Origin of the sequence: Staphylococcus sp. IVB6214 (assembly GCF_025558585.1) — a bacterium.
Taxonomy (GTDB): Bacteria; Bacillota; Bacilli; order Staphylococcales; family Staphylococcaceae; genus Staphylococcus.
This window is the reverse complement of the sequence record NZ_CP094723.1, coordinates 2,076,175-2,191,278: the sequence shown is the minus strand read 5'-3', so window position 1 is coordinate 2,191,278 and position 115,104 is coordinate 2,076,175. Positions and strand designations below refer to the sequence as shown.

The following is a 115,104-nucleotide window of genomic DNA, read 5'->3' as shown; positions in this document are numbered from 1 at the left end:
TTTTAACGCCATCTTCCTCTATAAAATTTTAGTTATTCACAATATCCCCATTGGAAAAAATAAATAAACACAGGCTGTGAACAATTATCCACAAACTCATCCACACCCTGTGGATGAAAAGAGATACAACGCTGGTTATTCACAGAATAATTGGGGAAAAGCGATAAGTATAAAGCCAGATAATATAAGGGTTCTAAGCACTTATCCACACAATTATACTTTTTAACATATGTGACTGTCAAATAGGTGTGAAAATGTGTGTGGATATTTGGATAAATTGTGGGGAGAAAATAATTATCCACAGTTTCTTATAAACACTTTGTGCATAAGTGGATAACTTACAAACGGTTTCAATTTTGTCTGTGGATAGTATTTTTGTGTAATTACTTAGATATGAATGCATAGTATGATGAAGTAGATAGTTGTGAGATTCAATAGTGGGTGCTATTAATAATAGATAAAACCCGGTATTCAATTTTGTGAGATTTTTATGTTGAGTGTGATTCCTTATATAAAACTTGATTGTTCATCAGTTTTCTCAGTTTGTTGGATACAAAATAATAGAAGTTATAAAAATCATACTTGATTTACAAATTGTATTTTGTTATATTGTAGTAGTTGCTTGAAATGTAAACATTTCATTTAAAAGACAGTTCTATTTTAAATGTAGAAATCGAAAATTAACTTATCTAGAGTGATGATTAGATAATTGGACGAATTGAGACGGAGGTGTTTTGCATGGTAAAACGTACTTATCAACCAAACAAACGTAAACATAGTAAAGTTCATGGTTTCAGAAAACGTATGAGCACTAAAAATGGCCGTAAAGTATTGGCGCGTCGTCGTCGTAAAGGTCGCAAAGTTTTATCAGCATAAGATCACTGACTTATTCAGTGGTCTTTTTTTTGCGAAAGTATCGTGCATCTGATGTGATGAATAGGGTAGGGGAGTCTACCCGACGAGTGAAATAACGGTGTATAGAGTGGATATAGTATAAATGATAGTAGAGAGAGACGTTATAATCAGAAAGACGAGTGATAGTAAATGGAAAAAGCATACCGAATTAAAAAGAATGCTGACTTTCAAACAATTTATCGACATGGCAAATCAGTCGCGAATCGCCAGTTTGTCGTTTATAGTTATGATCGACAACAAGCGGATCATTTTCGACTGGGGATTAGCGTCTCTAAAAAACTAGGGAATGCAGTCACACGAAATCGTATTAAGCGAAGTATTAGAGAGTGCTTTAAAGTGCACAAGGTGGACTTTTTGCCGAAAGATTTGATTGTGATTGCACGCTTTCCTGCAAAAGATATGTCGGTACAAGAGATACAGAAGAGTTTAGAGCATGTCTTGAAGATTGCAAAGGTTTTTAATAAGAGAATACCATAGCGGTTAGACTTCGGTTTGTGTGACGTCAGACAAACCGAAGTCTAAAATGTAGTGACTCTCACAATGTTTGAACAGGATAGTCGCAATTCGGACTGAAACATTTTACAATAAGGCATAATCAACTTGAGATAAAGGAGGCACGTGAACGTGGAACAGTTAGATACAATCACGAGTATATCAACACCGATGGGTGAAGGTGCGATTGGCATTGTGCGTTTATCTGGACACGATGCAGTCGCAATTGCAGATAAATTATATAAAGGTAAACAAAAGCTTGAACAGGTGCCAACACATACAATTAACTACGGACACATCATTGATCCAGAGACGGGTGATGTGGTGGAAGAAGTGATGGTTTCCGTTTTACGTGCACCACGTACGTTTACGAGAGAAGACATTGTTGAGATTAACTGTCACGGTGGTATTTTAACGATTAATCGTGTGCTAGAGTTAACGATGACGCACGGTGCACGTATTGCTGAACCGGGTGAGTATACGAAGCGTGCCTTTTTAAATGGCCGTATCGACTTATCTCAAGCTGAAGCAGTGATGGACTTTATCAGGTCTAAGACGGACCGAGCGTCTAAAGTAGCGATGAATCAAATAGAAGGGCGACTGAGTACGCTAATCCAACAACAACGTCAATCAATCTTAGAAGTATTGGCGCAAGTCGAAGTGAATATCGATTATCCAGAATACGACGATGTTGAAGAAGCGACAACAGACTTTTTATTAGAACGTTCTCATCAAATCAAGCAAGAAATTCAACAATTGCTTGATACAGGTGTTCAAGGAAAGATTATGCGTGAAGGTCTTTCAACTGTCATTGTTGGGAAGCCCAATGTAGGGAAGTCTTCTATGTTGAACAACTTGATTCAGTCTAACAAGGCGATTGTGACAGAAGTGGCTGGAACGACACGAGATGTTTTAGAAGAATACGTGAATGTACGTGGCGTGCCATTGAAGTTGGTCGACACGGCAGGTATCCGTGAAACTGAAGACATCGTGGAACGTATCGGTGTTGAGCGTTCACGCAAGGCATTACAGGAAGCAGATTTGATCTTGTTTGTTTTAAATAACAACGAAGCACTTACGCAAGAAGATCGTCAACTTTATGAAGTGATAAAAAATGAAGACGTTATTGTCATTGTGAATAAGACTGACCTTGAACGTCAACTCGATATCGATGAAGTGAAACAAATGATTGGTGACAAGCCACTCATAGAAACATCCATGCAGACACAGCAGGGAATTGATGCGTTAGAACTGCAAATTCGTGATCTGTTCTTTGATGGATCAATACAAAATCAAGATATGACGTACGTGTCGAATTCACGTCATATTTCATTATTAAAGCAAGCGAAACAAGCAATTCAAGATGCGATAGAAGCAGCAGAGTCAGGCATCCCAATGGATATGGTACAAATTGATCTAACACGTACATGGGAGTTGCTCGGTGAGATTATCGGTGAATCAGCAAGTGAAGAACTAATCGACCAGCTCTTTAGCCAATTCTGTCTCGGAAAATAATGTATGGAGGAATACGAATGATTAAAACATATGATGTCATTGTTGTAGGTGCGGGACATTCAGGCGTTGAAGCAGGTTTGGCTTCTGCACGTCGCGGCGCACGTACATTAATGTTAACAATAAATTTAGACAACATTGCATTCATGCCATGTAACCCTTCAGTGGGTGGACCAGCAAAAGGAATCGTCGTCCGTGAAATTGATGCACTCGGTGGACAAATGGCGAAAACAATTGATAAAACGCACATTCAAATGCGTATGTTGAATACTGGGAAAGGGCCAGCTGTTCGTGCATTGCGTGCACAAGCAGACAAAGTTTTGTATCAACAAGAGATGAAACGTGTGTTAGAAGACGAAGATAACCTTGAAGTGATGCAAGGGATGGTTGATGAACTGATCATTGAAGATGGCGCTGTAAAGGGTGTTCGTACGAGTGTTGGTACAGAATATCGTGCAGAAGCGGTTATTTTAACGACTGGAACGTTCCTACGTGGTGAAATCATTCTCGGTAACTTGAAGTACTCAAGTGGCCCGAACCACCAATTGCCATCAATTACATTGGCAGATCATCTGAGAGAGATTGGTTTTGATGTAGTGCGTTTTAAAACGGGTACACCACCACGTGTGAATGCGAAAACGATTGATTACAGCAAAACGGAAATCCAACCAGGTGATGATGTCGGCCGTGCATTTAGCTATGACACAACGGAATATATCTTGGATCAACTGCCATGTTGGTTAACGTATACGAACGGTGAGACGCATAAGGTCATTGATGATAACTTGCATTTATCAGCAATGTATTCGGGTATGATCAAAGGAACGGGGCCACGTTATTGCCCATCTATTGAAGATAAGTTTGTGCGTTTTAATGATAAACCACGTCACCAACTGTTCTTAGAGCCAGAAGGTCGTAATACGAACGAAGTATATGTTCAAGGATTGTCTACGAGCTTGCCTGAAGCGGTTCAACGTCAAATGCTTGCGACGATTCCTGGACTTGAGAAGGCAGATATGATGCGTGCAGGATATGCGATTGAATATGATGCGATTGTACCAACACAACTATGGCCGACGTTAGAAACGAAAATGATTAAGAACCTTTATACAGCTGGGCAAATCAACGGTACATCAGGTTATGAAGAAGCTGCAGGACAAGGTTTGATGGCGGGTATCAACGCTGCTGGACGTGTGTTAGGTAAGGAAGAAAAAATCTTACGTCGTTCGGACGCATATATCGGCGTACTGATTGACGACCTTGTGACGAAGGGAACGAATGAACCTTATCGTTTATTAACTTCTCGTGCAGAGTACCGTCTGTTGTTGCGTCATGATAATGCAGACTTACGTTTAACAGATATCGGTCATGAACTCGGTTTGATTACGGAAGAACGCTACGCACGATTTAACGAAAAACGTGAACAGATCAAAGACGAATTGGCACGTTTAGCGGGGATACGTATTAAGCCTTCAGAACGTGTGCAAGCGATTATTGAACGTGAAGGTGGTTCTCGCCTGAAAGACGGTATCTTGGCGAATGAATTGTTGCGTCGTCCAGAGATGACGTATGAAACGGTCTTAGAAATTTTAGAAGAAGATCATGTTTTATCAGCAGATGTTGAAGAACAAATTGAAATTCAAACGAAATATGAAGGTTATATTAATAAATCCTTACAACAAGTCGATAAAGTAAAACGCATGGAACAGAAAAAAATTCCAGAGGATCTAGATTATTCTAAGATTGATAGTTTAGCATCTGAAGCACGTGAAAAGTTAGCGGAAGTGAAGCCGTTGAATATTGCGCAAGCATCACGTATTTCTGGGGTAAACCCAGCCGACATCTCTATCTTGTTAGTATATTTAGAACAAGGGAAAATACAAAGGGTGAAATAAATGAGTGTAGAATGGTTAGCGAAACAATTAGATGAACATGGTATTACGTTGTCAGACAAACAGAAACAACAATTTGAAACATATTATGATATGCTTGTAACGTGGAATGACAAGATCAATCTGACAAGTATTACAGAGAAACATGAAGTTTATTTGAAACACTTTTATGACTCTATTACACTGAGCTTTTATTGTGACTTGAGTGAGCCATTACACGTCTGTGATGTTGGTGCAGGTGCTGGTTTTCCAAGTATTCCATTGAAAATTGTCTTCCCACATTTACATGTAACCATTGTAGATTCATTGAACAAACGTATTCAGTTTTTAAATCAATTGGCCGATGCGTTAGAATTAGAAGGTGTACGCTTCGTGCATGATCGTGCAGAAACATTTGGTAAAAATGAAGACTACCGGGCGTCTTTTGATATCGTTACAGCACGTGCCGTAGCAAGATTGTCTGTATTGAGTGAACTCTGCTTACCACTTGTTAAAAAGCATGGACTCTTTATGGCATTGAAGTCTTCAAAAGGTCAAGAAGAACTGGATGAAGCACGCTTTGCGATTGGAGTCTTAGGTGGTCGTGTAGAAGACGTATTTGGTTTCACGTTGCCAGAAGAGGCGGGGGAACGTCAGATCATCAAAATTCAGAAGCGCAGTCAGACGCCGAAGAAGTATCCGCGCAAACCAGGTACACCCAATAAAGCGCCACTCGTTGAATAGCAATAGCTGAAAGTGAGAGATGCGTATGAAGAAGCCCTTTTCCAAGTTGTTTGGACTTAAAAATAAAGATGCATTATTAGAAGTATCAGAAACAGAGCGTCACGGTGTTGAGACGATTCGCATAGAGCGCATCGTTCCGAACCGTTATCAGCCACGTCAGACATTTGATCGTGCACGTATTGAAGAACTTGCGGAATCTATTCGTGAGCACGGCTTATTACAGCCAATCGTCGTGCGCCCGATTGAAGAAAATATGTATGAGATTATCGCAGGAGAACGTCGCTTTCGTGCTTTACAGATGAATCAGATGACTGAAGCGGAAGTACTTGTACGTCAGCTTGATGATGAAGAAACAGCAGTTGTTGCGTTGATTGAAAATATTCAGCGTGAAAACTTGTCGGCAGTAGAAGAAGCTGAAGCGTACAAGAAACTCTTAGCGTTTGAAGGTATTACACAAGCAGAACTCGCAAAAAGTGTTGGAAAAAGTCAGAGCTTTATCGCCAACAAGTTGCGGTTGTTGAAACTAACACCATGTGTCATACAAGCAATCCGTGATCACCAAATTACGGAACGTCATGGCAGAGCACTTGTTGGCTTGTCAGCAGAGCGTCAGGAAGAGATGTTGCGTTTGATCGTGAAACAACAGTTGAATGTCAAACAGACTGAAGACAAGTTGAAAGAAGCGGCTAAGACAGAAGTTGTGGCCACAGGAGGCACTGATGAAACAGCGCGAGAAATCGTACATGATATATCTGCAGCACGTGACATTATTGCTGATAGCTTATTAGAAATCCGCGCAAACGGTATTAAGTTCGAACAAAAAGAACAAGATCATGATGACTACTATGAGATTCGTTTGAAAATCTATCGAAAATAAATACAACGGACAGTAACCCATTAGAGAGAAGGTGTTGCTGTCCGTTGTTTGTTATTGTGGAAAATTTAATAACTATATTAATCTTTTTTTGATGCTGATATAATAAAAGTGTCGCCTATCTCTCGGGCGTCAAACTTGACGTAGAGAGGAGGTGCTGAAGATGACAAGTATTCTTGTTCATATCACAACTGCTGTTATTAGTGGTTGTATCATTGCGCTTTTTTCGCATTGGCTTCGAAAACGCGATGAAAAGTAAAAATAGGTGACTAAGCCACACTAAAAATCCCCTTACTACTGGCATAGTAAGGGGATTTGGTGCTTCAAATGCAAGTATTCTTGTTATTTGTAGTGTAACATAAGTTGATGAAAAATACAATTACAAGTATTGACGTATCTTCTTCAATGCGAAAGTAATATTATCAATACTTTCGTAAGCGTATGAAAGGCGTATGGTGTTCTCTTGACTACCATATATAAAACCGGGATTGATGAGTATCTTTTCTTTATCAATAAGTGTTGTAAAGAGTTGTTTGATATTTATATTGTTTGTAAAAGTGAGCCATACAAAGAAGCCACCTTCTGGAATTTTCCATGTTGCTATATCAGTATAATACTGGTCTAAAATTTTTAACATTGCGTTACGCTTTATTTTTAAGACATTCCGCAGTTTTTGTAAGTGTTGATCGTAGGCACCATTTTTTAACATTTCATAGATGACCATTTGCGATAAAATACTTGAGCCGTAGTCGTTCTGCATACGAATATCCGCTAATTGTTCAATGATTTTTTCTGATGCAACGATCCAACCGATGCGAAGGGCGGGAGCAATGGATTTTGAAAAACTACTAATATGAAGCACAGTACCATGCTGATCTAGTACTTTCATGGGTGTATTTTCTGAGTGTTTAAACCAAATGTCTTGATAGATATCGTCTTCAATAATAGGAATATGATGGCATTCACAATATTTAACTATTGCTTCTTTGGTGTGTTCTGAAAGTGACTGACCTGTTGGGTTATTGAATGTTGGTTGAATATAGAGTGCTTTGTCTTGGTGACTGGGGAGTTGTTCAATCATACGATGAAAATGTTGAAAAGTATTGTATGGTATCTTGATGTTTTTAGAATGAAGACTACTAAAAAGAGATGTGGAATCAATATATGAAGGTGCATGGGATGGGATGACCGTATGACGACTTAAAAAACCAGTTGTAATCAGTTGAATGGCATGTAAGGCACCGGATGTAATGAGCACATTATCTTGAGTAACATTTATTCCTTGGTTACGTAGACGTTGAGCGATCAATGCTCTTAGGTGATCATAACCATAACCGTTATAATAGCCAAACGATAAGTCGCCAATATAACGAGATACTGCTGTCATAGCTTGTTTCAATGCAATATGCGGTATTAAATCTTTGCCGAGTTCTCCTTTACTGATATGGATATAAGTTGTATCTGTTTCTAATTTATTAATAAGTTGCACAGTATACTGATTTCTTGCACTTAATGACCATGCCATCATGTCAGACCATTTTTGTGTCTTAACATCTTCATTGAGATAGTTATTGACATAAGTCCCACTTCCTTGTTTTGTATAAATAAATCCTTCTGCTTCTAATAGTTCAATACTTTTGATAATTGTAACCCTATTGACGTGGAATTGGTTGGCCAGTTGTCTTTGAGAAGGAATTTTCATACCATAAAACCAATTACCACTGATGATTTTGTCACGAATATATGTTGCAATGTCTTTATATTTAATTGTTCGCACCTCCTTGAAGATTGGTTGGGTAAATTTCCAGTTAATTGGTTGTACTCATTATAGAACAGCTTCATTAATATGAGAACATACTATTTTAAGGAAGTGTTCGTATGAATGATATGAAAAAATTTGGTTATTCACGATATGATTTGATGAAGAGCTTGAAATATGAAGGTTTAAGTTATGACTATAATGAGATATTAGAATATTTCAACAAACTACCGTTAGATAATTATGCACCAGATTCAAATCGTTATAGAACCTACTCAAGAGCAATTATTTTACCAGGTACAGAAGAGATTTATTGGCTTCCAACTATAAATAAAGAGGGTTTTGACTATGCTGCTTATTTTCAAGGTAAGTTTAACCCTGAACATCCAGATTCATACAGAGAATTTCATGCTATAGACAAAAAGATTAGGAATAATAAACTATTAAACAAGATTATATTACATGACTATAAAGAAACTTTTTGGAATGAAGTTGACAAAATTTTACCAATCCATGTAGGTGTTCACTTTGTAAAACTTTATGTAAAAACTGCAGATGACGAAGCTATTTCATCACCAAATTCTTTTCATCAAGATGGTGAACCATTTACTTTTGCACACTTAATAGAAAGAAAAAACATACTTGGTGGTATTAATGCAATAGCAGTTCCTAGTGCTATTGGTAACACATTAGAAAATATTGATCAAAATGACCTAAAAGAAGTGTTTGAATTACAAAATCCTCTCGAATCATACGGAGTATATGATAGGAAGGTAAGTCATTATGTGAGTCCGGTTAAAAAAGGAAAAGATAATTTATCAGGTGCAAGATCAGTGATACTAATCGATTATCAACAAACTGTAGTAGCTGATATTAATGAATAGACATCAGTATACTTGGACGATATATGTTGCATTTGGAGTCACGATTACATTATGGGCATCTGCTTTTCCAGTCATTAAGGTGGCGTTACAAGATTTTGAAGCGGTACATTTGTCGACGCTGAGATTAGTAATTGCTAGTATGATGATGTTACTGATAGCTAGCATTAAAAAGTTATCATTCCCAGATGTAAAAGATATCCCACACATCTTATTTCTCGGTTTTTGTGGTTTTGCAGTATATCATACGACTTTGAGTATCGGTGAAAAATATGTGAGTGCAGGAATAGCAAGCTTACTTGTATCAACAACGCCTATTTTCTCAGCGATACTAGCGGCATGTTTTCTAAAAGATTCATTTCCTATGGTTGCTTGGATAGGGTCTATCATCGCATTTCTAGGTGTTGCGTTAATTTCTTTGGCAAATGATACATCATTAACAAGTCTTGTGTGGGGTATTTTGTTGATTTTAATTGCTTCATTCAGTGAAAGTATTTACTTTACATTTCAGAAATCATTACTTGAAAAGTACGGATTTATCTCTTTGACAATATATACAATGATCGCTGGAGGTTTGTTTATGTTGGTATGGCTACCGGGAAGTCTCGATGACCTACAACAGGCACATATCAATACTGTGATAGCGCTTTGTTATTTAGGTGTTGGTCCAACGGTGATACCATATATTGCATTAGCATATACGATTCAAAAAGTTGGCGTGTCTGACGCAACGCTTTCACTATATTTAACACCAGTTGCCGCATTAATTATCTCTTATATTCTTTTAGGAGAAATCCCAACTTTTTTCGCAATAGTAGGTGGTATCATTACATTAATAGGTGTTGTCATGACGGTTGCTCGAACAACTTAATATAAGAAAACAAGGTACACAGCGGGGAATGTGTACCTTGTTTGTATATTATTGAGGGGCAATGGCGAAACTACGAACGGGGAAGCCGGGTGCGTGATCGGGTTTTGGGGCGATATTGTAAATCACGGCACCACGTGCTGGCAGTTGATCTAGGTTGGTCAAGAGTTCGATTTGGTAACGATCTTGACCAAGAACGTAGCGTTCACCAATAATGTCTCCATGTTTGGCGATGTCAACAGAAGCATCCGTATCAAATGTTTCATGACCTATCGCCTTTACATGGCGTTCTTCTAATAGATATTTGAGGGCATCGAGCGACCAACCAGGCAGATGTTGGTTACCGTCCGCATCTTTGTTCTCGAATGCTTTATGATTTGGCCAGCGTTTGGACCAGTCACTGCGAAAGGCGACAAAGGTATCAGGTTCAATGGCGCCATTTTCCGCTTCCCACTGTTCGATATGCGCTCGTGTGAGACGGAAGTCTGCATCCTTAGCTACTTCATCTGAAAAATCTAATACGATTAGGGGAAGGACAAGTTCTTTCAGATGAAGTTCATGCAAGTAGCGTTGATTGTCTACAAAATGTATCGGTGCATCGATGTGCGTCCCATACTGTGTGACGAATGACCATTCTTGGACGAAAAAGCCATCCTTTTCAACAGTGAAGGGTGTTTTAACACGTGCCCCTTCAAATGCGGAGAAGTGAGGGGAGTCCGCATTGAAGGTATGTGTTAAGTCAATCCAACGTGTTGTTTTGAGTGTTTGAAGTTGTTTCCATAATGGGTTTGTCATAGGCAAGCCCCTTTCTGAATATGAATCATCATTATGCGTTTCGAAGTTTTTTAGCGCTATCGACAAGGACAGTCAGTGCAGCTTTTACTTCATCTTCTTTACGTGTTTTTAATCCGCAGTCTGGGTTGACCCAGAAGAGAGAGCGATCGATCTGTTGTAAGGCACGGTTAATCGCTGTTGTTATTTCATCTTCTGTTGGAATACGTGGACTATGGATGTCATAAACACCAAGACCAATACCGAGATCGTAGTTGATATCTTCAAAGTCCTGAATCAAGTCACCATGACTACGTGATGTTTCAATTGAGATAACATCAGCATCCAGTTCATGAATTGCATGGATGATTTGACCGAACTGTGAATAACACATATGTGTGTGAATTTGCGTATGGTCTTCCACTGATGATGTTGCTAACTTAAAGCTATGAACTGCGTTGCGTAAGTAATCTTCATGGAACTCTTTGCGAAGTGGTAGACCTTCACGTAATGCAGGCTCGTCTACTTGAATGACTTTGATACCTGCTTCTTCAAGTGCTAACACTTCTTCGTTAATTGCGAGTGCGATTTGGTTTTGCACTGTTTCACGTGGAATGTCGACGCGTTCGAACGACCAGTTCAAGATTGTGACAGGACCTGTGAGCATGCCTTTAACAGGCTTATCAGTCAGGCTTTGTGCATATACTGTTTCTTTAACTGTTAATGGTGCTGTCCATTTTACATCGCCATAAATGATTGGTGGTTTTACAGCACGAGAACCGTATGATTGTACCCAACCGAACTTCGTTACTAAGAAACCTTGTAGTTTTTCTCCAAAGAATTCAACCATGTCATTACGCTCGAATTCACCGTGTACGAATACATCAAGTCCGATGTCTTCTTGGATATCGATCCAGCGTTTAATTTCATTTTTTAAGAATGTGTCATATGCTTCATCTGTAATGCGTTGATTTTTCCAATCCGCACGGTATTTACGCACTTCAGGTGATTGTGGAAATGACCCAATTGTTGTTGTTGGTAAGTCTGGTAAGTTCAGTCTTTCTTGTTGTGCTGCTTTACGTACTTCGAATGCTGAGGCACGTTGTGAACGTACACTGTCGAAATCATAGTCTAAATTTTTAAAATCTTGTTGTTGGAAACGTGCATATTGTTCAGCCAATGTATCGAATTTTGTTGTGTCGTCTTGATTGAATAAGCGTTTTAAGGCATCGAGTTCATTGAGTTTTTCAGTCGCAAAGCTTAAACCGTCACGAATGTCGCTATCTAATGTCTCATCATCTAATGATACTGGAACGTGAAGTAATGATGATGATGGGTTGATGTATAGGTCATCTGTATATTGTGTGAGTGTTTCAATTAACGCTTTTTTCGCTTCGACATCTGCTGCCCACACGTTACGGCCATCGATAATACCTGCAAATAATGTTTTTGAAGCATCAAAATCACCGTTTTTAATTTGGTCTAAGTTATGACCATGGTCATGTACGAAGTCTAAGCCGAGTCCTTTCACAGGCAAGCTACTTAAAAACTTCACGTTTGCACGTTCAAAGTATGTTTGGATAATGAGCTTATCAGCGAGTTCCGCATCCGCAAATGCTTTATAAGTATCTTGAGTGACCGCTTCAAGTGCTGTACCTTGATCTGTCGCTAAAATGGGTTCATCCACTTGAATCAATTCTGCGCCTGCTTGAACAAGTGATTCGAATACTTCGATATAAAGAGGTAATAATGTACGTACCTTCTCTTCAAAAGATTGGTCGCCACCTTTAGATAATGCTACGAATGTAATCGGGCCAACAATGACAGGGTGTGCAGAGATATTGAGTGACTTCGCATAATTGAAGCGCTCAAGCAATGTGTTTTTGCTGACTTTCGGTGTCACATTGTTCCATTCAGGTACGATGTAGTGGTAGTTCGTATTGAACCATTTGATCAGTGCACTTGCAACGTGCTCTTTATTACCACGTGCGATATCGAATAGTAAGTCATCGTCTACGTCACGACCTTGAAAGCGCTCAGGAATAATGTTGAATAATAATGATGTATCGAGAATGTGATCATAAAGTGAGAAGTCACCCACTGGTACACTGTCGAGTTGATGATTTTTTTGTAAAAGTAAGTTTTCACGATGTAAATCTTGAAGTGTGTCATCAAGTTCTGTTTTTGTGATTTTACCGTTCCAGTAACCTTCGATAGCTTTTTTCCATTCACGTTTGCGTCCAAGTCTTGGGAATCCTAAGTTTGTTGTTTTAATTGTCATAATATAGCCTCCTGATTATCATTTGTAATAGATTTTGAGTATTCGGCGAGCGCCAGTGAATAATCGACCCGCTCAAATGGTGTGATGAGATACAGTCCATTGAAATGGCGATGGACTTCATCTATCAATGATTTGCAGAGTGATAAGCTAAGCGCATAAGTGGCATCTCTATCACCTGCAACAGCTTCAAATTGTGCAAGTACATCTTCAGACATCTTGATGCCGGGCACCTCGTTATGTAAGAATAAGGCATTTTTGTAGCTGGTGATAGGCATGATACCGATGAAGATAGGTACATCTAGATGTTTTGTTGCTTCATAAATTTCAGTAATTTTCTCTTTAGTAAATACAGGTTGTGTAATGAAATAATGCATGCCGCTTTCAATTTTTGTTTCCATTTTGCGTACAGCGGCTTTGATATTTCGGACATGTGGATCAAATCCCCCTGCGATGTTAAAGTGTGTTTCTGTCTTTAGCGCATCGCCATTAGAATTAATCCCCCTATTAAAGCGTAGTGCAAGTTCAGTCAATCCTTTTGAGTTCACATCGTATACATTGGTCGCACCGGGGAGATGTCCAACTTTTGAAGGATCTCCAGTGATGGCTAATATTTCATGGATACCGAGAAGTGACAGACCGAGTAGATGAGACTGTAAACCGATCAAGTTGCGATCTCGGCAGGTAATGTGTACGAGTGGCTCAATATTGAATTGTTGTTTGATAAGACTGGCTGCTGCAATATTTGAAACACCAACGGTTGCCAGTGAATTATCCGCTAACGTCACAGCGTCAATTTGTGCCTCATCTAGTGCTTTAACATTCTCGAAAAAGCGCGTTGTATCAAGATGTTTTGGTGTATCAAGTTCAACAATAATCGTTGGACGTTGACGTACACGTTCAGCCAATGTGAGCCGTTGTGAAGTTTTTTTCTTTTTCTCTCGCTGTTTATGGATTGGAATGACTTTTTTTTCGTTAATCGGTTTTAACGATGCCACAGACGACTTGATATGACGAATGTGTTCAGGTGTCGTACCACAACAGCCACCGATGAGTCGAACGCCTTCTTGGATGAGCTGTTCAGCTGTATCACCGAAGTATTGTGCGTTGTTACTATATTTAATCGTGTCATTGTCAATATCGAGTAAGCTTGCGTTCGGATAGCAGGATAGATACGCACGCTCTGGTAAGGCGATATGACTGAATGAATTTTTCATATGCATCGGACCATGGTGACAGTTAAGACCGACAATGTTGGCACCTGCAGCAGTCACTTGTTGCAGGGCGTCGTTAATCTCCGTACCGTTAATCAAGTAGTTTGTATTTGAAGCGGTCAACTGTGCAATGATTGGGATATCAGTAAAGCGTGCACGTGTTGCTTTGATGACTTTGAGCAACTCTTCTAAGTCGTAATATGTTTCAAATAACAGACCATCAACGCCAGCATGGACGAGAGTATCTACTTGAATTTCTGTGTGATATAGAATGGCAGAGAGTGAGAGTTCGCCTTGTTTGACACCACGAAAACCACCGACTGTTCCAAGTATAAAGGTTTCATCGTTAGCAGCACGTTTCGCAATATCAACGGCAGCTTCATGGATCGCTTTGACCTTGTGCTCCAAGCCAAACTGTTTCAACTTCTCAAAGTTTGCACCATACGTATTTGTCTGAATAACATCGGCGCCTGCCTGAATATATGAGCGATGAATTTGTTCGATTTTTTCAGGATGTGTGAGATTATAAGCTTCTGGACAAGTATCCAACCCTTCAGAGTAAAGGATTGTTCCCATTGCACCGTCAGCCACTAGAACTTTGTGCTTCAATGTGTTTAATAATCGACTCATCGTATACCTCCTTTAATGCATCATCTAAGTCTGAGATGAGGTCATGGACGTTCTCTAAGCCTACACTTAATCGGAAAAGGCCAAATGTAATCCCACGTGCTTCACGAATATTCTGTGGAATCGCAGCGTGTGACATTGTATTTGGATGCGATAAGATAGTTTCCACACCGCCTAAGCTGACTGAAACGAGCGGGATAGAGAGTGCATCGACAAATTGTTGTGCCTTCGTTTCATCTGCTAAACGGAAGCCAAGTACTGCGCCGCCATGATGGGCTTGTTGTAAGTGTGTGTCGCTATTTCCCGGGTAATACACTTCAGCAACAGCAGGATGTGTGGACAAGAATGATTGGATTTTTGTCGCACTCGCTACTGATTGTTTGAAGCGAACATCGAGCGTTTTGAGATGTTGTGTTAATGTCCAACTATCGTATACAGATAGGGCTGTACCCGTACCATTTTGGATAAGATAAAGTGCTTCAGCGATGGCGTCATCGTTTGTGATGACTGCTCCTGCAATGACATCACTATGACCACTTAAAAACTTTGTAGCACTATGAATGACGATGTCAGCGCCTAAATCCAAAGGTTGCTGTCCGAGCGGCGTCATAAACGTATTGTCCACTGCAACTCGCAATTGATGACGTCGTGCAATATTGGCGACTGCCCGAATGTCGGTAATCTTGAATAGTGGATTTGAAGGTGTTTCAATATATATCAACTGTGTATTTGGTTGAATGGCACGTTCGATTTCCGATGGTTTTTCAGCATTGACGGTTGTAAATGAAATATTGAATTTTGATAGTATTTGTTCAGTTAAGCGGAATGTTCCGCCATAGACATCATCAGGTAAGATGACATGATCGCCTGACTTCAGTGTGAGGAAGACGGCTGTAATGGCTGTGATACCTGAGTTGAAAGCAAAGCCATGCTTGGCATTTTCCAGTTGTGCAAGCTTTGTTTCGAGGTTTTCACGGTTTGGATTGCCGCTCCGTGCATAGTCATAATGTGCATTGCCACCAAGTTGAGTTTGGCGAAAGGTCGACGAATAATAGAGTGGTTGGTTCGCACTTTGATATGTCGGGTCATGTTTGCTGTCATGAATTAATTGTGTTTGCTTTGTTAAAGTCATACAGGCACGTCCTCTCTTGATTTTGTTAATGCTTGAATCAGGTCATTTTCAATATCTTCATAGCCTTCTATTCCGATAGAAAGTCTGATGAGTTGTTGATCAATGCCACGTTTGTCTTTTTCGGCGTCAGGCATATCCACATGTGTTTGTGTGTAAGGGAACGTAATAAATGTTTCAGTTCCACCTAAGCTCTCAGCGAAGCGGCAAACTTTAATGTGCTTGAGCAGTGCAGCAACTGAGTAGCCTTCTGCTAGCCTTAAACTCAACATGCCAGTTTGTCCGCTATAAAGGACTTCATCAATTTCTTGTAATGTCCGACATCGTTCAGCGAGTCGTTGTGCATTACTTTCCGAGCGTTCCACACGTAAATGCAAAGTTTTAAGTCCTCGTTGTAATAAATAACTATCGAAAGGTGATAGAGTTGCACCAATCATGTTGTGTAACACACCTAACTGTTCAGCGAGAGTGTCATCTTTAACCGATACGACACCGGCAAGCACATCGTTATGACCACCGATATATTTCGTTGCAGAGTGTAAAACAATGTCTGCGCCGTCTTTGAGTGGTGTTGATAAGTAAGGCGTTAAAAATGTATTGTCGATAATTGTCAAAATACCGTGTTGTTGCGCGAGTGTATAGTACGGTTTTAAGTCAATCGCAATCATGAGTGGATTCGATATCGGTTCAATAAAAAATGCACGTGTATTCGTATTGATATGTGCTGCAACTTCTGTTATGTCTTCAAAGTGTACGTATTTGAATGTCACACCATATTGTTGTTCATAGTATTGGAATAAGCGGAAAGTACCACCGTACAAGTCATATGACACGAGTACTTCATCATCAGGTTTGAACAAACTGCAGATTAATTGGATGCTTGCCATGCCGCTCGCTGTTGCAAAAGAGGCAATACCGCCTTCAATCGCTGCGAACGCTTCTTCAAAAGCATTGCGCGTTGGATTCTTCGTTCGCGAATAATCATAACCTGTTGATGCACCGAGTTCTGGATGTGCATACGCAGTAGATAGATAAATAGGATTTGCGATTGCGCCTGTACAATCATCTGTTAGAGCAATTTGTGCCAGTTCAGTTGCTTTCATCGTGATATAACCTCCTAAAACAAAATAAAAAAGCTTCCGTCCTTTATAGCCGATTCGTTGATCGGAATATAAAGGACGAAAGCTTCGTTCGCGGTACCACCTTTGTTCGTTGCTTCATCACTAAAGCAACCTCTTTCAGTACGCCAAGTTGTATCGTGTACTTTAGAGTATGCGTATACTGTGAGGGTGTATACGTGGAATTCCAGTACGCCACTTAACAACATGTTAATACTGTATCGCTATAACGGGCGAACCCGGTGATACCTCATATTGGTATCAACACTCCAAGGCCATTTTCAAACGTGCTTTCAACATCTTCTCTCAGCAAATGAAGACTCTCTGTAATCGCAGGGAACGTTCTACTTTCCTTTTTACAGTGTTTCGAATATTGTGTGTTTCGTTTTGGTAAATCACACTTTACACGACTCAAAAAATCTTGTCAACACATTTTTCTGAAAATTATGATTAGACAGTTATTTTTTCGAACTAGAATATGACGGCTATCCCTTGTCTATCTAGGGCGCAACCAGTAAAATAGAAGAGTCAAATTTTTTGTGAGAGTAGGTGAATGAAATGTCAGATGTGACACCTAAGTCAAGAGATGAACAAGTCAAAATGTTACCTTTGATTGAAATACGTCCAAATCCCTATCAGCCACGAAAAAATTTCGATCCTGACAAGTTATTAGAACTTTCACAGTCTATTGTGCAACATGGTGTATTACAACCAATTGTTGTTACACAGTCCATTCAAGGATATTACATTGTCGCAGGAGAACGCCGTTATCGGGCAAGTGAACAAGCAGGTCTCACACACATTCCAGCAATTGTTCGAGAGATGACAGATCACGAAATGAGAGAACTGGCCATTATTGAGAACTTACAGCGGGAGAACTTGAATCCAGTTGAGGAGGCAGAGAGCTATCAGCAATTGATGGAAGCACACCATATGACACAACAAGCAGTAGCAGAAAGACTAGGCAAATCACGTCCGTATATCGCAAATATGTTGCGTTTGTTAAAGTTGCCAACATCTATTCGCCAATTGATACGAGAAGGCACATTGTCAGGTGGACATGGACGTACTTTGTTAGGATTGAAAGACCCTGAAAAGATGCGTCGATACGCAGATTTAGCCGTCCGGGAGTCTTGGAGTGTTCGCTACTTAGAACAGCGTGTTGCTGAGACACAGTCATCACCAGATCATCAGACTGCACAAACAACAACCAAGAAACCAAAACTTATTCGTCAACACGAACAACAGTTAAGTGAGCAGTATGGCACATCAGTAGAAATTGCGACAAAACAAAACAAAGGACAAGTGACATTTACATTTCATTCAGAAGCGGATTATCGACGACTGATTCAGTTGTTGAAACAAACATAGCCATATCAATTGAAAGAAAGGATATCATTATGCAAAAATTTGAGTCTATTATTAAAGGAATGATTCAACCATTTCTTGAACCAGAGACTTATTCAAATCTTTTAACACAGTTAGTCATTGTTGGGATATACGTCCTAGCAGCATTTATCGTAACGCGTATTTTGAATAAAGTAATTGAACAATTCTTCAAAGTAAATAGTAATGCAGGCAGAACGAGTCGTGCTAAACGCTCGCATACATTGATTACACTCGTTCAAAATGCAGTCGGATACCTCGTATGGTTTATTACATTAACGACAATTTTAAGTAAATTCGGTATCAGTGTTGAAAGTATCTTAGCCGGTGCCGGTGTTGTTGGTTTAGCAATCGGTTTTGGTGCGCAAACATTAGTGAAAGATATTATTACAGGCTTTTTCATCATTTTTGAGAACCAGTTTGATGTCGGTGACTATGTCAGTATTAAAAATAGCGGCGCACCAATCGCAGAAGGAACTGTAAAAGCAATTGGCTTACGTTCCACACGTATTTTGTCGATTACAGGTGAGCTTTCTACGATTCCTAATGGTACAATGAGTGAAGTAACGAACTACTCTGTAACAAATGGTGTCGCAATTATTAATATTCCTGTTTCTATCGATGAAAACCTTGAAAAAGTTGAGAAAAGAATGAATCAATTTCTTAAAGGGATTCCAAAGAAGTATGACTTATTTTTAGAGGCGCCGGAAGTCTTGGGTGTCGATGCGGTGAACGCATATGAAGTCAGCATTCGTATTGCGGGTGAAACATTACCGGGTGAGAACTTCACAGGTGCGCGTATTTTACGCCGTGAACTGAAAGACTTTTTCCAAGTAGAAGGCATTAAGGCACCAGCACCTACACTTGTTCAAATGTATCAACAAAACAACGAGCAACCATAAATGAAAGGTGGCGTGACGCACGTGTCTGCAAAATATGGTTTAAATGATATAGTAAAGATGAAGAAACAACATGCATGTGGCACGAATCGCTTCAAGATTATTCGCATGGGCGCGGATATTCGTATTAAATGTGAAGCTTGTCAGAGAAGTATTATGTTGCCACGTCAAACATTCAATAAAAAATTAAAAACCGTACTCGAGTCTGCGAGTATGCAAGATAAGGAGAATGAATAATGGCTTTAACAGCGGGTATTGTAGGTTTACCGAACGTAGGGAAGTCTACGCTATTTAACGCAATTACAAAGGCAGGTGCGTTAGCAGCTAACTATCCCTTTGCGACGATTGATCCTAACGTAGGTATTGTAGAAGTACCAGATAAGCGTTTAGATAAGTTAGCAGAAATTGTCAATCCAAAGAAAACTTTACCGACAACTTTTGAATTTACGGATATTGCGGGTATCGTAAAAGGTGCTTCAAAAGGGGAAGGTCTTGGTAATAAATTCTTATCACACATTCGTGAAGTAGATGCCATTTGCCAAGTGGTACGTGCATTCGACGACGACAACGTGACGCATGTTGCCGGTCGTGTGAATCCGATTGAAGATATTGAAGTCATCAATATGGAACTTGTGCTCGCAGACCTTGAGTCAGTAGAGAAACGCTTACCACGTATTGAAAAAATGGCGCGCCAAAAAGACAAAACAGCAATGAATGAAGTGCGTATTTTAAGCAAAATCAAAGAAGCGCTGGAAGATGGTAAGCCAGTGCGTAGCTTAGAATTTAACGAAGAAGATCAAAAATATGTGAACCAAGCACACCTATTAACGTCTAAATCGATGCTTTATATTGCGAATGTCGGCGAAGATGAAGTCAATGATGCAGAAAATGACAAAGTACAAGCAATTCGTGAGTACGCAGCGAAAGAAGATTCAGAAGTCATCGTAATCAGTGCTAAAATTGAAGAAGAAATTGCGACACTCGATGATGAAGACAAAGAAATGTTCTTAGAAGAATTAGGCATTGAAGAGCCTGGTTTACACCGTTTGATCCGCAAGACATACGACTTACTTGGACTTGCGACATATTTCACAGCAGGTGTACAAGAAGTGCGTGCGTGGACATTTAAAGAAGGCATGACAGCGCCACAATGTGCCGGCATCATCCACACAGACTTCGAGCGTGGCTTCATTCGTGCGGAAGTGACAAGCTACGATGATTTCGTCAACAATAATGGCGAACAAGGGGCGAAAGAAGCGGGTAAAATGCGCCTTGAAGGTAAGGAATATATTATGCAGGATGGCGACGTCGTGCATTTCCGTTTCAATGTATAAGACGAAAAACTTCATATTAATTTATCTGACAGTATGGAAAAGTGTAAGGAATACATCACTTGTTGTTAATACTGTTGGATGACATGGATAATAAATTTTCACTTCTTTCATGACTTTACTTAAAGATGAAAGGAGTGATTTTTTTGGCTATCACAATAAAATCTAAAATATAGAAGGTTCATGATTGTCAAAAAGGTAGGGGTATGATACAATTTTGAAATGTGAGTAATGAAAATTATTCCTTGCTTGTTGCAAAAGCGTAACAAGCCGCATAGACCACAAGGAGGTGCAAATATACAATGAGAAAATATGAAGTAATGTACATCGTTCGTCCTAACATCGAGGAAGATGCACGTAAAGCAGTTGTTGAACGTTTCAACGGAATTTTAGCTTCTGACGGTTCTGAAGTATTAGAAACGAAAGACTGGGGTAAACGTCGCTTAGCTTACGAGATTGAAGATTTCAAAGATGGTTACTACTACATCGTACGTATCCAAACTGAAAACAACACAGCGACTGACGAATTCCAACGTTTAGCAAAAATCAATGACGATATCATTCGTTACATTGTTGTTCGTGAAGACGAAGAAAAGTAATAGAATTTTAATGGGGGCGTGAAGCATGATTAACAGAGTTGTATTAGTAGGTCGATTAACAAAAGATCCTGAATACAGAACGACACCCTCAGGCGTAAGTGTAGCGACTTTTACTCTCGCAGTGAATCGTACGTTTACGAATGCGCAAGGGGAACGTGAAGCAGATTTTATTAACTGCGTTGTTTTCCGTAAACAAGCTGAGAATGTTAATAATTTCTTATTCAAAGGTAGCCTTGCAGGTGTTGATGGTCGCTTACAGTCACGCAGTTACGAAAACCAAGAAGGCCGACGCGTCTATGTCACTGAAGTTGTTTGTGATAGTGTTCAATTCCTTGAGCCAAAATCAGCGAATCAACGACACGCACAAAATAGTCCAAACCATGGAAACGACTTCCAAAGTTATGGACAAAGTTTCGGTGGACAACAGCAAGGCCAAAATTCGTCATATCAAAACAATCAGTCACCACGTAATGACAACCCATTTGCGAATGCGAACGGGCCAATAGACATTAGTGATGATGATTTACCATTTTAAAAAACGAACGGAACAATAAAAATATTGAACAGGAAGGAGGCACACATCATGGCAGGTGGACCAAGAAGAGGTGGTCGTCGTCGTAAAAAAGTTTGCTACTTCACAGCAAACGGTATTACACACATCGACTACAAAGACACTGAATTATTAAAACGTTTCATTTCAGAACGTGGTAAAATTTTGCCACGTCGTGTGACAGGTACTTCAGCTAAATATCAACGTATGTTGACAACAGCTATCAAACGCGCACGTCATATGGCATTATTACCATTCGTTAAAGACGAAGCGTAAGATATATCAAACCTCGCAGCTTGTTGAAGTTGCGAGGTTTTTTGTGTTTTTTAGGGTCTTAATCTTTTGTGGTGGGATGGCATGAACTGCTATCCCGCCCTTTTTGTTTTTTAAATCATTTTGATACAAAAAAAGCGCTCATGCCTCTATAATTTTAAGTGACTAAACAAAAAAATAAAGAGGAGACATGATGCACCTATGTGTAATGATATATTAAAACGACTAAAAATAAAAGTATTCAAGTTCTTAAAGTGTAAGAAGATGTAGAAGCTTGGTTGTGTAATACATAAGAATAGGAAAGGTGCTCCGTGTTTAGCACTGTTATTGTCTCAAGAGTCCAATGTTTTTTTCTTCTTTTTCTTAATTTTATAAATATAATATATGATCGCTATAATGATTGTTAATAAATCAAAAGATAATGCAAATGAATCACTCAATGATTGCTTCAACCAAAAGAACCTTATGATAAATAATAAAATCGATTGTATCATGATAGCTATGAAAACATTTATAATAGGTTGATCCTTGATAAAGTTGTAAAGAATGTAAGATATAACTGAAATAGTTATTAAGAACATAATTACATATGGTGTCATTAAAAATCCCCTTTATTAATATATTCTCCCAACAAAAATATTCCTAAATATAAGGTAACATAAAAGTGAACATTGAAAAAATTCGATGTAGTTATTCTGCTGTTGTTTAGATGTGGCATACATTTTTATAGTGATGTTTTATTATTTATAAATTAAATTTATTTACATAATGAATACGTTTACATCATAATATTTCTAACTATCTTTCTCAAAGATGTGCTAAAGTGTTATTAACGTATGAAGTCACATGATCAATAGAGACAAAATGACGTGTCTTTACACGTGATAAGGTTGCATATATCATGTATTTCAAAACTTAGAAATAGCAGATTCATCGCATTGTAATACTTGTTGTTCTATCAACTGCTATTTTTAAAAATTAATGTGAGCAGCGCATAAGATATATCAGTTGTTGTGGTGGGAAAATAGCTGAATTGGATTGATTCCTATCACTATCTTAAAAGTTACGAACATCAGCAACCGCCCATATATCTTATTGAAAGCTTAGGAGGAACAAGTATGGTTCAACAAGACAAGACGCAAATGTATCAAGGAGATAATAAGTTAATTTTAGGGATTGTACTCGGGGTCATTACATTCTGGCTATTTGCTCAGTCGCTATTGAATGTGGTGCCTGCCTTACAGAATACGTATCATAGTAATCTCGGCACAATCAGTATTGCTTTGAGTATTACCGCACTCTTTTCAGGGATGTTTGTCGTTGGTGCGGGGAGTTTAGCGGATAAAGTTGGGCGTGTAAAAATCACATACGTTGGGTTATGGTTAAGCGTCATTGGATCATTAATTATTATTGTCAGCAACGTGCCTGCATTATTGATTGTAGGTCGTGTGATTCAAGGGCTGTCTGCCGCTACAATTATGCCTTCTACTTTGGCAATTATGAAGACGTACTATCAAGGCAAAGATCGTCAACGTGCATTGAGCTACTGGTCTATTGGTTCATGGGGTGGTTCGGGTGTTGCTTCATTGTTCGGTGGTGTTATTGCGACGAACTTCGGATGGCGTTGGATTTTTATTATTTCAATTGTGGTAGCACTGGCGTCGATGGTGTTAATCAAAGGAACACCTGAAACGAAAGCGACACATCAGTCAGATTATCGCTTTGATGTTCGAGGACTTATCTTATTTGTATTGATGATGTTGAGTATCAATATTGTCATTACACAAAGTGGTACGTTAGGCTTTTTGTCACCGATTATTTTAAGTTTAATTTTAATGTTTATTGTGACGACATTCCTTTTTGTCAAAGTGGAAAAATATCAAGAAACGCCATTAATCGACTTTAAGTTGTTTAAATCAACGTCGTATATGGGTGCAACATTGTCAAACTTCTTATTAAATGGTGTAGCAGGGACGTTGCTCGTCTCTAATACTTTCGTTCAACAAGGACTCGGGTTGAATGGCTCTCAAGCGGGTTATCTATCAATCACATATCTGGTTACCGTGTTGGCAATGATTCGTGTCGGTGAGATGGCGTTGCAGCGTGTGGGTGCGAGAAAACCAATGTTGATCGGTGCGATGTTTAATATGTTTGGAATTGTGATGATTTCAATGACATTCCTACCAAGCACAATGTATATTGTCGTTTGCGTGATCGGCTACTTGTTCTATGGCTTTGGTTTAGGTTTCTATGCGACGCCATCAACAGATACAGCCATTGCAAATTCACCGCAAGAAAAGGCGGGTGCGGCATCAGGTATCTATAAAATGGCATCTTCGTTAGGTGGCGCGTTCGGTATTGCGCTATCAGGTGCGGTTTATGGTGTTGTAACCAATGCAACGAATATTCATATGGGTGCGATGGCAGGGCTCGGCCTAAATGTATTATTGGCACTCCTTGCGTTCATCATTATCTTTGTCACAGTGCCTAAAACACAATCACATATGTAAGAGAAAGCCCCTATTTCTGAAATGATTAGAAATAGGGGATTAGTTTATGTTAAATAGTTTAATACTGTGATGCCGACTGCTTCAGCTGCGACACGTAATGATTTCTCACTAATATCAAATTTTGGATGGTGATGTGGGTAATGTTCACTATCTTCAGGTGCAGCGCCCGCATAAATAAAAGTACTTGGCAAAGTTTTAGCGTAATAAGCAAAGTCTTCGGATGGCGGTTGTGGCTCACAACGTTCAATCCCTTGAATCGCATCTGTTTCAGCTTCCTCAATGGATGATACGACGAATTGTGTGAACGCTGGATCGTTATAGAGAGCCGGGTAGTCATCTTGGTAGTCTAAATCACAAGTCACCCCATACATCGCTTCAAGACCATCAGAGAGACGATTGATTTCCCTTTTAATTGTCTGCTTCGTAACATCAGTTAATGCACGTACATCACCCGCAATTTCAACGCTGTCTTGAATAATATTGAATTGTCCTTTGCCATCGAAAGAGCCGATTGTCACGACACCCGTTTCGAATGGATTGAGACGTCTTGAGACAATAGTTTGAAGGGCAGTGACAAAGTATGATCCTGCGACGATACTGTCGTTGGCAGTATGCGGTGATGAACCGTGACCGCCCTTTCCTAGTATTTTTAAGTTAAAGAAATCTCTACCTGTTTGGACATTGCCTTCACGATAATAGATGTTGCCAACAGGCATATGGCTCATAACATGTACGCCTAAGACATGGTCGACGCCGTCTAGGACACCGTCTTTAATCATCGCTTGTGCGCCACCGGGTGGGACTTCTTCTGCTGGCTGGTGAATAACGATGACTTTTCCGTTGAATTGTTCTTTCATCTCGATCAATGTCTCTGCCAGTATGAGCATGTAGGCAGTGTGTGCATCGTGACCGCATGCATGCATCACACCTTCATTTTTAGAAGCAAAAGGCAAACCTGTGTCTTCTTGAATCGGTAGTGCATCAAAATCTGCACGAATGGCAATTGTTTTGCCGGGGTTACCGCTGTCGATTGTGACTTTCAAGCCGTTTGGACCGACGTTGGTCTCTACTGTACAGTCTTTGTCTCGATAAAAATCTGCAATATATTTTGGTGTTTCTTCTTCATGAAATGATAACTCTGGATATTGATGTAGGTGACGTCGAATCTCAATCATGCGAGATTCTTTCTCTTTTAATGTATTGATAAGTGTTTGTAGCATTATGAATCCTCCTCTTTATGCGTTTTTTTAAATAAAGGCACAGTGATTAAGATAATAATGAATGATAAAAGCCATAACAACGATAGGTTTTGTGGTGATTAATCCAAAATCATTCGCCAATCTGATAGGATTGCGCTTGTTAGTACTAAATAGATCATGAATCTTTCATGGTGCTCTCACTTGTTCGTTACTTTGATGATGCGTTTAATTGTACAGAACTTTTTCATAAGCCCTTATTCTAATGCTTCTCTATATGGCTTCAGTCTATTAACACTTTCTATTTTAGCAGTTGTCTAAGAAAAACGCTTGAATAAGAAATTGATACATAATTAATAAAGGAACAGTGATGACCGAATTGTTCGTGTACGTTATATGAACGTATCATGATATGTGTCGAATTTTTGTTTTTTTTACAGTTTAACATCTCTTTTTAAGAAACAGTGTGTAAGCTATGTATTGTTATTGAATTCTGACAGATGTGAAATGATTCGGATTGTTAGACGAAATAGATTGCACATCCATAAACATCAGGAAACGCTTACAATAGTTATAAGGAGGTAATACATTTGTTGAGTAATCGTCAAAGACAAATTGTAGCTTATCTTTCATCACGTCATGATTTCGTGACGATTGCAGAACTTGCCAACAGATTCCGTGTGTCAGAACGTACGATTCAATATGATCTAACGTATATCGAAACCTATCAGGAACAGTATCGGTTAGAGGTTATGCGCAATAAAAGTTTAGGAATTAAAATCAATGATCAAGCAGCTGTTCAAAGTTCAGAGAATGATGCTTTGCTCGTTCATTATTCAAAAGAAGAACGTAGAGATAACATTCTCTTAAAGCTTTTTGAATCTGTGCAACCTGTGAGTTCTAATACACTGGCTGACATGTTACACGTATCTAGGCGTACCGTTGTTGAAGATTTGAAGAGTGTACAAAGTGAATTGTCGGACTACGGTTTAACGTTAGAATATATTCGCAATAAGGGTTTTGTGATTGAAGGCAGTGAAAAAGCTTTGAGAGAAGCCTATGCAAAAGTAGTACAAGCATACTTTACACATGCGGCTCCACAGCTAGGTATCGCACCTTTCTCACAAAAAGAATTGGAACAAATCAGGCAGATTGTCGTATCATCATTGCGCAGTCAGCAGTTACAGCTCGTACAAGAAGCAATTGATGGCTTAATCTTTCATATTGTCATTGCGATACATCGCGCACGTGATCAATTCCATTTCGATATACCTGATTCGGAATATAGACGTTTACAAAATACAGATGCTTTTCAACTGGCAATCGATATGACGCAACAGCTCGAATCATTGTTCAATGTGACGTTCCCAAAAACAGAAGCGGCGTTTATCACGCTCCATCTACTAGGTGCAAAAGGGACACGTTTTGATGCGGCGTCAGATGTCGATGCTTTAGGACAGGTCATTCAAAAGTTTGTACAACAAGTGAGTGCGCAGATGGGTGTTTCATTTGATCGAGATCATAAATTACGCACGAGTTTGTTGACACATCTTCAGCCAGCAATGCATCGCATGCGCTTTGGTATGACGCACACGAACCCGTTGAAAGCAGAGATTCTACATGATTATCAAGAGCTGGTTGCAGTGATTCAGCAACAAGTTCAAATTTTAGAAGAAACGTACGATGTCACGTTTAGTGAAGATGAATTGGCATATTTGGCACTTCATTTTGCGTCTTCTATGGAGCGTGTGGATAATACACAGGCATCTCGAATTAAAGTGGTTTTACTCTGTGGTTCAGGTGTTGGGACATCGCAACTGTTGAAAAGTCGCATTAAGAGAATTTATCCAGAATTAGAAATCTTAGATGCTTTTTCAATCTATGATATTTCAGAAAGCTTTTTACAGTCGCAAAATATTGACTATATTATCTCGACTGTACCGGTTGATGCATTCTCAGTTCCTGCAATCAATGTATCACCCTTCTTGAATAAAAACGATCGGGCGAAAATCAATCAAATGATTAATGCGTACCGAGAGGCAACTGTCGCACATGATCAATTGTCAGGGCCAGCGCTCAAAGCTGTCTTACCACCTAAGCATATTTTAACAGCACAACATGCAGAAAATCGGACAGCAGCCATTTATCAAAGTGTGGATGTACTCGTTGCATCGGGACATGTTGATGAACAATACGCACAGGAGATACTGACGCAATTGGATCGTTTTGGTCCTTATATGGTGATCAGTCCTCATATCGCATTAGTGCATGCACATTTTGAACATGTACGCGTACCAGTTAGTATGGCAGTTGTACATTTTCAAGAAGGTGTGGCGTTTGACCATGAACGCTTTGATCCTGTAAAGGTCGTCATTGTACTGGCAACGAGTAATGCACAAGTCCATTTGAATGCATTGGGACAGTTAAGTCAGCTGATTATGAATGAAGATGACAGGCAGCATATGTTGGAAGGTCATAAAACAGCTATGATTGAGAGTATCGAAAGGATAAGTCAGGAGGGAAATTTATAAATGTCAGAGATGATTCAAGCATCACATATTCAGTTACAGGATCGTGTGACCAATTGGGAAGAAGCGATTCGGGTAGCAGCAGAACCTTTACTTGAATATGGGTATTTTGAACAATCATATGTTGATGCAATGATTAATAGCGTGCATGAAATGGGTCCTTATATTGTCATTGCACCAGAGATTGCGATTGCCCATTCGAGACCGAGTGAAGATGTTCATAAGGTTGGGCTAAGTTTATTGAAGTTAGAAGAACATATTAATTTTTCAGAAACAGGACGCTATGCCACATTAGTTTTTGTATTAAGTGCTGTCGATGAAGCGGCACACTTAGATGTGTTGAGAAATTTGGCTATGCGTTTAAGCGATACCAATACGGTTGAAGCGTTAATGGCAGCTCAAAGTAAGGAAGACATTAAACAATTATTAGAGGAGAGAGATTAAGATGAAAATATTAGTAGTATGTGGACACGGTTTAGGAAGTAGCTTTATGGTTGAGATGAACGTACAGGAGGCTTTAAAACAATTACAAGCACCTTCAGATATTCAAGTTGAACACAGTGATATTATGACGGCAAGTCCTGAAATGGCAGACTTATTCATCTGTGGACGTGACTTAGAAGAAAATGCGCAACGTCTTGGAGAAGTCATCGTATTGGATAATATTTTAGACAAAGTAGAATTACAAGGTAAGTTAGAAGAGAAGCTTCAATCAATGAACGTATTGTAAGTGAAAAGGAGTAGATGGCATGAATTCAGTATTAGGATTTTTCGTCGATGTTTTTAGCCAACCCGCAATTCTCGTCGCATTAATCGCATTTGTCGGATTGGTTGTCCAAAAGAAATCAGCAGCAGATATTACGTCAGGTACGATTAAAACGATTTTGGGATTCCTTGTATTAAGTGCCGGTGCAGGTGTCGTTACGAACTCTTTGGAGCCATTTGGTCAGATGTTTCAGGAAGCATTTGGTGTACAAGGGGTTGTTCCTAACAACGAAGCGATTATCTCTATCGCATTGAAAGAATATGGTACGACAGCAGCGCTGATTATGATGTTCGGGATGCTTGTAAACATCTTAATCGCACGTTTTACAAACCTTAAGTATATTTTCTTAACAGGGCATCATACATTTTATATGGCAGCATTCTTAGCGATATTGCTTACAGTAGGTAATATCACAGGTACATTAACAGTTGTCTTAGGTTCATTGATTTTAGGCTTGATCATGGCAGTGTTACCAGCATTAGGTCAGTCTACAATGACAAAAATTACTGGATCAAATCAAGTGGCAATCGGTCACTTTGGTACAGTCAGCTATTGGGCTGCAGGTGAAGTTGGGAAGCTGTTTGCAGGAAAATCAAAATCTACAGAAGACATTAAGTTTCCTAAAGGATTAAGCTTTTTACGAGAAAGTACAATTAGTATTTCATTAACAATGATCGTTCTATACATCATCGCAGCATTATTCGCAGGTCCTCAGTATGTTCATACAGAGTTAAGCGATGGTACAAACTTCATCGTATTCTCAGTCATTCAAGGTGTTACATTCGCAGCAGGTGTATTCATTATCTTGACAGGTGTACGCTTGATTTTAGCAGAAATTGTTCCAGCATTTAAAGGTATTTCTGAAAAACTCGTACCAAATACAAAACCAGCTTTAGACTGTCCGATTGTCTTCCCATATGCGCAAAACGCTGTGCTTATTGGATTCTTTGTAAGTTTCATCACAGGTGTTATTGGCATGTTCATCATGTTCTTACTTGGTGGCGTTGTGATTCTACCTGGTGTTGTGCCACACTTCTTCTTAGGTGCCACAGCAGGTGTGTTCGGTAATGCACGTGGTGGTATCAAAGGTGCAGTGGCAGGTTCAGCGCTTAACGGCTTGTTGATCACATTCTTGCCATTATTGTTCATTCCATTCATGGGTGAGCTAGGTTCAGCGGCAACAACATTCTCAGATACAGATTTCTTGGCAGTGGGTATCATTGTTGGTTACATTACAAAATACCTTGGTACAATCGGTATTGCAGCACTGATTGCGATTGTAGCGGTGTTAGCAGTGATGTTCCAAAAACGCTCAGACGACAAATATGCACAAGAGAAATAAATAAAGAAGCGGTAACGACCGAATCTCATTCCTTTGAGAGGGTGGTTACCGCTTTTCTTTGGATTGTTATTTCAAGTTATCTTCAATTTCCTTAATTTCTGATGGTTTCAAGTCGATGACAATTTCACCGTCTTTAGTATCTTCTTTTAAGGCATCTTTTGCTTCATCAGAGTGATAAAGTTCGGCGATGCGTTGGAATGTTTTGTTGTCTTTGTCTTTTGTATTCACTGCGATAATGTTAATGAAAGGCTTTGTAGTGTCCCCTTTTGAATCTTCAAGGAAAATAGGATCTTTCTTCGCATCTAAACCTGCTTTTGATGCAACCCCATTATTAATAACCGAAATATCTACATCTGACAAGGCACGTGCTGTTTGTTGTGCATCCACGGCAGTGATATCTAAGTTTTTCGGGTTGTTTTTGATGTCTTTGATTGAGCTAGAAAGACCGAAGTCATCATTAAGTTCTAGTAAGCCTGCTTTTTCGAGCAGTTTTAATGCGCGTGCTTGGTTTGAAATATCATTAGGAATGGCTACCTTAGCGCCATCCTTTACATCTTTTACGTCCTTCACTTTTTCAGAGTAAATACCGAGTGGTGCGAGTACAGATGTACGAATTGGTGTGATATCTGTCCCTTTATTCTCTTTTTTGAATGTATCGAGGAAAGCAAAGTGCTGGAAGGCGTTCATATCAATATCCCTGTCGCTTAGCGCTTTGTTTGGTACATTGTAATCAGAGAATTGCTTAATCTCCAAATCAATATCTTCTTCCTTCGCTAGTTCTTTAACTTTTTCCCATGCTTTGGAATCATTTGAAGCGATACCAATTGTTACTTTCTTTTGATTGTCAGTGTTTTGACCACAAGCAGCTAATACAAAAATAGCTGCAAGTAGTATCGTAATAATTCTTTTCATATTGATAAAACCCCCTAAGTTTAATTTCTTCTGACTTTTCTTGCGAGTACGTTACCGAGTGACTGAATCAGTTGCACAATGATGACTAAAACGACAACGGTGATGAGAATGACGAATGTATCAAAGCGCTGATAGCCATATACCAGTGCCATATCACCGATACCGCCACCACCGACCGCACCAGCCATCGCAGTCGCACCAATCAAACCAATAATGGCAGTTGTGATAGACAAGATCAGTGAGCCGAGTGCTTCTGGTAATAAGAAATAGCGTATAATTTGGATAGGTGATGCCCCCATCGCATGGGCTGCTTCTATAATACCGTCATCTACTTCTAATAAAGAGTTTTCGACGAGTCTGGCGATATAAGGTGCCACATAAACGGTTAATGGTACAATCGCAGCTGTTGTTCCAATAGACGTACCGACCAATAGTTTTGTAAATGGTACAATTGCGATGAGCAAAATAATAAATGGTACAGATCTTAAGATATTGATAATTGGATTCAAGGCATGGTGGATCAAGGCGTTTGGCCAGATACCATTTGGACGTGTGACCACAAGTAAAATGCCGAGTGGAATCCCGATCAATGCACCGATAACAAGTGCGACAGATACCATATACAGTGTTTGGTAAAGTGCTTCAAGTAACTGTGATGAATCAATGGATGAACCGAGCATCTGCTGACACCTCCTCATATTGAATGTGTTGTTCTGTTAAGTGCGCTTGAATTGCTTGTTGTTGTGTCGCATCACCAATGATTTGCAACCAGAGATAACCGACAGCTTCTGTTTGAATCTCTGTCATAAAGGCATGAATAATGTTCACTTCAACTTGGAATGTCGCAATCAAGTCATTGACAATCGCATTGGAGATTTGATCACTCTCGATGAACAAGCGATAAACTTGTGCATTATCATGATGCGCAATCTGTTTTAAAACATGTTCTGACGGTTCAGTATTAATGACCGTAGAAACAAAGCGTTTAGCAGTCTCTGTTTTTGGGTGACTGAACACATTTTTGACAGAGTCTAATTCAATTACACGGCCTTGTTCCATTACTGCAACACGATTACAAATTTTTTGAATCACGCTCATCTCATGTGTGATGACAAGAATCGTAACACCGAATGTTTCATTAGTTTTCTTCAATAAATCAAGAATTGCATCTGTCGTTGCTGGGTCGAGTGCACTTGTCGCTTCGTCACACAACAAAATTTTAGGGTTCGTGACGAGCGCACGTGCAATGGCGACACGCTGTTTTTGTCCACCAGATAGTTCGCTTGGATATTGTTGTGATTTGCCTTCTAACCCAACGAATGTGAGCATTTCATCGACACGTTTCTTGATTTCTGTTGGATTAATACTGCTGAGAATGAGTGGCATTGCAACGTTTTTGAAGACTGTTTTTGAGTTGAGAAGGTTAAAATGTTGAAAGATCATGCCGATATCTTTTTTGACTTTGCGCAAATCTGCAGGTGTATATGTATTTAAGTGATGATTATCGACATATACATCGCCTGATGTTTGTTTCTCTAGCTGATTGACGAGTCTTACTAATGTACTCTTACCGGCACCACTATAACCAATAACGCCAAATATGTCGCCTTGGTCAACGGTGAAAGAAACATCATTTAATGCATGCACAGTGGTCTGTTTTTTACTGAATGTTTTACTGACATTTTGAAACGTAATCATACGAGCCTCCTTAATTCCGACTTAATTAGTAATGATTGTTATTGTAGGCTACATTTTACATCGAGTCAACACAATATTGGTTATTTTCTGAAAATAAAGTTAAACCTTTATGTTATAGATAAATTTTGTAGTAAAAATAACATAATATATTCATATTACTTGGTATTTATGTGGCTACCACGAATGTAAACTTAAATATAAAAAAAGATTACAATTATGCTATAATACTTCTATATTGAGGAGGTTTTGATATGAATATTGCACGTAATATCCTTGATGGAGTAGCACTAACACAACAAAAAGCATTGGAATTATTTACAGATGCCTCATACGACACGATGTCACTCGTCTACGAAGCATATCAACTACGGAAACATTATTATGGACACAAAATAAAGTTGAACATGATATTAAATGCGAAGAGTGGTATTTGTCCGGAAGACTGTGGTTACTGCGGGCAGTCTAAAGATATGAAAGAGAAACAAAGATATACGTTGATTCCAGAAAATCAAATTACAGAAGGTGCCAAAGTTGCAGTAGAAAATGAGATAGGGACATATTGCATTGTGATGAGTGGTAGAGGTCCCAGTGATAAGGAAGTCGATCATATCACTGCATCCGTCGAACACATTAAAGCAGCACACCCACAATTAAAAGTCTGTGCCTGTTTAGGATTAACGAATGAAGCACAAGCGGCTAAGTTAAAAGCAGCAGGTGTCGATCGATATAACCATAACCTGAATACGAGTGAACGGTACCATGAAGAAGTCGTCACAACACATACATATCAAGATCGTGTCGATACGATAGAAATGATGAAGTCACACAACATATCTCCTTGTTCAGGTGTCATATGTGGGATGGGAGAAAGCGATGAAGATATTGTCAATATGGCTTTTGCATTAAAAAAGATCGATGCAGACAGTATCCCAGTCAACTTCTTACATCCGATTAAAGGGACGAAGTTTGGGGAGATGGATGAGTTAACACCTATGCGTTGTTTACGTATTTTGGCGTTATTTCGCTTAGTGAATCCTTCCAAAGAAATCCGTATTGCAGGAGGACGTGAAGTGAATTTACGTTCTTTACAAGCGACTGCATTGATGGTGGCAAACTCTATTTTTGTAGGTGATTATCTTATTACCGGTGGACAACCTAATCAGTTGGATTATGACATGATCAAAGATTTAGGATATGAGATTGATTATGGAAACTTAGAGACAACTTCATCATAATGAAATAAGACCTGTGCTCCGATATGAGAGCGCAGGTCTTTTACGAAAGCAGGGAGTAGTTCAAGTTCATTTTTGAGTGTTGGAGATGTTTGACAAATGATATATTGTTCTAATACGACTTAAATGTTAAGCAGTTATTTTTGCCAATTAGTTGGTTCGATATATCCACTGTATTCTTTGTGGTCTCGGAACCATTTTTGGAATTCAGGGTCTTTATATGTGTCGCGCAATGCTTTCGCCCATGCTTTGTCTTTATCCGACTCGTTGATGCTCAACATTACTTTATGCGCATCAGGTGTTTTTTCAACGACAAGTGCGTCACTTATTTTTTGACCGCTATCTGCAATGTAGTTTCCGTTTACAATACCAAAGTCGACATCTTCAAGTGAACGAAGAACTTGTGGTGCTGCAACTTCGCTGAATTTCAAGTCATATTTGTCAGGATGAACGCTTGATAGTTTGAAATTTACGCCTGTTGTTTTATTGTCTAACTTAATCCATCCAAGTCCTTCTAGAATACGTAATGCCCGTTCTTGGTTAACAGGATCGTTAGGTACAGCAATTGTTTGTCCGTCTTGAATGTCATCGAGTGATTGGTGCTTTTTAGACCATAGTGACTGTGGAGCAGTAGGGACTTCGTTATTTTTAATCATTTTTGCATCGATTTTATCGTTGATACTGTCCATATAAGCGGTACTTTGGAAGATAGATGCTTGAATGTCACCATCCTTCATCGCTGGATTGATTTGATCTGTTTGAGAGAAGCTTTTGATTTCAACATCATAGCCCTTTTTCTCTAGGATAGGCAATGCGCCACCACGGAATATTTCTTCGTATGTTCCGGGACCGAAACCGATTGTAAAAGATTTTTCATTCTCTTGTTTACTGTCTGACCCTTTGCCACATGCAACAAGCACCAGTGCCAGCAAGAAAATAATACTAAATTTAAAATATTTCATTGTATCCCTCCTATATCTTAGTTATATGATAAGAATTAAAAGGATTATATCATAGAAAAACGGATTTGGCGAGATGAATTTTCAGAATTTTTTGTGCGTCTAAGGATTGATACTTAAATGCGTATCTCATGTTAAAATAGGGTAAAGCGTGGAGAAGGAAGTGAGTATATGTATAAGAAACTATTAATCAGTGGGTTGACAGCTTCTTTGTTGATGGTAGGTGTTGCGCAGAATACCTATGCTGCCAACGAATTCAAGCCTAAGGAAGAAATCTTTCTTCAAGGGGCAGACTTGAATGAGAATCAATTGGAAGCAACAAAAGATAAGTTGGGTGTTGGCAAGAGTGTAACGACTTATCAAGTAACGAATACAGATGTTATTCGTTTTACTGGAACAGAGTATGACTATATTCATTCGAGTGCGCTGATTAAGCCTAAGCGTTTTGGACGTGGGGTAGATGTTAAGATTGAAACGCCTGAAAATATTACACGTATTACGAAAGAACAGTATATGAATGCAGCCATTACGTCGGGTATTCAAGATGCGACGATTCGTATTGCTTCTATTGATCAGGTGACGGGTGAAGGTGCGTTGACAGGAATATACAAAGCTTACGAAGCGCAAGGCAATGCGTTGAATAGTGAAGATATCCAAAATGCACATGCTGAATTGAATGAATTGGCACGTATCAGTGAGAACAACGCAGAGAAAGAAGGCTACTCTGATGAAGCGTTGAATGAAGCGATTGCTGACATGAAGGCGCAAATTGCGGAAGCCAAGGCGTCTGATCAACAGATTAATGAATTGACGATTAACAACATTGTGAACCAGACATTGAATGTGCGTGGATTGGACAATGTATTAAGCAATAATGAGATTGCTGTGATTCAAAATATGATGATGAATGTGGCACAATCAGATGTGCTTAATCAAGATCCTGAAGCTTATCAAAAACAGGCAAATGAGCTGAAAGATACGATTCAAAAGACAGCGGGCGATAAGTTAGAAGCGTTGAAATCATTGGATAACGAAGAGACGCGTAATTTCTTGCAGAGATTATGGGATGAGTTCGTATCATTGGTGACAAGAATCTGGCATTGGCTCGTATCATTTGTATAAAAGCATATAAGAAAAGAAGTGGCTACTGAGCTGACCCCATATAGTGGGAACTTTATAAAAACACTTTCGTTGAATTCAGTTAAAATGAATTTACGGAGGTGTTTTTCTATGCGCAGAGTGGCGTATTCAGTTGAAACAAAGTTTAAAGCAGTGAAGATGAAAGCAGAAGGTTATACAACTAAAGAAATTATGTGTGAATTAAATATTAGAAATAGCACACAGGTAAAAACATGGTGGAGATGGTATAGAAAGGGTGAAACATATCGATTTAGTCAACAAGTAGGCAAACAATACTCCTATAATAAAGGATTAGTGGAACTTTCTGAACTGGAACAATTAAAGTTAAAGAATAGAAGAAATCAAGCCGAAATAGATATTTTAAAAAAGTACAAGGAATTGGAAAGGAAGTGGTACCTGAAGTAGTGATAGAATTAGTGGATGAGTTAAAGCACAGGCATCCTGTGAAGCTGATTTTGGAAGTGTTGAATGTCCCTAAATCAAATTACTACCGTTGGAAAAATAAGAAGAAAACGGAAGATACAACAGTTAAAAAGGTTAAGGAATTATGTGAAGATAATCATTACACGTACGGCTATCGCAAGATAACTGCTCTGATGAATCAGGCCTCTAAACAACCGATAAACCATAAACGTGTACAAAGAATTATGAGAGAAAATAATTTGAATTGTAGAGTTAGAATTAAGAAATCTAAACGTCGAGGGAAGGCATATTATCTTACAAGCAATAAACTGAATGGTAACTTTAGAGCAAATCAACCTCTACAAGTACTGACTACTGATATTACGTATCTTCCCTTTGGTAATTCAATGTTGTATTTATCTTCAATCATCGATTTATATAACGGTGAAATTGTGGCTTATAAGATTAGCGATACACAAGATCAAAGTTTGGTAAATGACACCTTAAACCAAATTGATATTCCAGAAGGATGTCTACTTCATAGCGATCAAGGAAGCGTCTATACATCGCATGCTTACTACCAATTATGCGAAGAAAAGGGCATTATCAGAAGTATGTCTCGCAAAGGTACACCTGCTGATAACGCCCCGATAGAATGTTTCCATTCCTCGCTAAAGTGTGAAACATTTTATCTTAACAATGAGTTAAATAACTCTAATTTCATTGTAAAGGATATTGTCGAAAAGTACATTGAAAACTATAATAATAATCGAATTCAACAAAAATTAGGCTACTTATCCCCTGTGCAATACAGAAAATTAGCAGCCTAATTCAAGTGTTTTTATGTGAGTCCCATATTAAGGGTGCAGTGCCCTACTCAGCCACTTCTTTTTATTAGTTACGGATAAGGTAGTCAAAAGCAGAGAGTGCAGCTGTTGCACCTGATCCCATAGAGATAATGATTTGCTTGTAGCGTTGATCTGTACAATCTCCAGCAGCAAAGATACCTGGTACGTTTGTAGCACCTAAACGGTCAACTTCGATTTCACCCATTCTGTTGCGGTTAACTGTATCGCCTAACCATTCAGTATTAGGAGAAAGACCGATTTGAACGAAGACACCGTCCAATTCGATATGTTGTTGTTCTTTAGATTGTGTATCTTCGTAAGTCAAACCAGTGACACGTTCATCACCAGTGATTTCTTTCGTTGCTGCGTTTGTGATGACTGTTGTATTGGATAGAGAGTTCAAACGCTCTTGTAAGACTTGATCGGCACGCATTTCTGCACCGAATTCAAGTAATGTCACGTGCTTACAGATACCTGCAAGGTCGATGGCAGCTTCGACACCAGAGTTACCGCCGCCGACAACAGCGACATGTTTGTCTTCGAATAATGGACCGTCACAGTGTGGACAGTATGCCACACCTTTGTTCGCAAGTTCTTGCTCACCCGGTACACCAAGTTGTCTCCAACGAGCACCTGTTGAAACGATGAGTGTTTTTGCGTGAAGAACGGCACCGTTATCTAATGTAAGGTCGATGCTTTGGTCTGTTTTATTTACAGATTCAGCACGAACCCCTTTCATGACATCGATATTGTATTCGTTAATATGTTCTTCAAGATTACCCGCAAGTGCTGTTCCTGTCGTTTTCTTGACACTGATTAAGTTTTCGATGTCTTGTGTATCATTGACTTGACCACCAATGCGATCTGCAACGATACCTGTACGTAAACCTTTACGTGCAGCATAAATAGCAGAACTTGCACTTGCTGGACCACCGCCGACAACGAGTACATCAAATGTTTCTTTACCCTCAAATTCCGAAGCATCAGGGCCTTGACCGAGTGCAGTTAAAATATCAGTAACGGTCATACGACCACTACCGAATTGTTCACCATCTAAGAAGATAGAAGGTACGGCCATGATATCTTCAGCTTCTTCTTTGAATGCTGCACCGTCAATCATTGTATGTGTGATATTAGGGTTAAGAACACTCATTAAGTTTAATGCTTGAACAACGTCAGGGCATTTCTGACATGTTAAGCTGATATATGTTTCAAAATTTAATGGTTTATCAATTGCTTTGATTTGATCAATTACAGATTGTTCTTCTTTCGGTGCACGGCCACTCACTTGTAGCAATGCTAATACGAAAGAATTAAACTCATGACCAAGAGGAACACCGGCAAATGTAATGCCAGTGTCCTCACCCGGTCTATTCACACTAAAGCTAGGTGAACGTTTTAAGTCTGCTTTTTCTACTGTAATGCGTGATGACATGTCTGCTACTTCATTCACAAGATCTTCCATCTTTTGAGATGTTTCATCTGAGCCTGTGCTCAATTTGAAGACAACGTCACCTTCCATCAAATCAAGAAGTTGTGCAAGTTGATTCTTTAACTCTTGATTAAGCATTCAGTATTGCCTCCTTAAATTTTACCTACTAAATCTAAACCTGGTGTTAATGTTTCGCTACCTTCTTCCCATTTCGCTGGGCAAACTTCACCTGGATTTTGACGTACATATTGTGCTGCTTTGATTTTGTGTACTAATGTGCTAGCGTCACGACCAATACCGTCAGCATTGATTTCAGCTGCTTGAACAACACCATCAGGGTCAACGATGAAAGTACCACGTTGTGCAAGGCCGGCTTCTTCATCTAATACGTCGAATAAACGTGTAATTTGTTGTGATGGGTCACCGATCATTGTGTATTTTAATGTGCTGATAGCATCTGAGTGATCGTGCCAAGCTTTGTGTACGAAGTGTGTGTCTGTTGATACAGAGAATACGTTTGTACCAAGTTCTTGTAATTTTTCATAATGGCTTTGAACATCTTGTAATTCTGTTGGGCACACGAAAGAGAAGTCAGCTGGATAGAATACAACGACACTCCAGTTACCTTTTAAATCTTCTTGTGTTACCTCAACGAACTCATCTGTTTTTGCGTTGTACGCTTGTGCTGTGAATTCTCCAATTTGTTTACCGATTAATGACATAGTGAATAGCCTCCTAGAAATATATTGATTATTATTAGATTAGAATCACTCCAAAGTCTTCTTTGTTATAATTCCTTCTTAATAATAATTCTAATCTTTAGTGTTATTATGCCATGGAACGATACATCCGTCAATTATTAAACTTAAATAATTGTGCGCCATCTTTTGATAGGCGAAAAGGCGCAACTATCCGAATGTGAAAGGGTGTTTCATGCACTTAATGTTTCTATGTTCATCATAGCATTGTTGGGGTTTAATTCTCAATTAATGATACCTTTATTGAAAATTAAATGCGTTGAAAAGGCATTTCAAGTTGGACTTAAAATGCCTTTGTATACTAATAAAACGATGGTTTATAGGTGAGTGTTGCCTACCATTTGTACCATTATTCAAATGTAACAGTGACTCGACCGACATGTTGATAATCGACCGTATAAGTACCTTGCTCTGCCTTGATAGGTGGGATGAAAGTGCCTGATGAGATGACATCTCCTTTTTTGAGTGACTTTCCATGGCTGGCCAGTTTTTGACTGAGCCACTGTACGGACTTGACTGGATTGCCTAATACTTCTGACGCAACGCCTGTTTTGACTTCTGTACCATTATGTTTCAATGACATTGTGACTTGGCCAAGGCTGTCATAATCTAATGGGGGAACGGGCTCTCCGACAACGACAAGGCCAGTCGCTGTGTTATCTGCTAATAAATCTCCTAATGTAAAGTTAGGGAACCAGTCTTGATAGCGTGCATCAGGTACTTCAATCGCTGGGGCCAATTGCGAATGATTGAGCACATCTTCAACGCTTGGATTAGAAGGCAAGTCTTCTGTAATCACAAATACCAATTCCGGTTCGATTAATGGAGCGAACAAGTGATTCAATTGTACAGTGGCATCATTTTGCTGGATGACTGTTTTGAGCAATGTACCATAAGCAGGCTCATGTGTATTGGCATATGCTTGCGTTTCTGCGCTTGTCATACTGACTTTGTAGCCGGCCACATCTGTATTGTTATGTGCCTTTAGTTGTTCAATTAAGGCATCTTGTGTTTGATAGCCTAACACTTCATCAACATTCTCTTCAGGGTTGAGAAATGGGATAGGTTGTTGTGATTGATAAGCTTGAAAAACTTTCTCTGCTAATTGTTGTGGTTGCTGAGTCATAAAGACACTCCTTTGTCAGAAAATTGATACTTTTATGATAAAGGTTTGTGATTAAAGATGCAAGTGTGCAGTGTACATGCCTTTTGAAGTGTCATTTGCTAATATAAAGACAAAGAATAAGGGAGTGAAATATATGTCAGACTATGTATATCGTTTAGCGAAGCAACATCACTCAGTGAGAAAGTTCAAAAATGAGCCATTAACACGTGAAATAGTGAAACAGTTAATTGAAGCAGGGCAGATGGCTTCAACATCAAGTTACTTACAAACGACATCTGTGATTGGTGTAGAAGATCCAGAAAAGAAAGCTGCTTTGAAAGAAGTGTCAGGGCAACCTTACGTCTTGAACAATGGGTATTTATTAGTGTTTGTCGTTGATTATAATAGACATAATCTTGTGAATGAACAACAAGCACAAGATATGACGACAAGCTTTGAATCAGCAGAAGGATTGCTTGTAGGGACAGTAGATGCATCATTAATGGCACAAAACATTGCATTGACGGCAGAAGATATGGGTTATGGCATTGTTTATTTGGGTTCATTGCGCAATGATGTTGCACGTGTACGTGAAATTTTAGACTTACCTAAGCACACCTTCCCAATCTTCGGTATGGCGATTGGTGTACCGTCTGAGGATGAGAATGGAACACCGAAACCACGGTTACCGTTTGAACATGTCTTTCACGTTGATACGTATGACAATGATTGTGATGTGGCACGCCAACAATTGGCGGCGTACGATAAAATAGTATCTGATTATTATGCAGATAGAACAGGTGGTAAACGTACGGAGACGTGGTCAGAACAAGTAGCGAACTTCATGAGTAGTAAACAGCGTTTAGAGATGAAAGACTGGCTTCAAGATGCAGGATTTAATAAGAAATAGCATAAAAAATACCACGTACGATGTGCTGAGCTGACCCCATATAGTGGGAACTTTATAAAAACACTTTCGTTGAATTCAGTTAAAATGAATTTACGGAGGTGTTTTTTCTATGCGCAGAGTGGCGTATTCAGTTGAAACAAAGTTTAAAGCAGTGAAGATGAAAGCAGAAGGTTATACAACTAAAGAAATTATGTGTGAATTAAATATTAGAAATAGCACACAGGTAAAAACATGGTGGAGATGGTATAGAAAGGGTGAAACATATCGATTTAGTCAACAAGTAGGCAAACAATACTCCTATAATAAAGGATTAGTGGAACTTTCTGAACTGGAACAATTAAAGTTAAAGAATAGAAGAAATCAAGCCGAAATAGATATTTTAAAAAAGTACAAGGAATTGGAAAGGAAGTGGTACCTGAAGTAGTGATAGAATTAGTGGATGAGTTAAAGCACAGGCATCCTGTGAAGCTGATTTTGGAAGTGTTGAATGTCCCTAAATCAAATTACTACCGTTGGAAAAATAAGAAGAAAACGGAAGATACAACAGTTAAAAAGGTTAAGGAATTATGTGAAGATAATCATTACACGTACGGCTATCGCAAGATAACTGCTCTGATGAATCAGGCCTCTAAACAACCGATAAACCATAAACGTGTACAAAGAATTATGAGAGAAAATAATTTGAATTGTAGAGTTAGAATTAAGAAATCTAAACGTCGAGGGAAGGCATATTATCTTACAAGCAATAAACTGAATGGTAACTTTAGAGCAAATCAACCTCTACAAGTACTGACTACTGATATTACGTATCTTCCCTTTGGTAATTCAATGTTGTATTTATCTTCAATCATCGATTTATATAACGGTGAAATTGTGGCTTATAAGATTAGCGATACACAAGATCAAAGTTTGGTAAATGACACCTTAAACCAAATTGATATTCCAGAAGGATGTCTACTTCATAGCGATCAAGGAAGCGTCTATACATCGCATGCTTACTACCAATTATGCGAAGAAAAGGGCATTATCAGAAGTATGTCTCGCAAAGGTACACCTGCTGATAACGCCCCGATAGAATGTTTCCATTCCTCGCTAAAGTGTGAAACATTTTATCTTAACAATGAGTTAAATAACTCTAATTTCATTGTAAAGGATATTGTCGAAAAGTACATTGAAAACTATAATAATAATCGAATTCAACAAAAATTAGGCTACTTATCCCCTGTGCAATACAGAAAATTAGCAGCCTAATTCAAGTGTTTTTATGTGAGTCCCATATTAAGGGTGCAGTGCCGTGCTGTACGTGGTATTTTTTGATTAATGACTTGTTGTCAGTTCATCATATTGATTGTCATTAAAGACATCTTCATCAAGTTGTTTTGTGAGCTTAGCAGTACCTGTTCCGGCTAACATTGAATCATTCACGTTCAATGCAGTACGTCCCATATCAATTAATGGTTCTACGGAGATAAGGACGCCGGCAAGACCAACTGGTAAGTTCAGTGCTGAAAGGACGAGAATAGATGCAAATGTTGCACCACCGCCGACACCGGCAACACCGAATGAACTAATAATAACAACGATAATAAGCGTTGCGATGAATTGTAGGTCGATTTCAACACCTGCAACGGGTGCCACCATAATTGCCAACATGGCAGGGTAGATACCCGCACAACCATTTTGACCGATAGACAGACCGAAAGAGCCTGAGAAGTTGGCGATGGCTTGTGGGACACCTAAACGATTCGTTTGCGTTCGAATGTTAAGTGGCAATGCACCTGCGCTTGAACGTGATGTGAAGGCGAACATCATTACTTCTGTCGTCTTTTTCACGTATTGGATTGGGTTGACACCTAGTACTAATAAGATTAATAAATGGATGATATACATTGTGAGCAATGCTGCATAAGATGCGATGACAAATTTGCCAAGTGTCCAAATCGCTGCAAAGTCACTTGTCGCTAATGTGTTTAACATAATGGCTAAGATACCATAAGGTGTTAAGCGCAATACGAATGTCACAACAGCCATAATCAATGAATATACTGCATCAATACCACGTTTTAATACATGGCCATTTTCAGGTTGTTTGCGTGCAACGCGCAAATAAGCAAAGCCTAAAAATGCTGCAAAGATAACGACAGCAATTGTTGATGTCGCACGTGCCCCTGTAAAGTCTAAGAATGGGTTCGCAGGGAGTAGTTCTAGAATTTGTGCTGGCAATGTTGTTGCTGTTAAATCTTTCGCTGTTTGTGTAATTTCTGAACTACGTGCGTTTTCGGCTTGACCGAGATCAATCGTTGATGCATCGAGACCGAATAGCATCGCATAAGCGATACCAACGATGGCTGAGATGGCAACGGTACCGATTAAAAACATGAAAATGTAGCCGCCCATTTTGGCGAACTTCTCACCGAGATCAATCTTCGTAAATGCCGCAATAATTGAAATGAAAACGAGCGGAATGACGATCATTTTCAAGAGGGAGATATAGCCATTCCCAATGATACCGATCCATTCTGTTGTTTGTGTTGTAATTTTGCTATCTGCACCGTAAAGGAGCTGTACAATGATTCCCAGTATGATACCAAGGCCAAGTGCCACAAAGACACGTGTAGGGAATTTGACGTGTTTCTTCGCCATGACCCATAGGCCGATAAGGAACCCAGCAAAAATTAATAGGTTAAGTATAATTAGAAATATAGACATTTAGATGCTTCCTTTAATTCCGACTTGTATTATAAGAATAAGTGCAAGTCTCCTTAAAATCAACCCCTACATACAAATTTTCTTATTTTATAGGCGAAAAAGGTCTTAATTGCTGGGCTGCATTAGATTTTCCATCAACTAATTGCGCCATAAGTTGACCGACAATGGGAGAGAGTAGAATGCCGTTTCGATAATGTCCGGTTGAGACATATAGATTGTTATGAAGAGCGCCCATAATCGGAACACCGTCTGGCGTAATCGGTCGAATACCAGTCCAAGTCTTAATGACACGATGTTCTCGCAGATTAGGTATCATAGCTTGACTTTCGGCATCTAACCATTGAAGATTTTCAGCTTTATTTTGTGTGCTCCAATTATCGAGTTCTGATGTAGCACCGATGAGAAAGCGATTGGGTTTCTTTGGGACGATATAACAACCATTCATATTGAAAATGGTTTCTTTCAGTTGTGAATAAGATGATTCGATTAACTTTACATCGCCTTTGACAGGGTGTGTCGGAAGATTGATCCCGAGTTGATGCAACAATGTACCACTCCAAGCACCAGCAGCAATGACTAATTCGTCTGCATAGAATGTTCCTTTAGAAGTGGTTACTTGATAATGCGATGCATGTTGCGCAATCTGTAACACTTCTGTCTGCAAGTGAAGGTCAATATGCGAAAGTTTTGAGACGGATTGTAGTAATGCCTGTGTATATAAGTTAGCATTGATTTGGCCGTCGTCATGTATTTTGAATGCTGCACAAGCTTCGACGTCACAGTGGGGGAAGCGTGCGCGTAATTGATTGTGTGATAACTCATAAATTTCATGGTCTTGCTGCGAGAGAAATTCAAATTGCTTTTTAACTGCTGGGACATGTTGTGCGGTAGTTGCTACCTTAATCAGTCCATATGTTTGCAGTTCAATATCGATATGTGTTTCCTTTAAGAGTTGTTGTGCAGTATCCTGCATCATTGCACGGCTTGCCATTGCAAGATGATATAAAGGTGTATCTTCAAAAAACTCATTCTGTGCGCCTAACATTCCACCTGCCGCATAAGATGCATTCATGCGGGGTGTTGAGCGATCGATGATATGTATGCGACGACCTCGTGCGTTGAGTTGACGTGCAATGGATAATCCCATCACGCCACCACCAATAATAATCGTTTGTAACATAAAAAAACCTCCTGCATGTGAGGGTGCAGGAAGTTGACATGTATGATTGAAATTGAGTCATCTGTGATGCATGCTTTAACGCTGCATGGCTATCATGAAGCACATGACATGTAATTGCTTCCCTTCGATGGCATTAACCATATCAGGTTCAAAGAGTTAAGAGTCCGTCTTTCTCAGCTCACTTCGAGCACCCCTAGCATGTTATTTAATTGTAAAACAAGTCATTTACTCAAATAAAAGTTGTGTTTTAACCGCCGAATAATCGTTGGAGAAAACCTTTTTTCTCATTGCGTTCAATTGTGTGTGCTAATGCTTTTTGTCCTTCTATTTGTGATTCAATATGTTTTTGTGTTGTGCTGAGTTGTTCAGTTTGTTGTTTTTGTGCTTCAGTGAGTGATTCCATAGATGCACTGTTCGATTTAAGCTGTGCTTCTAACTTGTTATGTAACTCAGTCAATGCCTCTTGTTGTTTGTGAACTTGCGTCACCATTTGTCCAAGTATTTGACGCTCTTCACGCATTTGATTGATTTCGTTGTGTAATTCTTTGAATAGATTAGAAAGTTGTTGGTCAGCAGGAAGTTGTTGTGTATCTTCCTTCACAATCACTTGTAAAAAGTCTTTTTCTTTTTCGAGTTCTTCAAATGCGAGTTCGTAACTGTTTGTTTGTCCAACACGTTCTGCGATTTCTTGAAAGAGTTCGATATCTTCTTCTTTAAAATCTGTCGCTTCACGTCCACGATATTCCGTTTTATCTAAGTGATAACCACGTTCTTCGAGATGCTGAACAATTTTTCGGACTTGCTTTTCGCTTAAGCCAGATTTTTGTGCGAATTCTTTTGTTAGCATATAATCGGATCCTTTCTCCTACAATTTAGACAGCTGTCAGTGTTCGTTCAGTGAGCCGTCAGTCTTACCTCTACTTCATTGTAGCGACTTTACGGATTGATTTCAAGGGCTTATGCATTCGGTTCTTTACGCAAATCCATCTTGACGAGTAACGGATAAATAACTTTGCGTGGCAGTCTATTCGCAAAGACATATTTGAGAATATAACAAGACTTGATACTTGCACCGTAGATGTCTTTCGTTAAAGGAATGTTCGCCTTAATATATAAGTCTAATGGTACAGGCTTTCCGTTTCGGTCGAGTGAAGGTTGTATATATGAAATCTTTGTCTGCTTTTCAAAGCCTTGTTGTGTTAAGAAACGTCTGCGAAATGCAATATCGTCTGCCGTTTTAGAATCGACATCCGGTGACTCGAACGTTGACTCGAACATAAAGAAGTTGACATCACGACCATGTAATTGTTGTGCCAGTGCATTGATGTGGACTTCAGTTTGATGGAGTGTCTCTTCAAGATAAGCTTCATGATGTGTGCCTTGTTCGGCAAGTAAGTAGATAATGAATCCTGCATTTGTCGTTGCTTCATAATGCGCAGTTGCAAAGCTGACAACACGGTCATCTTCAATGCCGACTAAAAAAACATAATCGTTTTTCGTCTTTTCTGTCTTGAGTGATTGGACGAAAACCGACTCGTCTTCAGTGACAAGTGCATCTAATCTCCCTAAGTAAAAGTCTAGTGCAGGTTGATACCATTGATCTTGCGTTGATTTGATTTGAATAAAATCCATCGTCTATCACCTCTTTTTAATGGCTCTAGTATAGCATAATGACAAATCGGTACTCCACGTAAAAAACACTCAAGCAAGATATGTTGCTTGAGTGTTAGATGTTTCTATATTATTCAATATCGCCCTTATGTTCAGATGGGTGATGTTTAAAGTCATGTGTGTCGTATGAACTATTTGTTTGCGATACTTCGCTGTGATTGCCAGATTCAAAGTGTTTCACAAGAATAACAATTTCGCCATCAAGTACGGCTTGCTTAAGTTGTTCTTTTTCATTGTCTGGAAGCTTAAAACGTGTGAATGCAGCTTCTTCAGGATCTTCCCCGATGAAAAAGCGCATGAATTTATCGCTGATTGTACCAGCTGTTGGTGTTTGTTTAATTTCTGAGTCGTTAAATCGGTCTGTTGATAATCGATTTTTACTAATGATTGTAATTTCGTGTTCTTTATATCCATCACGTAATAATGCATCTACTGCTTGAATTGCGTCATCTTCTGTTTTTACTACTTTAAATTGAGTCATAGTGGATCCCCTCCGATTAATCGTTACTTATTTTGTCACTTACCCTTTAAATAAAAAGTTAAACGCATACATTATTATTATGCGGTTAATCTATCACTTTTGTAAAGTAATGGCGGTATTTGAAAAAGCGCTTGTTTTTTAGACGAGTATTGCGAAAAAACGTTAAATTTGCTATCATCAGTTAATAATTTATATAGACTCATATAATCTGAAGAATATGGCTTTAGAAGTTTCTACCACGTCGCCTTAAACGATGTGACTATGGGTAATGACGGCATCTGTAATACGCAGCTTTTGTCAGTTCTTATTTATTGTATTGATTCACATCGCAAAAACCGTGCAATGAATAGCGAAGAGACTGCCAAATGAGCGACACTTTACAATTGTATGACGATTACTCAAACACCTGAAACGATATTCTTTAGTTTTGGGGTTTTTTCATATCTTGATGTATTTAGGAGGAGTCGTTTTGGACGCATTAAAAAGAAAAGTCATCGAAGACGGTGTAGTAATTGACGAATCAATATTGAAGGTGGATGGTTTCTTGAATCATCAGATCGATGCAGGTTTAATGTATGAGATTGGTGAAGTGTTCCATTCACAGTTTGGAGACCAAGGTGTGACGAAGGTTTTAACGATTGAGGCGTCAGGAATTGCACCTGCCATTATGGTTGCACATCGTTTTAATGTTCCGTGTCTGTTTGCTAAGAAAGCAAAGCCGAATACGTTGAATGAAGGACATTATCAGACAGATGTTCATTCGTTTACGAAAAATAATACGAACCGTGTCATTGTGTCAACAGAATTTTTATCAGATCAAGACAAAGTATTGATTATTGATGACTTTCTAGCAAATGGTGAAGCAGCACTTGGATTACATCGTTTGGTACAACAAGCAGGTGCAGAAACGGTCGGCATTGGTATTTTAGTAGAGAAGAGTTTCCAACCAGGGCGTGCACGTTTGGAAGAAGCAGGCTTGAACGTCTCTTCGCTTTGCCAAGTGGCATCGTTAAAAGATAACAAAGTCACATTGTTAGGAGACGACAATGATTAAACGATTCTTGTTGAGTTTACAGCATCTATTAGCTATGTATGCCGGCGCTATTCTAGTCCCTATTATAGTTGCGACAAGTCTTGACTTTACTGCTGAACAAACGGCTTATCTTGTCACAGTAGATATATTTATGTGTGGGATTGCAACCTTTTTACAAGTTTATAAAGGCATCGGTATTGGACTCCCGGTCGTCTTGGGATGTACGTTCACTGCGGTTGCACCGATGATTTTAATTGGGCAGACGAAGGGGATTGATGTCTTATATGGTTCACTCTTCTTATCTGGATTACTTGTGATCATCATTGCACCATTTTTTGCTTCACTCGTTAAGTTATTTCCTCCTGTTGTGACGGGTAGTGTTGTCACGATTATCGGAATTACACTGATGCCCGTTGCAATGAACTATCTCGCAGGGGGACAAGGTGCGAAAGATTACGGAGATCCTAAGCATCTATTATTAGGTGTCGTGACATTGGTGATTATTTTGTTACTGCAACGTTTTGCACAGGGCTTTTTGAAGTCTATTGCGATTTTGCTCGGTCTTATTATCGGTACAATCTTTGCAAGCTTTTTAGGTGTGATTGATGCGGGTCAAGTTGCGTCAGCACATTGGTTTGAATTGCCAAGACCCTTCCGCTTTACAGGATTTGCTTTTGACTTTGGTGCAACGGTCGTATTTTTTATCGTAGCATTGGTGAGTCTAATAGAATCAACGGGTGTCTATCATGCATTAAGCGAGATTACCGGCAAGACATTGACGCGCAAAGACTTCCGTAAAGGTTACATGGCAGAAGGGATTGCAATCACGTTAGGCTCTATTTTTAATGCATTTCCATATACAGCATACTCTCAGAATGTAGGACTTGTTTCGCTGTCAGGTGCAAAAAAGAATGATGTCATCTATGGAATGGTGATTTTGCTTATGATTTGTGGTTGTATTCCTAAGTTAGGTGCGCTTGCCAACATGATCCCACTATCGGTATTAGGTGGTGCAATGCTTGCGATGTTCGGCATGGTCATGGCATACGGGATGCGCATATTGAACGACATTAACTTCAAGAATCAAAACAACTTAATTATTATTGCTGTGTCAGTCGGTCTTGGTGCAGGGATTACAGCAGTTCCTGAAGCATTCCAAGGGTTGGGCGACCAGTTTTCTTGGTTGACACAAAACGGGATTGTATTAGGTGCAATTTCAGCAATTGTATTAAATTTATTTTTTAATGGTCTAAACTATCAACAAAATCAAGAAAATGTGAAATAATATAACTAATCATTTTGAATGGAGGCTGTATAGAAATGTGGGAAAACAAGTTTGTTAAAGAAGCGCTAACGTTTGATGATGTATTGCTTATTCCAGCTGAATCAAATGTATTACCAAAAGAGGTAGATTTAAGTGTGTCATTATCGGACAAAATTAAGTTAAACATTCCGATTGTATCAGCAGGTATGGATACAGTAACAGAATCAAAAATGGCAATCGCAATGGCACGTCAAGGTGGTCTCGGCGTCATTCATAAAAATATGAGCATTGAAGATCAAGCAGACGAAGTACAAAAAGTAAAACGTTCAGAAAATGGCGTCATTACAGATCCATTTTACTTAACACCTGAAGAAAGTGTGTACGAAGCAGAAGCGTTGATGGGTAAATATCGTATTTCAGGTGTGCCAATTGTTGACAACAAAGAGACACGTAAACTTGTCGGTATCCTTACAAATCGTGACTTGAGATTTATTGAAGACTTCTCGATAAAAATTTCAGATGTTATGACGAAAGAAGACTTGATTACAGCTCCAGTTGGTACAACTTTAGAAGAAGCGGAAAAAATCCTTCAATCACACCGCATCGAAAAGTTACCACTAATTAAAGATGGCGTTTTAGAAGGACTTATCACAATTAAAGATATTGAAAAAGTACATGAATATCCTTACTCAGCCAAAGATGAACATGGACGTTTACTCGTTGCTGCAGCAATCGGTATTGCAAAAGACACAGCAATTCGTGCGAAGAAACTTGTAGAAGCAGGCGTTGATGCACTTGTTATCGATACAGCGCATGGTCACTCACAAGGTGTCATCGATCAAGTGAAATTTATCAAAGAAACATACCCAGAAATTACAGTGATTGCAGGTAACGTTGCAACAGCTTCAGGTACCAATGCTTTATTCGAAGCGGGTGCAGATGTTGTTAAAGTTGGTATTGGACCAGGTTCAATCTGTACAACACGTGTCGTTGCAGGTGTCGGTGTACCACAAATTACAGCAGTTTACGACTGTGCAACCGAAGCACGCAAACACGGTAAAGCTATCATCGCTGACGGTGGTATTAAATTCTCAGGCGATATCGTAAAAGCACTTGCTGCTGGTGGACATGCAGTGATGCTTGGTAGCTTGTTAGCAGGTACAAAAGAAAGTCCTGGAGAAGTTGAAATGTTCCAAGGTCGTCAATACAAAGTATATCGTGGTATGGGTTCATTAGGTGCAATGGCAAGCGGTTCTAACGATCGTTACTTCCAAGAAGACAAAACACCTAAAAAATACGTACCAGAAGGTGTAGAAGGTCGTATCGACTATAAAGGGCCATTACAAGAAACGATTTATCAATTAATTGGTGGTGTGAAGAGTGGTATGGGATACACAGGTTCACACAACTTGCAACAATTACGTGATGAAGCACAATTCACAAAAATGAGTGCGGCAGGCTTAGCAGAGAGTCACCCACACGATGTTCAAATCACAAAAGAATCACCTAACTACTCATTCTAAGATTAAAGGAGTACAACAGTATGGAAATGGCAAAAGAACAAGAACTGATTCTTGTCCTAGACTTTGGAAGTCAATACAATCAGCTTATTACACGTCGTATTCGTGAAATGGGCGTGTACAGTGAACTGCATGATCATGAGATTTCATTAGATGAGATTAAAAAGATGAATCCTAAAGGGATCATTTTATCAGGTGGACCGAACTCGGTTTATGAAGACGATGCGTTCACAATTGATCCAGCAATTTATGACTTAGGCGTACCAGTATTAGGGATTTGCTATGGTATGCAATTAACAACAAAACTTTTAGGCGGTAAAGTAGAGCGTGCAAACGAACGTGAATACGGAAAAGCCATCATTAAAGCGAAGTCTGACGAATTATTCCACGGCTTACCAGAAGAGCAAACAGTATGGATGAGTCATTCGGATAAAGTGATCGAAATTCCAGAAGGGTTTGAAGTGATTGCGGATAGCCCAAGTACGCAATATGCGGCGATTGAAGACAAAAAACGTCGCATCTACGGTGTGCAATTCCACCCAGAAGTACGTCATACAGAGTTTGGTAACGACTTGTTAGAAAACTTTGTGCGTCGTGTTTGTGATTGTACAGGTCAATGGACAATGGAAAACTTCATCGATATCGAAGTACAAAAAATCCGTGAACAAGTGGGCGACCGTAAAGTCTTATGTGCGATGAGCGGTGGCGTAGACTCATCAGTTGTTGCGGTGTTATTACACAGAGCGATTGGCGACCAACTGACATGTATCTTCGTTGACCACGGACTACTCCGTAAAGGTGAAGGCGACATGGTAATGGAGCAGTTCGGTGAAGGATTCAACATGAACATTATTCGTGTGAATGCGAAAGAACGCTTCATGTCAAAACTTGAAGGTGTGTCAGATCCTGAGAAGAAACGTAAAATCATCGGTAACGAGTTCGTATACGTATTCGATGACGAAGCATCTAAATTAGAAGGCGTTGACTTCTTAGCTCAAGGTACGTTATACACAGACGTAATCGAGTCTGGTACGAAGACCGCACAAACAATCAAATCACACCATAACGTTGGTGGACTACCAGAAGATATGGAATTCGAATTGATCGAACCAATCAACACACTTTTCAAAGATGAAGTGCGTGCATTAGGTATCGAACTGGGTATTCCAGAACATCTCGTATGGCGTCAACCATTCCCAGGACCAGGTCTTGGTATCCGTGTTCTTGGTGAAATTACAGAAGATAAGTTGGAAATCGTCCGTGAATCAGACGCCATTTTACGTGAAGTGATTCGTGAAGAAGGCTTAGAACGTGAAATCTGGCAATATTTCACAGTGTTACCAGACATTCGCTCAGTCGGCGTTATGGGTGACTATCGTACGTATGACTATACAGTCGGTGTCCGTGCAGTAACATCAATTGACGGTATGACGAGTGACTTCGCGCGTATCGATTGGGAAGTATTACAAAAAATCTCAACACGTATCGTGAATGAAGTGGATCACGTAAATCGCGTTGTGTATGATATTACATCTAAGCCACCAAGTACCATCGAGTGGGAATAATTATATATAGTAAATGATAGGCTAGAATTACCGTTATTATGCGGTTTCTAGCCTTTTTTATTTTGCATTGAATACGTTTTGAATACGTTATGCTTAAAAATTGATGTATTTTGCAAATTTATCAGCCACTTGATCACGTTGTTTTTCAGTTACGTGAGCGTAAATATCCATAGTTGTTTTAATGTCCCCGTGACCTAATCTATCTTGCACTTCTTGAATAGATAGACCAGCCTCAAATAACAGAGAACAATGTGTGTGTCTAAAGCCATGAACTTTAATCCTCTTAAAATTATTCTTCTCACAAATTAAGTCCAATGCTTTATTGCAATGTTCTGGGTATAAGGGTTTATTATCACGTACAGTAGTAAAAACATATTGATGTTTGTCAGAGGTATTGTGACCATATTTAAGAGACTCCACTCTTTGATGAGTGCGCCATGATTTCAATACATTTGCAGTTTTATCATCAATACTTATTGTTCTATGGGATGATTTAGTTTTAGGCTCTTGTATTACCAGTTTATAATTTGCACCTCTTGCGCAAGTTTTATTAATAGATATGGTTTGTTTAGTAAAGTCAATATCGTTCCATGTTAAAGCCATTAATTCCCCACGTCTAAAGCCAGTAAAAGCTAATGTTCGAAAAATAGCATAATATAATGGGTCATCTTCAACAAAAGTTAAAAACTGTTTCAATTCATCACTTGAATAATACTTCATAGACGCGTCTTGTTGCGTTTCTTTTTTTCTAGGTGCTTTTGTATGTGTAAATGGATTATCAGCGATTATCTTAAGGCTTACGGCATATTTAAACACATTAGATGTGTATATTCGTATAGCTTTAATATCAGAGTACTTTTTGTTCCATTTATTAATAACTTTTTGGCAGTATGGCACGGTTATTTTCTTAATAGGTATATCATTAAAATGTTCTAATATAGCTGTATCAAATAAAGTTAAAACACGTTGATATGTGCTTTCTCTCACAGTATTCTGATACTGTTCAAGCCATAACTCATATACTTCTTTAAACGTCGTTATATCGTTGTTTAGAAAGCCGTTTTGGCTTACCTCTGTTTGAAGTTTTGCCTCTGCAATCTTAGCTTCTCTTTCAGTTTTAAATCCTCGTCTAGTGGTTCTCTTTTGTTTACCCGTAATTGGATCAGTCCCTAAATATGCAACAAACATATAGGCAGTAGAACCGTCTTTTTTCTTGTATTTCTTAATCATATAAATCAATCCTTTCTATTGCCTGCAACGCGTGAGATTGGATTGACACGCCGTTAAGGAATGGCTACCTTTTGGCGTGATGACTAAAGGAAGTTAGTAATTAAAAATCCATTAATTAATATTTTTGCTAGACTTTTCTATAATTTCATTTAAATCTTCAATATTTATAGTTTCATGAATTAACTGGTTTTTAAATTGCTTTTGCAAGTTAATCTTACTCTTGAAATAGCTATCCATCAAAATTTCTACGTTTTTTCTGTCTATCTCATCTAATTCGACTTTCTTGTAAAACTTTCTATTGTTTTTATCATTCAAGTGGTAATGTAGATCGTTTACAGGTTGGCTAAATACAATCATTTCATGTTCATCACCCTCTATGTATTTATACTCATAAGGGGCAGAGATAGTATCAAGGTTATTTATGAATTTCTTTTCTGATTCGGTTAGATAGCCTTTTGATAAAGACTTTCTAGCTTTATCTATATCCACATATTCAATGAACGGTAATTTTATTTTATCTTCTGACAACTCTGAGATTTTGTTCACATAGAAGTTGTATTCTTTATGTGAATCAGAAAGTTCATCTAAATATTTTTCTAAAAATTGGCTTTTTGGAATTCCTTTTTTACCATTTTCAATGCTACTCACATGACCATGAGAATAGTCGATATCCGATGCGAATTTTCGTAATTTAATATTCTTACCTTCTCTAACCTTTCTTAAGTAGGATCCAACTTTTTTAGCTATGGCATTTTCATCGCACATATTATCACCTCACATAAAATATACCATTTATTGCATCTTTAGAAAACAAAAAACAAAAGTGGTTGCTTTTTCTAGAAAGGCTATGCTATGATATGAGAAACCGAAATAACAAAAACGGTTTATTGTTTTCAAAGGGAGGTGAATTAGATGTGCAAGTCAAGAAAATATAATGATCAAAGAGTTAATAAGCAACTATATGCTAAACCAAAATTATTAGGGGATTTATTTAATTGTAGCTATTCAACTATTTATAGATTACTTAAATCTTATGACGATAATAATTTAGGTGTTGATAATATGTATTTCAATATTAGCGGAAATCTTACTTTGGTGAACATTGAAAAGTTTGAACAGTATTTGCAAAAAAAACACCAATATTATCAGAAAGGTGATTCTTATGATTCAACATCCATTCCTAAGTGAGCAAGCTAGTCAACAGTTGGTCGATAGTATAGTTAATATCGCTGAGAAATTAGCTTTGGAAAAAGTTAAGCAATCACGTAAGCGATATCTTATTCAGAAAGAAGTAATGGAAGAGTACAACGTAACTCATAAAGTCATAACTGAATGGGAAATGAATGGCTTACGGAAAGTTAAAATCGGTAAGACTATTCGTCATGACCGACATGACATTGAAGATGTAATTGAACAAATGAAGAATTGAAACGCCTGCAACGCGTGAGAAGTCAAACCTATTATGGAGGTCAATATGAAGAATATTTTACTGATGGTGTTACTCGCCTATTTTTTACTAAGCACATTGGAATTTCATTTAGCAATAGCAGCATATTTTTACTGTGTGTTGGCATTGCTAGGAATTGAAGGATTAAAAAATATGGAGGTATTTAAGTATGGAGAATAATTTATTTGAAGAGATTTATGAAATTCTAGAATCAACTGTTAATGATCCTCGTTCAGAATTTGAACATAAGATTTCGCAAGACGGTAAAGAATGGACTGAAATTTACAATAGAGAACAGCATTTACAGTTTGTTTGTGAAGTGGTTATGGAAATGATTGAAAATAATATTGTTTTTGAAGGGGAGAATGAATGATGAAACTATTTAAAAAGAAATATGATCATAAAAAAGTTAATCGTGTGAAGGATGTAATTCTATATACAGCGAATGCTATTGAAGCTGACACCTATGGAAAAGCAATTGAATTGCTAAAAGATAACAACAAGCACAAAGCCATCGAAATTATGTATGAGAGATTAATTGAAGCACAAAAACAAGAGTATGAATTGAAATTACAATTAAAAAAAGCGTCTAGTGAGAACTTTGGCGAGGAATCACTAAACGCGTAGCAAGAGTATTTAGCAAAATAAATACTACTAATATGGTAACAAAAATAAAGTTTTCTAGAAAGGGTGTCTTGATGGACGAAGTAGCACTATACAAAAAACACTTCGAGTTTCATTCAAAGTTAGATTATGTGTCAACAATCAACCTATCTAAAATTAAAGAGATTAGTAAAAGAATTAATTTTGCATCTATTACAACAGAAAAGCAGATTTTTAACAATAAAGGTAATGTGTATCATCGTGAAAAAGATGATATAGCAGGTGATTATATTAATAACCTCACTCTAGATTATACCATAAAACCAAGAGAAATTGGGGTTGTTTATGGAACGGTCAATGTTAAAACTATTCATAAAGATGGTGAAGAAGAAAAACAATCTACTTTTAAGTCAGCACACTTTAACAACTATGCGCGATTTATTGCTGATTTGATTGCAAATAAGGTTGTCTATTCTGATGAATTAGAGTGTTTCGTTATAGTTCAAAAAAATCAATATGAAATGATAGATAACACTAATTTTGCACTTACTTATCCAGTAGATAATAAGTATCAAATACTCGATTTTTTAGATGTGATGCTAGAGCTGTATCGTGAACATCTTACAACCAAACATGAGTATAACATTTTTCCTTATACCTTTGCGGGTAACGATTTTACTTATAACTGTAAGAAATTAGTTTTATCAAAGAGTGAACTGAAAGAAAACAGCTTATATAAGGTTAAATATGATGTTGATTTCAAAGATATTAATTTGAATGTAGTTAACGATTTTTACTCGCTTGTAACTGATAATGAGAAAAGCAAGAACAATTTAAAGTTGGTGCACGCATATGCTATGTATCGAAAAATGAAAATCATACAAGCTGAAAAGACTTTTCTAATTAAAGACTTTGGGCGATCAGGTAAGGGTTTATTCATGACAACTTTTGAAAGATTAATGAAAGTTAATAAAGTGAATTTTGACAGTCTTATTTCTGGTGGGTTTGAGTCCGCTAATGAGTGGATGCACTTTTATGGAGCAGACATAGCACATGCAAATGAGACTGGTGAGATTACTAAACAAATGATGCGTATATTAAGGAAAATTGCGACAGGAGAAACAATATCTGGACGTGGTATAGGTAGAAACGCATTCACGTTTAAAAACAATGCTTTATTAATCCTAGATACTAATGAAAGTGTTGATACAGGTGAAATGACAGCTAATAAATCACGTACAGTCAAAATATCTTTAAAGGATAGACCTATTAATGAGACAGACGAAGAACGTTACACAGTTTTCAAACCATATTGGGATTATGTACAACCCAATGGGAAAGCGTCTGTTTCTGCTGCAGTTTCATTTTTAATTGCGAGTCTTGAATATTTAAAAGAATGTGGGCGTGAGTTTAGATTTAAAGACGTTACACTCAAACATTACTTTAGTGAAGATGAACTAACAGAAACACAAAAAACGTTGTTAAGAACATTGTCCAAGCAAGATTTTGTATTAGCTGGAGACGAAATATTACAAAGGTTAATTGAACAGGATTACAAAAATTTGAGGCACAAAAACGCTAAAGAAGATATGAAGAAAATCGGAATAAGTATTAACAATCAAAAGTGGATTGAAGGGGTTAATACAAAAGTACATCAAGTTGGGAATAAAGATCTTTTTAACATGGCGTTATCATTAATAAATGATTAGGGTTAGGAATAACTCTTAATATCTCTCATTATAACCTTTGAAAAGTTAATAAATCAGTCGCTAACCCTTATATCTTATATTTCTTATAGATTCATAGTAGTGCTTTAAGTGTATTAGTAGTTATAGAGAAAATACTGGTTATAAGGGTTAGTCACCTTTGGAGGCATTAGATGACAGGTTATCATGTAGCGAAGAAATTACTAAAAAAGCAAATTGAAATTATCCCTCTTAATGAACAAAAGAAGCCGACTGTATCATTTGCAAATAATGTGATAACTGATGATTTTATAGAACGATACTCTACTCAATACCATAAAGCGAGTGTGTTAGGTGTCTTAACAAGAGGTTTGTGGTGTATCGATATAGATGTAGATCATGAAGAAGGACAAAGTGGCTTTGAGAGCTTAAAACAAATACCTTACTACAAAGAAGTTGTTACTAATGCTCAAAACACATTAGTTCAGACAACGGCTAGTGGTGGCAAGCATATCGTATTTAAGAAAAGAGAGGATATAGATTATAGTCAAAAAATCGGATATTTACCCGCTATTGATATAAAAGCTCATCCAAACAATTACTTTGTACTTGCAGGTAGTGTTACAACAAAAGGTAAATACACTCATAATGGCCAAAGCGTTGCATTTTATCAGGGGAAATTTGAAAAGCGTATATTTTCTAAATCTGGAAACTACGTTCAACAAATATTAGAGCCTTATTCAATAAAAAGAGCGCTGCCTAATTACAGCTTTGATCATATTAGAGGTGGCAAAGGTGGAGAAGGAAAACGTGCTTACCAACGTATTGTAGATGGTCAAAGCGAGTATAGAAACAATGATTTATTTAAGGCAGTAAGCTATGCAGTCCAATGTAACGTGGATATTGAACCGTTAAGAGTTTTAATAGGTGATAACAAAAATGGTGATATTTTTACAGAGAGAGATTGGGAGGCGACAGTTAGAAGTGCAAGCCGTTAAACAAGAATATGATTACGATGAGAAAGTAAAAGGATTGGGATTAATTACAGGTATCTCTAATGAAATTTACTTTTGCTCAATAAGCCATGTCTCAACAGTATATTTTGAATATACCAATAATAGTTGGGTTGCATGGCGTGAGAGTTATATTCCTAATTCAAGCAATAGGACAAGCTACAAAATAATAGCTACAGGGAGTTTTGATTTAGTTTTAGCAAGATTGAAAAATTATCTAAAGTATATTAAAAGGCAGGTTAAATGATATGAACATAGAAATTATCGCAAATCAATTTGAAACACGAGCAGGTACGTTATTAAGGTACTATACAGGTTTATTAGAAAGTAGTAGAGATAACCATTTTGCTTTTAAAATTTACAATGATCCGTTTGATGTCGTTTATATTGTCATGAGAGGTAAATTGTTTGGCCATGTATACATTAAAGATTGCAAAATAAGACAATCGTTTGAATTAGCATCTCCTAAGCACACAGAGGGGCTTATAAGAAGTATAGAGGGTCATTATACAGGATATGAACTACATGATGGTACAACGCTTTCTATAAGCGATATGATGGCCAAAAGTTTATTTGAAGATGAGTATTTCATGTATGGATTAGAAACGTTTGTTGAAAGTAATAACACGGATATGTTTGAGTACATGGAAGGTGGAGTGAATGTTGAAGAATTAGAGGGGGTTCAGTCTAGTAATGCCGATGTGATAGGTAACATTGTAGTGTTGTATCAGTTGGCTGCAGGGGTTAATGAACCCGCACATGAGCTTGTTGAGGGACTTAAATTAGTAACGGAATTTGTACAAGATGAAAAAGCTACACAAGAGGATTACAAAGCGTTAGAACGTAAATTGAATGATTTAAAGGCATCGTATTATAACTTGAGTAAGTAGCAATCACAGGGCTGCATGATGTTTGTAGCCCTATATAAATACTAACTAAATTTATCGAAAACTAAAATATGCTAATGTTCGTGATTTGAATAAAGGGCAAAAGGCTTTTGTTCGTATTTTGTTCGAAAAATTTAGTAGGAACATTTGTTCTTTTAGCTTTGGTTTGTATTTTTGCAATAAACCCCTTAGATGTTCATTTTGAAGTGAACATGAAATAATGCTAAACACCTGATATAATGCGGTTTATACCGAACATAAGTTTGTTTCAACAGTGTAATTTTGGTATAATTAGAGTAAGCAAATAACAGAAAGTGTGGTGAGAGAATGAGCGAATTTGAAGTAAACGAAAAGACGTACAACTTACCGAATGAACACCGCCAAGTACTCAATGTGATAAGAAATACGTCTAATAAATATATTACTAAAACAAAGCTGCTTAATCAATTGGGATATGAAGTGAATAAGGCAAACAATAGATGGTTAACACAGGTCATTACAAGCTTAATCATCAATTATCATTATCCTATCGGATATAGCTATAAAAAAGATGCTAGGGGCTACTACATCATCAAAACACAAACCGATAAGATAGAAGCTATCAAAAGTATTAAAGGCTTAATTGAGGGCAGTCAGAACCGTTTAAAAGCCCTAGAAGAAATTGAAGTATAAATAAAAACTAATAGAGAGTAGGTATATTTGACTATGCAACAAACAGAAGTTTGGAATATTTTCTTTGATGACAACAAATATCAAGACTTATTAAATAAAGTAGATCGCTTTTTAAAAGAATCATCAACGATGTTTTTAAAAGGGTATCGCTTAGATGCCATTGATGAACAACAAAAACCTAAAATGCAAGAATTAGAAAATGCGTTTAAGACATATGCACAGACGCGTTTAGATGATATCGCCAAACGTATTGATGAAATTGAAAAAGAAACTACAACGGATAAGGTGCAGAATCCACAAGAAGAATTAATTCGTCGTCAAAACTTGCAAGCACGCTATGATTTTATAGTAATGGTGAAATTATGAATCATATTAATACCGTTGACGCTCAAAATGTCGATATTTTCGAGTTGAGTCTTTTACAAAAGATAATTTCAGAACGTTTTAATGATACGGAAGAACAACAGGTAGCACATGCATTTGAAGTGTTAAAACAAAACGTTCTGCACCCATATGAAAACAATAGTGAATATGAGAAGCTTGCCTATGATTATAGTGTTATTGAACAAGTTGGCATGAAACATAGCGGCGTTGTAGTGACAAAGGATACCGATTACGACGGTGTTACGCTTAAGTCATTAAGTGACCGTTACAACGAAGAACTTAAAAATGCCAAAGCTAAAAAGTATGGCTCACAGGACAAACCTTATTTTAGAAAATAATATAAATGAAGCCTATCCTTGTTGGGTAGGCTCTCTATATAGGGGTGGATAAATGAAACTGAAAATGGCAAGGAAAGTTTTATATTATCGTAATAATGGCAATAAGCTATCCGAGTATCAACTATTAACACAATATAACCCAGTGTTTATTAATAAGAAAATTCAGATGTGTGAGTTTCAAATCGAGAGTATGTATCATATGAATACGTCTACGACAACGTGTGATGAAATATTCGGCGTTGTATCCGTCTCTTATCCTATTGAAAAGTTGGCTATTAAAATTATTGAGGCGAAAGCTGGCTTAGTAAATTATAAAAAGCGTTCTATGCGTAATATGGAGGTATTAAAGTCTGTCCTTAATCAATATACTGAAAAAGAAAAGAAACAAGTTGTAAGATACATGCGGTCAAATGGTCGATATAAGCCCTATAACGTGATTGAACGACTACAGGTCGATTTATACCACCTCAACATTAAACAACGTATAGCGCGTCAAAAACAAAGGGATATGATGATTGAAAATAGTAAGCGTGAACGTGTGAATGCGTATCATAAGAAACCCATGTTAAAAGTGGTGTAACAATGGATAAGCAGCATATAAAAGATTTCATATATCGCTATCATAAGCAAATTGATAATGATGACACACTAAAAGATGATGATTTCAACACTGATGACTTCTTTAGCATTGGTCATACCGACATAAATAACTGGATAGAAACTGATAATGTAGATGATCACATTCTAAAGAATCACTTAGAGATGTTAGTTGACCAAGTGGCCACAGATAAAGAATTCTATATCTTCGATGCTTTATTACATGGGGATAGTTACAAAGATATTAGTCAAGTTTTAGAATGTTCCACAGAATCAGTCAGACAATGGTTTGGGAAATTATTAGATAAAATAATGGAGGTGATAGAATGAGTGAATTAACGCCTAGACAAGTCCGTTTTGTGAATGAGTATATTAAGACGCTAAACATCACGCAAAGCGCTATAAAAGCAGGCTATGCGCCAAATTCAGCACATGTAACAGGAAGTAGATTGTTGCGTAATGAAAAGGTTGATGAATATATCAAAAGTCAACAGGATAAAGTAATGGACGACAGTATTTTAACGGCCAAAGAGCTATTACATCTGTTAACCAATGCAGCAGTCGGTGATGAGACTGAAACAAAAGAAGTGGTGGTAAAGCGAAGTTCATTTGAAAAGAACCCAGACACTGGACGTATGAACCTTGTCTACAATGAACATGTGGAACTTGTAGAAGTTCCAATTAAGCCAAGTGATCGCTTAAAAGCAAGAGATATGTTAGGGAAGTACCACAGCTTGTTTACAGATAAATTAGATGTGAGTCTTGTGACGCCAGAATTTGTTGATGATATTCAGTAGATGATTAATGCAAAACCACTGCCTTTAATTAGGCGGTGTTTTCGTTTGTATTTTTATTAATTTTAAAATATACTGTGAAAAGTATCTCGTTTTAGATATTATACTTAAATCTTTAGGCGACTATAAATAGTCGCTCTTTTATTTAATTCAAAAGGTAACTGACTTTTTTTAGTAGTGTATGTTTTAAGCTTATTAGGAATTTCTGTTAATTGTCTAAATAAATTGTATTTTCTCAAAGAGTAGTTCCCCTTGCAGCTACTCTCTTTTTATGGTAAGTTATTTACACGATTATTTGTCGTAGAGGACAATGATTAACTAACAGACTAACCTTAATGGTTGGCCTTTTTTTTATGATATTAATAAACGATGTTATTTAATTGAGACGTTTAATCGTGTACTGTATTTTTCTAACTAATAGCTACTTCGTTTATTAAGTTGGGAAAATATATTTAGTATAGACACGTTTAGTATAAAGGTTTAATAGGTGTTTAATATTAGTTATTTATTCAGTATCTATTTATACTTCAAAAGACGGTCTTATTTGGTCGCTTTTTATATAGAAATCACGAAACAAAAGAGGAATTAGATATAAAATTAATATGGAATAGTTCTATGGACCTATTAACATTCAAATAAACCTCAGATAAAATTACATCTAGAGTTCTTAGGAGGTTATTATATGGTAAATAAAAGGATTGAATTGCTAGATTACTTAAGAGGCTTTGCTTTATTAGGAATTATATTGGTTAATGTAGCAGGAATTAAATTAGTAGATTTAAAAATGCCTATAGATGGTTTTGACGCTATGTATGCAAGTTTTTTGAGTATATTTATAGAAAGCAAATTTTTTGCAATATTCTCTACGCTTTTTGGTATAGGGTTTTACATATTTATGGAAAGAGCTGCCTATAAACCTCAAAATAAATATTTATTGTATATAAGAAGATTATTAATTTTATACGTATTTGGTTTTATACATATGCAACTACAACCAGGAGAAGCATTAAATGTTTACGCTATTGTAGGGCTGGTATTATTAATATTTTTCCATTTAAAAAAGGAAATAAATTTAATTATAGGTATTTTATTATTAATAGCAATTACAATTTTGGATGTAAAAATAATATTGGTATTACCTTATTTTATTATTGGATTAGCCATAGGCCAGTATCGATTGCCTGAAAAGTTAAATCAAAACTTTAACTTATGGCGTATAGCTTGGTGCATATCAGCAGTATTTGCTTTAATTAGTTTTATTTTATTATTTTCGTTTTACAGTTATCCAAATTACATTGTTGCTGAAAAAGCCGGGGTTTATGGAGAAACTTACGTTCAAGGAAGAATACTGTTTGATCATTTAATAACATTAACGTCCCCTTTCATATCCTTGTTTTATGTCCTAACAATCGTTGTAATAACGCAGACAAAATTTGGTTTTAAATGCTTATCTCCTTTAAAATTCTATGGCAGATTAGCTTTGACGAACTACATTTTTCAAACGCTACTTATATTATTTTACACACAATGTATTTTTAAAGCAGAAATATCAATGACCCACAGCTTAATTATGTGTTTAGTGATCTATGTTATTCAAATTTTCTTCAGTGTAATGTGGTTCAAATACTTTACATATGGCCCACTAGAGTATATATGGAGAATGGGAACTTATTTAAAATTCATAAAATTAAAAAGAACATAGTGTACAGTTCCAGGGAAATAATTGCCTATTGTAAAGGGAATTTTAATATGGAAAGCAGTAGAAACTAGTCACGTTTAATATAATATAAAAATCATCACGCGTTACAGGTTTTGAATACGTATTTGAATACGTTAATTATGAAGTGATGTTAATTGATGAGAAGTATTAAGCTATAAAAACACTGTAATATCAATGGTTATAAGTAGATAAAAACTAACGAAAAACACTCATTTCATCGAGTGGGAATAAGCTTGAATAATAAGATAGATTCAGAAGATTGGTTTTATAGTAAGTTGCAAGGTGAAAAGGGGCATAAAAGGGTATAGCAATCCTTTTGTGTCCCACCCCGGCAAGGGTGACTAGAAGTGAAAAAAGTTTGTAAAAACACATTTTCACTTCAGACACCTACTGCCATTACACTTATTTCTACATCTTAAAAACAGGAACTGAGACATAGTGCTCAGCTCCTGTTTTATTTATAATATATAATTTTCTATGGATACTTCAAAATTTAAAAAAATTTTATGATGTATATTGTTATTTTATGACAAAGAGATTATTGGATAAAGGGAGAAGTGTGAGCAGTATATCTGCTAGCGCTCCTTAGAATGTTGCTGCTTATTTGATTGATGTAAATGATCTTATTATTGTTTTACAAGAGTGGTAAAAGATTTTGAGAGTATTATAAAATTTTCTCTTTATGATTACAAAGACACAATATATAGTATTCTAGAAAAGGGTTTAGGTATGAATTTAGATATGGTATATTATAAATAGTGATTCAGCCTAGCCAGATACGTCTGGCAGGCGTTTTTTTTTACAAAGGGGTGGTAATAAAAGTGTCAGAGAAGATTTATAAAACGGATGAAGAGCGAATTGAAATCTTAAAAGAGAGAAATATGACTATTAACAAGGAGTCATCAATACATAGAGAAGTAATTAGTAATTATAATTATTATAATGTTGTCAATGCTTATAAAGATCTTTTCTTAGAGAAGGGTACTCAAAGTGAGCGATACATTAGCGGAACAACTCCAGATCAATTGCTGGCAATTTACAAATTTGATGAAGCGTTAAGGATAACTTTACTGCGATATTTATTGAAAATTGAAGAGAAAGTGAAACATTGCATTACGCAATCATTTTTTTCTCATTTTCTTAACGATGAAAATTTGGCACAAAGTGAAAAAGACACTTTACATAAAGATTCATCTTATATAAATAAAAAATATTATGATACATCAAATTCTAAAAAAGAAGACACTTTTTCTAGATTTCAAGAAATAGCTTACAATCAAATTAATTCTCAATATAAAAAGGATAATTCTTCTATAAAAAAATATAAAGATGAGCACGGATATATTCCGATGTGGGTATTGTTTAATATTTTAATGTTTGGTAATATAAGTAAATTTTTTACTATTTTAAACAAAGACATTAAAGTTAAAGTCATGAAACTTATGGGCATAAAATGGGGTTTTCAAGTCGAACAAGAAACTATTGAACAATTTGAATCGACATTAGAAATTCTAACTTTAGCTAGAAATGTATGTGCACACAATGAAAGGTTGTATTGTTTTAAACATAATATTCCCCTAAAAGATAGATATTTGTCCTTTAAAAAGGCATTACCCTCACCGGAAGAAAGCGATTTTAATGCAAAAGCAAATATGAAATTTAGTATTTATTCTGTAATATTTTTAATAAGTAAATTCATTGAAAAGACTGAAAATCAAGCTATGCTAGATGAGATTAATAGAGAAGTTGAAAAATTAGAAGAAAGTTTATCAGCGATTGATATATATGAAGTCCTTGGATATATGAAAATGCCTAATAATTGGGAAAAGAAGCTGAGTTAATTTTTTTAATAGAAAATCAAGTGTTATAAAGTATTATGAGAAAGATTACATATCATCAAACGGAAGTAGTTTTTAACAGATAAAATAAGACCTTGCAACCAATAAGGGTGTGCAAGGTCTTTTCGTTTGGTGGAAGTAGGTATTTGTACGTCTGTATAGATAAGTGAGTAGGTAAATAAATGCACTCTGCAGATATGCACCACTATTGTGTGCAATATATACTATAAATAATGAATAAAACTCCATTATAGGGTTATAGTGTAGTTTGTTTTAAGTATTTTTTATCACAAGTTTTGCGACCATCAATATGGAGTGAAAGGTTATCTTTAATATTTGCCCCTAAAGAATCTAGTACGAAATCGATTCCTTCTATACGTGCTAACTTAGCAGCAGGAACAAAGTCGCTATCACCAGAGATCAATACAATTTTATCAACTTGTTTTTTATAAGCTAAGGAAGCAATATCTAAGCCGATTTTCATATCGACACCTTTCTGTGCGAGGCAAAGGGTAAAATCATTTTCACATAATTGATCTAAGTTCTTAGTCTTATTCATTAGTTTTTTGGTAGTTGAATGTTTAAGATTGTAATATACAGTGGTCTCATTTAATTCGCCTAACCTTAAAGCAACTTTACGTTTTTTTGAGAGCTCTTTAAAAAAATCTTCTGTCCATTGTTTGGTTTCACTTTTACTAAAATCTTGATTTTTCCCAAATAAAGGATGAAAAACTTGCTTGTTTATAGGAGGGCAGTCGTAGTAAAAAATTTTATACAACTCATTATATGTTGTTGAACCATAATTATCCTCTTTTAAATGCCTATTACAATAGCTATATAATTCATTTGCACGTTCTCTAGCTGTTAATTTTCCAAATACATTTGTACTTCTTTTACGATAATAACCACCATCTACCAATATCGCTGTTTTCATTTGAAAGTAATGCCTCCTCAATTTATGGAGACACAAAAAAACCCATGATTTTGTCTATCCCCTTATGGTGGGGCGACTACTCTCATAGGTGAGTTAACTGAATTTATAAAGAAATAATATCACCTATTAATATGAGAGTCAACAACTTATTTTTAATACGATTCTAATATAGAAGAGCATAGAACAACATTTGATTGTTGTAACATAAGTTGTTATCAAGGTTTTAAGTGCCCAAATTACTATGTACACAATATAATATCAAAGCAAACTTAAATACGCTACAAGCAGAAATGATTTTTACTGAGATCTGCTTCGATATTTGAGGGTTTTAATTATAGTAAAATATTTTAGGAAAGTATTATTTCTGAAACACATTATATTATTTTCAAATCTTATTTGGTAAGTATTTCAGTGATCACACAAAATTTAGCCTAACCTAACAAATAAGTTGATTATTTATAAAAATAAGGATATACTACATGAGAAATAGAGAAAGGAGAATAGTAATGCGTAAATTAAATTACATAAAGATTCCACTTGTTTTAACAGGTTTATATTTTGTATACCCGACACAAGTAGCACATGCCAATGAAGTGGTAGAAACACCACAACAAAACACGACGCTTCATGAATATAGTCAAATATCACAAGGGAAGCAAGCAGAAAGTGAAGCGGCAACAAAACCAGATGATCAAACATCTTACACTGATGAAACACAACCATCATCAATAGCAAACAAACAACAAGCGACTGCAGATACATATGAAGCACAAGCGGTTGAAGAAGATGATTCAGAAGATGCTGATGAGACTGAAGAAAGCACAGATGAACCGGAAGAGAACTTTACATATGATACGTCAAAAGACCCGAACTTTGATGCAGATGGTGATCTGATTGATAAGCGTCGAAAGTTGACGGGAGATGAGGTCAAGCATGATACAGCCCTCGTACATACGGATAATGCAAATTATACGGGGCAAATAGAAAGCCTTAAAGGTGGCGATGGGACTGGTGCTGTTATCGGCAAAAATTTAGTGTTAACCGCTGGACATGTGCTGTATAACAATAATACACCACGAGATTATATGACAGGTGGTTATGTGATACCAGGTAAAGACGGTGATAAAGAACCTTATGGTCGATTTAAAATTAAGGCCATGCATGTACCTGAACAATATGAAGAAACGCCTTGGCGCAAGTATGATATGGGTATTATTGAGTTGGAGCCGAATGAAAAAGGGCAATCCATTGGTGATTTAATTCCACCCTATCGTATTAAACAATTCGATCGAAGCATGATTGGACAAAAAGTATACAGTCAAGGCTACCCAGCAGACAAAAATCCTGTAACACAAAATCAATGGCATGCAGATGGGAAAATTATTCAAGTTCAAGAACAAGGGACGATTGAATATTCGATGCATAATTCAGAAGGGCAATCGGGAGGACCGGTGTTATTAGATAAGACACGTGAGATCATTGCGGTACATACGTATGGTACACGTGGAAATGAGTATGGCACGTTAGGAACGCCGATTACGTCTGAACTGTATGATTGGATTACAAGCTTTATAGAGAAAGAGCCGCAAAGTAAGCCAGAAGAAGCGACGCCACAAGATGGTGCGTCTGAGACGGTGAATCCCGCTCCAGAGCAAGATGAAACACAATCATCTGAAGTACAAGATGAGTCATCAGAGATGGAAAATTCATCTAAAAAAGATATGCGTACGAATGATGACAAAGTACTGAAAGATAAGCCAGAAGAAAATCATGTTGAGCAGTCTGTAATGTCGCCTGTTTCTTCTCATACTGGGCATAGAGTATCTGAGACGCCTATTAATGTTGCGAACTCTGATGTGAAGCCAGTGACAACTGGTATGACACCACAGTTTAATCCTGTTTCTGTGCAAGCAGTACATGTATCAAATATGGAAAATTCACAAGACACAGCAGTGGCTGATAATATGAAACATCAAGGTCAAACGATGAAAAAACAGTTACCACAAACGGGTGAGATGCATACGAACCGCTCTTTCATAGCTGGATTTTTCTTAACGGTTCTAGGTGTGATGTTATTAAGATTTAGAAGAAAAGTGAAAGGCTTATAAGATATCAAAGCTAGAAGTTCTGAAAAGGGATTTCTAGCTTTTTATTGAATGCGCATATCATATTAAAATCATAACCGATCAATGTGTATTTCAATGGCTAAAGAACAAAGATGAATATTCTTTATTTGTGTGAATGATATAAATTTGAAGATACAAGAGATGTGAAGTGACAAATGATGAAATATTCATTATATTAAATGAAAGCGATACAATATTAATTGAGGGGTGGATATGATGAACTACATCAAACATGTAACTTCTGAAGATGGCACGATGATTCATATGAAAGTGAACGATATTGTTGGAGAATCGGCTAAAGCGAACGTCATTATTGTACATGGATTGGCAGAATCATTAGAACGCTATGATGAGATTACGAACTATTTGAATGCGAATCAGTTCAATGTTATTCGTTACGATCAACGTGGTCACGGTCATTCGGGTGACCAACAAACATTTTATAGTCGCATTGATGAGATTATAGAAGACTTATCAGCGGTTGTAGAGTATGTGAAGCAAACATTCGAAGGAAAAGTATACTTGTTAGGGCACAGTATGGGTGGATATACGGTAACACTGTTTGGAACGAAACACCCGAATACGGTTGATGGTATTATTACTTCTGGAGCGTTGACACGTTATCAGTTAGAGTTGTTTGGGTATCCGGATCGCAATATTCCACCTGAAACATATGTGAATAACGAGTTAGGTCAAGGTGTCTGTTCTGATCCAGATGTTATGAAGAAATATGAGCTGGATGATTTGAATGCGAAACGAATTTCGATGGGATTGATTTTTACACTCTTAGATGGTGTTGAATATTTGAAAGCAAATGCTGAAAAGTTCATCGATAATGTTTTAATTTTGCATGGTAAAGAAGACGGGCTTGTAAGTTATAAAGACTCATTACAACTATTCGATGAAATCGGATCTGAACATAAATCGATTCATATATACGATGGCTTACAACATGAAATATTAAACGAAAGTTCATACAATCAAAATATTTTTGCGGAGATTGTTGCTTGGTTAGAAAATGAATTAAAACGATAAAATTTGTCATACACATAAAAGCGTTGAGTCATAATAAATTTGTACTCTAGGAAAGTAATATACGGTGGCCCAAAAGCTGGATTTTTGGCAGAACCGACACGATTTCAGCAAAATTTTAAAAGCTATTTTGCACATCGTTTGGTTCTGCCTCTTTTTCTTATATGTCTTTGTTAATTGTGATTGTGACATCGCCATGCCCTAAAGTTTCACGAAGGCCTGTGTTATCTAACAAACGCCCTAATCTTGTATAGGTGTAAGGTGTTGAAAAGTCTTCGTAAAATAGGACAAGTGTATCTGAGCCATATAGCATCAAGTCTCCAGATTGAATGGTTTGTATGGCTTCTTGTTGTGTAGGAAATAATGTATCGAACGTATAGTATTTTTCGTTGTGATGCAAGTCTGTCATTGAAATCGTGATTGGTAAGTTCTCTAAAAGCTTTTGTGTTGTCGGATTGTGATCAAGTGCTGCATGAAATGTTTTGTCTCCAACTGTCAGTGAAATACGTGTCATCGTTTGTCGTCTCTTTCTTTATGATGTTGATAAGTTAATTTTAAGATTTGTAAAGGGATGGCTCAAAGAATATGACTCGAATTGAAACAGAAGTGTTCAAAAAAGCATTTTAGTATGTTAGAGTAAGCGGTGGACTAAAGAAAGAGACGTATCAACAAAGAATAACCCCAACATTTTTCGATACGTTCTATTACATTGACGTGTAAACGCCTAAGAGACAGAATGGGCGTTTTTCATTTTGTATCAGGAGGGAAGGAAGACATGATGAAGATGTTGATCACTTTTTTAGTGACATCATTGTTGAGTTTTGCAGGGTTTTCGATTGCAGGTTTTGTAGCGAGCAATGTCGAATGGGCACATATTACAGCGATATCATTGCTTGTCGGTTTATTGATTGCTTGGACTTTCAATCCGATTGCGCCATTTAACTTCAAAAAACAATACTAGCACTGACTTGGTCATCCATTATTTGGGTGACCTTTTTCTATGGTGGGGTATATGCTACCATGAAAGGAAATGGATGAGAATGGAAGTGATGGCATGATTGGGATAAGTGCGTGTTTAATTGGAGAAGCGGTTCGTTATGATGGCGGTCATAAGCAACAAGATGCATTGAAGCAGTTGATCGACCGTGGAGAAGCGATTGCAATTTGTCCAGAAGTACTTGGCGGGTTGTCCGTCCCACGCGAACCCTCGGAAATGATTAATGGGGATGGGTTGTCTGTATGGAAAGGACATCGCGAAGTGCGAACACAATCGGGGAGAGATGTAACGCAAGCTTTTAAACTTGGTGCACAGGAAGCACTCCAAATATTACAACAATATCATATTGATACAGTGATTCTGAAAGACGGTAGTCCGTCTTGTGGCAGTACGGAAGTATACGATGGCCAATTCAATGGCACAAAAATACAAGGTGTTGGTGTGACAACTGCTTTGTTTCAACAACATGGTATCCATGTTTATAATGAACACAATTGGTACACGATGTTTTTAAAATAAAAGGGGCTGGGACATAATTCCCAGCTCTTTTACAAAAAAGGTCTAATTTGGTGTCGAAAAACACTAAATTAGACCTTTTTTATAGATATCATTTAAAAAAATAAAACACTTCCCGTATAATTGTTAATAACCACAAAAACAATGAAAGGAAGTGCCTTATATGTATAAAGAGTATAACATTTCTCAGCTTAGTCTGCCAATTGAAACTGAAATTTCTTTTCCCGAGAGTGATATTGCCCTCATTATTAATAAACTTGTAGAATCTATTCCCCAAGAAACTTTTAATCAATATTACAACCATAGAGGTCCTTCATCTTATCATCCTAAAATGATGTTAAAAATCGTTTTATACAGCTATACACAGTCTGTCTTTTCTGGTAGAAAAATGGAATTTCTACTTAAAGATAGTTGTCGTATGATGTGGTTAGCTCAAGGACAAGTCCCTTCATATCGTACAATCAATCGCTTTAGAGTTAATCCACACATGATAGATTTTATACAAGTTCTATTTGTGGGTCTTAGAGCGCAATTATTAGAAGACAAAGTGATTACAGAAGACGCCCTTTATATAGATGGAACGAAGATAGAGGCTAATGCCAATAAATATACTTTTCAATGGCTAGGTAGCACTAAGCATTTTAGTAAAGGGGTTATTGAAAAATCCAATGCGGTGTATAAACAGTTAATTTCAGAGAAGATCATACCTGAAATTAAGAGAGAATCTTCTGATGAACTAACGAAAGAAGAATTAAATCGTATTGAGATGCATTTAGATGATAAAAATGAAACGCTCACTTCTAAAATTGAAGCATCTCAAAGTGTAGAAATAAGAAAGACATTAAGAAAACAAAGAAGTAAAGTTAGAAAATATAAAAAAGCAATCAAAGATTTTAAAGATCGTAAAATAAAATATGATGAGCAGATGGAAATTTATGGTGACAGAAAAAGCTATTCTAAAACAGATCATGATGCGACCTTTATGAGAATGAAAGATGATCATATGAAGAATGGACAATTAAAGCCTGGCTATAATCTGCAGATTGCGACGAACAATCAGTTCATTTTGGCATTTGGTGTGTATAGTAATCCGGGTGATACGCGAACACTTCCTTCTTTTTTAAAATCAATCAAAGAATTATACGGTGACATTCCAGAGTACATTGTAGCTGATGCGGGATATGGTAGCGAACAAAACTATACGATGATTCTTGATGAATTCGAGAAAACACTACTCATCACATATAGTATGTATTTAAAAGAGAAGAAAAGAAAATATAAAAATAATCCATTCATAACAGCTAATTGGAAATATAATGAAATAGATGACTATTATGTATGTCCGAATAACAAAGAATTGCATTTCAAAAGTTATAGAAAAAGAAGAGACGGATATGGTTATCAGAGAGATTTCAAATTATATAAATGTGAAGATTGTGTTGGATGTCCTTTACGAAATGAATGTATGAATTACAGAACCAACCCAACTACAACAAAAAGCTTATATAAAAATCCAACTTGGGATTATTTTAAAGCATTCACAAATAAGCAGCTTTCAGATCCAAAAACGAAAGGCATCTACAAAAAACGAAAAATAGATGTCGAATCAGCATTTGGAAATCTGAAGGCTAATTTGGGTTTCCAAAGGTTATCAGTTCGCACTCAATCAAAGGTTGAATGCGAATTAGGAATCGCACTTATGGCAGTAAACATCAGAAAACTAGCCAGATAAGTGCTAGTTTTTTAGTAAATAATAAGAAAAAAGCCGTTAAAATCTTAAAAAAGAATTTTAACGGCTTTTTTTGAAGGGAAATTGAGCGCCTATGTCTCAGCCCCCTTGCTTATGGTGTTATGGTATCTAATTGTTTTAAGTTATGATAAGCGCGCTCAAGTACAGGAGTGTGAAGTTTGTGAAGTTGTGACTGACGATAAATATAGCCTTGTATCGCCTCCACTTCTAAAGGTTGTTTATTTTTTACATCATAGTACATACTTGTTCCCATCTCATCCGGGTACCCAGTGTATATCTGCATAATATCCGCTACGGTCGTTTCTGGGAATGTTACGCCGCATGCTTTCGCAACGCTAAGCCCTTCTAGAAGAAGTTGACGGCACAACTTATAGATGTCTGGATGCTTGAGTATACGAGCGGTATCTTGTGTAAGTGCCGTCACTGTATTAATGCCTAAATTGACGAGTAACTTATACCAAATTGTATGTTCTATATCATCTTCAAGTACAAGTTCTAACTTGGTGTGTACCAGTTGTTGTGCAAGTTGTTCAGTACATGTGTCATGTTGAACATGGATACGTCGGTCTCGAAAATGCGTGACGTGTTGCCCTTTCTTTTCACCGCTGATATAAACGACACCTTGGTATGCATGGTAGTGTGTTAAAGAATCAAGTTGTCCATATCCATTCTGCGCTAAGATGATACGTGTGTTTGTGTGTGTGATGCGTGATAAATGTGGTGTCACAGTTGCGAGCTGATGCGTTTTTACTGCGATAAAAATGACATCAAAAATTGCTTGATGTGTGTCAAGTGCGTGTACATTAACTGTTGTTTCCATTTGTGTTTCTCGGTCATGGTAAATACGAATGTCTGGTTGGCGTCCGAGCAATGTGACAGGCATGGCCGGTTGTAGCAACATGGCAATCGAAGTACCAACAGCGCCTGCTCCAATGACAGCAATATTTAACATGATATCGCCCCTTTAAGTGTATTTATGTTCACTATAAGGGGCGTTTAGTATAAAATCAAAGTTAATACAAATTAAATTTTGTAAGCGCTTATTTTAAGATAAAAACAATGGAAAATAAGAGGTGTCACAGTTGAAAAATTTAAGAGATTTACATCAAATGAAACAGGCAAGCGAAAAAATTTCAATGGTTACGGCGTACGATTACCCAAGTGCAAAGCAGGTAGAAGCGGCAGAGATTGATATGATTCTGGTTGGTGACTCGCTAGGCATGACAGTACTCGGTTATGAGAGTACCGTCGATGTCACACTTGAAGATATGTTGCATCATGCGAAGGCGGTCAGACGTGGCGCACCAGATACGTATGTTGTGGTTGATATGCCTTTTGGAACAGTAGGTATTGACTTGGCAACAGATCTGAAAAATGCGACAAAACTTTATCAACAAAGTGGAGCAAATGCAATCAAAGTAGAAGGCGGGCACTTAACAGCATTTATCGAACAGGCAACACATATTGGTCTACCAGTCGTTGCACACTTAGGATTGACGCCACAAAGCGTTGGTGTGATGGGGTATCGTATGCAAGGTGCGACGAAGGCGGCTGCAGAGAAGTTGATTGCGGATGCACAAGCAGTAGAACGTGCGGGTGCAGTGGTACTTGTACTTGAGGCGGTGCCGAGTGATCTTGCAGCGCATATCAGTGCACAGTTGGAGATTCCTGTTATTGGTATTGGCGCAGGGAATGGTACAGATGGACAAGTGCTTGTTTATCACGATATGTTAAATTATGGTGTAGAACGTACAGCAAAATTTGTTAAACAGTATGGAGACTTCTCTATCGGTATCGAAGCGTTAAAACAATATGATGTAGAAGTGAAAAATAGTACCTTTCCATCTGAACAATACACATATCAAAAACAAATTATGGATGAGGTGGACAAATAGCCATGACACAAGTCATCACTGAAGTTAAAGAAATGCAAGCGTTGATGAAAGCGCAAAAGCGTAAAGGGGTGCGCATTGGTTTTATTCCAACAATGGGTGCGCTACATGATGGACATTTATCAATGATGCGTCGTTCTGTGAAAAATAACGATGTAACAGTAGTCAGTGTTTTCGTAAACCCGTTACAGTTTGGACCTAACGAAGACTTTGATGCTTACCCAAGACAAATCGAGCAAGATGTTGCGGCGGTTGAAGCGGTGGGAGTGGATTATGTTTTTTATCCAAGTGTTGAAGAAATGTATCCTAATAAGTTAGGTATCAATTTGATGGTCGGACGTCTTGCGGAAGTCTTAGAAGGTGCACAACGACCAGGTCATTTTGACGGTGTAGTAACAGTCGTGAATAAGCTGTTCAATATTGTACAACCAGACTTTGCATATTTTGGAAAAAAAGATGCCCAGCAGTTAGCAATTGTTGAAAAAATGGTTGCTGATTTCAATCATAGTGTGAAAGTGATTGGTGCCGATATTGTTCGTGAAACAGATGGACTTGCGAAAAGTTCACGCAATGTCTATTTAACAGCAGATGAACGCCAAGAAGCATCACATCTTTATCAAAGTTTGTTGTTAGCGCAGGCACAATATGACGAAGGAGTGCGTGAAAGTGATCAACTTGTGGCTGTAATACGTGATCATTTGGAAGCAAATACATCTGGTCGTATTGAAGATGTCGCAGTATATCGTTATCCAGAGTTAGAACCTTGTGAAACGATCGAAGGCAGAGTCTTTATTTCATTGGCAGTGAAGTTTTCAAAAGCACGATTAATAGATAATATTATTATTGAATAATTGATTTTACACCTTAGAAGATGAATGTGTCTTTCTAGGGTGTCTTGTTTTTAGAGGGGGGATGGAGATGTTTCAAGCAACACTGCATGGATTATTACTGGCTTTAGGGTTGATATTACCTTTAGGTGCGCAAAATGTTTTTGTATTCAATCAAGGAGCCAATCATAAAAGCTTGAGAAGAGTTGCGCCAGTTGTTATCACAGCAGGATTATGTGACACGCTACTCATTTTATTAGCAGTTCTGGGTGTGTCTTTATTGTTAAATCAATATCCGTCCTTGCAACTTGCAATCTATATTGTAGGGCTTGTGTTCTTACTCTATATGGCATGGTCGTTATGGATGGAAAAACCAGTAGACGCAACCAATCAGCCATCTATGTCGGCACGCAAACAAATTGGGTTTGCATTATCAGTATCGTTATTAAACACGCATGCGACTATGGATACAATCTGTGTCATTGGCACGAGTGCGTCGGTCTATGGTGGCAGTGAGAAAGTGGCATTCACATGTGCGACAATTGCAGTGTCTTGGTTGTGGTTTGTCGGCTTGGCAATTATCGGTAAACAATTAGGACGTGTGGATGCATCTGGAAAATATATTGTGATACTCAACAAAATATCAAGCCTTATCATTTTAGCCGTCGCAGGCATTATTATAAAAAATATAGTGTCGTTGTTTTAAATGTGACATACAAATAGAAGATGTGATGCCTTTTTTTATTAAGAAGGGATGACATCTTTTTGTTGTCTATTAAATTTTGACAGAAATCATAACTTTTACATTGTTTTTATGTTTTTGATTGTCATTTTTGCATTAATATGCCATACTTTTTATTATTAGTATGACATATTAAACGATGAGGTGACAGTATGGCAAAATTAGTATACGCATTCGATGAAGGGCATAAGGACTTGAAAGATTTGTTAGGTGGTAAAGGCGCAAACTTATCTGAGATGAAGCGCTTAGGGTTGCCTGTTCCTGATGGTTTTACAATCACAACAGAAGCATGTATCGACTACCTGCAACGTGGTCAATCATTGTCAGATGAAGTAAAAGCACAATTGACAGAGCAGTTACAAGCATTTTCAGAACGCACTGGTAAAGCATTTTCTTCAGATGAACATCTATTACTTGTGTCTGTTCGTAGTGGTGCTAAAATATCGATGCCAGGTATGATGGATACAATCTTGAACTTAGGACTGAACGATGAGAATGTTGAAAAGTTAGCTGAAAAAACAAATGATGCACGATTTGCTTATGATTGCTACCGTCGTTTACTCCAAATGTTCGGAGAAGTTGTTTACAACATCCCAATGACGGCGTTTGATACATATTTTGATGGCTATAAAAAAACGCACGGCTATGTGAATGATGCGGATATTCCAGCAGATGGTTTGAAAGAGATCTGTAACCACTACAAAGAAGTCTATGTTGAGAATGTGTATAAGCCATTCCCACAAGAACCAATCGATCAATTGTTAGAAGCGGTTGAAGCGGTCTTCAAATCATGGGATAACGATCGTGCACGTGTTTATCGTGACTTGAACGATATTCCACATGATATCGGTACAGCCGTCAACGTACAAGAAATGGTGTTCGGTAACAGTGGTCCGAAGAGTGGGACAGGTGTTGCCTTTACACGTAACCCTGCTACTGGTGAAGCGAAGTTGTTCGGTGAATACTTGTTAAATGCGCAAGGCGAGGACGTTGTGGCCGGTATTCGTACGCCACAAGATATCGATACGTTAAAAGAACAATTGCCTGATGTTCATGCAGCATTTGTCAAAGTATCAGAACAGCTAGAAGCACATTACAAAGATATGCAGGATATCGAATTCACAATTGAAAATGAACATCTCTACATCTTACAGACACGTAATGGTAAGCGTACGGCGAAAGCTGCGATACAGATTGCGGTTGACCTTGTTGACGAAGGTGTGCTGACGAAAGAAGAAGCAGTGACGAAGGTGGATGTGAAGTCGATTGACACATTGTTACACCCAACATTCAAAGAAACAGCATTGGAAGCAGCAGAAGTGGTTTCTAAAGCAGGCTTACCGGCAAGTCCAGGTGCAGCAACAGGACGTGTTGTGTTCTCAGCTGATGATGCGAAGATACGTGCTGAACAAGGGGAGAAAGTTATCTTAATGCGTCCTGAAACGTCACCTGAAGACATTGAAGGGATGGTTGCTAGTGAAGCGATCGTGACGACACACGGTGGAATGACATCACACGCTGCCGTTGTTGCACGTGGTATGGGTAAATGCTGTGTGACAGGTTGCTCGGACTTAGAAATTGATACAGTCAACAAAACGGTAACATATGCTGGCGGAGTGATTCATGAACTGGATGAAGTATCTGTTGACGGTGCGAATGGTGACATCTACATCGGTGTCGTCGAAACAACAAGTGCGGAACATAGTGAAGCTTTCGATCAGTTTATGTCATGGGCAAAAGAAGTGGCACGCTTAGACGTTCGTATGAATGCTGAGACAAAACCAGATATCGAAGCAGGTTACCAATTCGATGCAGTGGGTATCGGACTGGTTCGTACAGAGCACATGTTCTTCGGGGCAGAGCGCCTTGTGGAAATGCGTCGATTCATTCTGTCGTCAGATCATGAAACACGTATTCAAGCGTTGAACAAGATTCGTGACTATCAAACAGAAGACTTTGAACAAATCTTCCGTTTATCTGGTGAACGTCCAACGATTGTTCGTTTATTAGACCCACCGTTGCACGAGTTTTTACCAAAAGCAGGCGACGAAGTACGCAATGTAGCACAACAACTTGATATTTCCGAACAACAGTTGAATAAACGTATTGCGGAGTTGCATGAAACAAACCCGATGTTAGGTCATCGTGGTTGTCGTTTAGCCATCACATATCCTGAATTGTATGTGATGCAAGCGGAAGCAATTATGGGCAGTGTGGCACGTTTGCAAGAAGAAGGTATTCATTGTAAACCAGAAATTATGATTCCACTTGTGTCAACAGTAGAAGAATTTAAATTATTGAAAGCACAAATTGTGGAATGTATCGACAAACTTGCGGAGGAAACAGGTCAATCACTCTCATACTTGATTGGTACAATGATTGAAACACCACGAGCATGTATGGTTGCAGGTGCATTAGCGGAAGAATGTGACTTCTTCAGCTTCGGTACAAATGACTTAACACAATTGACATACGGTTTCTCACGTGATGATGCAGGTAAGTTCATCAATGAGTATGTTACAAATCAAATCTTAACAGTGGATCCATTCCAAACAATTGATGAAGATGGTGTCGGTGCTTTGATTGATATTGCGGTTACTCAAGCGAAAGCAGTGAAACCAAGCATTAAGATTGGTGTTTGTGGCGAATTAGGTGGCGATCCAAAATCAATTGGCTACTTCAATCACTTAGCAATTGATTATGTTTCATGTTCACCATTCCGTGTGCCGGGTGCAATTCTTGCGACAGCACAGAGTGAGGCTGAGAGAGGAAGATCATAGTGAGCAAGAAACAAGTAACAATTTTTATTGTGTCCGATGCTTTAGGTGAGACGGCACAGCGTATGACTCAAGCAGTCATGGGACAATTTCCTAATCTTGATGAAGTGACAATTAAAAAATTTCCATTTATTAAAAGTGAAGAGGATTTGCGAACAATCTTGGCATTAGCCGTAGAAAGGGAAGCGATTGTTGTAACGACGATTGTTTCACGCAAATACAATGAAATGGCTAAGGCGTACACAGAAAAACATCATATTCAATACGTCGATTATATGACTGATTTTATGAATATGGTGCAAGAGAAGACGGGTGTGGAGCCAGTCTCTGAGACAGGCATGATTCATAAACTGGATGACGATTATTTTAAACGTATCGAAGCCATCGAGTACTCTGTAAAATATGATGATGGCAAGCATTTTACAGATATTGGCGAAGCGGATGCACTCATACTGGGGGTATCGCGTACGTCTAAAACACCACTCAGTATGTATTTGGCGAATAAAGGCTATAAGATTGCGAACATTCCGCTCGTTCCGGAAGTAGGTATTCCGGATGAAGTGTTTAAACAAAAAGACTTGAAAGTTTTCGGTTTAACAGCCAGTCCGCAATATATTATGAATATCCGTACAGAGCGTGTGAAAGTGCTTGGAATTTCAGGGAAAGCAACTTATAATGACTTGGCGCGTATTAAGAAAGAGTTGGCTTATGCGGAAGAAGTATTCGCAAAGCTTAATGCGACCGTTATTAATACAGAATACCGTTCAATTGAAGAGTCTGCTTTTTATATTGAGAAGTTTCTACAAAAATAATATCGTTGAAATAGAAAAACAGCATGTTTCCCAAAATAGGAGACATGCTGTTTTGTGTTGTAGTGAGACTACTTAACGCGTCTACTACGCTTGTCCGTTGTTGGTACTATGAAATAGACGACTGCGAACGTGACGATAGCGATAAATGTGACTGTGGCTGTGATCGCAGGGTTTAAGCTGAATAGTACAGAAGACAATGCGCAAAGTGTACTGATAACAATCGCAATAAGATAGATAAGTTCTTTTAGCTTCTCTGTCATCTTATGAATCACCTCTTTATTCAACTTAATCATACCAAATGAAAGGAAATATTCAATGTTTACACAGAATTTTCATAATATTTTTTTATAAAAAAGATTGTGGTATATTGATTGCATGTTTATAGTATGTTATAGTTCTATAAATTACGTTTGAAAAATACTTTATCGCTTTAACGTAGAAAGGGTGAAAAGGTTGCGAAAAGAGTCGCAGTGGAAAACCTCAACAGGATTTATATTAGCAAGTGCCGGTTCAGCGATAGGATTAGGCGCCATGTGGAAGTTTCCGTATATGGCGGGAATGTACGGTGGCGGTGCATTTTTGTTAATGTTTCTATTATTTACAATATTAGTTGGACTTCCCTTATTGATTATGGAGTTTATTGTCGGAAGGGTTGGCCGTACATATACAACAGAGATATATAGTAGATTAACGAATAAGAAATGGTTGGACATTATTGGATGGAATGGGAATATCGCCGTTTTTGTATTGTTTGGTTTTTACAGTGTTATTGGCGGTTGGATTGTCATTTATATCGGTATCGTATTAATGCAATTATTACACGTACTGCCATCTGGTTTGACAGATATTACGTTTGAATCAATTATTAGTAACCCCGTTTATACAATTATGGGGCAATTTATTTTTATCGGGCTCACATGTGCGATTGTGATGCTCGGTGTGGAAAAGGGACTTGAGAAAGCATCTAAGATTATGATGCCACTACTCTTCATCTTTTTGCTCGTGATTGTCGCAAAGTCGCTGTCACTAGAAGGTGCATCAGAAGGTGTGCGTTTCTTATTCCAACCACGTATTGAAGATATTACGATGGAGTCTATGTTGTTCGCTTTAGGACAGTCATTCTTCGCCTTATCACTCGGTACAACAGGGATGATTACATACGCAAGTTATGCTTCTAAAGAGATGACGATTAAATCATCCGCATTGTCGATTGTAGTCATGAATATATTTATTTCTATTTTAGCAGGTCTCGCTATTTTCCCTGCGCTACAAGTTTTTGGTTACGAGCCGACTGAAGGACCTGGCTTATTGTTCAAAGTTTTACCGCTTGTATTTGATAAAATGCATTACGGGACATTGTTCTATTTTACTTTCTTAATCTTGTTCTTGTTTGCTGCGTTAACATCTTCTATTTCATTATTGGAATTAAATATTTCAAACTTAACACGCAATGATAATTCAAAGCGCTCACGTGTTGCATTATTAACAAGTTTCGCTGTGTTGATTATCAGTATCCCAGCTATGTTGTCATTTGGATCATTGAGTCATATCCAATTCGGTGCAGGAACAATTTTTGATAATATGGACTTTTTAGTATCCAATATTTTGATGCCACTCGGTGCACTTGCAACGACACTCGTTGTTGGGCAGTTGCTTGATAAGGACTTGCTCAAACAAGGATTTGGAAGCGATTGCTTTAAATTCTTCTATCCATGGTACGCATTAGTGAAGTATGTCTTACCATTCGTCATTCTAGCGGTGTTCATTTTACAATTACTTTAAAATATACAGGGAAAAGCACTTCCATCCAATGCGATGGGAGTGTTTTTTTAGGCATAATGACGGTGTTTTTCTGGGAGTTGACTCGTATGTGCAAATGTACTCAAGTCTTGAATCATCTGATGGCTTAACTGGATATCATGTGCATTCACAGTGGCTCCTTGTGCCGTCATAATATCAAGTCGTCCAAACCAGAACAGGACGTCTAATATATGATACGCACTCTGATATAAAGTATGTGTTGGATGTGTCCAATCGAACGCATACGTGTAGACGATATGATGATGTTGTTGCAGTCTTTTGAGATAAGACTGGAATGGTCGAAGAAAGTAATAATGAGTGATATAGTCGCGCTGTTGTTGTGCTGTGTCAATGTCATGTGTCGCCGGTTTAGGAAGCCCTGCACGTGTCGTAACCTTTTGAAATTGTTTGGGATCTAGCTTTTTATGTTCATTTTTAATATAAATATCACCCTCTGCTGACGTCATACCGATCCATATCGGATATGGTAAAGGCGCATTAGACTGTATAGGTATTGTCTCTGTGCATACAGGTTGATAGAGCAGTTCAAGGCCTTTTGACTTACCATACTGTGCTTGATGTCGTGCCATGAGCAGTAAAATAGTCTCTGACGACAGCGTTGTCCAAGATGTCTCAGGAGTGATTTCTGTCTTTAAAGCTTGAAATGCCTGTGCTTTTTGTTGGGCATACTTAGCCGTGTCAGGTTGTAAAATGCCGCTCATCAGCACAGCATTATTTACAAGTGGTTGGGCGCTTGGGAGTTGCAATAAAGCTTGAATACTCATGGCGCCAGCAGACTGGCCGATGAGTGTAATGCGTGTTGGGTCTCCACCGAAAGCATGGATGTGTTGATGTACCCAACGCAATGCACATATTTGATCGGATAAACCATTGTTGCTATTCCACGTAGCATTGATAACTGACCAATCAAGGAAACCCAATGCACCTAATCGATAATTACACGTGACAACGATGACGGGTTGTTGTTCGACGATGGCTTCAGGTTGATAGAGATCTTGTGCGCTATGTCCATTTACAAAACTTCCGGCGTAAAAGTAGAGTAGGACAGGTAAAGGGGCGTCATTGCTATGTTGATTGGGTCGCCAAATATTGAGTGTAAGGCAATCTTCGCTCTGTTCATATGTTTGGTGATGTACAGAGAAGAATGCTTCTAGTGTATTTGGTGGTTGGATTGGAATGGCACCAAATTGTCGTGCATCACGAATACCTTCCCACGTTTGTGTCCAAAGTTCGGCGTGTCGGAAACGTCGCTCACCGATGGGTGGCAGTGCATAAGGGATCCCTTTAAAGCTATCACTCTTTTCGTTTTGTATACCTTGAATTTTCCCCAATGTCGTTTGGACAATCACCATATGAAGCACTCCCTTTTATTGATTGGTGTTAGTACGAATATCCTTTATGAATAGTGTAACGTATATTGGATTTAAAGTGTGAATCGCAACATCAGGAGTGTATAGATTGAAATATTGAAAGACTTCGCCTATAATTCTTATTAATCAACTAGGTTTTGAAAAGGAGTCCATGATGTGAATACGATAGATTTAGTAGGTCAAACACCATTAGTGCAATTGCGACATTACAGTACAGAAGATGTTCGTATTTTTGCGAAGTTAGAGATGTACAATCCGGGTGGGAGTGTCAAAGATCGACTTGGGAAACACTTAATTGAACAAGCGATTGCACGGGGTGACTTGCAACGTGGAGGTCACTTGGTTGAGGCAACGGCAGGTAATACAGGTATTGGATTGGCACTTGTGGCATCACAGTATGATATTCAATGTGTGATCTTTGCGCCGGAAGGATTTTCTGAAGAGAAGATAGAGATTATGCGTGTGATGGGTGCAACGATATATCGTACACCACGAGCGGACGGGATGCTAGGTGCACGCCAAGCAGCCAAGCAATATGCGGAAACGGAAGGTGCCTATTATACGAATCAATTTGAAACGCCAGACAACCCAGCAGCTTATAAAGAAACATTAGCACAAGAGCTGTTACAGGCGTTGCCATCGATGGATTACTTTGTGGCAGGTGCGGGTTCTGGTGGAACATTCTCAGGTGTTTCAGAAGTGCTACAAACACACGGTATCAAGTCCGTTGTTGTTGAACCGACGGGGTCTATTTTAAGTGGTGGTGAGAAGGGCAAACATGATACAGAAGGTATTGGTGTTGAAGTATGGCCGCCATTTTTAGAACCATCATGGATTGAGCGTGTGGAAGTAGTACCAGATGAGATTGCCTTTCGTCATGTACGGGAATTAGCTAGACATGAAGGATTACTTGTAGGGAGTTCTTCTGGTGCAGCACTAGAAGGGGCATTGCGTGTCGCTAAGCGTATCGAACAAGGTGATATCGTCGTTGTATTCCCAGACGGTAGCGATCGTTATATGTCAAAACAGATATTTCAATATGGAGGCGTTTAAGTTATGAATAAAAAGACATTACTCATTCACGGAGGCAAGACAACAGACCCTTACACAGGGGCGGTGACAACACCCATTTATCAAACGAGTACATACGAACAAGATGGGATTGGCTCACTTCGTCAAGGATATGAGTATTCTCGTACGGCCAATCCAACACGTACAGCATTAGAATCTGTAATCGCGGACTTAGAACATGGCGAACACGGCTTTGCATTTGGATCGGGTATTGCGGCAATCAGCGCAGTTATCATGTTATTGGATCAAGGTGATCACGTTATCGTAGGATCAGATGTGTATGGTGGTACATACCGTGCGATGACAAAAGTATTCGAGCGATATGGTATTTCGTTCGACTTTGTCAATACAACAGATGTACAAAACATTGCAGACCAGATTCAACCGCAAACGAAGATGGTCTTCATTGAAACACCATCGAACCCGTTATTACGTATCACTGATATTCGTGCTGTCAGCGAGTTAGCGCGTAAACATGACTTGCTAACAGTTGTAGATAACACATTCATGACGCCTTACTTCCAAACACCACTGACACTTGGTGCGGACATCGTTGTTCACTCTGCAACGAAATATTTAGGCGGGCATAGTGATGTCGTTGCAGGACTTGTCGCTGTATCGGATGATGCGCTTGCAGAACATATTGGTTTTATCCAAAACTCTACGGGGGGCGTACTTGGACCACAAGACAGCTATTTGTTGGTACGTGGAATCAAAACACTCGGCTTGAGATTAGATCAAATTGAAAAGAATGCGTTAGCAGTGGTGTCTATGTTGGAAGAACATCCAAATGTATTAAACGTATATCATCCAAGTCAAAAAGACCATTTGAATTACGAGATACATCAAGCGCAATCTGAGGGAGCACCGGGTGTCGTTTCATTTGAAGTGGCAGATGTTGAGCAGGCGAAAAAACTAGTCACAGATACACGCTATTTCACATTGGCAGAAAGTTTAGGCGCTGTGGAAAGTCTTATTTCTGTACCGAGTTTGATGACGCATGCCTCTATCCCAGCAGATATCCGTGCGAAAGAAGGTATCGCGGATGGATTGGTACGACTCTCTTTAGGTATTGAAGATACAGAAGACTTAGTGGCAGATTTGAAACAAGCATTGGATGCATTGACAAGAAAATAAATATAAAGTATTGATTGGAAAGCGTTGAGAAGAGCTGATTGCCAGCTTTTTTCAACGCTTTAGTATATTGTAGACAATTATATTTCGCGCAAGTTTATTATTATCAAAAAGTGAAAAATACATTAAATGCCGGATGAGAAAAAATGATGTGACTTTAATGGTTGAAAATCAAGTGATTTCATCATGTTTTTTAATGAATAATATGCTGTGTCAGTATTGTGACAAGTGGTTATCAGTATTTTGTAATAAGAATGTTATATAAATGGTATATATTTTCACATGTACGACGTGTATAATGAAAAAATGTAAAATAGTTACGTGAGGAGAGAAAAACTGTGCGGAAAAAAGTAATTGCAGCCGTTATCGGTACATCAGCCATTTCGACAGTGGCTGCAGTGAGTGATGCAGAAGCAGCTACATATCGTGTGCAAGCAGGCGATTCATTGTGGTCAATTGCCACGAAACATCAAATAAGTATTGCACAGCTGAAGTCATACAATAACTTGAACTCAAACTTGATTTTCCCTAATCAAGTGTTACAAGTATCTGGTGGCAGAACAGCAGTGCGTCAAACAAATCAAACGAACAATCAAAGAAGTTATACTGCGACCAATGGAACATATACAGTTAGAAGTGGTGACTCGTTATCAGCGATTGCAGCACGCTATGGTACAACGTATCAAAATATTATGCGTTTAAATGGCTTGAACAACTTCTTAATCTTTCCGGGACAAAAACTTCGTGTAAGCGGGTCGGCGACGAGTCAAGCAACAACGCAAAATGCTGGTCGTACTCAGACGAATACAAGCAACGGTACGGGGGCATATTACACGGTACAACCGGGCGATTCATTAGCGTTGATTGCGTCAAAATATGGGACGACATACCAAAATATTATGAACTTGAACGGCTTGAGAGGATTTCTGATTCATCCTGGTCAAAAGTTAAAAGTCAGTGGGTCAGCAGTATCGAATCAAGCAGTACAACGTCAAAATACAACTACTGCTAATACGACGACAAGTGGATCTTATTATACGGTACAACCGGGAGATTCACTGGGGTTGATTGCGTCAAAATATGGAACAACATACCAAAATATTATGAACTTGAACGGCTTAAATAGTTTCTTGATCTTTCCAGGACAAAAGTTGAAAGTGACTGGAACAACAAGTTCTCAAGCACAAACGACAGTGACAACAACAGCTTACAACACATCGCCTGTTTTCAATCATAAAAATTACTATGACTGGGGACAATGTACGTGGCATGTATTTAATAAGCGACAAGCAGCAGGGCGTGCAATCAGTACATATTGGTGGAATGCAAATACATGGGATAATAATGCTGTAAGAGATGGTTATCTCGTAAATAATCAACCAGCAGTTGGATCTATCTTACAATCTGATCTTGGTTATTATGGACATGTTGCTTATGTTGAACGTATCAATAGTGATGGCAGTATTCTTGTATCAGAGATGAATTATAGCGCAGGACCAGGCGTGTTGACATATCGTACAATACCAAGTTATAGCGTACGAGCATTTAAATATATTCATTAAAATAAAAAGCAGTCGATCTCTACATGATGAGATTGACTGCTTTTATCATTATTGATTCTTGATAGATTTGAATTTATCAGCTTGTGCGCGTAATTGGCGACTGAGCGAGAATAGTGACCAAGCTTTGACGAATTTATTTTTGGCACTAAATGATAGATAGAAATCTAACAACATATCGGCAGAACCAAGTCCTAAAGATAAATAACTTAGTTTTTTGTTTTTTGAGCGATAAACGTAGTAGTTATAACTGTCTAATGCGATTGTTGTACCTGATAAAACAGTTGATAGAACGCTCAATCCTTTTTGTGATTTTTTAGCCATTCCATGTCACTCCTTATAACTTCAATAATCTTGGATACAGTATAATATATATCCTTTTTTAAATATTGTACACATAGTTGTTGTGTTTTTTACTATTATACGGCTATTTATGACATGATACAGTGAAATACGTGTATATTGATGATGAGTTTGTTACGATTAAGATATCGTATAAAAGTAATATGCCATCAAATAGAAAATTAACGATGGCTATATGACATAGCGAATACGATATCGTGTGATTGTAGAACCCTATGATGAACGAAAGAAAAGAGGAGTGACTCAAATGAATAAATATATGAAGATGCTAGTTGCGACAGGTGTATCAACAGGATTGTTATTAGGTGGCGTTTCAGTTTCATACGCTGCGGATAAATCAACACAAACTGACAAAAAGGTAGAACAAAAGGCGTATTATAGTTATAAAGGAACATTTAATCACAAAAATAATGATGCCTTGAAAGATAAATACTTCTATCAAGGATTAGCTGCAGACAATTTCAAATATGAAGGCTTAAAAGTGGGTCAATCGACAAAAGCAGATATGGATAAAGCACTTGGCAAAAATGTGAAGTCGATTGGAACAGAAGCAGGCATTGCATATTATGAGAAAAATGATGTTATTTTAGGCTTTGATAAAAATCAAAAATTGGTAGACTTAGTACTTAAGATTGAAAAAATTAAAGACAATAAGAAAGATATTCAAAAACATGTAGACGAAGAAGCATTTTATGATGCTGGTACCACACAAATATCTTTCTTCCCGAATGAAGTCATCACAATCACAGCGAAAGACCGTGTGGTTGTACAATAAAGAAGTAATAACAAATCGCACCACTACATACATATGTGTAGTGGTGCGATTTTGTTATTAGAAGGTAATTAAAGATTTGAGTGCATCTGGATCAGTATGAGAAGTGAAAATGATCGTTTGATCACACCCACGAATAAATCCGCTTTTATGTTTATGACCGACAATGAATGTATTGCTGAAGCGGAACAAGTCATATTGGTAATCTTTCAATATTTGATACAAGTCATGGACTGAAAAACTTTGGCGTTCTTTTTTCATAAATCGTCCAGTAAGATTGATTGATACAGATGGATTGAAATCATATTTCTCAATCAATTGATGTGTATACTGACTTCGATTTCGGAAGTTTTTAAATAAACGATCCGACAATTCATATAATACAGACGGATGTGGACTATTTGTAGCATATTTCAAGAGCGCATATGTCGATATAGGGCGCCCTGTATAGAATGTCTGATTGTTCGTTCCCCATTCTTTGAGTGGTTGTGTCGTGTTCTCGACGTTATGGTCCATAGCATACAGATAGAAGATAAATGGACCTATCCCATCAATTGTCATTGAATTGTTAGCGTTATGCGCGCGAGTAATCTCAAGCGTCTCGTTATCAATAATGAGATAGCTCTCTCCTAAGCGAGCCATTTCATCAAACAACTCAGCTTGTTGATATTGAATGCGATTGGCTGATAATACGTGCGGTAGCTTTCGAGCGAGCACGGGGAAGTCTGTACCACCGCTGGAAGACTTCAACAATGTCAATGAGTCTTCGTTACATAAAAACTTCAAGTCATTGATCATCGTTTCAATACTTGCATACCACGTGATGTTCTTGTTTTTCACTTGACCAACCACTGGACGCAAATCATTATTCAAGCAGAGAATGTAATCAGCATTTGATTCTGATAAAACAGGAATCAGTTCTTCATGTACTGCGCGTGCTTTATCACCTAAGTCACTAATCTGACCGATTGCGATGATTTTGTTTCCTTTGAAGAATTGTGTTTGTGTATCGAAAGCTTTGATAGCATTAATCATTGCTGGTAATGAAGCGTTATGTGTATCATCGATAAGTGTTAATTGATGATGTTGTGCTTGAATTTGTTTCATTTTGAGTATTTTTGAGAATGGTTGGAAGTCTTCTAACGCTTTAGGGTTAATTGATACGCCGAGTTTTTTCAATGCGAGTAATGCCCCAAGTGTATTAGAAATCATACCTGAACTAATCGTATTGAGTTTGTAGGTTTCTATACTATCAGATTCTGAAATACCGAAATGAATAGATCCTTTCTGATATTGGATGAATTCTGGTGTAAGATCAGCATGAGATGATGTTACGGTAGAATACGTAAAGACGTTATTTGTCTTTTTAGCTGCTTGCTCCTTTAAATAGTCAACAAACAATGTGTCTCCATTAATGATGGCAATCCCATCTTCAGATAAGCCGTTAAAGATACGTGCCTTTAGTTTTGCAATTTCTTCTATGCTTTGGAATGATGAAAAGTGCGCTGCGCCAATTCCTGTTATCACAGCGACATCAGGGCGTAAATTCACAGCAGTATCTTCAATATAATTGATGGCATTGAGAGATGTTTCAATAACCGCAAAGTCAGGATTTTTAATTAACTTCAACATGTTTGAATAAATTGCCCCACGCACGTTGTTGTTTCCTCTGTTTTCTAACACATGATAGTCTTGTAAGAGTGAAGTAGTAATCATACGTGTAGAACTCTTACCCATTGAGCCAGTGATTGCGATGAGTGGATTTGTATACTGATTACGAATATAAATTGCTAATTTTTTTAAAGATGCAACAGAGTCTTCGATAATAATTTGTGGAATGGGGTGATGTAATCCCTCTACTTCTTTTTCAGTGATGATTAGTCCAATATCTTCTTGTTCAAGGTTGATCAGATCATTACCGTCTGGTGCATTTTTGCCTCGACCTAAAAAGCGAGACCAAGTTTTTTTATTCGGTGAAAAGAATGCCGTGCGTTTTGAATTGACATAGTTAAAAATGGTTTCGAAGTCATCGATAATATTATTTTCATTATGCTGATCCACGTTAATCGTTTTGCCGTTAAGGATGTCATTGATTTCTTTAATAGTTAACATAGTTAAATATACCCCTAGAATATAAGTTTTCAGTGATGATTATAGCATATTGAACGTCTTTTGAAGCACTGTTTATGTTTTTGTGTAAAAATTTTATAAAAAAGTAATGAAGAGTGGCATGGTTAATGAAATATAAACAAACTGCTTAGAGATGAGACGTAAGCAATTTGTACTTTGGAAAATGCCTTAACAGTAGAATTTTGTCCCAATCTCAAGCAGTTCGTATCATCAATGTTCCAGATGTTATTTTTTTGGCCGTGTGAGTAACGTTGCTGTCATAAAAGCGGTAATAGGGATACATATCGCAATTGCAATTCCGCCAAGTGCAATCGTAATGATCTCTTGTGTGAAGAGTTTGGTATTTATTAGATGGCCTAAGCGATAATCCAAGTTAAAAAACCAAAATAGTAATGTTAGAGACCCCCCTAAAAAGGCGAGATAGATTGTATTTGCAGAAGTTGCTAATATTTCTCTACCAACACGCATACCAGAAACAAAGAGTTGCTTCCGTGTTAATGCAGGATTTGTCACATGCAGTTCAAACATGGGTGAGCTGATTGTGATTGCCAAATCAATAACCGCTGCAATAACTGCTAATATGACTGTAAATATCATAAATTGTGTCATATTAATACCAATATTTAAAGAATACACATATGTTTCATCTTGTTCTTCAGGTGTAAAACCTTGTAGATGTCCAGTCTGTACTGAAAAATAAATAGCTGCCAACATAAGTAATGTAGTGAAAATACTTGCAATAAAAGCAGCAACCGTTTTGATATTGACACCGTTCAGAAGAAACAGGTTGACGGCTGCGATTAATAGACTGAAAACGAAACACATGATATAAATCGGTGCCCCGAACACAATAAATAATAGTGTGAGAAATAGAATGATAAAGTTCAAAAACAAAGTAAAAAACGAAACGACGCCTGTTTTTCCACCAAGTAGACTCATCAAGATGAATAGGATGAGCATCAGAATCAAAATCGCATTCATTAGATGCTTCCCCCTTTCCAGCGATGCCAGATTTGCATAAGAAGAATGGTAAGTGGCACAGTTAGTACAATGCCAATACCACCTGTGATGGCGCGACATATCTCAAGAGACCAGTTCATTGAAATACTGTATGTCAATGTGTTGCCGTTCTTTAAAAATAATAACAACATCGGAAGGCTTCCTGCTAAATAGGAAAATAATAAAATATTCGTCATTGTCCCCATGATATCTTTTCCAATATTTTGGCCCGCTTTAATCCAACGTTGCGTCGAGATGGATGGTGTGCGCTGTAAAATTTCATACATGCCACTCGATATCGTAATGGCGACATCCATCACCGCGCCAAGCGTACCAACCAACACGGAAGTAAGAAAAATCATTTTAGGTTGCACTGTTAAAAAACTCATTGTCTCATATTTGATCCCTTGACTATTCGTTAAGGTAATGACGAGCCACGCAATACCCACACATATAAATGTACCGAGTAGGGTACTCGCAATCGTCACAATTGTTCGTGACTGCCATCCAGTGACGAGTGTTAGCGTCAGACTCGTTGCTACAACCACTGCAATACTCATCAAAAGAAATAGGTCTAGGTTTGGATTTTGGTTATATAACCATACCGCAACTAGAATTGCTCCAGTGTTCATTATTAATGAAGCCATTGATTGTAGACCAATTCTTTGACCGATGACAAGTAAGGCGAGTATAAATACGCTCAATACTGTCACAACAAGCGTATCTCTTTTCTTTTCCACAACATAAGCTTCATTTGTTGATGTATTGATATGTAGTAGAAGTCGATCACCTGCGCGGTATGGCTGAGCTTCAGTATGAGAGGCATTGTACTGATGTTCAACATTCAAAGTTGCCCCTTTTTGAGAGGTGTTTAACAGTTTGACTGATAATTGATCTGTATAATGTATGTCGCGATTATGTTGTTCATCAACTGTTTTTTTACTGTGATGCGATGTTACTTTTGTCACTTTCCCAATGGGTACTTGATAAAAGGATGCATTGCAATAAGTGAAGCTGATGAGCACGATAGTTAGTACTAGGCAAATACCGATAATGATATGCCATGGGTTTCGAAATAATCGATGAATCAATGGAAGTCGCTCCTTTTATGAACAAAATACAAATGAATAAAATAAGCGTATCTTAGTAAGAAGTGAATATCAAACATGAGCTGCAAAAAAAGTATGAAAAAATTTGAAAATAGTGTTGACATTATATTGTAGCTATTATATTATGGTTATTGTGTTCGAGATATGGAGGAATACCCAAGTCCGGCTGAAGGGATCGGTCTTGAAAACCGACAGGGGCTTAACGGCTCGCGGGGGTTCGAATCCCTCTTCCTCCGCCATTATAAGTAAAATCCAAGACTAATAGATAAAAATCTGGATGATTCCAGAACACAGAAGAAGCATCTCATAACGATATGAGGTGCTTCTTTTTTATGTTTAAGTTAAAAATATTATGTTTCAGAACGTATTATATTGATTGTGAAAGTATTGAATAATATTAATAGAATATATATCTATTATCGTAATTTTATTTAATACAGATTTTACAATGTATAGACATAGAATGTTTTAAGTTATCATGCGTTTATTAACCGTTGCAGAATTCTTTAAATACTTGTAAAGTATAGTAAATGGGATTAAAAGGAGAAGAGGTATGACGCTAGAAAATAATATTCAAGCACTTGTTAAAAAAATTGAACAAGAGTCGTTGGCGTATGACTATGTTTTCATTAGTTTAGGTATTCCAGATAGGAAAGCACAAGTCAGTCTATTTAAAAATCGTCGTCATCTTGATCGAGATATTCATAAATACTGTCAAAAGTTTAGATCAAAAGTAGGCAAGTTTCCGGAGTGGATTAAGGTTGATATCGTAACAGACACAGAATCTGTATTATTCGATGATGTAGCAGAAGAATTGGTTCGTACACGACGAAACTATGTAGATTTTGGTATCGCATTGGATAAAAATTGGTATCTGACATTTTTGCCAGAAGAGATTAATGCGAATGCTTTTATTCGTCCTGAAAAAGGGACATCAAACATGTATTTATCAGAAGACAATATCAACAACTATATGAAGAAATACACAGGTCATCGTCGCAAATTTAGCATTGCGGCATATAAAGGTGAGACAGTCACAAAGTTCTATACACAAGGGTTCATTTTTGATGGAGAAGGTGTCTATCGACTTCACAGTAAAGGCTATCAAAAAAACCTTCGTCAAATAGACGATTTAAATGTAGAGATGGATCGCCTAATCGCTCATAGTACAACATTTTTAGAAGGTATGTTGCAAGAAGACGGTCGTTACATTTATGGTTACTTCCCACATTTTGATAATACGATCAACTTCTATAATATATTACGTCACTCATCTTCGACATATTCGTTGGTAGAAGGCTTATCATACTTAGGGAAAGATTTAGAGCCGGTTGAACGCGCGATTGAGTATATTATTAAACATTATATTGCAACGGATGAGACAGGCGCACAATTTGTCTTTGATGATACGAAAGATATTAATGAGATAAAACTTGGGCAAAATGCTGCGTTTATTTTTGCAGTGTGTGAGTATATAAAACACGGCGGTAAAAATACAAGCTACTTGAAATATGCACAAGGTGTTGCAGAAGGTGTATTGAAGATGATTGATGACACTACGGGTGAAACGGTGCATATTTTAAATTACCCAGACTTCTCAGTTAAAGAGAAGTACCGTATCGTGTATTACGATGGGGAAGCAGCACTTGGTTTATTACGATTGTATCAACAAGATCATGACGAACGCTGGTTGAAGACAGTGCAAACATTGTTTGAGCATTTCATCAAAAATGATTATTGGAAGTATCATGACCACTGGCTTGGTTATTGTACGAACGAATTAGTTCAAGTGACACCACACGAGAAATACTTCAGATTTGGTATCAACAACGTAAGTTCATATTTAGATTATATGAAACAGAGGGAGACAACCTTCCCGACATTCCTAGAGATGTTGATGGCAACATATCATTTAGTTGAAAAGGCCAAAGTATCAGGGTACCAACATTTAGTGGATGAACTATTAGATGAAGAGAAGTTTTTAGATACGATTCATACACGAGCAGACTACGAGCGCACAGGCTTTTTCTACCCTGAAATTGCGATGTATTTCAAAAATCCAAGTCGCATTTTGAATAGTTTCTTTATCAAGCACCACGGGTATCGCGTACGAATTGATGATATTGAGCATTACTTGTCAGGATATGTACAGTATCAGCATGTATTTAAAAAATAGTAGTAAGGAGTTAGTCAGATGACAGAAGAAAAAGTAAAGGACCATGATGTCGTCGATGAAAAGCATGAAGATCCGAATGAAGCAATCAACAAGGAGATTGAAGCTGAACTGCTTGCTTATTTAGAAAGTGAAGAATCTAAGGAAGAAAAGGAAGAAAAAAAGAAATATAAATCAGTGATATTTATATCAACACTTATCATTTTAATTCTTTATTTAACAAAATTAAGCAAAAAGATGTTCTTCATATATTATGGCATTCTAGATTTCATATTATAAGATAGTTGGGGCGTTACACTCTGAGATAAGGGGTGTAGCGCTTTTTTGTATTGTTAAGAAAATGAATGGTGCAAACGCATGTAATGATCAACATATAATTGTGCAAGGTGTAAAGTTCACATAACGTTCTCAAAGAAATGACAAATCAGTTAACAGCTTTGTTGTGAGTTGAAAACACTATATATAGTATCTAAAATGAGTATCAGACACTATATGTAGGAAGAAGCGTGTAAATATGAATCAGTTAGAAAAAGACCTTAAAGGGCTGATCACAAAAGATCCGACAATTGTGAATGAAAATGCAAATAAAGACAGTCAAACATTTGCTACAATGCGTGACTTGACTGCAGGTGTTGTTTCAAAATCATATGGATTGATGCATCTGTTGCCACAACATGTGGCTGCGGCACATCAATCAGGAAAAATTCACTTTCATGATTTAGATTATCACCCTTTTCAACCACTGACGAATTGTTGTTTGATCGATGCGAAAGATATGTTGGCACATGGATTTCAAATTGGGAATGCACATGTAACATCACCGAAGTCGATTCAAACGGCAGCGGCACAACTTGTGCAAATGATTGCGAACGTATCAAGCAGCCAGTACGGTGGCTGTACGATTGATCGAATTGATGAAGTACTCAGTGAATATGCGATACATAATGAACGTAAACACCGTGCAATGGCAGAAAAATATGTCCGTCCAGAAGATATCGAATGCTATGTCGATGAACAAGTGACGCAAGATATTTTTGCGGCGATTGAAAGTTTAGAATATGAAGTTAATACACTCTATACGTCTAATGGGCAAACACCTTTCGTGACGTTTGGTTTCGGCTTGGGAACGGATGAGATGAGTCGTAAAATCCAACAAGCGATTCTACAAACACGAATCAAAGGGTTAGGAAAAGATCGTGTAACAGCCATTTTCCCAAAACTTGTCTTTTCAATTAAGAAAGGCGTGAATTTCGCTCCGACTGATCCCAATTATGACATTAAGCAATTAGCGCTAGAATGCTCAATGAAGCGGATGTATCCGGATATTTTGAATTATGACAAGACGGTTGAACTTTTAGGAGATTTCAAGGCGCCAATGGGTTGTCGTTCGTTCTTACCTGCTTGGCAAAATGAACAAGGGGAGTATGAGAATAGCGGACGTTGTAACTTAGGTGTTGTGACATTGAATCTGCCACGTATTGCTCTAGAATCAAATGGCGACAAGGCACATTTCTGGTCACTCTTTGAAGAGCGTATGAATGTTCTACATGATGCGTTGGCGTTTCGTATTGAGCGCGTGAAACAAGCTGAACCGAATAATGCACCGATTTTGTACAAGCATGGTGCATTTAAATATCGTTTGCAAGAACAAGATGATGTGTTTACGTTATTTGACAACCAGCGTGCGACAATTTCAATGGGATATATTGGTCTTTATGAAGTGGCGACCGTGTTCTATGGTCCTGAATGGGAGACGAATCCAGAAGCTAAGGCATTTACGATTGATATTTTAAAGGCAATGCGTGACTATCAGTATGCTTGGACGGCAGAACATGATGTATGGTTTAGCATATACAGTACGCCAAGTGAATCATTGACCGATCGTTTTTGTCGTTTAGATTATGAGCAGTTCGGTGCGGTACCTGATGTAACAGATAAAGGCTATTATCAAAACTCTTTCCATTATGATGTGCGCAAAGATGTGACGCCGTTCGAGAAGTTGGACTTTGAGCAAGACTATCCACACTATGCGAGCGGGGGTTATATTCATTACTGTGAGTATCCGAAGTTAGACCACAACAAAAAGGCGTTAGAAGCGGTATGGGACTATTCATATGATCGTGTCAGTTACTTAGGAACGAATATTCCAATCGACCATTGTTATGAATGCGGATTTGAAGGTGACTTTGATACGACAGACACAGGGTATTGCTGTCCAAACTGCGGTAACAAAGACCCCGAAACGGTTGATGTAGTGAAAAGAACATGTGGCTATCTTGGTAACCCAGTGCAACGCCCAACGATTGAAGGACGACACAAGGAGATTTGTGCACGGGTTAAACATATGAAGGTGCCGAAATCATGAAAGGCGCACCGTTAATACAGGGATCCGGATACATTGCCAAAATTGAAACGCATAGTTTTGTCGATGGTGAAGGGGTTCGTTGCAGCCTTTATGTATCGGGGTGTCCGTTTCGTTGTCCGGGTTGTTACAATGTCGCAGCACAACATTTTCGTTATGGTGAACCATTCACGGATCCGATTATCGATGAAGTAATCTCAGCTTGTGAACCTTCGTATATTTCAGGGTTGAGCATTCTCGGTGGTGAACCTTTCTGCAACTTAGCGGTTATTGTACCGTTAATCCGTGCGTTTCGTCATCACTTTGGTCATACGAAAGACATTTGGGTGTGGACAGGTTATCAACTCGAGTATTTGTGGTGTCAAGATGATGAACGCAAGACAATCCTTCAAAATATCGATGTCCTTGTGGACGGGATGTTTATACAACATCTCTATCGTCCTAATCTTGCCTATCGTGGCTCGCTGAACCAACGGGTAATTCATATGCCGACCTTTAGAGAAACATTCTCGGTAGGACGTGCCATCTATGTTGAATAAATATCTCGGAATTCGAAAAAGATTGGTTGACTTTCGGAATTTTCTGATATATGATAGCGTTACATTTAAAAAGTAACAGGTGACAATAAATATATCTTATCAAGATTGGTGAAGGGACAGGCCCTATGAAACCAGGCAACCTATTGAGTTAGGTGCTAATTCCTGCAGGTGATACGAACCTGAGAGATAAGTCTTTTATAATCAAATCGACTATTGATTATACGAATAGATACACACAGGAAATCTTGATACAAGTTGAGATTTGCCTGTGTGCTTTTTTATTTATAGGAGGGAATCATATGGCGGAATCATTCGAATTTGAAACATTGCAATTACATGCAGGACAAGAGGTAGATGCAGTGTCCAAGTCACGTGCTTTGCCGATTTATCAAACGACTTCATTTACATTTGATGATACAGGGCATGCAGCAAGATTATTTGGGTTAGAAGAAGTGGGGAATATTTATACACGATTAACAAACCCAACGACGGCAGTGTTAGAGACACGTGTTGCCGAATTAGAAGGTGGCGTTGCGGGTGTTGCAGTGGCGTCAGGTATGGCAGCAATAACGTATGCTATTCAAGCCGTAGCACAAAATGGCGATCATATCGTAGCTAGTGACAAATTATATGGTGGCACACACACGCTTTTCAGTCATACATTACCTAAGTTTGGCATTGAAGTGACATTAGTAGATACAACGAAAGTGGAACAAATTGAAGCAGCAATCCGTCCAAATACAAAAGGACTTTTCATTGAAACAATCGGTAATCCAGAAGGGAATATTGATGACTTTGATGCTTTAGCCACTGTGACAAAGAAACATGGTATTGTGCTCATCGTCGATAATACATTTGCATCACCCTACTTATTCCGTCCGATTGAGTACGGTGCAAATATTGTGGTTCACTCAGCAACGAAGTTTATCGGTGGTCACGGTACGTCAATGGGCGGTGTCATCGTGGATGCAGGTAACTTTGACTGGGGGGATGGCAAGTTCCCAGGGTTAAGTGAACCAGATCCGTCATATCATGGACTTGTGTTCAAAGATGCTTTTGGTGAAGCAGCATTAGCATTCAAAATCCGCACAACACTTTTGCGTGATACAGGTGCGGCACTATCGCCATTCAACGCCTTTTTATTAACTCAAGGGTTAGAAACATTGTCACTTCGTCTTGAACGTCATGTTGAAAATGCAGAAAAAGTCGCGCATTATTTAGAAGGACATGATCAAGTGGCTTGGGTGAAATATGCTGGTTTAGAATCAAATGAGTACTATGAAAATAAACAGCGTTATTTACCAAAAGGAGCAGGATCTATCTTTACATTTGGCGTGAAAGGCGGTTATGAAGCAGGAAAGCAGTTCATCGAAGGACTGGAACTGTTCTCATTACTCGCTAACGTAGGAGATGCGAAGTCATTAGTGATTCATCCAGCATCAACAACACACCAACAATTAACGGAAGAAGAGCAGCGTGCAGCAGGTATTGAGCCGGAAACAATCCGTTTGTCTATCGGTATTGAACATATTAACGACATTATTGCTGACTTAGACCGTGGTTTTGCAGCAATTCAATCATAAATACGAGACACTTTGGAAACCTTTTACGCAGGTTTCTGAAGTGTCTTTATTTGTGTGATTAAATAAAATAAGCATAAAAAAAGTTGACAAATGAACAAAAAACGTCATTGCACATTTGTCTAGTCTCATGTATAATTCTAATCGTAATGATTACTATTTGAAGGAAGGCGTCTAATAAATGAAGAAAAGTTTAAAAGTAGTAGCGACAGCAGCACTTGCAAGCTCGTTATTAGTAGCATGTGGTCAGTCTGATGATAATAAAGCTTCTTCAGGCGACAAGATGAAAGTAACAACAACAGTTTATCCGCTCCAATCATTTGTTGAACAAATCGGTGGGAAACACGTCGAAGTGGATTCTATTTACCCTAAAGGTGCGGACTTACATAGTTTCGAGCCATCACAAAAAGATATTATTAACGCGAGTAAATCAGATGTGTTCGTATACACAGGTGATAATTTAGATCCAGTTGCTAAGAAAGTAGCCGGTGCAATCAAGAAAGACGATCACAAGTTATCTCTTGAAGATAGCCTTGATAAGACAGAGTTATTAACAGACCAACATGAACATGATCACGAAGGTGAAGCGCACGATCACGATCATGAAGGCGAAGATCATGACCATGAAGCAGAAGGACATGAACATGATCACGAGTCAGATGATCACGGTCATGCACATCATCATCACGGTGGTTACGATCCACACGTATGGTTAGATCCAAACATGGATGAAGCATTTGTCAAAGCAATTCGTGATGACTTAAGTGAACGTGACCCAGAACACAAAAAAGAATACAAAGAAAATGCTGACAAGTTATTGAAAGATTTAGATAAACTTGATAACAAAATGGAAAAAGCAACAGAAGGTCATGAAGGGCACGCAGTATTCGTATCACACGAATCACTTGGCTACTTAGCAGACCGTTATGGTTTCGTTCAAAAAGGTGTTCAAAGCTTGAATGCAGAAGACCCATCACAAAAAGAATTAACTAAAATTGTAGACGAAATCAACGAAACAGGTGCGAAATACATCTTGTACGAAGAAAACGTCGCAAATAAAGTAACTGATACAATTCGTAAAGAAACAGACGCGAAACCTTTGAAATTTAACAACATGGAAGCTGTTTCAAAAGATCAAGCCAAAGATGCAACTTATCAAACATTAATGGAAGAAAACATCAAAAACATTGAAAAAGCATTGAATGATAAGATTGAAGTTGAAGATGAAAAAGCTGCTGACAAACACTCAAAAGCAATTCAAGACGGTTACTTCAAAGATAGCCAAGTGAAAGACCGTGAGTTATCAGACTATGCGGGCGAATGGCAATCTGTATACCCATTATTAAAAGATGGTACATTAGACGAAGTATTTGAACATAAAGCTGAAGAAAAAGGCGACAAATCAGCAAAAGAATATAAAGAGTACTATGATGTTGGTTACAAAACAGACATTGAAAATATCAAAATTACAGATGACACAATGACATTCACAAGAAATGGCAAATCTGTAACAGGTACGTATAAATATGATGGTAAAGACATCTTAGACTATGAAGGTGGTAACCGTGGCGTACGTTACACATTCAAGTTAGACGGTGAAGGTTCTAAAGACTTACCGAAATATGTACAATTCAGTGACCACAACATTGCACCGGTTAAAACAGGTCACTACCATATCTTCATGGGTAACGACCGTGATAAAGTCTTAAAAGAATTAGACAACTGGCCAACATACTACCCAGCTGATCTTTCTAAAGAAGAAGTGAAAGAAGAAATGTTAGCACACTAATATCAATGAGTAACACCTATGATAGGGAGATACCCTTCATAGGTGTTTTTTTATGACTGCTTAAAGCTGTAATTAAGCATGTTATAATTGTATCGATAATAGGAAGACAAGGAGTGTTTCAGATGAAGAAGATTGTTTGGTGGGGTATAGGTGTTGTGACAGTACTCGCAATCACTGTGTTCTTTTTACTCAAAACGTATGGACCTTATTACAATATTTATGTGACAAAACCATCGACAAAAGACTATGTCAAAGTTGCAATCACGCAAATGGAGAGTCAAGGACTCTATGCCAAGGGAGAACAGTGGGAACGTGCCAAAGAAGAAGCTTATCAAACGACAAAGGATGCAAAGTCATATGAAGATACCCACGATGCATTGCGTAAAGCATTGAAAGTGGCTGGCGGTAAACACTCATTTCTTCAAGCCCCATCTGAACAAAGCGATATGAAAGATCAAGTAGCGTATCCAACAAGTAAAAAGGTAGGTACAACCCTTGTATTAGAATTGCCGGGATTCATGGGGAGTGAAAAAGAAGCAGAACGTTATGCGAAAACATTGAATGATGCACTTGAAAAACAGGATTACGAACGTGTGATTGTAGACTTACAAGGTAATGACGGTGGTGATATGGGACCGATGATTGCAGGATTGTCTAAGATTATTCCAGATGGGACACTTATGTCGTGGGTCGATCGTAAAGGGAACAGCTTTGATGCCACATTGAAAAAAGGCAAAATCAATGGTGGTGGTACGCCGTTACAAATGAAAGCTGGGTCCAAGGACTTAGACACGCCGGTGGATGTACTCATCGGCAATAAGACAGCAAGTTCTGGGGAGATTACGGCCCTTGCTTTTAAAGGACGCTCGCATACACAGTTTATCGGTAAAGACACTGCGACGTATACGACAGCTAATACAACACTGCAACTTTATGATGGGACACAAATGAACATTACGAATTATAAAATTAAAGACCGTACAGGAAAATATTATGAAAACAACCCAATTCATCCCGATATTGTGAGTGACAAAGCGCTTGAAACAGCACTCAGCCAGTAGAACGTTATGCAAGTGTACAAAAATACAAGTAGATGCTCTTAAAATCTAAAATTAGAAAAAACAAGAGATAGTTATCAATTTAAACAGGACTTCATATATTTTAAAAACAAAATATGTGGGGTTCTTTTTATGGTTAATATATGGCAAGGTTTTTAGAAATGTTGAGAGATAGGAACGTTGACAGTGACTATCAATATTGAATGACCTTAATTAACTATCGGAATAGACGGAGTTGAATCAGGTGAAACATCGATTTGTCAAATCGTTTTTTCTCAAAAGTATGTGACAAGGGGGACAAGACGACGTAAAATAAAAATGATTATGTAGACAAATAGGAGGTATTCGCATCAGATGCAATGGATTATTTATCTTGTAGCAGGGCTTTTAGTCACAGCAATCGATGTCACAGTTTTAAAACAACACAGAACGATAGGGCGTGTCATTAAGAAGGGATTATTTTACCTTATTACTATTAATATCGTCACACTTGGACTATTTGTTTTTGTGTTGAAACGTACAGATAGTGTAGAAAGTACAACATATCAGTCAATATTCGCATTGTATTACATAGGCATCGCATTGCTATTTGGTGCATTATGGATTGCAGTTAAATATTTATTACAACGTCAAACACAAGTCCAACTTCATCACACAACAGTGAAACGTCGTTGGCTCGATGTGACAATCAAAATCTTTACGATGTTATTTGCAATTATCGGTTTACTTGCAGTGTATTTTTCAAATTGGTTCATCGACTACTTCGGTAATATTACGCCGGAACAGTTTTTATTTAACTTGAAGTCACCTATCAAAGGAACATCGGATGGCATGGTTGAAGAAATGTTTCGTACACCTATTTTAAAAGCACTCTTCTTAGCAATACCGTTATTTATTCTAGTCGTGTATAACAGATACGATGTTATTGGACAACGACAACGCACCTTATTGAAACGTACAGTGATGAGAACACTGCTGTTGCTCGTTTCGCTCGTTGTATTAGTTACAGGTGTTACGTATAGTTCGCAAAAGTTGCGTTTACCTGAAGTGTATGAAGCTTATGCGAAGGATTCACAGTATATTAAGCAAAACTATGTCACACCTACAACAAAACAGTATCAGTTTCCAGAGAAAAAGCGAAACTTAGTACATATTTATTTAGAATCTGTTGAGAACTCTTATTTATCGAAAAATCTAGGCGGTTATATGAATGAAAACTTAATGTCTGAGTTAACAGAACTATCGAAAGAAGGTGTGCACTTCTCAGACTCGAAAGATCCATTTGGTGGTCCACATCAAACGTATGGTTCAAGCTGGTCCGTAGCGGGCATGGTGAACATGGGCATGGGTATTCCACTGAAGATTCCGATGAACGGAAACAGTTACGGAAAGTCAGGTTACTTCTTGCCAGGCGCTCGTGGAATAGGTGATATCTTGCATGAAGAAGGTTATGAACAAACGATTATGTTTGGTGCAGACGCTGACTTTGGTGGATTGACAACGTATTTCAAATCACATGGTAATTTTAATATTTGGGATTGGAAATATGCACGTGATCATGGCTATATTCCGAAAGATTACAAAGTATGGTGGGGCTTTGAAGATGATAAGCTGTATAATTATGCGAAGCAGGAAATCACACGCTTGTCACAAACAGGAAAGCCTTTCAACTTTACGATGGAAACAGCAGATACGCATTTCCCTGATGGATACGTGTCAAAAAATACACCGACACCACGTGATAATCAATATGCGAATGTTATTGCCTACTCAACATCAGAAGCGGTAGCGTTTGTCCGCTGGTTACAACAACAGCCCTATTATGAAAACACAACGATTGTCATTACAGGTGATCATCTCAGCATGGATAAAAAGTTCTTCAAAGACTTTGATCCAGATTATAAACGTGACATTTTTAATCTCATCATTAATCCCGCAAAAGAACCTGAGAAAGTACAAAACCGTCAATTCGCACCATTAGATATGTTCCCAACTATTTTATCGAGCATGGGTGTTGAAATTAAAGGTGATCGTCTTGGTTTAGGGACAGACTTATTCTCAGAGACACCGACGTTGATTGAACGAGATGGTCTAGAGAAGTTTGATAGTGAGATTAGTATGAATAGTAACTATTACAATAAACAATTCGTTAGTGAACGAGGCTCTGGTAAACAAAAAGTTGAACAATAATTAGGCTGGTACACGTTTTAAGACAAGAAATTAAGTATCTAATGCTAACAATATCGTTTAATAGGAAAAAGTATTTTGACATAATGGTTGACATATAATTACGTTTTTAGTTACACTACAGATGTGTAATATATACGATATTCAATCAACAGTCATGATTGAACACTAAACGGGGCTGGGACATAATTCCCAGCTCTTTTACAAAAAAGGTCTAATTTGGTGTCGAAAAACACTAAATTAGACCTTTTTTATAGATATCATTTAAAAAAATAAAACACTTCCCGTATAATTGTTAATAACCACAAAAACAATGAAAGGAAGTGCCTTATATGTATAAAGAGTATAACATTTCTCAGCTTAGTCTGCCAATTGAAACTGAAATTTCTTTTCCCGAGAGTGATATTGCCCTCATTATTAATAAACTTGTAGAATCTATTCCCCAAGAAACTTTTAATCAATATTACAACCATAGAGGTCCTTCATCTTATCATCCTAAAATGATGTTAAAAATCGTTTTATACAGCTATACACAGTCTGTCTTTTCTGGTAGAAAAATGGAATTTCTACTTAAAGATAGTTGTCGTATGATGTGGTTAGCTCAAGGACAAGTCCCTTCATATCGTACAATCAATCGCTTTAGAGTTAATCCACACATGATAGATTTTATACAAGTTCTATTTGTGGGTCTTAGAGCGCAATTATTAGAAGACAAAGTGATTACAGAAGACGCCCTTTATATAGATGGAACGAAGATAGAGGCTAATGCCAATAAATATACTTTTCAATGGCTAGGTAGCACTAAGCATTTTAGTAAAGGGGTTATTGAAAAATCCAATGCGGTGTATAAACAGTTAATTTCAGAGAAGATCATACCTGAAATTAAGAGAGAATCTTCTGATGAACTAACGAAAGAAGAATTAAATCGTATTGAGATGCATTTAGATGATAAAAATGAAACGCTCACTTCTAAAATTGAAGCATCTCAAAGTGTAGAAATAAGAAAGACATTAAGAAAACAAAGAAGTAAAGTTAGAAAATATAAAAAAGCAATCAAAGATTTTAAAGATCGTAAAATAAAATATGATGAGCAGATGGAAATTTATGGTGACAGAAAAAGCTATTCTAAAACAGATCATGATGCGACCTTTATGAGAATGAAAGATGATCATATGAAGAATGGACAATTAAAGCCTGGCTATAATCTGCAGATTGCGACGAACAATCAGTTCATTTTGGCATTTGGTGTGTATAGTAATCCGGGTGATACGCGAACACTTCCTTCTTTTTTAAAATCAATCAAAGAATTATACGGTGACATTCCAGAGTACATTGTAGCTGATGCGGGATATGGTAGCGAACAAAACTATACGATGATTCTTGATGAATTCGAGAAAACACTACTCATCACATATAGTATGTATTTAAAAGAGAAGAAAAGAAAATATAAAAATAATCCATTCATAACAGCTAATTGGAAATATAATGAAATAGATGACTATTATGTATGTCCGAATAACAAAGAATTGCATTTCAAAAGTTATAGAAAAAGAAGAGACGGATATGGTTATCAGAGAGATTTCAAATTATATAAATGTGAAGATTGTGTTGGATGTCCTTTACGAAATGAATGTATGAATTACAGAACCAACCCAACTACAACAAAAAGCTTATATAAAAATCCAACTTGGGATTATTTTAAAGCATTCACAAATAAGCAGCTTTCAGATCCAAAAACGAAAGGCATCTACAAAAAACGAAAAATAGATGTCGAATCAGCATTTGGAAATCTGAAGGCTAATTTGGGTTTCCAAAGGTTATCAGTTCGCACTCAATCAAAGGTTGAATGCGAATTAGGAATCGCACTTATGGCAGTAAACATCAGAAAACTAGCCAGATAAGTGCTAGTTTTTTAGTAAATAATAAGAAAAAAGCCGTTAAAATCTTAAAAAAGAATTGAGCTGACCCCATATAGTGGGAACTTTATAAAAACACTTTCGTTGAATTCAGTTAAAATGAATTTACGGAGGTGTTTTTTCTATGCGCAGAGTGGCGTATTCAGTTGAAACAAAGTTTAAAGCAGTGAAGATGAAAGCAGAAGGTTATACAACTAAAGAAATTATGTGTGAATTAAATATTAGAAATAGCACACAGGTAAAAACATGGTGGAGATGGTATAGAAAGGGTGAAACATATCGATTTAGTCAACAAGTAGGCAAACAATACTCCTATAATAAAGGATTAGTGGAACTTTCTGAACTGGAACAATTAAAGTTAAAGAATAGAAGAAATCAAGCCGAAATAGATATTTTAAAAAAGTACAAGGAATTGGAAAGGAAGTGGTACCTGAAGTAGTGATAGAATTAGTGGATGAGTTAAAGCACAGGCATCCTGTGAAGCTGATTTTGGAAGTGTTGAATGTCCCTAAATCAAATTACTACCGTTGGAAAAATAAGAAGAAAACGGAAGATACAACAGTTAAAAAGGTTAAGGAATTATGTGAAGATAATCATTACACGTACGGCTATCGCAAGATAACTGCTCTGATGAATCAGGCCTCTAAACAACCGATAAACCATAAACGTGTACAAAGAATTATGAGAGAAAATAATTTGAATTGTAGAGTTAGAATTAAGAAATCTAAACGTCGAGGGAAGGCATATTATCTTACAAGCAATAAACTGAATGGTAACTTTAGAGCAAATCAACCTCTACAAGTACTGACTACTGATATTACGTATCTTCCCTTTGGTAATTCAATGTTGTATTTATCTTCAATCATCGATTTATATAACGGTGAAATTGTGGCTTATAAGATTAGCGATACACAAGATCAAAGTTTGGTAAATGACACCTTAAACCAAATTGATATTCCAGAAGGATGTCTACTTCATAGCGATCAAGGAAGCGTCTATACATCGCATGCTTACTACCAATTATGCGAAGAAAAGGGCATTATCAGAAGTATGTCTCGCAAAGGTACACCTGCTGATAACGCCCCGATAGAATGTTTCCATTCCTCGCTAAAGTGTGAAACATTTTATCTTAACAATGAGTTAAATAACTCTAATTTCATTGTAAAGGATATTGTCGAAAAGTACATTGAAAACTATAATAATAATCGAATTCAACAAAAATTAGGCTACTTATCCCCTGTGCAATACAGAAAATTAGCAGCCTAATTCAAGTGTTTTTATGTGAGTCCCATATTAAGGGTGCAGTGCCGAATTTTAACGGCTTTTTTTGAAGGGAAATTGAGCGCCTATGTCTCAGCCCCGTTTTTTTGTTAGTGATTGGTGGTTAATCGTCATCAACGCTTGCGATTACTTAACCAATGCTTGTAAGTCGCAAGTACGATACCAACGGTAATTGGCGCGAGCAATGTGCAATATACGATAGATATCACAGTCATAATCAAACATCTCCTATCCTGTCAGACTTCAACAGATAGTGTATTGATGACGAAAACATTATATTACAATAGTAGTTCAGTAAGGCTACGGAACGAAAAATAAATATAAATGCTTTTTATATTTTGTTGAATTAAGATTATCGTACGACAAATTTTATCAGAAGAACTGTATGTAATTTTTTAAATTATGCAAAGAGCGGGGAGCGATAACATCATCATTTATCGCTCCCCACTTGTATCTTATTTGACATATTTCATTTCTAATTGGTGAATCAAGTGCGTCAACATATCATTGTTAGGTGTTGGAATATTTGCTTCACGTCCATACTTACTGATTTGTCCATTTAAGTAGTCGACTTCTGTGTAGCGACCATTGTATAGGTCTTGATGCATAGATGGGTAATGTAATCCTTGTGTCTCTTTAGGGTAGGCAGCTTCAATTTTCTCAAGCATTGCATTAGCATCGAGTGTTACACCACGTGCTTTTGCCACAGTAACAATCTCATCGATAACAGGTGTGACCATATCACGTGAATGTTCATAGCTACCGAATTCGTAGATTGTTTTATTCAAAATACTACATAGCGGATTTAATACGCTATTCAACGTTGCTTTAGACCAAATGGATTGGAACACGTTATCGCTAATTTTAGCGTTTAATCCGGCATCATTGAAAATTTTATTGATTCTCTCAGTACGCTCATCGGCTTGACCGTCAGCACGTTGTAGCTCGATGCTGCCTTGTCCTTCTAGTAAAATTTGTCCGGGGCCACGCATACCCGCTGTCCACATCGTCACAGCTAAAAAGACTTGCTCATGTGGTACGATTTTTGCAAAACGTTCATCATGTCCGAGACCATTCATCATTGTTAGGATGGCCGTGTCTTGGTGAATAGCATTACGTTCTTTTAGCTCATGAATCATTGCTTCTGAGTGCATTGATTTTGTAAGAATTATTATTAAATCAAATGAACCAGTGACATCGGTTGGTAACACAGCAGGAATGTCTACAATGTATGTATCTGTTTCTGTCTGAATTTCTAGTCCTTTATCATTGATGGCTTGAACATGGTTTGGCCATGTATCAATTAATGTAACATCGTATCCTGCTTGCTTAATGTAACTTCCAATACGACTCCCCATAGCACCTGCGCCAGCAATAGCAATTTTCGTCATTTGACATCCTCCTTATTTTGTAAGCGGTTTAATTTAAGTTTAGAATTTTCGAAAAGATATGTCAATTGCGTAAAAAAACACGAGATACGACACTTGAGTATCTCGTGAATATAGCAGGATGTTATACAGGGCGAACAGTTATTTCGTTTACATTGACATGTGCAGGTTGTGTTAATGCGTAAATTACAGCATCTGCAATATTCTGGGCTTCAAGCATTTTACGATCGCCGAAGTCATATCCATCATTAAGTGGTGTGTCTACCATACCTGGTGAGATACTTGTTGAACGAATACCTGTGCGTGCTAATTCTTTCTCAAGCCCTTGTGTAATGGCATGTACAGCTGCTTTTGTCGCGCTGTAAAGTGTGCTTACTTTTGTGACTTCAAAGCCTGAGATTGATGAGATATTGACGATATGTCCACTAGATTGTGCTTGAAGATGTGGCATTACGGCATTAATCGCATAAAGCGTTCCTTTCACATTGACATCAATCATCGCATCCCAGCCTGTGACATCTCCTTTTGTAATGGCTGAAGAAGTCATTAAGCCGGCACTGTTGATGAGAAAATCAACTTGTCCGAAGTGTGCAATTGTGTGCTCAATGGCTTGTTCCACAGATGCACGATCTGTGACATCTGTTGGGATAATCAAAGCGTCGGTAAAATCTTCCGCAATGGCATTCATTTTATCTTCATTACGTGCGAGTAAGACAATCTTTGCGCCATTGTCATTGAGTTGTTGTGCAATAGCCGTTCCAATACCACTGCTTGCACCAGTAATCACTGCGACTTTATCTTTAAGCATTTCCATATTATTTTCACCTTCCAGAAATCTATATTTAAAGTTATTGACATGTTGATATATCTTTTTACGTCATTCATAACCTAACACATTCATAAAACATAAGAAAATCAATTGCTCTTGATGTAAGTTAACAAATATGTCAAAAAGCGTATAAAAAACGCATTATCAAGTAGATAGTATTATGTTAAAATATTCACATTGAAAACGAAAAGAGGAAGAAAAAGAATGCTTCTTTTTAGTATAGAAATTATTATTATGGTCCTTGCAATTGTTCTTGGATTGCGTACAGCAGGCGCCCTTGGCTGTGGGATTTTTGCGATTGTTGCACAATTAGTGATGATATTTGGCTTTGGTTTATCACCGGGGTCAGCCCCAGTAACGGCCGTGTTAATCATTTTATCAATCGGGATTGCAGGGGGAACACTTCAAGCAACAGGTGGGATTGATTATCTCGTCCACTTGGCATCAAAAGTGATCGAACGTTTCCCAAAATCTATTATCTTCATTGCACCGATGATTGTCTTTTTATTTGTATTCGGTATTGGAACAGCAAACATTGCACTTTCATTAGAACCAATTATTGCAAAAACAGCATTAAAGGCACGTATTAAACCTAAAAAGGCACTGACTGCTTCTGTGTTGACGGCGAATATCGCATTGTTGTGTAGTCCAGCAGCATCAGCAACAGCATACATGATCTCAGAATTTGCAGGATTAGGCATTACAATGGGACAATACTTATCGATTGTTTTGCCAACAGCATTGATTAGTATGGTGATCTTGAGTACTTTTGTGACATTTGTCGGAGAGACAAAAATGGATGAGCGTCAAGCACAGACAATGCTTCAAAAAATTGTTGAAGAAGATACAACAAAAACGTATTCTACACGCGTTAAGTTAGGTGTATTATCATTCATCGTAGCAGTCGCTTGCATACTTACATTCGGTATTTTCCCGGAATTTGGTCCATCATTTAAAGTGGATGGTGAAATTGTTAAGTTACAGATGACAGACCTTGTACAACTTTTTATGTATATGAGTGCGATGGTTAATCTGTTACTCATTAAAATTCAGCCGACTGAAATTTTAAATTCTCATATTACACAAGCTGCGATTGGCGCATTATTTGCGGTACTCGGACCTGGCTGGCTAGGGGCAACAATCTTCAGTGCACCTTCTAACCGAGATATCATGGAGACGCAAATAGGGGGACTCGTTGAACAAGCACCGTGGCTCTTAATCTTGTTTGTTGGACTTGTATCAATGGTCGTGATTTCACAATCAGCCACAGCATCTATCATGGTGCCAATTGTGATGACATTAGGCATTCCACCTACATTCTTCTTAGCGATTGTTCAAACGTTAAACGTGAACTTTGTTATCCCAGCGCAACCAACAATTCTCTTTGCGGTAGATGTCGACGAAACACGTTCAACGAAAACAACCAGCTTCCTGTTGCCAGGCTTTTTCTTAATCGCAACAACAGTCTGTGTCGGTTTATTGATTAAAACAATTTTAGGTGTTTAACAGAATAAATATAGATACAAGCAGGTAGATATGTTCATGATCTACTTGCTTGTTTTTATTTAGGCAAATACTGGTATGAAAGCAATTGCCCTATGTTATAATTGTAGAACACTAAATAAAAAAATAGAAATTTTCGATTCAAATTGTATAAATTTAATATTAAATTGTGTTATAATAAAATTACAGTGTTAATTATTTTCATATTTTGAATTTTTTAGCCTACGTTCTCCCCATAGTAACGTGGGCTTTTTTGTATGCAATTTTAGGATGCGAGTCAGTTATTAATCATCTTAATCAAAAATATTTATGTCTAAAATGTGAATAAAGAATAAAACGGGGTATACATAATGGTGAAAGCAAGATATTGCTATATTTTTGATTTGAAGGAGATGAACTAAATGGGTAGGAAAATTTTAGGAGTTATTTTAGGGATTATAACGTTAATTACAGCGTGGAGTACAATCAATATGTTTGTTGCACTTGCGCACAAAGGCAATCACTTAGTTTTAAGTTATGCACCACTACTAATAGAACTTACAGATCCTAATAGTACACTCATTATTATTTCAGCAGTTATTTATACGATTATTACAATTGGATTCGCTTTAATCACGTTAAAATTATTCAAATCCAAATATTAGTCTATGATAGATGATTATCGTCAATAACTGAGGAGGAAGTATGTTGAATGTCATTGAAACACAAAATGTGAGTAAAAGATTTGGAGATTTTCAAGTAGTTCAAGATTTGAATATTCAAATTCCTGAAGGGACGATATGTGGCTTTTTAGGACCAAATGGTTCGGGAAAGACGACGACAATTAGAATGTTGCTAGGGTTAGCAAAACCAACAGAAGGGCATGTCAAAATATTCAATATGCCACTTGAAAATCATAAACAAGATATTTTAAATCAAGTAGGTGCACTTGTAGACTCTCCGTCTTTTTATGATCATTTAACGGGATATGAGAACTTAAAAATTATGCAATATGTCCACCATAATAGTGACAAAACAATTGAAGAAGTATTAGGGATTGTAGAATTGACACATGCCGCAAATAAAAAGGTCAAAGACTATTCGCTTGGTATGAAGCAACGATTGGGTATTGCTATTGCACTAATGAATGACCCGAAGTTGATTATATTAGATGAGCCGACGAATGGTTTGGACCCAAGTGGCATTAAAAAGATGAGAGAATTATTGATGAAACTTGTAAAGGATCGTGGAATCAGTATCATCGTTTCGAGTCATAATTTATTTGAGATTGAGCAAATGTGTCGTTATGTATGCGTGATTAATAAAGGACAGTTATTATATCAAGGTGACATGCATACGTTATTAGAAAAATATAAACATGATTATATTTATTTTGTGACAGATGATAATACCAAAGCACAATCATTATTAGCAGACGTCGATATATCAATAGAAGATCAACGTCTAACGGTGAAAGCACACCGTGATGAGATTCCTCAAATTAATAAAATGCTCGTGAAACATGATATTAATGTGTATGAAATTTATCATGAAAAGTCCTCTTTAGAAGATATCTTTTTGAAATTGACCAAAAATGTTGATGAAAGAGATTATGCCGATGAATAACTTAATGAAAGCAGAACTATTTAAGTTGCCAAAGATTCACTTTGTGATAGCAATAGTGATGGCGGTTATGATCGCAGAGATTTTAGCATTTGTCTTATATATGTATAATATGCATTTTTCAAATATTGAGGACTCATCTTTACACTATTTAATTTATGGTGTCACATGGTTCACGCCAGTATTTTACTTATTATATGGCATGTTCAGTTCAAAAGTTATATCGACAGAATATGAAAATAATATGTGGTCTGTATTACTTGTGAGCCAGAAGAGTAAAAATGCAATTATCTGCGTGAAATGGATGATATTATTCATTTTAATGTTCTTAACAACAATCATATTTATGTTGCTGCATACAATCACGAGTATTTTTGTAACAGATGATTCACCACAATTTATACCGCTACTATACATCATGATGGCATTCTTTATAGGTACATTAGCTATGCAATCTATACAATTTTTTATTGCACTTATCATTGAAAATAGAGTTTATGTCATGGCACTTGGTATCTTATTTGCGCTATTAAGTTTGTTGATGTCATCAAATACCATGCCATTTAAAATTCCCGAACATATCATTAATGCAAAATATATACTAGACCATCAGCAATTGATGTTTTTTGACACGTCTTTCTTTGTATATGGTGGTTATAGTTTGATTATTTTTGTATTAATATTAGTTGTTTCGAGTGTTTATATTAAGCGAAAGGAATTTTAGAATTATGTTGTTTTTGAAAAGCCAATTTTTAAAAATGAAGCATACATCTATTGTGCCAATTATGATTGGTCTTCCAATTCTAACAGTTGCGATGTTTTCATGCCTTGCACTGTTTGCTAAACAGACAGATGCACAAATTTTTCGAATTACAGCACTTCAAATATTTTTAGAAATCGTTTTTCCAGTAACGATTACCTTAATCATTGGACTCATGTTTAGAATTGAAAGAAGACATCACGCATTTCAAAATACATTAATCTATTTTAAGAGTCTACGTGCTTATTATATGATTCATTTTGTATTTTATGTTTTTGTTGGAATTTTAATGTTGTTATTTGCTTATGTAACATATATTGTGGGGTATTTTATATTCGTGCAGGAAGTGGAAATAGATAGCGTGTATCTGATGTTTATATGGAGTGTAGTATTATTACCAGTTGTAAGTTTTATTTACATGTTGAGTCATCTATTTCAAGGATTTGTTCTACCTGCTGTGATTAGCTTATTGCTAACAATCGGTAACTTTTTTGTAGGTGTTATCGGTATATATGCAAGTCATTTTTACTTTTATTCATTTTTAGTTTTCACGCTTTATAATGGTTATAACATATTTATTATAATGCTAATTTCATTATTATTAAGTGTGCTTTTCTTGATGATTGGATATTTTAAATTTTTAAAATCTATGGAAAAAGGGATACTATAACAAACGAAAAGGATTGTTGATGTTGCAAATCAACAATCCTTTTTTGGTATTTAATCACAAGCTTTTTTAGCAAGGTCGGTAATATATGCAAAAAAGGCATCATGATCTACATGATAAACGAGATTAAGTGGTCGTCCATGTTTCTCATCTAGATAAGTGCGCCCTTGACTTGGTCCATGTGTGATGACAGATGCATGGACTGTTTTTTGACGGACAAGGTCAGGGTTGCCTGTATAAGCTGTTGTGAGCACATCCCACAAGAAATACGTTGAGT

General features: G+C 37.5%; 110 protein-coding genes, 1 tRNA gene, 3 riboswitches and 1 other annotated feature (1 of these 115 only partly in view). Of the genes, 77 read left to right on the top strand and 34 right to left on the bottom strand.

Annotated elements, in window-relative coordinates; genetic code table 11:
- The first annotated feature begins 738 nt into the window (after window positions 1-738).
- From rpmH to MUA51_RS10740, 7 genes are all read left to right on the top strand, one after another.
- Window positions 739-876, top strand: a complete 138-nt coding sequence (gene rpmH / locus MUA51_RS10770; RefSeq protein WP_000240855.1) for a 50S ribosomal protein L34 — start codon at window positions 739-741, stop codon at window positions 874-876.
- Window positions 877-1,044: 168 nt separating this feature from the next.
- On the top strand, window positions 1,045-1,392 hold the full coding sequence (rnpA, locus tag MUA51_RS10765; protein ID WP_262559870.1) for a ribonuclease P protein component: 348 nt from the start codon (window positions 1,045-1,047) through the stop codon (window positions 1,390-1,392).
- Window positions 1,393-1,539: 147 nt separating this feature from the next.
- Window positions 1,540-2,922, top strand: a complete 1,383-nt coding sequence (mnmE, locus tag MUA51_RS10760) for a tRNA uridine-5-carboxymethylaminomethyl(34) synthesis GTPase MnmE (protein ID WP_262559869.1) — start codon at window positions 1,540-1,542, stop codon at window positions 2,920-2,922.
- Between the two features lie 17 nt (window positions 2,923-2,939).
- Complete coding sequence (gene mnmG, locus MUA51_RS10755) at window positions 2,940-4,814, top strand: tRNA uridine-5-carboxymethylaminomethyl(34) synthesis enzyme MnmG (RefSeq protein WP_262559867.1); 1,875 nt, start codon at window positions 2,940-2,942, stop codon at window positions 4,812-4,814.
- Window positions 4,815-5,534: a 16S rRNA (guanine(527)-N(7))-methyltransferase RsmG gene (gene rsmG / locus MUA51_RS10750; RefSeq protein ID WP_262559866.1), complete on the top strand. Its 720-nt coding sequence runs from the start codon at window positions 4,815-4,817 to the stop codon at window positions 5,532-5,534. It begins immediately after the preceding gene.
- 25 nt (window positions 5,535-5,559) lie between these two features.
- A complete protein-coding gene (locus MUA51_RS10745; protein WP_262559865.1) occupies window positions 5,560-6,411 on the top strand; it encodes a ParB/RepB/Spo0J family partition protein in 852 nt (283 codons plus the stop codon).
- Between the two features lie 160 nt (window positions 6,412-6,571).
- Window positions 6,572-6,667: a type I toxin-antitoxin system Fst family toxin gene (locus tag MUA51_RS10740; protein ID WP_106904262.1), complete on the top strand. Its 96-nt coding sequence runs from the start codon at window positions 6,572-6,574 to the stop codon at window positions 6,665-6,667.
- A gap of 120 nt (window positions 6,668-6,787) precedes the next feature.
- Here MUA51_RS10740 and MUA51_RS10735 read toward each other — a convergent pair whose 3' ends face one another.
- The gene (locus tag MUA51_RS10735; RefSeq protein ID WP_262559864.1) at window positions 6,788-8,185 is read right to left on the bottom strand and encodes an aminotransferase-like domain-containing protein; all 1,398 of its coding nucleotides are present in this window, start codon (window positions 8,183-8,185) and stop codon (window positions 6,788-6,790) included.
- A gap of 101 nt (window positions 8,186-8,286) precedes the next feature.
- Here MUA51_RS10735 and MUA51_RS10730 point away from each other — a divergent pair, with 101 nt between their 5' ends.
- Complete coding sequence (locus tag MUA51_RS10730; protein ID WP_262559863.1) at window positions 8,287-9,051, top strand: 2OG-Fe dioxygenase family protein; 765 nt, start codon at window positions 8,287-8,289, stop codon at window positions 9,049-9,051.
- A complete protein-coding gene (locus tag MUA51_RS10725) occupies window positions 9,044-9,919 on the top strand; it encodes a DMT family transporter (protein WP_262559862.1) in 876 nt (291 codons plus the stop codon). Before MUA51_RS10730 ends, MUA51_RS10725 begins: the two co-directional genes overlap by 8 nt.
- Before the next feature lie 48 nt (window positions 9,920-9,967).
- On the opposite strand, the gene MUA51_RS10720 is transcribed toward MUA51_RS10725, so the two are convergent.
- The 5 genes from MUA51_RS10720 to MUA51_RS10700 are packed head-to-tail and all read right to left on the bottom strand — an operon-like array spanning window position 9,968 to window position 17,038.
- Window positions 9,968-10,711: a cyclase family protein gene (locus tag MUA51_RS10720; RefSeq protein WP_262559861.1), complete on the bottom strand. Its 744-nt coding sequence runs from the start codon at window positions 10,709-10,711 to the stop codon at window positions 9,968-9,970.
- A gap of 31 nt (window positions 10,712-10,742) precedes the next feature.
- Window positions 10,743-12,971 carry a 5-methyltetrahydropteroyltriglutamate--homocysteine S-methyltransferase gene (gene metE / locus MUA51_RS10715; RefSeq protein WP_262560901.1) on the bottom strand — a complete coding sequence of 743 codons (2,229 nt, stop codon included), beginning with the start codon at window positions 12,969-12,971 and terminating at the stop codon, window positions 10,743-10,745.
- Window positions 12,965-14,809 (bottom strand): bifunctional homocysteine S-methyltransferase/methylenetetrahydrofolate reductase, encoded by a 1,845-nt coding sequence (locus MUA51_RS10710; protein WP_262559859.1) that lies wholly within the window; start codon window positions 14,807-14,809, stop codon window positions 12,965-12,967. Before MUA51_RS10710 ends, metE begins: the two co-directional genes overlap by 7 nt.
- The gene (gene metC, locus MUA51_RS10705) at window positions 14,763-15,938 is read right to left on the bottom strand and encodes a cystathionine beta-lyase MetC (RefSeq protein ID WP_262559858.1); all 1,176 of its coding nucleotides are present in this window, start codon (window positions 15,936-15,938) and stop codon (window positions 14,763-14,765) included. The genes MUA51_RS10710 and metC overlap by 47 nt, the downstream gene beginning before the upstream one ends.
- Window positions 15,935-17,038: a PLP-dependent transferase gene (locus MUA51_RS10700; RefSeq protein WP_262559857.1), complete on the bottom strand. Its 1,104-nt coding sequence runs from the start codon at window positions 17,036-17,038 to the stop codon at window positions 15,935-15,937. Before MUA51_RS10700 ends, metC begins: the two co-directional genes overlap by 4 nt.
- Before the next feature lie 68 nt (window positions 17,039-17,106).
- Window positions 17,107-17,422: a binding site (T-box leader), on the bottom strand.
- A 189-nt stretch (window positions 17,423-17,611) separates the two neighbouring features.
- On the opposite strand from MUA51_RS10700, the gene MUA51_RS10695 reads away from it, so the two are divergent.
- From MUA51_RS10695 to MUA51_RS10660, 8 genes are all read left to right on the top strand, one after another.
- Window positions 17,612-18,424 (top strand): ParB/RepB/Spo0J family partition protein, encoded by an 813-nt coding sequence (locus MUA51_RS10695; protein ID WP_262559855.1) that lies wholly within the window; start codon window positions 17,612-17,614, stop codon window positions 18,422-18,424.
- A 29-nt stretch (window positions 18,425-18,453) separates the two neighbouring features.
- Window positions 18,454-19,341 carry a mechanosensitive ion channel family protein gene (locus tag MUA51_RS10690; RefSeq protein WP_262559853.1) on the top strand — a complete coding sequence of 296 codons (888 nt, stop codon included), beginning with the start codon at window positions 18,454-18,456 and terminating at the stop codon, window positions 19,339-19,341.
- A 21-nt stretch (window positions 19,342-19,362) separates the two neighbouring features.
- On the top strand, window positions 19,363-19,575 hold the full coding sequence (locus MUA51_RS10685; RefSeq protein ID WP_262559850.1) for a DUF951 domain-containing protein: 213 nt from the start codon (window positions 19,363-19,365) through the stop codon (window positions 19,573-19,575).
- Window positions 19,575-20,672: a redox-regulated ATPase YchF gene (gene ychF / locus MUA51_RS10680; RefSeq protein ID WP_262559849.1), complete on the top strand. Its 1,098-nt coding sequence runs from the start codon at window positions 19,575-19,577 to the stop codon at window positions 20,670-20,672. Before MUA51_RS10685 ends, ychF begins: the two co-directional genes overlap by 1 nt.
- A gap of 299 nt (window positions 20,673-20,971) precedes the next feature.
- Window positions 20,972-21,268, top strand: coding sequence for a 30S ribosomal protein S6 (gene rpsF / locus MUA51_RS10675; RefSeq protein ID WP_044360075.1), 297 nt, complete (start codon window positions 20,972-20,974; stop codon window positions 21,266-21,268).
- A gap of 25 nt (window positions 21,269-21,293) precedes the next feature.
- Window positions 21,294-21,803: a single-stranded DNA-binding protein gene (gene ssb, locus MUA51_RS10670; RefSeq protein WP_262559848.1), complete on the top strand. Its 510-nt coding sequence runs from the start codon at window positions 21,294-21,296 to the stop codon at window positions 21,801-21,803.
- 48 nt (window positions 21,804-21,851) lie between these two features.
- Window positions 21,852-22,094 (top strand): 30S ribosomal protein S18, encoded by a 243-nt coding sequence (gene rpsR, locus MUA51_RS10665; protein ID WP_014614919.1) that lies wholly within the window; start codon window positions 21,852-21,854, stop codon window positions 22,092-22,094.
- Window positions 22,095-23,209: 1,115 nt separating this feature from the next.
- On the top strand, window positions 23,210-24,601 hold the full coding sequence (locus tag MUA51_RS10660) for an MFS transporter (RefSeq protein ID WP_262559840.1): 1,392 nt from the start codon (window positions 23,210-23,212) through the stop codon (window positions 24,599-24,601).
- 44 nt (window positions 24,602-24,645) lie between these two features.
- On the opposite strand, the gene MUA51_RS10655 is transcribed toward MUA51_RS10660, so the two are convergent.
- A complete protein-coding gene (locus MUA51_RS10655; protein ID WP_262559839.1) occupies window positions 24,646-25,821 on the bottom strand; it encodes a M20 family metallopeptidase in 1,176 nt (391 codons plus the stop codon).
- A gap of 566 nt (window positions 25,822-26,387) precedes the next feature.
- Between MUA51_RS10655 and MUA51_RS10650 the strand changes: the two genes are divergently transcribed.
- Genes MUA51_RS10650 through MUA51_RS10635 form a run of 4 tightly spaced genes read left to right on the top strand, consistent with a single transcriptional unit; the run spans window position 26,388 to window position 30,433 of the window.
- A complete protein-coding gene (locus MUA51_RS10650; protein ID WP_262559838.1) occupies window positions 26,388-28,328 on the top strand; it encodes a BglG family transcription antiterminator in 1,941 nt (646 codons plus the stop codon).
- Window positions 28,329-28,769 (top strand): PTS sugar transporter subunit IIA, encoded by a 441-nt coding sequence (locus MUA51_RS10645; RefSeq protein WP_262559837.1) that lies wholly within the window; start codon window positions 28,329-28,331, stop codon window positions 28,767-28,769.
- Between the two features lies 1 nt (window position 28,770).
- Complete coding sequence (locus MUA51_RS10640) at window positions 28,771-29,055, top strand: PTS sugar transporter subunit IIB (protein WP_262559836.1); 285 nt, start codon at window positions 28,771-28,773, stop codon at window positions 29,053-29,055.
- Window positions 29,056-29,074: 19 nt separating this feature from the next.
- Window positions 29,075-30,433 carry a PTS ascorbate transporter subunit IIC gene (locus MUA51_RS10635; RefSeq protein WP_262559835.1) on the top strand — a complete coding sequence of 453 codons (1,359 nt, stop codon included), beginning with the start codon at window positions 29,075-29,077 and terminating at the stop codon, window positions 30,431-30,433.
- Window positions 30,434-30,499: 66 nt separating this feature from the next.
- Here the strand turns inward: MUA51_RS10635 and gmpC are convergent, their stop codons facing one another.
- Genes gmpC through MUA51_RS10620 form a run of 3 tightly spaced genes read right to left on the bottom strand, consistent with a single transcriptional unit; the run spans window position 30,500 to window position 33,043 of the window.
- Window positions 30,500-31,345 (bottom strand): dipeptide ABC transporter glycylmethionine-binding lipoprotein, encoded by an 846-nt coding sequence (gene gmpC, locus MUA51_RS10630; protein WP_262559834.1) that lies wholly within the window; start codon window positions 31,343-31,345, stop codon window positions 30,500-30,502.
- Window positions 31,346-31,365: 20 nt separating this feature from the next.
- Complete coding sequence (locus MUA51_RS10625; RefSeq protein ID WP_262559833.1) at window positions 31,366-32,025, bottom strand: methionine ABC transporter permease; 660 nt, start codon at window positions 32,023-32,025, stop codon at window positions 31,366-31,368.
- Window positions 32,006-33,043, bottom strand: a complete 1,038-nt coding sequence (locus tag MUA51_RS10620) for a methionine ABC transporter ATP-binding protein (protein ID WP_262559832.1) — start codon at window positions 33,041-33,043, stop codon at window positions 32,006-32,008. Before MUA51_RS10620 ends, MUA51_RS10625 begins: the two co-directional genes overlap by 20 nt.
- A 251-nt stretch (window positions 33,044-33,294) precedes the next feature.
- Here MUA51_RS10620 and bioB point away from each other — a divergent pair, with 251 nt between their 5' ends.
- The gene (gene bioB / locus MUA51_RS10615) at window positions 33,295-34,278 is read left to right on the top strand and encodes a biotin synthase BioB (protein ID WP_262559831.1); all 984 of its coding nucleotides are present in this window, start codon (window positions 33,295-33,297) and stop codon (window positions 34,276-34,278) included.
- A gap of 134 nt (window positions 34,279-34,412) precedes the next feature.
- Here the strand turns inward: bioB and MUA51_RS10610 are convergent, their stop codons facing one another.
- Window positions 34,413-35,237, bottom strand: a complete 825-nt coding sequence (locus tag MUA51_RS10610; RefSeq protein ID WP_262559830.1) for a MetQ/NlpA family ABC transporter substrate-binding protein — start codon at window positions 35,235-35,237, stop codon at window positions 34,413-34,415.
- A 168-nt stretch (window positions 35,238-35,405) separates the two neighbouring features.
- Between MUA51_RS10610 and MUA51_RS10605 the strand changes: the two genes are divergently transcribed.
- Together MUA51_RS10605 and MUA51_RS10600 are read left to right on the top strand one after the other, a co-directional pair.
- The gene (locus tag MUA51_RS10605; RefSeq protein ID WP_262559829.1) at window positions 35,406-36,356 is read left to right on the top strand and encodes a DUF1002 domain-containing protein; all 951 of its coding nucleotides are present in this window, start codon (window positions 35,406-35,408) and stop codon (window positions 36,354-36,356) included.
- A gap of 108 nt (window positions 36,357-36,464) precedes the next feature.
- A protein-coding gene (locus MUA51_RS10600; protein WP_262559450.1) for an IS3 family transposase occupies window positions 36,465-37,606 on the top strand; the annotation gives its coding sequence in 2 pieces (ribosomal slippage) (window positions 36,465-36,735 and window positions 36,735-37,606; 1,143 coding nt in all).
- A 64-nt stretch (window positions 37,607-37,670) separates the two neighbouring features.
- On the opposite strand, the gene ahpF is transcribed toward MUA51_RS10600, so the two are convergent.
- The 3 genes from ahpF to MUA51_RS10585 all read right to left on the bottom strand — a co-directional run bounded on the left by ahpF (window position 37,671) and on the right by MUA51_RS10585 (window position 40,940).
- On the bottom strand, window positions 37,671-39,194 hold the full coding sequence (gene ahpF / locus MUA51_RS10595) for an alkyl hydroperoxide reductase subunit F (protein ID WP_262559828.1): 1,524 nt from the start codon (window positions 39,192-39,194) through the stop codon (window positions 37,671-37,673).
- A gap of 14 nt (window positions 39,195-39,208) precedes the next feature.
- Complete coding sequence (gene ahpC, locus MUA51_RS10590) at window positions 39,209-39,778, bottom strand: alkyl hydroperoxide reductase subunit C (RefSeq protein WP_262559827.1); 570 nt, start codon at window positions 39,776-39,778, stop codon at window positions 39,209-39,211.
- 385 nt (window positions 39,779-40,163) lie between these two features.
- The gene (locus MUA51_RS10585; RefSeq protein ID WP_262559826.1) at window positions 40,164-40,940 is read right to left on the bottom strand and encodes a 2-keto-4-pentenoate hydratase; all 777 of its coding nucleotides are present in this window, start codon (window positions 40,938-40,940) and stop codon (window positions 40,164-40,166) included.
- Window positions 40,941-41,073: 133 nt separating this feature from the next.
- On the opposite strand from MUA51_RS10585, the gene nfsA reads away from it, so the two are divergent.
- A complete protein-coding gene (nfsA, locus tag MUA51_RS10580) occupies window positions 41,074-41,829 on the top strand; it encodes an oxygen-insensitive NADPH nitroreductase (protein WP_262559825.1) in 756 nt (251 codons plus the stop codon).
- Between the two features lie 109 nt (window positions 41,830-41,938).
- A protein-coding gene (locus MUA51_RS10575; RefSeq protein WP_262559450.1) for an IS3 family transposase occupies window positions 41,939-43,080 on the top strand; the annotation gives its coding sequence in 2 pieces (ribosomal slippage) (window positions 41,939-42,209 and window positions 42,209-43,080; 1,143 coding nt in all).
- 66 nt (window positions 43,081-43,146) lie between these two features.
- Here the strand turns inward: MUA51_RS10575 and MUA51_RS10570 are convergent.
- The 5 genes from MUA51_RS10570 to MUA51_RS10550 all read right to left on the bottom strand — a co-directional run bounded on the left by MUA51_RS10570 (window position 43,147) and on the right by MUA51_RS10550 (window position 47,870).
- Window positions 43,147-44,538 carry an L-cystine transporter gene (locus tag MUA51_RS10570; protein WP_262559823.1) on the bottom strand — a complete coding sequence of 464 codons (1,392 nt, stop codon included), beginning with the start codon at window positions 44,536-44,538 and terminating at the stop codon, window positions 43,147-43,149.
- A gap of 82 nt (window positions 44,539-44,620) precedes the next feature.
- The gene (thiO, locus tag MUA51_RS10565; protein WP_262559822.1) at window positions 44,621-45,718 is read right to left on the bottom strand and encodes a glycine oxidase ThiO; all 1,098 of its coding nucleotides are present in this window, start codon (window positions 45,716-45,718) and stop codon (window positions 44,621-44,623) included.
- A gap of 102 nt (window positions 45,719-45,820) precedes the next feature.
- A riboswitch (TPP riboswitch) is annotated at window positions 45,821-45,923 on the bottom strand.
- Window positions 45,924-45,965: 42 nt separating this feature from the next.
- Window positions 45,966-46,565, bottom strand: a complete 600-nt coding sequence (locus tag MUA51_RS10560; RefSeq protein WP_262559821.1) for a DNA-binding protein — start codon at window positions 46,563-46,565, stop codon at window positions 45,966-45,968.
- Window positions 46,566-46,675: 110 nt separating this feature from the next.
- A complete protein-coding gene (locus MUA51_RS10555; protein WP_262559820.1) occupies window positions 46,676-47,350 on the bottom strand; it encodes a hypothetical protein in 675 nt (224 codons plus the stop codon).
- A 109-nt stretch (window positions 47,351-47,459) separates the two neighbouring features.
- On the bottom strand, window positions 47,460-47,870 hold the full coding sequence (locus MUA51_RS10550) for a general stress protein (RefSeq protein ID WP_262559818.1): 411 nt from the start codon (window positions 47,868-47,870) through the stop codon (window positions 47,460-47,462).
- A gap of 179 nt (window positions 47,871-48,049) precedes the next feature.
- A riboswitch (purine riboswitch) is annotated at window positions 48,050-48,152 on the top strand.
- A gap of 187 nt (window positions 48,153-48,339) precedes the next feature.
- Between MUA51_RS10550 and xpt the strand changes: the two genes are divergently transcribed.
- From xpt to guaA, 4 genes are read left to right on the top strand one after another with little or no spacing between them, the layout of a single operon-like run.
- Entirely contained in the window at window positions 48,340-48,924 is a 585-nt protein-coding gene (gene xpt, locus MUA51_RS10545; RefSeq protein WP_262559817.1) for a xanthine phosphoribosyltransferase, read from the top strand.
- The gene (gene pbuX, locus MUA51_RS10540; RefSeq protein ID WP_262560900.1) at window positions 48,920-50,188 is read left to right on the top strand and encodes a xanthine permease PbuX; all 1,269 of its coding nucleotides are present in this window, start codon (window positions 48,920-48,922) and stop codon (window positions 50,186-50,188) included. Before xpt ends, pbuX begins: the two co-directional genes overlap by 5 nt.
- Before the next feature lie 35 nt (window positions 50,189-50,223).
- Window positions 50,224-51,690: an IMP dehydrogenase gene (gene guaB, locus MUA51_RS10535; RefSeq protein WP_095118045.1), complete on the top strand. Its 1,467-nt coding sequence runs from the start codon at window positions 50,224-50,226 to the stop codon at window positions 51,688-51,690.
- A gap of 20 nt (window positions 51,691-51,710) precedes the next feature.
- Window positions 51,711-53,252 (top strand): glutamine-hydrolyzing GMP synthase, encoded by a 1,542-nt coding sequence (gene guaA, locus MUA51_RS10530; RefSeq protein WP_262559816.1) that lies wholly within the window; start codon window positions 51,711-51,713, stop codon window positions 53,250-53,252.
- Between the two features lie 93 nt (window positions 53,253-53,345).
- On the opposite strand, the gene MUA51_RS10525 is transcribed toward guaA, so the two are convergent.
- Both MUA51_RS10525 and MUA51_RS10520 read right to left on the bottom strand, forming a co-directional pair.
- Window positions 53,346-54,482 carry a site-specific integrase gene (locus MUA51_RS10525; RefSeq protein WP_107387896.1) on the bottom strand — a complete coding sequence of 379 codons (1,137 nt, stop codon included), beginning with the start codon at window positions 54,480-54,482 and terminating at the stop codon, window positions 53,346-53,348.
- Window positions 54,483-54,593: 111 nt separating this feature from the next.
- A complete protein-coding gene (locus MUA51_RS10520) occupies window positions 54,594-55,247 on the bottom strand; it encodes a helix-turn-helix domain-containing protein (protein WP_262559814.1) in 654 nt (217 codons plus the stop codon).
- A gap of 397 nt (window positions 55,248-55,644) precedes the next feature.
- On the opposite strand from MUA51_RS10520, the gene MUA51_RS10515 reads away from it, so the two are divergent.
- From MUA51_RS10515 to MUA51_RS10440, 16 genes are all read left to right on the top strand, one after another.
- A complete protein-coding gene (locus MUA51_RS10515) occupies window positions 55,645-55,911 on the top strand; it encodes a DNA-binding protein (RefSeq protein WP_262559813.1) in 267 nt (88 codons plus the stop codon).
- A 45-nt stretch (window positions 55,912-55,956) separates the two neighbouring features.
- Window positions 55,957-56,109, top strand: a complete 153-nt coding sequence (locus MUA51_RS10510) for a hypothetical protein (RefSeq protein WP_262559811.1) — start codon at window positions 55,957-55,959, stop codon at window positions 56,107-56,109.
- A complete protein-coding gene (locus MUA51_RS10505; RefSeq protein ID WP_262559809.1) occupies window positions 56,099-56,302 on the top strand; it encodes a TscA family type II toxin-antitoxin system antitoxin in 204 nt (67 codons plus the stop codon). The genes MUA51_RS10510 and MUA51_RS10505 overlap by 11 nt, the downstream gene beginning before the upstream one ends.
- Window positions 56,299-56,556, top strand: a complete 258-nt coding sequence (locus tag MUA51_RS10500) for a hypothetical protein (RefSeq protein ID WP_225906173.1) — start codon at window positions 56,299-56,301, stop codon at window positions 56,554-56,556. The genes MUA51_RS10505 and MUA51_RS10500 overlap by 4 nt, the downstream gene beginning before the upstream one ends.
- Window positions 56,557-56,627: 71 nt before the next feature.
- Window positions 56,628-58,241, top strand: a complete 1,614-nt coding sequence (locus MUA51_RS10495; RefSeq protein WP_262559808.1) for a phage resistance protein — start codon at window positions 56,628-56,630, stop codon at window positions 58,239-58,241.
- Between the two features lie 170 nt (window positions 58,242-58,411).
- Window positions 58,412-59,215: a bifunctional DNA primase/polymerase gene (locus MUA51_RS10490; RefSeq protein ID WP_262559807.1), complete on the top strand. Its 804-nt coding sequence runs from the start codon at window positions 58,412-58,414 to the stop codon at window positions 59,213-59,215.
- Window positions 59,202-59,477, top strand: coding sequence for a pathogenicity island protein (locus MUA51_RS10485; RefSeq protein WP_262559806.1), 276 nt, complete (start codon window positions 59,202-59,204; stop codon window positions 59,475-59,477). Before MUA51_RS10490 ends, MUA51_RS10485 begins: the two co-directional genes overlap by 14 nt.
- A 1-nt stretch (window position 59,478) precedes the next feature.
- Entirely contained in the window at window positions 59,479-60,120 is a 642-nt protein-coding gene (locus MUA51_RS10480; protein WP_262559805.1) for a pathogenicity island protein, read from the top strand.
- Window positions 60,121-60,444: 324 nt separating this feature from the next.
- Window positions 60,445-60,789, top strand: a complete 345-nt coding sequence (locus tag MUA51_RS10475; protein WP_262559803.1) for a pathogenicity island protein — start codon at window positions 60,445-60,447, stop codon at window positions 60,787-60,789.
- 33 nt (window positions 60,790-60,822) lie between these two features.
- Window positions 60,823-61,155 (top strand): hypothetical protein, encoded by a 333-nt coding sequence (locus MUA51_RS10470; RefSeq protein WP_262559802.1) that lies wholly within the window; start codon window positions 60,823-60,825, stop codon window positions 61,153-61,155.
- On the top strand, window positions 61,152-61,511 hold the full coding sequence (locus tag MUA51_RS10465) for a hypothetical protein (RefSeq protein ID WP_262559801.1): 360 nt from the start codon (window positions 61,152-61,154) through the stop codon (window positions 61,509-61,511). The genes MUA51_RS10470 and MUA51_RS10465 overlap by 4 nt, the downstream gene beginning before the upstream one ends.
- Window positions 61,512-61,563: 52 nt before the next feature.
- Window positions 61,564-62,091, top strand: a complete 528-nt coding sequence (locus MUA51_RS10460) for a spore coat protein (RefSeq protein WP_262559800.1) — start codon at window positions 61,564-61,566, stop codon at window positions 62,089-62,091.
- 2 nt (window positions 62,092-62,093) lie between these two features.
- Window positions 62,094-62,438 carry a pathogenicity island protein gene (locus tag MUA51_RS10455; protein ID WP_262559799.1) on the top strand — a complete coding sequence of 115 codons (345 nt, stop codon included), beginning with the start codon at window positions 62,094-62,096 and terminating at the stop codon, window positions 62,436-62,438.
- On the top strand, window positions 62,435-62,905 hold the full coding sequence (locus MUA51_RS10450; protein WP_262559797.1) for a terminase small subunit: 471 nt from the start codon (window positions 62,435-62,437) through the stop codon (window positions 62,903-62,905). The genes MUA51_RS10455 and MUA51_RS10450 overlap by 4 nt, the downstream gene beginning before the upstream one ends.
- A 679-nt stretch (window positions 62,906-63,584) precedes the next feature.
- The gene (locus MUA51_RS10445; RefSeq protein ID WP_262559796.1) at window positions 63,585-64,604 is read left to right on the top strand and encodes a DUF418 domain-containing protein; all 1,020 of its coding nucleotides are present in this window, start codon (window positions 63,585-63,587) and stop codon (window positions 64,602-64,604) included.
- Window positions 64,605-65,443: 839 nt separating this feature from the next.
- The gene (locus tag MUA51_RS10440) at window positions 65,444-66,463 is read left to right on the top strand and encodes an Abi family protein (protein WP_262559795.1); all 1,020 of its coding nucleotides are present in this window, start codon (window positions 65,444-65,446) and stop codon (window positions 66,461-66,463) included.
- Window positions 66,464-66,716: 253 nt separating this feature from the next.
- On the opposite strand, the gene MUA51_RS10435 is transcribed toward MUA51_RS10440, so the two are convergent.
- Window positions 66,717-67,394 (bottom strand): NYN domain-containing protein, encoded by a 678-nt coding sequence (locus MUA51_RS10435; RefSeq protein WP_262559794.1) that lies wholly within the window; start codon window positions 67,392-67,394, stop codon window positions 66,717-66,719.
- A 506-nt stretch (window positions 67,395-67,900) separates the two neighbouring features.
- Between MUA51_RS10435 and MUA51_RS10430 the strand changes: the two genes are divergently transcribed.
- Both MUA51_RS10430 and MUA51_RS10425 read left to right on the top strand, forming a co-directional pair.
- Window positions 67,901-69,502, top strand: a complete 1,602-nt coding sequence (locus MUA51_RS10430) for a trypsin-like serine protease (RefSeq protein WP_262559793.1) — start codon at window positions 67,901-67,903, stop codon at window positions 69,500-69,502.
- Between the two features lie 234 nt (window positions 69,503-69,736).
- Window positions 69,737-70,555, top strand: a complete 819-nt coding sequence (locus MUA51_RS10425; RefSeq protein WP_262559790.1) for an alpha/beta hydrolase — start codon at window positions 69,737-69,739, stop codon at window positions 70,553-70,555.
- A gap of 157 nt (window positions 70,556-70,712) precedes the next feature.
- Here the strand turns inward: MUA51_RS10425 and MUA51_RS10420 are convergent, their stop codons facing one another.
- Entirely contained in the window at window positions 70,713-71,066 is a 354-nt protein-coding gene (locus MUA51_RS10420) for a cyclophilin-like fold protein (protein WP_262559789.1), read from the bottom strand.
- Window positions 71,067-71,327: 261 nt separating this feature from the next.
- Between MUA51_RS10420 and MUA51_RS10415 the strand changes: the two genes are divergently transcribed.
- The 3 genes from MUA51_RS10415 to MUA51_RS10405 all read left to right on the top strand — a co-directional run bounded on the left by MUA51_RS10415 (window position 71,328) and on the right by MUA51_RS10405 (window position 73,797).
- On the top strand, window positions 71,328-71,513 hold the full coding sequence (locus MUA51_RS10415) for a hypothetical protein (protein ID WP_262559788.1): 186 nt from the start codon (window positions 71,328-71,330) through the stop codon (window positions 71,511-71,513).
- Between the two features lie 93 nt (window positions 71,514-71,606).
- Window positions 71,607-72,068, top strand: a complete 462-nt coding sequence (locus tag MUA51_RS10410; protein WP_262559787.1) for a 2-thiouracil desulfurase family protein — start codon at window positions 71,607-71,609, stop codon at window positions 72,066-72,068.
- A 160-nt stretch (window positions 72,069-72,228) separates the two neighbouring features.
- Window positions 72,229-73,797 carry an IS1182 family transposase gene (locus tag MUA51_RS10405; protein ID WP_262559755.1) on the top strand — a complete coding sequence of 523 codons (1,569 nt, stop codon included), beginning with the start codon at window positions 72,229-72,231 and terminating at the stop codon, window positions 73,795-73,797.
- A 109-nt stretch (window positions 73,798-73,906) separates the two neighbouring features.
- On the opposite strand, the gene MUA51_RS10400 is transcribed toward MUA51_RS10405, so the two are convergent.
- Window positions 73,907-74,767: an oxidoreductase gene (locus tag MUA51_RS10400; RefSeq protein WP_262559786.1), complete on the bottom strand. Its 861-nt coding sequence runs from the start codon at window positions 74,765-74,767 to the stop codon at window positions 73,907-73,909.
- Between the two features lie 130 nt (window positions 74,768-74,897).
- Between MUA51_RS10400 and panB the strand changes: the two genes are divergently transcribed.
- The 5 genes from panB to MUA51_RS10375 all read left to right on the top strand — a co-directional run bounded on the left by panB (window position 74,898) and on the right by MUA51_RS10375 (window position 80,865).
- Complete coding sequence (gene panB, locus MUA51_RS10395; protein WP_262559784.1) at window positions 74,898-75,710, top strand: 3-methyl-2-oxobutanoate hydroxymethyltransferase; 813 nt, start codon at window positions 74,898-74,900, stop codon at window positions 75,708-75,710.
- A gap of 2 nt (window positions 75,711-75,712) precedes the next feature.
- Complete coding sequence (panC, locus tag MUA51_RS10390; protein ID WP_262559782.1) at window positions 75,713-76,558, top strand: pantoate--beta-alanine ligase; 846 nt, start codon at window positions 75,713-75,715, stop codon at window positions 76,556-76,558.
- A gap of 67 nt (window positions 76,559-76,625) precedes the next feature.
- Entirely contained in the window at window positions 76,626-77,240 is a 615-nt protein-coding gene (locus MUA51_RS10385; RefSeq protein ID WP_262559781.1) for a LysE/ArgO family amino acid transporter, read from the top strand.
- A 188-nt stretch (window positions 77,241-77,428) separates the two neighbouring features.
- Window positions 77,429-80,056 (top strand): pyruvate, phosphate dikinase, encoded by a 2,628-nt coding sequence (gene ppdK / locus MUA51_RS10380; protein WP_262559780.1) that lies wholly within the window; start codon window positions 77,429-77,431, stop codon window positions 80,054-80,056.
- The gene (locus tag MUA51_RS10375) at window positions 80,053-80,865 is read left to right on the top strand and encodes a pyruvate, water dikinase regulatory protein (RefSeq protein ID WP_481906535.1); all 813 of its coding nucleotides are present in this window, start codon (window positions 80,053-80,055) and stop codon (window positions 80,863-80,865) included. The genes ppdK and MUA51_RS10375 overlap by 4 nt, the downstream gene beginning before the upstream one ends.
- Before the next feature lie 68 nt (window positions 80,866-80,933).
- On the opposite strand, the gene MUA51_RS10370 is transcribed toward MUA51_RS10375, so the two are convergent.
- Window positions 80,934-81,125 (bottom strand): hypothetical protein, encoded by a 192-nt coding sequence (locus tag MUA51_RS10370; RefSeq protein WP_262559779.1) that lies wholly within the window; start codon window positions 81,123-81,125, stop codon window positions 80,934-80,936.
- Between the two features lie 193 nt (window positions 81,126-81,318).
- Here MUA51_RS10370 and MUA51_RS10365 point away from each other — a divergent pair, with 193 nt between their 5' ends.
- Window positions 81,319-82,647, top strand: a complete 1,329-nt coding sequence (locus MUA51_RS10365) for a sodium-dependent transporter (protein WP_262559778.1) — start codon at window positions 81,319-81,321, stop codon at window positions 82,645-82,647.
- Between the two features lie 47 nt (window positions 82,648-82,694).
- Here the strand turns inward: MUA51_RS10365 and MUA51_RS10360 are convergent, their stop codons facing one another.
- A complete protein-coding gene (locus MUA51_RS10360; RefSeq protein ID WP_262559777.1) occupies window positions 82,695-84,038 on the bottom strand; it encodes a carboxylesterase family protein in 1,344 nt (447 codons plus the stop codon).
- Between the two features lie 174 nt (window positions 84,039-84,212).
- Here MUA51_RS10360 and MUA51_RS10355 point away from each other — a divergent pair, with 174 nt between their 5' ends.
- From MUA51_RS10355 to MUA51_RS10345, 3 genes are all read left to right on the top strand, one after another.
- Window positions 84,213-85,109, top strand: coding sequence for a PLP-dependent cysteine synthase family protein (locus MUA51_RS10355; protein ID WP_262559776.1), 897 nt, complete (start codon window positions 84,213-84,215; stop codon window positions 85,107-85,109).
- 3 nt (window positions 85,110-85,112) lie between these two features.
- Complete coding sequence (locus tag MUA51_RS10350; RefSeq protein WP_262559775.1) at window positions 85,113-86,264, top strand: bifunctional cystathionine gamma-lyase/homocysteine desulfhydrase; 1,152 nt, start codon at window positions 85,113-85,115, stop codon at window positions 86,262-86,264.
- A 563-nt stretch (window positions 86,265-86,827) separates the two neighbouring features.
- Window positions 86,828-87,823 (top strand): LysM peptidoglycan-binding domain-containing protein, encoded by a 996-nt coding sequence (locus tag MUA51_RS10345; RefSeq protein WP_346657955.1) that lies wholly within the window; start codon window positions 86,828-86,830, stop codon window positions 87,821-87,823.
- A gap of 48 nt (window positions 87,824-87,871) precedes the next feature.
- Here MUA51_RS10345 and MUA51_RS10340 read toward each other — a convergent pair whose 3' ends face one another.
- Complete coding sequence (locus tag MUA51_RS10340; protein WP_262559772.1) at window positions 87,872-88,144, bottom strand: hypothetical protein; 273 nt, start codon at window positions 88,142-88,144, stop codon at window positions 87,872-87,874.
- A gap of 286 nt (window positions 88,145-88,430) precedes the next feature.
- Between MUA51_RS10340 and isaB the strand changes: the two genes are divergently transcribed.
- Window positions 88,431-88,958, top strand: coding sequence for an immunodominant staphylococcal antigen IsaB family protein (gene isaB, locus MUA51_RS10335; RefSeq protein ID WP_262559771.1), 528 nt, complete (start codon window positions 88,431-88,433; stop codon window positions 88,956-88,958).
- Window positions 88,959-89,015: 57 nt separating this feature from the next.
- Here isaB and MUA51_RS10330 read toward each other — a convergent pair whose 3' ends face one another.
- The 3 genes from MUA51_RS10330 to MUA51_RS10320 form a co-directional block, all read right to left on the bottom strand.
- Window positions 89,016-91,067 carry a Mur ligase family protein gene (locus MUA51_RS10330; RefSeq protein WP_262559770.1) on the bottom strand — a complete coding sequence of 684 codons (2,052 nt, stop codon included), beginning with the start codon at window positions 91,065-91,067 and terminating at the stop codon, window positions 89,016-89,018.
- A gap of 243 nt (window positions 91,068-91,310) precedes the next feature.
- A complete protein-coding gene (locus MUA51_RS10325) occupies window positions 91,311-92,066 on the bottom strand; it encodes a YibE/F family protein (protein ID WP_262559769.1) in 756 nt (251 codons plus the stop codon).
- Window positions 92,066-93,172: a YibE/F family protein gene (locus tag MUA51_RS10320; protein WP_481906534.1), complete on the bottom strand. Its 1,107-nt coding sequence runs from the start codon at window positions 93,170-93,172 to the stop codon at window positions 92,066-92,068. Before MUA51_RS10320 ends, MUA51_RS10325 begins: the two co-directional genes overlap by 1 nt.
- 167 nt (window positions 93,173-93,339) lie before the next feature.
- Here MUA51_RS10320 and MUA51_RS10315 point away from each other — a divergent pair.
- From MUA51_RS10315 to MUA51_RS10265, 11 genes are all read left to right on the top strand, one after another.
- A tRNA-Ser gene (locus tag MUA51_RS10315) sits at window positions 93,340-93,432 on the top strand.
- Between the two features lie 314 nt (window positions 93,433-93,746).
- Window positions 93,747-95,369 (top strand): poly(glycerol-phosphate) alpha-glucosyltransferase, encoded by a 1,623-nt coding sequence (locus MUA51_RS10310; protein ID WP_262559767.1) that lies wholly within the window; start codon window positions 93,747-93,749, stop codon window positions 95,367-95,369.
- An 18-nt stretch (window positions 95,370-95,387) separates the two neighbouring features.
- Window positions 95,388-95,645 carry a hypothetical protein gene (locus MUA51_RS10305; RefSeq protein ID WP_262559766.1) on the top strand — a complete coding sequence of 86 codons (258 nt, stop codon included), beginning with the start codon at window positions 95,388-95,390 and terminating at the stop codon, window positions 95,643-95,645.
- 235 nt (window positions 95,646-95,880) lie between these two features.
- Entirely contained in the window at window positions 95,881-97,731 is a 1,851-nt protein-coding gene (gene nrdD / locus MUA51_RS10300; protein WP_262559764.1) for an anaerobic ribonucleoside-triphosphate reductase, read from the top strand.
- Window positions 97,728-98,267 carry an anaerobic ribonucleoside-triphosphate reductase activating protein gene (gene nrdG / locus MUA51_RS10295; RefSeq protein WP_262559761.1) on the top strand — a complete coding sequence of 180 codons (540 nt, stop codon included), beginning with the start codon at window positions 97,728-97,730 and terminating at the stop codon, window positions 98,265-98,267. Before nrdD ends, nrdG begins: the two co-directional genes overlap by 4 nt.
- Before the next feature lie 93 nt (window positions 98,268-98,360).
- Window positions 98,361-98,460: riboswitch (SAM riboswitch) on the top strand.
- Window positions 98,461-98,566: 106 nt separating this feature from the next.
- A complete protein-coding gene (locus MUA51_RS10290; RefSeq protein WP_262559760.1) occupies window positions 98,567-99,850 on the top strand; it encodes an O-acetylhomoserine aminocarboxypropyltransferase/cysteine synthase family protein in 1,284 nt (427 codons plus the stop codon).
- Between the two features lie 178 nt (window positions 99,851-100,028).
- Entirely contained in the window at window positions 100,029-101,636 is a 1,608-nt protein-coding gene (adcA, locus tag MUA51_RS10285; RefSeq protein ID WP_262559759.1) for a zinc ABC transporter substrate-binding lipoprotein AdcA, read from the top strand.
- A 122-nt stretch (window positions 101,637-101,758) separates the two neighbouring features.
- Window positions 101,759-102,697 (top strand): S41 family peptidase, encoded by a 939-nt coding sequence (locus MUA51_RS10280; protein ID WP_262559757.1) that lies wholly within the window; start codon window positions 101,759-101,761, stop codon window positions 102,695-102,697.
- Between the two features lie 351 nt (window positions 102,698-103,048).
- Window positions 103,049-104,884, top strand: coding sequence for an LTA synthase family protein (locus tag MUA51_RS10275; protein ID WP_262559756.1), 1,836 nt, complete (start codon window positions 103,049-103,051; stop codon window positions 104,882-104,884).
- Between the two features lie 329 nt (window positions 104,885-105,213).
- Window positions 105,214-106,782 (top strand): IS1182 family transposase, encoded by a 1,569-nt coding sequence (locus tag MUA51_RS10270; protein WP_262559755.1) that lies wholly within the window; start codon window positions 105,214-105,216, stop codon window positions 106,780-106,782.
- A 139-nt stretch (window positions 106,783-106,921) separates the two neighbouring features.
- Window positions 106,922-108,063 (top strand): IS3 family transposase gene (locus tag MUA51_RS10265; protein ID WP_262559450.1). Its coding sequence is split into 2 segments (ribosomal slippage): window positions 106,922-107,192 and window positions 107,192-108,063, totalling 1,143 coding nucleotides; the frame shifts between segments, so codons are not numbered across the junction.
- A gap of 128 nt (window positions 108,064-108,191) precedes the next feature.
- Here MUA51_RS10265 and MUA51_RS10260 read toward each other — a convergent pair.
- The 3 genes from MUA51_RS10260 to MUA51_RS10250 all read right to left on the bottom strand — a co-directional run bounded on the left by MUA51_RS10260 (window position 108,192) and on the right by MUA51_RS10250 (window position 110,280).
- Window positions 108,192-108,293 (bottom strand): type I toxin-antitoxin system Fst family toxin, encoded by a 102-nt coding sequence (locus MUA51_RS10260; RefSeq protein WP_262559754.1) that lies wholly within the window; start codon window positions 108,291-108,293, stop codon window positions 108,192-108,194.
- Window positions 108,294-108,533: 240 nt separating this feature from the next.
- Entirely contained in the window at window positions 108,534-109,469 is a 936-nt protein-coding gene (locus MUA51_RS10255; RefSeq protein WP_262559753.1) for a ketopantoate reductase family protein, read from the bottom strand.
- A gap of 121 nt (window positions 109,470-109,590) precedes the next feature.
- Window positions 109,591-110,280 carry an SDR family oxidoreductase gene (locus MUA51_RS10250; RefSeq protein WP_262559752.1) on the bottom strand — a complete coding sequence of 230 codons (690 nt, stop codon included), beginning with the start codon at window positions 110,278-110,280 and terminating at the stop codon, window positions 109,591-109,593.
- 219 nt (window positions 110,281-110,499) lie between these two features.
- Here MUA51_RS10250 and MUA51_RS10245 point away from each other — a divergent pair, with 219 nt between their 5' ends.
- The 5 genes from MUA51_RS10245 to MUA51_RS10225 all read left to right on the top strand — a co-directional run bounded on the left by MUA51_RS10245 (window position 110,500) and on the right by MUA51_RS10225 (window position 114,830).
- Window positions 110,500-111,801 carry an anaerobic C4-dicarboxylate transporter family protein gene (locus tag MUA51_RS10245; protein WP_262559751.1) on the top strand — a complete coding sequence of 434 codons (1,302 nt, stop codon included), beginning with the start codon at window positions 110,500-110,502 and terminating at the stop codon, window positions 111,799-111,801.
- A gap of 398 nt (window positions 111,802-112,199) precedes the next feature.
- A complete protein-coding gene (locus MUA51_RS10240; RefSeq protein ID WP_262559750.1) occupies window positions 112,200-112,442 on the top strand; it encodes a hypothetical protein in 243 nt (80 codons plus the stop codon).
- 40 nt (window positions 112,443-112,482) lie between these two features.
- Window positions 112,483-113,403: an ABC transporter ATP-binding protein gene (locus MUA51_RS10235; RefSeq protein WP_262559749.1), complete on the top strand. Its 921-nt coding sequence runs from the start codon at window positions 112,483-112,485 to the stop codon at window positions 113,401-113,403.
- Window positions 113,396-114,124 carry an ABC transporter permease gene (locus tag MUA51_RS10230; RefSeq protein ID WP_262559748.1) on the top strand — a complete coding sequence of 243 codons (729 nt, stop codon included), beginning with the start codon at window positions 113,396-113,398 and terminating at the stop codon, window positions 114,122-114,124. Before MUA51_RS10235 ends, MUA51_RS10230 begins: the two co-directional genes overlap by 8 nt.
- A 4-nt stretch (window positions 114,125-114,128) precedes the next feature.
- Window positions 114,129-114,830 (top strand): ABC transporter permease, encoded by a 702-nt coding sequence (locus MUA51_RS10225; protein WP_262559747.1) that lies wholly within the window; start codon window positions 114,129-114,131, stop codon window positions 114,828-114,830.
- Window positions 114,831-114,880: 50 nt separating this feature from the next.
- Here MUA51_RS10225 and MUA51_RS10220 read toward each other — a convergent pair whose 3' ends face one another.
- Window positions 114,881-115,104, bottom strand: partial view of a nucleoside hydrolase gene (locus MUA51_RS10220; RefSeq protein ID WP_262559746.1) — the end only. It continues 718 nt past the right edge of the window; the window shows 224 of its 942 coding nt (coding positions 719-942); its start codon lies beyond the right edge, outside the window — the gene reads right to left on this strand; the stop codon is at window positions 114,881-114,883.

What these genes read in the sequence shown, in the direction of transcription:
- nrdD (WP_262559764.1), top strand. Translation starts at nt 95,881, where the DNA reads ATGAATCAGTTAGAAAAAGACCTTAAAGGGCTGATCACAAAAGATCCG.
- MUA51_RS10385 (WP_262559781.1), top strand. Translation starts at nt 76,626, where the DNA reads ATGTTTCAAGCAACACTGCATGGATTATTACTGGCTTTAGGGTTGATA.
- metC (WP_262559858.1), bottom strand. Translation starts at nt 15,938, where the DNA reads ATGACTTTAACAAAGCAAACACAATTAATTCATGACAGCAAACATGAC.
- MUA51_RS10360 (WP_262559777.1), bottom strand. Translation starts at nt 84,038, where the DNA reads ATGGTGATTGTCCAAACGACATTGGGGAAAATTCAAGGTATACAAAAC.
- MUA51_RS10415 (WP_262559788.1), top strand. Translation starts at nt 71,328, where the DNA reads ATGATGAAGATGTTGATCACTTTTTTAGTGACATCATTGTTGAGTTTT.
- adcA (WP_262559759.1), top strand. Translation starts at nt 100,029, where the DNA reads ATGAAGAAAAGTTTAAAAGTAGTAGCGACAGCAGCACTTGCAAGCTCG.
- MUA51_RS10240 (WP_262559750.1), top strand. Translation starts at nt 112,200, where the DNA reads ATGGGTAGGAAAATTTTAGGAGTTATTTTAGGGATTATAACGTTAATT.
- MUA51_RS10480 (WP_262559805.1), top strand. Translation starts at nt 59,479, where the DNA reads ATGAACATAGAAATTATCGCAAATCAATTTGAAACACGAGCAGGTACG.
- MUA51_RS10660 (WP_262559840.1), top strand. Translation starts at nt 23,210, where the DNA reads ATGGTTCAACAAGACAAGACGCAAATGTATCAAGGAGATAATAAGTTA.
- mnmG (WP_262559867.1), top strand. Translation starts at nt 2,940, where the DNA reads ATGATTAAAACATATGATGTCATTGTTGTAGGTGCGGGACATTCAGGC.
- MUA51_RS10255 (WP_262559753.1), bottom strand. Translation starts at nt 109,469, where the DNA reads ATGACGAAAATTGCTATTGCTGGCGCAGGTGCTATGGGGAGTCGTATT.
- MUA51_RS10560 (WP_262559821.1), bottom strand. Translation starts at nt 46,565, where the DNA reads ATGCTAACAAAAGAATTCGCACAAAAATCTGGCTTAAGCGAAAAGCAA.
- MUA51_RS10455 (WP_262559799.1), top strand. Translation starts at nt 62,094, where the DNA reads ATGGATAAGCAGCATATAAAAGATTTCATATATCGCTATCATAAGCAA.
- gmpC (WP_262559834.1), bottom strand. Translation starts at nt 31,345, where the DNA reads ATGAAAAGAATTATTACGATACTACTTGCAGCTATTTTTGTATTAGCT.
- MUA51_RS10280 (WP_262559757.1), top strand. Translation starts at nt 101,759, where the DNA reads ATGAAGAAGATTGTTTGGTGGGGTATAGGTGTTGTGACAGTACTCGCA.
- MUA51_RS10410 (WP_262559787.1), top strand. Translation starts at nt 71,607, where the DNA reads ATGATTGGGATAAGTGCGTGTTTAATTGGAGAAGCGGTTCGTTATGAT.
- rpsR (WP_014614919.1), top strand. Translation starts at nt 21,852, where the DNA reads ATGGCAGGTGGACCAAGAAGAGGTGGTCGTCGTCGTAAAAAAGTTTGC.
- MUA51_RS10700 (WP_262559857.1), bottom strand. Translation starts at nt 17,038, where the DNA reads ATGAAAGCAACTGAACTGGCACAAATTGCTCTAACAGATGATTGTACA.
- rnpA (WP_262559870.1), top strand. Translation starts at nt 1,045, where the DNA reads ATGGAAAAAGCATACCGAATTAAAAAGAATGCTGACTTTCAAACAATT.
- MUA51_RS10225 (WP_262559747.1), top strand. Translation starts at nt 114,129, where the DNA reads ATGTTGTTTTTGAAAAGCCAATTTTTAAAAATGAAGCATACATCTATT.
- MUA51_RS10585 (WP_262559826.1), bottom strand. Translation starts at nt 40,940, where the DNA reads ATGACTCAGCAACCACAACAATTAGCAGAGAAAGTTTTTCAAGCTTAT.
- MUA51_RS10730 (WP_262559863.1), top strand. Translation starts at nt 8,287, where the DNA reads ATGAATGATATGAAAAAATTTGGTTATTCACGATATGATTTGATGAAG.
- MUA51_RS10475 (WP_262559803.1), top strand. Translation starts at nt 60,445, where the DNA reads ATGAGCGAATTTGAAGTAAACGAAAAGACGTACAACTTACCGAATGAA.
- MUA51_RS10745 (WP_262559865.1), top strand. Translation starts at nt 5,560, where the DNA reads ATGAAGAAGCCCTTTTCCAAGTTGTTTGGACTTAAAAATAAAGATGCA.
- MUA51_RS10325 (WP_262559769.1), bottom strand. Translation starts at nt 92,066, where the DNA reads ATGAATGCGATTTTGATTCTGATGCTCATCCTATTCATCTTGATGAGT.
- MUA51_RS10525 (WP_107387896.1), bottom strand. Translation starts at nt 54,482, where the DNA reads ATGATTAAGAAATACAAGAAAAAAGACGGTTCTACTGCCTATATGTTT.
- MUA51_RS10340 (WP_262559772.1), bottom strand. Translation starts at nt 88,144, where the DNA reads ATGGCTAAAAAATCACAAAAAGGATTGAGCGTTCTATCAACTGTTTTA.
- rpmH (WP_000240855.1), top strand. Translation starts at nt 739, where the DNA reads ATGGTAAAACGTACTTATCAACCAAACAAACGTAAACATAGTAAAGTT.
- nrdG (WP_262559761.1), top strand. Translation starts at nt 97,728, where the DNA reads ATGAAAGGCGCACCGTTAATACAGGGATCCGGATACATTGCCAAAATT.
- MUA51_RS10515 (WP_262559813.1), top strand. Translation starts at nt 55,645, where the DNA reads ATGATTCAACATCCATTCCTAAGTGAGCAAGCTAGTCAACAGTTGGTC.
- rpsF (WP_044360075.1), top strand. Translation starts at nt 20,972, where the DNA reads ATGAGAAAATATGAAGTAATGTACATCGTTCGTCCTAACATCGAGGAA.
- ahpF (WP_262559828.1), bottom strand. Translation starts at nt 39,194, where the DNA reads ATGCTTAATCAAGAGTTAAAGAATCAACTTGCACAACTTCTTGATTTG.
- MUA51_RS10450 (WP_262559797.1), top strand. Translation starts at nt 62,435, where the DNA reads ATGAGTGAATTAACGCCTAGACAAGTCCGTTTTGTGAATGAGTATATT.
- ppdK (WP_262559780.1), top strand. Translation starts at nt 77,429, where the DNA reads ATGGCAAAATTAGTATACGCATTCGATGAAGGGCATAAGGACTTGAAA.
- MUA51_RS10310 (WP_262559767.1), top strand. Translation starts at nt 93,747, where the DNA reads ATGACGCTAGAAAATAATATTCAAGCACTTGTTAAAAAAATTGAACAA.
- MUA51_RS10500 (WP_225906173.1), top strand. Translation starts at nt 56,299, where the DNA reads ATGATGAAACTATTTAAAAAGAAATATGATCATAAAAAAGTTAATCGT.
- MUA51_RS10260 (WP_262559754.1), bottom strand. Translation starts at nt 108,293, where the DNA reads ATGACTGTGATATCTATCGTATATTGCACATTGCTCGCGCCAATTACC.
- ahpC (WP_262559827.1), bottom strand. Translation starts at nt 39,778, where the DNA reads ATGTCATTAATCGGTAAACAAATTGGAGAATTCACAGCACAAGCGTAC.
- MUA51_RS10445 (WP_262559796.1), top strand. Translation starts at nt 63,585, where the DNA reads ATGGTAAATAAAAGGATTGAATTGCTAGATTACTTAAGAGGCTTTGCT.
- ychF (WP_262559849.1), top strand. Translation starts at nt 19,575, where the DNA reads ATGGCTTTAACAGCGGGTATTGTAGGTTTACCGAACGTAGGGAAGTCT.
- thiO (WP_262559822.1), bottom strand. Translation starts at nt 45,718, where the DNA reads ATGTTACAAACGATTATTATTGGTGGTGGCGTGATGGGATTATCCATT.
- MUA51_RS10690 (WP_262559853.1), top strand. Translation starts at nt 18,454, where the DNA reads ATGCAAAAATTTGAGTCTATTATTAAAGGAATGATTCAACCATTTCTT.
- MUA51_RS10420 (WP_262559789.1), bottom strand. Translation starts at nt 71,066, where the DNA reads ATGACACGTATTTCACTGACAGTTGGAGACAAAACATTTCATGCAGCA.
- MUA51_RS10695 (WP_262559855.1), top strand. Translation starts at nt 17,612, where the DNA reads ATGTCAGATGTGACACCTAAGTCAAGAGATGAACAAGTCAAAATGTTA.
- MUA51_RS10740 (WP_106904262.1), top strand. Translation starts at nt 6,572, where the DNA reads ATGACAAGTATTCTTGTTCATATCACAACTGCTGTTATTAGTGGTTGT.
- MUA51_RS10645 (WP_262559837.1), top strand. Translation starts at nt 28,329, where the DNA reads ATGTCAGAGATGATTCAAGCATCACATATTCAGTTACAGGATCGTGTG.
- MUA51_RS10245 (WP_262559751.1), top strand. Translation starts at nt 110,500, where the DNA reads ATGCTTCTTTTTAGTATAGAAATTATTATTATGGTCCTTGCAATTGTT.
- MUA51_RS10720 (WP_262559861.1), bottom strand. Translation starts at nt 10,711, where the DNA reads ATGACAAACCCATTATGGAAACAACTTCAAACACTCAAAACAACACGT.
- bioB (WP_262559831.1), top strand. Translation starts at nt 33,295, where the DNA reads ATGAATATTGCACGTAATATCCTTGATGGAGTAGCACTAACACAACAA.
- MUA51_RS10250 (WP_262559752.1), bottom strand. Translation starts at nt 110,280, where the DNA reads ATGGAAATGCTTAAAGATAAAGTCGCAGTGATTACTGGTGCAAGCAGT.
- rsmG (WP_262559866.1), top strand. Translation starts at nt 4,815, where the DNA reads ATGAGTGTAGAATGGTTAGCGAAACAATTAGATGAACATGGTATTACG.
- MUA51_RS10505 (WP_262559809.1), top strand. Translation starts at nt 56,099, where the DNA reads ATGGAGAATAATTTATTTGAAGAGATTTATGAAATTCTAGAATCAACT.
- MUA51_RS10555 (WP_262559820.1), bottom strand. Translation starts at nt 47,350, where the DNA reads ATGGATTTTATTCAAATCAAATCAACGCAAGATCAATGGTATCAACCT.
- MUA51_RS10425 (WP_262559790.1), top strand. Translation starts at nt 69,737, where the DNA reads ATGAACTACATCAAACATGTAACTTCTGAAGATGGCACGATGATTCAT.
- MUA51_RS10510 (WP_262559811.1), top strand. Translation starts at nt 55,957, where the DNA reads ATGAAGAATATTTTACTGATGGTGTTACTCGCCTATTTTTTACTAAGC.
- MUA51_RS10625 (WP_262559833.1), bottom strand. Translation starts at nt 32,025, where the DNA reads ATGCTCGGTTCATCCATTGATTCATCACAGTTACTTGAAGCACTTTAC.
- MUA51_RS10370 (WP_262559779.1), bottom strand. Translation starts at nt 81,125, where the DNA reads ATGACAGAGAAGCTAAAAGAACTTATCTATCTTATTGCGATTGTTATC.
- panC (WP_262559782.1), top strand. Translation starts at nt 75,713, where the DNA reads ATGACACAAGTCATCACTGAAGTTAAAGAAATGCAAGCGTTGATGAAA.
- MUA51_RS10550 (WP_262559818.1), bottom strand. Translation starts at nt 47,870, where the DNA reads ATGACTCAATTTAAAGTAGTAAAAACAGAAGATGACGCAATTCAAGCA.
- MUA51_RS10305 (WP_262559766.1), top strand. Translation starts at nt 95,388, where the DNA reads ATGACAGAAGAAAAAGTAAAGGACCATGATGTCGTCGATGAAAAGCAT.
- MUA51_RS10460 (WP_262559800.1), top strand. Translation starts at nt 61,564, where the DNA reads ATGAAACTGAAAATGGCAAGGAAAGTTTTATATTATCGTAATAATGGC.
- MUA51_RS10430 (WP_262559793.1), top strand. Translation starts at nt 67,901, where the DNA reads ATGCGTAAATTAAATTACATAAAGATTCCACTTGTTTTAACAGGTTTA.
- MUA51_RS10405 (WP_262559755.1), top strand. Translation starts at nt 72,229, where the DNA reads ATGTATAAAGAGTATAACATTTCTCAGCTTAGTCTGCCAATTGAAACT.
- MUA51_RS10620 (WP_262559832.1), bottom strand. Translation starts at nt 33,043, where the DNA reads ATGATTACGTTTCAAAATGTCAGTAAAACATTCAGTAAAAAACAGACC.
- MUA51_RS10635 (WP_262559835.1), top strand. Translation starts at nt 29,075, where the DNA reads ATGAATTCAGTATTAGGATTTTTCGTCGATGTTTTTAGCCAACCCGCA.
- ssb (WP_262559848.1), top strand. Translation starts at nt 21,294, where the DNA reads ATGATTAACAGAGTTGTATTAGTAGGTCGATTAACAAAAGATCCTGAA.
- nfsA (WP_262559825.1), top strand. Translation starts at nt 41,074, where the DNA reads ATGTCAGACTATGTATATCGTTTAGCGAAGCAACATCACTCAGTGAGA.
- MUA51_RS10725 (WP_262559862.1), top strand. Translation starts at nt 9,044, where the DNA reads ATGAATAGACATCAGTATACTTGGACGATATATGTTGCATTTGGAGTC.
- MUA51_RS10520 (WP_262559814.1), bottom strand. Translation starts at nt 55,247, where the DNA reads ATGTGCGATGAAAATGCCATAGCTAAAAAAGTTGGATCCTACTTAAGA.
- MUA51_RS10570 (WP_262559823.1), bottom strand. Translation starts at nt 44,538, where the DNA reads ATGTCTATATTTCTAATTATACTTAACCTATTAATTTTTGCTGGGTTC.
- MUA51_RS10230 (WP_262559748.1), top strand. Translation starts at nt 113,396, where the DNA reads ATGAATAACTTAATGAAAGCAGAACTATTTAAGTTGCCAAAGATTCAC.
- MUA51_RS10330 (WP_262559770.1), bottom strand. Translation starts at nt 91,067, where the DNA reads ATGTTAACTATTAAAGAAATCAATGACATCCTTAACGGCAAAACGATT.
- MUA51_RS10400 (WP_262559786.1), bottom strand. Translation starts at nt 74,767, where the DNA reads ATGTTAAATATTGCTGTCATTGGAGCAGGCGCTGTTGGTACTTCGATT.
- MUA51_RS10470 (WP_262559802.1), top strand. Translation starts at nt 60,823, where the DNA reads ATGCAACAAACAGAAGTTTGGAATATTTTCTTTGATGACAACAAATAT.
- guaA (WP_262559816.1), top strand. Translation starts at nt 51,711, where the DNA reads ATGGAAATGGCAAAAGAACAAGAACTGATTCTTGTCCTAGACTTTGGA.
- isaB (WP_262559771.1), top strand. Translation starts at nt 88,431, where the DNA reads ATGAATAAATATATGAAGATGCTAGTTGCGACAGGTGTATCAACAGGA.
- MUA51_RS10435 (WP_262559794.1), bottom strand. Translation starts at nt 67,394, where the DNA reads ATGAAAACAGCGATATTGGTAGATGGTGGTTATTATCGTAAAAGAAGT.
- MUA51_RS10640 (WP_262559836.1), top strand. Translation starts at nt 28,771, where the DNA reads ATGAAAATATTAGTAGTATGTGGACACGGTTTAGGAAGTAGCTTTATG.
- MUA51_RS10275 (WP_262559756.1), top strand. Translation starts at nt 103,049, where the DNA reads ATGCAATGGATTATTTATCTTGTAGCAGGGCTTTTAGTCACAGCAATC.
- MUA51_RS10465 (WP_262559801.1), top strand. Translation starts at nt 61,152, where the DNA reads ATGAATCATATTAATACCGTTGACGCTCAAAATGTCGATATTTTCGAG.
- MUA51_RS10350 (WP_262559775.1), top strand. Translation starts at nt 85,113, where the DNA reads ATGAATAAAAAGACATTACTCATTCACGGAGGCAAGACAACAGACCCT.
- guaB (WP_095118045.1), top strand. Translation starts at nt 50,224, where the DNA reads ATGTGGGAAAACAAGTTTGTTAAAGAAGCGCTAACGTTTGATGATGTA.
- MUA51_RS10270 (WP_262559755.1), top strand. Translation starts at nt 105,214, where the DNA reads ATGTATAAAGAGTATAACATTTCTCAGCTTAGTCTGCCAATTGAAACT.
- MUA51_RS10235 (WP_262559749.1), top strand. Translation starts at nt 112,483, where the DNA reads ATGTTGAATGTCATTGAAACACAAAATGTGAGTAAAAGATTTGGAGAT.
- MUA51_RS10290 (WP_262559760.1), top strand. Translation starts at nt 98,567, where the DNA reads ATGGCGGAATCATTCGAATTTGAAACATTGCAATTACATGCAGGACAA.
- MUA51_RS10495 (WP_262559808.1), top strand. Translation starts at nt 56,628, where the DNA reads ATGGACGAAGTAGCACTATACAAAAAACACTTCGAGTTTCATTCAAAG.
- MUA51_RS10655 (WP_262559839.1), bottom strand. Translation starts at nt 25,821, where the DNA reads ATGCTACAAACACTTATCAATACATTAAAAGAGAAAGAATCTCGCATG.
- MUA51_RS10610 (WP_262559830.1), bottom strand. Translation starts at nt 35,237, where the DNA reads ATGAAATATTTTAAATTTAGTATTATTTTCTTGCTGGCACTGGTGCTT.
- MUA51_RS10490 (WP_262559807.1), top strand. Translation starts at nt 58,412, where the DNA reads ATGACAGGTTATCATGTAGCGAAGAAATTACTAAAAAAGCAAATTGAA.
- MUA51_RS10710 (WP_262559859.1), bottom strand. Translation starts at nt 14,809, where the DNA reads ATGAGTCGATTATTAAACACATTGAAGCACAAAGTTCTAGTGGCTGAC.
- MUA51_RS10605 (WP_262559829.1), top strand. Translation starts at nt 35,406, where the DNA reads ATGTATAAGAAACTATTAATCAGTGGGTTGACAGCTTCTTTGTTGATG.